111 protein-coding genes, 1 tRNA gene and 1 pseudogene (2 of these 113 running past the window's edge) are annotated in these 112,025 nt (G+C 67.7%); 71 read left to right on the top strand and 42 right to left on the bottom strand.

Going from position 1 to position 112,025, the window contains the following annotated elements:
- The 3 genes in view from ureG to OC550_RS11840 are tightly spaced (at most 55 nt apart) and all read left to right on the top strand, a layout consistent with a single transcriptional unit that may run on beyond the window.
- Window positions 1-594, top strand: the 3' portion of a protein-coding gene (gene ureG, locus OC550_RS11850; protein WP_262105969.1) for an urease accessory protein UreG. 21 nt of this gene lie to the left of the window's left edge; 594 of the gene's 615 nt are visible here — the last part of the coding sequence; its start codon lies off the left edge, out of view; the stop codon is at window positions 592-594.
- The gene (locus tag OC550_RS11845) at window positions 591-1,610 is read left to right on the top strand and encodes an urease accessory protein UreD (protein ID WP_262105968.1); all 1,020 of its coding nucleotides are present in this window, start codon (window positions 591-593) and stop codon (window positions 1,608-1,610) included. Before ureG ends, OC550_RS11845 begins: the two co-directional genes overlap by 4 nt.
- Window positions 1,611-1,665: 55 nt before the next feature.
- A complete protein-coding gene (locus OC550_RS11840) occupies window positions 1,666-2,712 on the top strand; it encodes a HoxN/HupN/NixA family nickel/cobalt transporter (RefSeq protein ID WP_262105967.1) in 1,047 nt (348 codons plus the stop codon).
- Between the two features lie 140 nt (window positions 2,713-2,852).
- On the opposite strand, the gene OC550_RS11835 is transcribed toward OC550_RS11840, so the two are convergent.
- Window positions 2,853-3,161, bottom strand: a complete 309-nt coding sequence (locus OC550_RS11835; RefSeq protein WP_262105966.1) for a cupin domain-containing protein — start codon at window positions 3,159-3,161, stop codon at window positions 2,853-2,855.
- Between the two features lie 58 nt (window positions 3,162-3,219).
- Window positions 3,220-4,788, bottom strand: a complete 1,569-nt coding sequence (locus OC550_RS11830) for an HNH endonuclease signature motif containing protein (RefSeq protein ID WP_262105965.1) — start codon at window positions 4,786-4,788, stop codon at window positions 3,220-3,222.
- A 661-nt stretch (window positions 4,789-5,449) separates the two neighbouring features.
- Here OC550_RS11830 and proC point away from each other — a divergent pair.
- Complete coding sequence (gene proC / locus OC550_RS11825) at window positions 5,450-6,307, top strand: pyrroline-5-carboxylate reductase (protein WP_262105964.1); 858 nt, start codon at window positions 5,450-5,452, stop codon at window positions 6,305-6,307.
- 8 nt (window positions 6,308-6,315) lie between these two features.
- Here proC and OC550_RS11820 read toward each other — a convergent pair whose 3' ends face one another.
- Complete coding sequence (locus tag OC550_RS11820; protein WP_262105963.1) at window positions 6,316-6,999, bottom strand: TrkA family potassium uptake protein; 684 nt, start codon at window positions 6,997-6,999, stop codon at window positions 6,316-6,318.
- Entirely contained in the window at window positions 6,992-8,401 is a 1,410-nt protein-coding gene (locus tag OC550_RS11815; RefSeq protein ID WP_262105962.1) for a TrkH family potassium uptake protein, read from the bottom strand. The genes OC550_RS11820 and OC550_RS11815 overlap by 8 nt, the downstream gene beginning before the upstream one ends.
- Before the next feature lie 133 nt (window positions 8,402-8,534).
- Between OC550_RS11815 and OC550_RS11810 the strand changes: the two genes are divergently transcribed.
- From OC550_RS11810 to OC550_RS11780, 7 genes are all read left to right on the top strand, one after another.
- Window positions 8,535-9,737, top strand: a complete 1,203-nt coding sequence (locus OC550_RS11810; protein ID WP_262106333.1) for an acetoin utilization protein AcuC — start codon at window positions 8,535-8,537, stop codon at window positions 9,735-9,737.
- Window positions 9,738-9,800: 63 nt separating this feature from the next.
- Window positions 9,801-10,271, top strand: coding sequence for a helix-turn-helix transcriptional regulator (locus OC550_RS11805; protein ID WP_262105961.1), 471 nt, complete (start codon window positions 9,801-9,803; stop codon window positions 10,269-10,271).
- 149 nt (window positions 10,272-10,420) lie between these two features.
- Entirely contained in the window at window positions 10,421-11,761 is a 1,341-nt protein-coding gene (gdhA, locus tag OC550_RS11800; protein ID WP_262105960.1) for an NADP-specific glutamate dehydrogenase, read from the top strand.
- 23 nt (window positions 11,762-11,784) lie between these two features.
- On the top strand, window positions 11,785-12,663 hold the full coding sequence (locus tag OC550_RS11795; protein ID WP_262105959.1) for an N-acetylglucosamine kinase: 879 nt from the start codon (window positions 11,785-11,787) through the stop codon (window positions 12,661-12,663).
- Between the two features lie 258 nt (window positions 12,664-12,921).
- Window positions 12,922-14,031, top strand: coding sequence for a 3-deoxy-7-phosphoheptulonate synthase (locus OC550_RS11790; protein WP_262105958.1), 1,110 nt, complete (start codon window positions 12,922-12,924; stop codon window positions 14,029-14,031).
- A gap of 181 nt (window positions 14,032-14,212) precedes the next feature.
- Window positions 14,213-14,425 carry a helix-turn-helix domain-containing protein gene (locus OC550_RS11785; RefSeq protein WP_262105957.1) on the top strand — a complete coding sequence of 71 codons (213 nt, stop codon included), beginning with the start codon at window positions 14,213-14,215 and terminating at the stop codon, window positions 14,423-14,425.
- A gap of 178 nt (window positions 14,426-14,603) precedes the next feature.
- A complete protein-coding gene (locus OC550_RS11780) occupies window positions 14,604-14,702 on the top strand; it encodes an AURKAIP1/COX24 domain-containing protein (RefSeq protein ID WP_003792170.1) in 99 nt (32 codons plus the stop codon).
- A 108-nt stretch (window positions 14,703-14,810) separates the two neighbouring features.
- On the opposite strand, the gene OC550_RS11775 is transcribed toward OC550_RS11780, so the two are convergent.
- Complete coding sequence (locus OC550_RS11775; protein ID WP_262105956.1) at window positions 14,811-15,629, bottom strand: HAD family phosphatase; 819 nt, start codon at window positions 15,627-15,629, stop codon at window positions 14,811-14,813.
- Between the two features lie 237 nt (window positions 15,630-15,866).
- Here OC550_RS11775 and OC550_RS11770 point away from each other — a divergent pair, with 237 nt between their 5' ends.
- A complete protein-coding gene (locus tag OC550_RS11770; RefSeq protein ID WP_262105955.1) occupies window positions 15,867-16,124 on the top strand; it encodes a glutaredoxin family protein in 258 nt (85 codons plus the stop codon).
- A gap of 76 nt (window positions 16,125-16,200) precedes the next feature.
- On the top strand, window positions 16,201-16,914 hold the full coding sequence (locus OC550_RS11765) for a redox-sensing transcriptional repressor Rex (protein WP_262105954.1): 714 nt from the start codon (window positions 16,201-16,203) through the stop codon (window positions 16,912-16,914).
- A 10-nt stretch (window positions 16,915-16,924) separates the two neighbouring features.
- On the opposite strand, the gene OC550_RS11760 is transcribed toward OC550_RS11765, so the two are convergent.
- Together OC550_RS11760 and OC550_RS11755 are read right to left on the bottom strand one after the other, a co-directional pair.
- Window positions 16,925-17,737: a hypothetical protein gene (locus OC550_RS11760; RefSeq protein WP_262105953.1), complete on the bottom strand. Its 813-nt coding sequence runs from the start codon at window positions 17,735-17,737 to the stop codon at window positions 16,925-16,927.
- A gap of 180 nt (window positions 17,738-17,917) precedes the next feature.
- Complete coding sequence (locus OC550_RS11755; RefSeq protein WP_262105952.1) at window positions 17,918-18,463, bottom strand: YceI family protein; 546 nt, start codon at window positions 18,461-18,463, stop codon at window positions 17,918-17,920.
- A 139-nt stretch (window positions 18,464-18,602) separates the two neighbouring features.
- On the opposite strand from OC550_RS11755, the gene OC550_RS11750 reads away from it, so the two are divergent.
- From OC550_RS11750 to ccsB, 5 genes are all read left to right on the top strand, one after another.
- Entirely contained in the window at window positions 18,603-19,265 is a 663-nt protein-coding gene (locus OC550_RS11750; RefSeq protein WP_262105951.1) for a histidine phosphatase family protein, read from the top strand.
- Window positions 19,266-19,372: 107 nt separating this feature from the next.
- Window positions 19,373-19,933: a TlpA disulfide reductase family protein gene (locus tag OC550_RS11745; RefSeq protein WP_262106332.1), complete on the top strand. Its 561-nt coding sequence runs from the start codon at window positions 19,373-19,375 to the stop codon at window positions 19,931-19,933.
- 2 nt (window positions 19,934-19,935) lie between these two features.
- Window positions 19,936-20,718 carry a cytochrome c biogenesis CcdA family protein gene (locus OC550_RS11740; RefSeq protein ID WP_262105950.1) on the top strand — a complete coding sequence of 261 codons (783 nt, stop codon included), beginning with the start codon at window positions 19,936-19,938 and terminating at the stop codon, window positions 20,716-20,718.
- Window positions 20,718-22,361: a cytochrome c biogenesis protein ResB gene (locus OC550_RS11735; RefSeq protein WP_262105949.1), complete on the top strand. Its 1,644-nt coding sequence runs from the start codon at window positions 20,718-20,720 to the stop codon at window positions 22,359-22,361. Before OC550_RS11740 ends, OC550_RS11735 begins: the two co-directional genes overlap by 1 nt.
- 14 nt (window positions 22,362-22,375) lie before the next feature.
- Window positions 22,376-23,398 carry a c-type cytochrome biogenesis protein CcsB gene (ccsB, locus tag OC550_RS11730; protein ID WP_262105948.1) on the top strand — a complete coding sequence of 341 codons (1,023 nt, stop codon included), beginning with the start codon at window positions 22,376-22,378 and terminating at the stop codon, window positions 23,396-23,398.
- A gap of 134 nt (window positions 23,399-23,532) precedes the next feature.
- On the opposite strand, the gene OC550_RS11725 is transcribed toward ccsB, so the two are convergent.
- The gene (locus OC550_RS11725) at window positions 23,533-23,922 is read right to left on the bottom strand and encodes a PLD nuclease N-terminal domain-containing protein (RefSeq protein ID WP_262105947.1); all 390 of its coding nucleotides are present in this window, start codon (window positions 23,920-23,922) and stop codon (window positions 23,533-23,535) included.
- 106 nt (window positions 23,923-24,028) lie between these two features.
- On the opposite strand from OC550_RS11725, the gene OC550_RS11720 reads away from it, so the two are divergent.
- Complete coding sequence (locus OC550_RS11720; RefSeq protein ID WP_262105946.1) at window positions 24,029-24,343, top strand: DUF4229 domain-containing protein; 315 nt, start codon at window positions 24,029-24,031, stop codon at window positions 24,341-24,343.
- A gap of 15 nt (window positions 24,344-24,358) precedes the next feature.
- On the opposite strand, the gene OC550_RS11715 is transcribed toward OC550_RS11720, so the two are convergent.
- The 4 genes from OC550_RS11715 to OC550_RS11700 are packed head-to-tail and all read right to left on the bottom strand — an operon-like array spanning window position 24,359 to window position 27,925.
- Entirely contained in the window at window positions 24,359-25,240 is an 882-nt protein-coding gene (locus OC550_RS11715; protein WP_262105945.1) for a 1,4-dihydroxy-2-naphthoate polyprenyltransferase, read from the bottom strand.
- A gap of 54 nt (window positions 25,241-25,294) precedes the next feature.
- A complete protein-coding gene (locus OC550_RS11710) occupies window positions 25,295-26,440 on the bottom strand; it encodes an AMP-binding protein (protein WP_262105944.1) in 1,146 nt (381 codons plus the stop codon).
- 9 nt (window positions 26,441-26,449) lie between these two features.
- On the bottom strand, window positions 26,450-27,439 hold the full coding sequence (locus tag OC550_RS11705) for a 1,4-dihydroxy-2-naphthoyl-CoA synthase (RefSeq protein WP_262105943.1): 990 nt from the start codon (window positions 27,437-27,439) through the stop codon (window positions 26,450-26,452).
- 48 nt (window positions 27,440-27,487) lie between these two features.
- Window positions 27,488-27,925, bottom strand: a complete 438-nt coding sequence (locus OC550_RS11700) for a VOC family protein (protein ID WP_262105942.1) — start codon at window positions 27,923-27,925, stop codon at window positions 27,488-27,490.
- 165 nt (window positions 27,926-28,090) lie between these two features.
- Between OC550_RS11700 and OC550_RS11695 the strand changes: the two genes are divergently transcribed.
- From OC550_RS11695 to OC550_RS11675, 5 genes are all read left to right on the top strand, one after another.
- Window positions 28,091-28,567, top strand: a complete 477-nt coding sequence (locus OC550_RS11695) for an SRPBCC family protein (protein ID WP_262105941.1) — start codon at window positions 28,091-28,093, stop codon at window positions 28,565-28,567.
- Complete coding sequence (locus OC550_RS11690; RefSeq protein ID WP_262105940.1) at window positions 28,560-29,048, top strand: SRPBCC family protein; 489 nt, start codon at window positions 28,560-28,562, stop codon at window positions 29,046-29,048. Before OC550_RS11695 ends, OC550_RS11690 begins: the two co-directional genes overlap by 8 nt.
- 184 nt (window positions 29,049-29,232) lie before the next feature.
- Window positions 29,233-30,447 carry an acetyl-CoA C-acyltransferase gene (locus tag OC550_RS11685; RefSeq protein WP_262105939.1) on the top strand — a complete coding sequence of 405 codons (1,215 nt, stop codon included), beginning with the start codon at window positions 29,233-29,235 and terminating at the stop codon, window positions 30,445-30,447.
- Window positions 30,447-31,223: an enoyl-CoA hydratase/isomerase family protein gene (locus OC550_RS11680; protein WP_262105938.1), complete on the top strand. Its 777-nt coding sequence runs from the start codon at window positions 30,447-30,449 to the stop codon at window positions 31,221-31,223. The genes OC550_RS11685 and OC550_RS11680 overlap by 1 nt, the downstream gene beginning before the upstream one ends.
- The gene (locus OC550_RS11675; protein ID WP_262105937.1) at window positions 31,220-32,083 is read left to right on the top strand and encodes a 3-hydroxyacyl-CoA dehydrogenase family protein; all 864 of its coding nucleotides are present in this window, start codon (window positions 31,220-31,222) and stop codon (window positions 32,081-32,083) included. Before OC550_RS11680 ends, OC550_RS11675 begins: the two co-directional genes overlap by 4 nt.
- Here OC550_RS11675 and OC550_RS11670 read toward each other — a convergent pair whose 3' ends face one another.
- Window positions 32,084-32,953, bottom strand: a complete 870-nt coding sequence (locus tag OC550_RS11670; protein ID WP_262105936.1) for an SGNH/GDSL hydrolase family protein — start codon at window positions 32,951-32,953, stop codon at window positions 32,084-32,086. It abuts the gene before it with no gap.
- A 55-nt stretch (window positions 32,954-33,008) separates the two neighbouring features.
- Here OC550_RS11670 and OC550_RS11665 point away from each other — a divergent pair, with 55 nt between their 5' ends.
- From OC550_RS11665 to paaZ, 3 genes are all read left to right on the top strand, one after another.
- Window positions 33,009-33,641, top strand: coding sequence for a GNAT family N-acetyltransferase (locus OC550_RS11665; RefSeq protein ID WP_262105935.1), 633 nt, complete (start codon window positions 33,009-33,011; stop codon window positions 33,639-33,641).
- Window positions 33,641-34,348, top strand: a complete 708-nt coding sequence (locus OC550_RS11660; protein WP_262105934.1) for a tyrosine-protein phosphatase — start codon at window positions 33,641-33,643, stop codon at window positions 34,346-34,348. The genes OC550_RS11665 and OC550_RS11660 overlap by 1 nt, the downstream gene beginning before the upstream one ends.
- 112 nt (window positions 34,349-34,460) lie before the next feature.
- Entirely contained in the window at window positions 34,461-36,533 is a 2,073-nt protein-coding gene (paaZ, locus tag OC550_RS11655) for a phenylacetic acid degradation bifunctional protein PaaZ (RefSeq protein WP_262105933.1), read from the top strand.
- Between the two features lie 6 nt (window positions 36,534-36,539).
- Here the strand turns inward: paaZ and OC550_RS11650 are convergent, their stop codons facing one another.
- From OC550_RS11650 to OC550_RS11620, 7 genes are all read right to left on the bottom strand, one after another.
- A complete protein-coding gene (locus OC550_RS11650) occupies window positions 36,540-37,187 on the bottom strand; it encodes a nicotinamide mononucleotide transporter (protein ID WP_262105932.1) in 648 nt (215 codons plus the stop codon).
- Between the two features lie 100 nt (window positions 37,188-37,287).
- Window positions 37,288-37,917 (bottom strand): TetR/AcrR family transcriptional regulator, encoded by a 630-nt coding sequence (locus OC550_RS11645; protein ID WP_262105931.1) that lies wholly within the window; start codon window positions 37,915-37,917, stop codon window positions 37,288-37,290.
- 41 nt (window positions 37,918-37,958) lie between these two features.
- Window positions 37,959-39,299: a phenylacetate--CoA ligase PaaK gene (gene paaK / locus OC550_RS11640; RefSeq protein WP_262105930.1), complete on the bottom strand. Its 1,341-nt coding sequence runs from the start codon at window positions 39,297-39,299 to the stop codon at window positions 37,959-37,961.
- 13 nt (window positions 39,300-39,312) lie between these two features.
- Window positions 39,313-39,720 (bottom strand): hotdog fold thioesterase, encoded by a 408-nt coding sequence (locus OC550_RS11635; protein WP_262105929.1) that lies wholly within the window; start codon window positions 39,718-39,720, stop codon window positions 39,313-39,315.
- Window positions 39,721-39,956: 236 nt separating this feature from the next.
- The gene (locus tag OC550_RS11630) at window positions 39,957-42,143 is read right to left on the bottom strand and encodes a S9 family peptidase (protein ID WP_262105928.1); all 2,187 of its coding nucleotides are present in this window, start codon (window positions 42,141-42,143) and stop codon (window positions 39,957-39,959) included.
- A 19-nt stretch (window positions 42,144-42,162) separates the two neighbouring features.
- Window positions 42,163-42,864 (bottom strand): hypothetical protein, encoded by a 702-nt coding sequence (locus tag OC550_RS11625; RefSeq protein WP_262105927.1) that lies wholly within the window; start codon window positions 42,862-42,864, stop codon window positions 42,163-42,165.
- The gene (locus OC550_RS11620) at window positions 42,861-43,217 is read right to left on the bottom strand and encodes a PadR family transcriptional regulator (protein WP_262105926.1); all 357 of its coding nucleotides are present in this window, start codon (window positions 43,215-43,217) and stop codon (window positions 42,861-42,863) included. The genes OC550_RS11625 and OC550_RS11620 overlap by 4 nt, the downstream gene beginning before the upstream one ends.
- Window positions 43,218-43,379: 162 nt before the next feature.
- On the opposite strand from OC550_RS11620, the gene paaA reads away from it, so the two are divergent.
- The 6 genes from paaA to OC550_RS11590 are packed head-to-tail and all read left to right on the top strand — an operon-like array spanning window position 43,380 to window position 48,103.
- Window positions 43,380-44,363, top strand: a complete 984-nt coding sequence (gene paaA / locus OC550_RS11615) for a 1,2-phenylacetyl-CoA epoxidase subunit PaaA (RefSeq protein WP_262105925.1) — start codon at window positions 43,380-43,382, stop codon at window positions 44,361-44,363.
- Between the two features lie 24 nt (window positions 44,364-44,387).
- Window positions 44,388-44,720, top strand: coding sequence for a 1,2-phenylacetyl-CoA epoxidase subunit PaaB (gene paaB, locus OC550_RS11610; protein WP_262106331.1), 333 nt, complete (start codon window positions 44,388-44,390; stop codon window positions 44,718-44,720).
- The gene (gene paaC / locus OC550_RS11605) at window positions 44,717-45,544 is read left to right on the top strand and encodes a 1,2-phenylacetyl-CoA epoxidase subunit PaaC (protein ID WP_262105924.1); all 828 of its coding nucleotides are present in this window, start codon (window positions 44,717-44,719) and stop codon (window positions 45,542-45,544) included. The genes paaB and paaC overlap by 4 nt, the downstream gene beginning before the upstream one ends.
- A gap of 5 nt (window positions 45,545-45,549) precedes the next feature.
- On the top strand, window positions 45,550-46,089 hold the full coding sequence (gene paaD, locus OC550_RS11600; protein WP_262105923.1) for a 1,2-phenylacetyl-CoA epoxidase subunit PaaD: 540 nt from the start codon (window positions 45,550-45,552) through the stop codon (window positions 46,087-46,089).
- The gene (paaE, locus tag OC550_RS11595) at window positions 46,090-47,274 is read left to right on the top strand and encodes a 1,2-phenylacetyl-CoA epoxidase subunit PaaE (RefSeq protein WP_262105922.1); all 1,185 of its coding nucleotides are present in this window, start codon (window positions 46,090-46,092) and stop codon (window positions 47,272-47,274) included.
- A gap of 31 nt (window positions 47,275-47,305) precedes the next feature.
- The gene (locus OC550_RS11590; protein ID WP_262106330.1) at window positions 47,306-48,103 is read left to right on the top strand and encodes an enoyl-CoA hydratase/isomerase family protein; all 798 of its coding nucleotides are present in this window, start codon (window positions 47,306-47,308) and stop codon (window positions 48,101-48,103) included.
- Between the two features lie 276 nt (window positions 48,104-48,379).
- Here OC550_RS11590 and OC550_RS11585 read toward each other — a convergent pair whose 3' ends face one another.
- Window positions 48,380-48,835 carry an Lrp/AsnC family transcriptional regulator gene (locus OC550_RS11585; RefSeq protein ID WP_262105921.1) on the bottom strand — a complete coding sequence of 152 codons (456 nt, stop codon included), beginning with the start codon at window positions 48,833-48,835 and terminating at the stop codon, window positions 48,380-48,382.
- A 208-nt stretch (window positions 48,836-49,043) separates the two neighbouring features.
- On the opposite strand from OC550_RS11585, the gene pdhA reads away from it, so the two are divergent.
- The 5 genes from pdhA (at window position 49,044) to OC550_RS11560 (ending at window position 53,974) form a co-directional block, all read left to right on the top strand.
- A complete protein-coding gene (pdhA, locus tag OC550_RS11580; RefSeq protein WP_262106329.1) occupies window positions 49,044-50,189 on the top strand; it encodes a pyruvate dehydrogenase (acetyl-transferring) E1 component subunit alpha in 1,146 nt (381 codons plus the stop codon).
- A gap of 4 nt (window positions 50,190-50,193) precedes the next feature.
- Window positions 50,194-51,186 (top strand): alpha-ketoacid dehydrogenase subunit beta, encoded by a 993-nt coding sequence (locus tag OC550_RS11575; RefSeq protein WP_262105920.1) that lies wholly within the window; start codon window positions 50,194-50,196, stop codon window positions 51,184-51,186.
- 2 nt (window positions 51,187-51,188) lie between these two features.
- Window positions 51,189-52,700 carry a dihydrolipoamide acetyltransferase family protein gene (locus OC550_RS11570; protein WP_262105919.1) on the top strand — a complete coding sequence of 504 codons (1,512 nt, stop codon included), beginning with the start codon at window positions 51,189-51,191 and terminating at the stop codon, window positions 52,698-52,700.
- Window positions 52,701-52,768: 68 nt separating this feature from the next.
- Window positions 52,769-52,975 carry a hypothetical protein gene (locus OC550_RS11565; RefSeq protein ID WP_262105918.1) on the top strand — a complete coding sequence of 69 codons (207 nt, stop codon included), beginning with the start codon at window positions 52,769-52,771 and terminating at the stop codon, window positions 52,973-52,975.
- 165 nt (window positions 52,976-53,140) lie between these two features.
- Complete coding sequence (locus OC550_RS11560) at window positions 53,141-53,974, top strand: MBL fold metallo-hydrolase (RefSeq protein WP_262105917.1); 834 nt, start codon at window positions 53,141-53,143, stop codon at window positions 53,972-53,974.
- A gap of 65 nt (window positions 53,975-54,039) precedes the next feature.
- Here the strand turns inward: OC550_RS11560 and OC550_RS11555 are convergent, their stop codons facing one another.
- Window positions 54,040-54,948 (bottom strand): phosphatase PAP2 family protein, encoded by a 909-nt coding sequence (locus OC550_RS11555; RefSeq protein WP_262105916.1) that lies wholly within the window; start codon window positions 54,946-54,948, stop codon window positions 54,040-54,042.
- Between the two features lie 106 nt (window positions 54,949-55,054).
- Here OC550_RS11555 and OC550_RS11550 point away from each other — a divergent pair, with 106 nt between their 5' ends.
- The 4 genes from OC550_RS11550 to OC550_RS11535 all read left to right on the top strand — a co-directional run bounded on the left by OC550_RS11550 (window position 55,055) and on the right by OC550_RS11535 (window position 61,198).
- On the top strand, window positions 55,055-56,071 hold the full coding sequence (locus tag OC550_RS11550) for an o-succinylbenzoate synthase (protein ID WP_262106328.1): 1,017 nt from the start codon (window positions 55,055-55,057) through the stop codon (window positions 56,069-56,071).
- A gap of 151 nt (window positions 56,072-56,222) precedes the next feature.
- Entirely contained in the window at window positions 56,223-58,250 is a 2,028-nt protein-coding gene (locus OC550_RS11545) for a PhoX family phosphatase (RefSeq protein ID WP_262106327.1), read from the top strand.
- A gap of 141 nt (window positions 58,251-58,391) precedes the next feature.
- Complete coding sequence (gene menD / locus OC550_RS11540) at window positions 58,392-60,221, top strand: 2-succinyl-5-enolpyruvyl-6-hydroxy-3-cyclohexene-1-carboxylate synthase (RefSeq protein WP_262105915.1); 1,830 nt, start codon at window positions 58,392-58,394, stop codon at window positions 60,219-60,221.
- Between the two features lie 92 nt (window positions 60,222-60,313).
- Window positions 60,314-61,198: an intradiol ring-cleavage dioxygenase gene (locus tag OC550_RS11535; protein ID WP_262105914.1), complete on the top strand. Its 885-nt coding sequence runs from the start codon at window positions 60,314-60,316 to the stop codon at window positions 61,196-61,198.
- A gap of 144 nt (window positions 61,199-61,342) precedes the next feature.
- Here OC550_RS11535 and OC550_RS11530 read toward each other — a convergent pair whose 3' ends face one another.
- From OC550_RS11530 to OC550_RS11515, 4 genes are all read right to left on the bottom strand, one after another.
- Complete coding sequence (locus OC550_RS11530; RefSeq protein WP_262105913.1) at window positions 61,343-62,101, bottom strand: amino acid ABC transporter ATP-binding protein; 759 nt, start codon at window positions 62,099-62,101, stop codon at window positions 61,343-61,345.
- A gap of 3 nt (window positions 62,102-62,104) precedes the next feature.
- Window positions 62,105-62,890: an amino acid ABC transporter permease gene (locus OC550_RS11525; protein ID WP_262105912.1), complete on the bottom strand. Its 786-nt coding sequence runs from the start codon at window positions 62,888-62,890 to the stop codon at window positions 62,105-62,107.
- 72 nt (window positions 62,891-62,962) lie between these two features.
- A complete protein-coding gene (locus tag OC550_RS11520) occupies window positions 62,963-63,769 on the bottom strand; it encodes a basic amino acid ABC transporter substrate-binding protein (RefSeq protein ID WP_262105911.1) in 807 nt (268 codons plus the stop codon).
- 139 nt (window positions 63,770-63,908) lie between these two features.
- Window positions 63,909-65,213, bottom strand: a complete 1,305-nt coding sequence (locus tag OC550_RS11515) for an isochorismate synthase MenF (RefSeq protein ID WP_262105910.1) — start codon at window positions 65,211-65,213, stop codon at window positions 63,909-63,911.
- 103 nt (window positions 65,214-65,316) lie between these two features.
- On the opposite strand from OC550_RS11515, the gene OC550_RS11510 reads away from it, so the two are divergent.
- From OC550_RS11510 to OC550_RS11495, 4 genes are all read left to right on the top strand, one after another.
- On the top strand, window positions 65,317-66,078 hold the full coding sequence (locus OC550_RS11510) for a demethylmenaquinone methyltransferase (RefSeq protein WP_262105909.1): 762 nt from the start codon (window positions 65,317-65,319) through the stop codon (window positions 66,076-66,078).
- 1 nt (window position 66,079) lies between these two features.
- The gene (locus OC550_RS11505) at window positions 66,080-67,393 is read left to right on the top strand and encodes a geranylgeranyl reductase family protein (RefSeq protein ID WP_262105908.1); all 1,314 of its coding nucleotides are present in this window, start codon (window positions 66,080-66,082) and stop codon (window positions 67,391-67,393) included.
- A 9-nt stretch (window positions 67,394-67,402) separates the two neighbouring features.
- A complete protein-coding gene (locus tag OC550_RS11500) occupies window positions 67,403-68,500 on the top strand; it encodes a polyprenyl synthetase family protein (protein WP_262105907.1) in 1,098 nt (365 codons plus the stop codon).
- Between the two features lie 372 nt (window positions 68,501-68,872).
- Window positions 68,873-69,763 (top strand): endonuclease domain-containing protein, encoded by an 891-nt coding sequence (locus OC550_RS11495; protein ID WP_262105906.1) that lies wholly within the window; start codon window positions 68,873-68,875, stop codon window positions 69,761-69,763.
- 7 nt (window positions 69,764-69,770) lie between these two features.
- Here OC550_RS11495 and OC550_RS11490 read toward each other — a convergent pair whose 3' ends face one another.
- The 3 genes from OC550_RS11490 to OC550_RS11480 form a co-directional block, all read right to left on the bottom strand.
- Window positions 69,771-70,202, bottom strand: a complete 432-nt coding sequence (locus OC550_RS11490) for a hypothetical protein (RefSeq protein ID WP_262105905.1) — start codon at window positions 70,200-70,202, stop codon at window positions 69,771-69,773.
- A gap of 242 nt (window positions 70,203-70,444) precedes the next feature.
- Entirely contained in the window at window positions 70,445-71,065 is a 621-nt protein-coding gene (locus OC550_RS11485; RefSeq protein ID WP_262105904.1) for a putative glycolipid-binding domain-containing protein, read from the bottom strand.
- Window positions 71,066-71,103: 38 nt separating this feature from the next.
- Window positions 71,104-72,531 carry a PucR family transcriptional regulator gene (locus OC550_RS11480; RefSeq protein WP_262105903.1) on the bottom strand — a complete coding sequence of 476 codons (1,428 nt, stop codon included), beginning with the start codon at window positions 72,529-72,531 and terminating at the stop codon, window positions 71,104-71,106.
- Between the two features lie 112 nt (window positions 72,532-72,643).
- On the opposite strand from OC550_RS11480, the gene OC550_RS11475 reads away from it, so the two are divergent.
- The 4 genes from OC550_RS11475 (at window position 72,644) to OC550_RS11460 (ending at window position 76,968) form a co-directional block, all read left to right on the top strand.
- The gene (locus OC550_RS11475; RefSeq protein ID WP_262105902.1) at window positions 72,644-74,221 is read left to right on the top strand and encodes a sodium-dependent transporter; all 1,578 of its coding nucleotides are present in this window, start codon (window positions 72,644-72,646) and stop codon (window positions 74,219-74,221) included.
- Window positions 74,218-74,355 (top strand): methionine/alanine import family NSS transporter small subunit, encoded by a 138-nt coding sequence (locus OC550_RS11470; RefSeq protein ID WP_262105901.1) that lies wholly within the window; start codon window positions 74,218-74,220, stop codon window positions 74,353-74,355. Before OC550_RS11475 ends, OC550_RS11470 begins: the two co-directional genes overlap by 4 nt.
- Before the next feature lie 173 nt (window positions 74,356-74,528).
- Window positions 74,529-75,914 (top strand): 4-aminobutyrate--2-oxoglutarate transaminase, encoded by a 1,386-nt coding sequence (gene gabT, locus OC550_RS11465; protein WP_262105900.1) that lies wholly within the window; start codon window positions 74,529-74,531, stop codon window positions 75,912-75,914.
- A 169-nt stretch (window positions 75,915-76,083) separates the two neighbouring features.
- Window positions 76,084-76,968, top strand: a complete 885-nt coding sequence (locus OC550_RS11460; RefSeq protein ID WP_262105899.1) for a universal stress protein — start codon at window positions 76,084-76,086, stop codon at window positions 76,966-76,968.
- Window positions 76,969-77,005: 37 nt separating this feature from the next.
- On the opposite strand, the gene rarD is transcribed toward OC550_RS11460, so the two are convergent.
- The 7 genes from rarD to OC550_RS11425 are packed head-to-tail and all read right to left on the bottom strand — an operon-like array spanning window position 77,006 to window position 86,221.
- The gene (gene rarD, locus OC550_RS11455; RefSeq protein WP_262105898.1) at window positions 77,006-78,097 is read right to left on the bottom strand and encodes an EamA family transporter RarD; all 1,092 of its coding nucleotides are present in this window, start codon (window positions 78,095-78,097) and stop codon (window positions 77,006-77,008) included.
- Window positions 78,098-78,116: 19 nt separating this feature from the next.
- Window positions 78,117-79,127: a DUF6177 family protein gene (locus OC550_RS11450; protein WP_262105897.1), complete on the bottom strand. Its 1,011-nt coding sequence runs from the start codon at window positions 79,125-79,127 to the stop codon at window positions 78,117-78,119.
- The gene (locus tag OC550_RS11445) at window positions 79,124-79,543 is read right to left on the bottom strand and encodes a hypothetical protein (protein WP_262105896.1); all 420 of its coding nucleotides are present in this window, start codon (window positions 79,541-79,543) and stop codon (window positions 79,124-79,126) included. Before OC550_RS11445 ends, OC550_RS11450 begins: the two co-directional genes overlap by 4 nt.
- Window positions 79,533-83,546 carry a type VII secretion protein EccCa gene (gene eccCa, locus OC550_RS11440; RefSeq protein ID WP_262105895.1) on the bottom strand — a complete coding sequence of 1,338 codons (4,014 nt, stop codon included), beginning with the start codon at window positions 83,544-83,546 and terminating at the stop codon, window positions 79,533-79,535. The genes OC550_RS11445 and eccCa overlap by 11 nt, the downstream gene beginning before the upstream one ends.
- A 2-nt stretch (window positions 83,547-83,548) precedes the next feature.
- Window positions 83,549-84,535 (bottom strand): MinD/ParA family protein, encoded by a 987-nt coding sequence (locus OC550_RS11435; RefSeq protein ID WP_262105894.1) that lies wholly within the window; start codon window positions 84,533-84,535, stop codon window positions 83,549-83,551.
- Window positions 84,536-84,587: 52 nt separating this feature from the next.
- Window positions 84,588-85,913 (bottom strand): type VII secretion integral membrane protein EccD, encoded by a 1,326-nt coding sequence (eccD, locus tag OC550_RS11430; protein WP_262105893.1) that lies wholly within the window; start codon window positions 85,911-85,913, stop codon window positions 84,588-84,590.
- Window positions 85,914-85,918: 5 nt separating this feature from the next.
- Complete coding sequence (locus OC550_RS11425; protein ID WP_262105892.1) at window positions 85,919-86,221, bottom strand: hypothetical protein; 303 nt, start codon at window positions 86,219-86,221, stop codon at window positions 85,919-85,921.
- A 294-nt stretch (window positions 86,222-86,515) separates the two neighbouring features.
- On the opposite strand from OC550_RS11425, the gene OC550_RS11420 reads away from it, so the two are divergent.
- The 8 genes from OC550_RS11420 to OC550_RS11385 all read left to right on the top strand — a co-directional run bounded on the left by OC550_RS11420 (window position 86,516) and on the right by OC550_RS11385 (window position 94,635).
- Window positions 86,516-86,851, top strand: a complete 336-nt coding sequence (locus OC550_RS11420; RefSeq protein WP_262105891.1) for a hypothetical protein — start codon at window positions 86,516-86,518, stop codon at window positions 86,849-86,851.
- 76 nt (window positions 86,852-86,927) lie between these two features.
- Window positions 86,928-87,233 carry a pore-forming ESAT-6 family protein gene (locus OC550_RS11415; RefSeq protein WP_262105890.1) on the top strand — a complete coding sequence of 102 codons (306 nt, stop codon included), beginning with the start codon at window positions 86,928-86,930 and terminating at the stop codon, window positions 87,231-87,233.
- 54 nt (window positions 87,234-87,287) lie between these two features.
- Window positions 87,288-87,671, top strand: a complete 384-nt coding sequence (locus tag OC550_RS11410; protein ID WP_262105889.1) for a DUF6507 family protein — start codon at window positions 87,288-87,290, stop codon at window positions 87,669-87,671.
- Window positions 87,672-87,725: 54 nt separating this feature from the next.
- The gene (locus OC550_RS11405) at window positions 87,726-90,872 is read left to right on the top strand and encodes a Tox-REase-5 domain-containing protein (protein WP_262105888.1); all 3,147 of its coding nucleotides are present in this window, start codon (window positions 87,726-87,728) and stop codon (window positions 90,870-90,872) included.
- Window positions 90,869-91,582: a hypothetical protein gene (locus tag OC550_RS11400; RefSeq protein ID WP_262105887.1), complete on the top strand. Its 714-nt coding sequence runs from the start codon at window positions 90,869-90,871 to the stop codon at window positions 91,580-91,582. The genes OC550_RS11405 and OC550_RS11400 overlap by 4 nt, the downstream gene beginning before the upstream one ends.
- A 26-nt stretch (window positions 91,583-91,608) precedes the next feature.
- Window positions 91,609-92,511 carry a hypothetical protein gene (locus OC550_RS11395; RefSeq protein WP_262105886.1) on the top strand — a complete coding sequence of 301 codons (903 nt, stop codon included), beginning with the start codon at window positions 91,609-91,611 and terminating at the stop codon, window positions 92,509-92,511.
- A gap of 24 nt (window positions 92,512-92,535) precedes the next feature.
- On the top strand, window positions 92,536-93,018 hold the full coding sequence (locus tag OC550_RS11390; RefSeq protein WP_262105885.1) for a hypothetical protein: 483 nt from the start codon (window positions 92,536-92,538) through the stop codon (window positions 93,016-93,018).
- Between the two features lie 198 nt (window positions 93,019-93,216).
- Window positions 93,217-94,635 (top strand): FAD-dependent oxidoreductase, encoded by a 1,419-nt coding sequence (locus OC550_RS11385; RefSeq protein WP_262105884.1) that lies wholly within the window; start codon window positions 93,217-93,219, stop codon window positions 94,633-94,635.
- A 35-nt stretch (window positions 94,636-94,670) separates the two neighbouring features.
- Here OC550_RS11385 and OC550_RS11380 read toward each other — a convergent pair whose 3' ends face one another.
- A complete protein-coding gene (locus OC550_RS11380; protein WP_262105883.1) occupies window positions 94,671-94,913 on the bottom strand; it encodes a hypothetical protein in 243 nt (80 codons plus the stop codon).
- Between the two features lie 209 nt (window positions 94,914-95,122).
- Between OC550_RS11380 and OC550_RS11375 the strand changes: the two genes are divergently transcribed.
- Window positions 95,123-96,709 (top strand): amino acid permease, encoded by a 1,587-nt coding sequence (locus OC550_RS11375; RefSeq protein WP_262105882.1) that lies wholly within the window; start codon window positions 95,123-95,125, stop codon window positions 96,707-96,709.
- 118 nt (window positions 96,710-96,827) lie between these two features.
- Window positions 96,828-97,160, top strand: a complete 333-nt coding sequence (locus tag OC550_RS11370; RefSeq protein WP_262106326.1) for an ankyrin repeat domain-containing protein — start codon at window positions 96,828-96,830, stop codon at window positions 97,158-97,160.
- Window positions 97,161-97,278: 118 nt separating this feature from the next.
- Here OC550_RS11370 and OC550_RS11365 read toward each other — a convergent pair whose 3' ends face one another.
- Window positions 97,279-98,778, bottom strand: coding sequence for a catalase (locus OC550_RS11365; RefSeq protein WP_262105881.1), 1,500 nt, complete (start codon window positions 98,776-98,778; stop codon window positions 97,279-97,281).
- A gap of 4 nt (window positions 98,779-98,782) precedes the next feature.
- Window positions 98,783-99,241, bottom strand: coding sequence for a Fur family transcriptional regulator (locus tag OC550_RS11360; RefSeq protein WP_262105880.1), 459 nt, complete (start codon window positions 99,239-99,241; stop codon window positions 98,783-98,785).
- 327 nt (window positions 99,242-99,568) lie between these two features.
- Here OC550_RS11360 and OC550_RS11355 point away from each other — a divergent pair, with 327 nt between their 5' ends.
- The 5 genes and pseudogenes from OC550_RS11355 to OC550_RS11335 form a co-directional block, all read left to right on the top strand.
- Complete coding sequence (locus OC550_RS11355; protein WP_262105879.1) at window positions 99,569-100,747, top strand: alpha/beta fold hydrolase; 1,179 nt, start codon at window positions 99,569-99,571, stop codon at window positions 100,745-100,747.
- 18 nt (window positions 100,748-100,765) lie between these two features.
- A complete protein-coding gene (locus OC550_RS11350) occupies window positions 100,766-102,046 on the top strand; it encodes an MFS transporter (RefSeq protein WP_262105878.1) in 1,281 nt (426 codons plus the stop codon).
- Window positions 102,047-102,154: 108 nt separating this feature from the next.
- Window positions 102,155-103,024: a zinc metalloprotease HtpX gene (htpX, locus tag OC550_RS11345; protein WP_262105877.1), complete on the top strand. Its 870-nt coding sequence runs from the start codon at window positions 102,155-102,157 to the stop codon at window positions 103,022-103,024.
- 13 nt (window positions 103,025-103,037) lie between these two features.
- Window positions 103,038-103,721, top strand: coding sequence for a histidine phosphatase family protein (locus OC550_RS11340; RefSeq protein ID WP_262105876.1), 684 nt, complete (start codon window positions 103,038-103,040; stop codon window positions 103,719-103,721).
- A gap of 35 nt (window positions 103,722-103,756) precedes the next feature.
- Window positions 103,757-103,942, top strand: a pseudogene (locus OC550_RS11335) (deferrochelatase/peroxidase EfeB); the annotation flags it as partial.
- 299 nt (window positions 103,943-104,241) lie between these two features.
- Here OC550_RS11335 and OC550_RS11330 read toward each other — a convergent pair.
- Window positions 104,242-104,733, bottom strand: coding sequence for a YajQ family cyclic di-GMP-binding protein (locus OC550_RS11330; protein ID WP_262105875.1), 492 nt, complete (start codon window positions 104,731-104,733; stop codon window positions 104,242-104,244).
- A 176-nt stretch (window positions 104,734-104,909) separates the two neighbouring features.
- Here OC550_RS11330 and OC550_RS11325 point away from each other — a divergent pair, with 176 nt between their 5' ends.
- From OC550_RS11325 to OC550_RS11310, 4 genes are all read left to right on the top strand, one after another.
- Window positions 104,910-105,284 (top strand): hypothetical protein, encoded by a 375-nt coding sequence (locus OC550_RS11325; protein WP_262105874.1) that lies wholly within the window; start codon window positions 104,910-104,912, stop codon window positions 105,282-105,284.
- Window positions 105,285-105,421: 137 nt separating this feature from the next.
- Window positions 105,422-105,503 (top strand) — tRNA-Tyr (locus tag OC550_RS11320).
- A gap of 241 nt (window positions 105,504-105,744) precedes the next feature.
- Window positions 105,745-108,063, top strand: coding sequence for a transglycosylase domain-containing protein (locus tag OC550_RS11315; protein WP_262105873.1), 2,319 nt, complete (start codon window positions 105,745-105,747; stop codon window positions 108,061-108,063).
- Window positions 108,064-108,076: 13 nt separating this feature from the next.
- Window positions 108,077-109,675 (top strand): hypothetical protein, encoded by a 1,599-nt coding sequence (locus OC550_RS11310; RefSeq protein ID WP_262105872.1) that lies wholly within the window; start codon window positions 108,077-108,079, stop codon window positions 109,673-109,675.
- Window positions 109,676-109,733: 58 nt separating this feature from the next.
- Here OC550_RS11310 and OC550_RS11305 read toward each other — a convergent pair whose 3' ends face one another.
- Complete coding sequence (locus OC550_RS11305) at window positions 109,734-110,141, bottom strand: hypothetical protein (RefSeq protein ID WP_262105871.1); 408 nt, start codon at window positions 110,139-110,141, stop codon at window positions 109,734-109,736.
- Window positions 110,142-110,300: 159 nt separating this feature from the next.
- Here OC550_RS11305 and trxA point away from each other — a divergent pair, with 159 nt between their 5' ends.
- Window positions 110,301-110,687 (top strand): thioredoxin, encoded by a 387-nt coding sequence (gene trxA, locus OC550_RS11300; RefSeq protein WP_262105870.1) that lies wholly within the window; start codon window positions 110,301-110,303, stop codon window positions 110,685-110,687.
- Between the two features lie 86 nt (window positions 110,688-110,773).
- Here trxA and OC550_RS11295 read toward each other — a convergent pair whose 3' ends face one another.
- Window positions 110,774-111,742 carry a DNA-3-methyladenine glycosylase gene (locus tag OC550_RS11295; RefSeq protein WP_262105869.1) on the bottom strand — a complete coding sequence of 323 codons (969 nt, stop codon included), beginning with the start codon at window positions 111,740-111,742 and terminating at the stop codon, window positions 110,774-110,776.
- Between the two features lie 105 nt (window positions 111,743-111,847).
- Between OC550_RS11295 and OC550_RS11290 the strand changes: the two genes are divergently transcribed.
- On the top strand, window positions 111,848-112,025 hold the start of the coding sequence (locus tag OC550_RS11290) for a cystathionine beta-synthase (protein WP_262105868.1). It continues 1,199 nt past the right edge of the window; only the first 178 of its 1,377 coding nucleotides appear in the window; its start codon is at window positions 111,848-111,850; the stop codon falls past the right edge of the window.

The following is a 112,025-nucleotide window of genomic DNA, read 5'->3' as shown; positions in this document are numbered from 1 at the left end:
GTCGGCGGCCCCGTCGGCGCCGGCAAGACCCAGCTGGTCGAACGCCTGACCCGGCACCTGTCAGGCGAGATCTCCATGGCCGCCATTACCAACGACATCTACACCATCGAGGACGCCAAGATCCTCGCTGCCAACGGCATCCTGCCGCTCGACCGGATCATCGGAATCGAGACCGGCGGCTGCCCGCACACCGCCATCCGCGAGGACACCTCGATGAACTCCGCCGCCGTTGAGGAGCTCAAGCAGCGCCATCCGGACCTGCAGGTCGTGTTCATCGAAAGCGGGGGAGACAATCTCTCGGCGACGTTCAGCCCCGAGCTCGTGGACTTCTCCATCTACATCATCGACGTGGCCCAGGGCGAGAAAATCCCGCGCAAGGCCGGCCAAGGCATGATCAAGAGCGACCTCTTCATCATCAACAAGACGGACTTGGCACCGTATGTCGGAGCGGACCTGTCCGTGATGGAGCGCGATTCGAAGGAGTTCCGCGGCGACAGGCCGTTCTGCTTCACCAACCTGAAGACGGACGAAGGCCTCGACAAGGTCATCGAGTGGCTCCGCCGCGACGTACTGATGCAGGACCTGGGGCAATGACGGCGGCGCGGCCGGCGGACCCGAAGCCTGCCACTGCCGAACCAGGCGCCGGCAAGGTGCCCGCCAGCCGGCCGTCTACCAGTGAGCTGCCGGCCGCCGAGCTGCCTACGGGCGAGCTGCCTTCGGGCGAGCTGCCTTCGGGCGAGCTGCCTACGGGCAAGCTGCCTTCGGGCGAGCTGCCTTCGGGCGAGCTGCCTACCGGCGAGCTGCGCCTCACGATCGGCCATCGAGGCGGCCGCGGCGTCGCCACCTCGCAGTACTACCAGGGCGCCCTCCGGGTGATCCGGCCGCACTATCTGGACTCGTCCGGGCAGGTGGCGTACACAATCGTCAATCCCGGCGGGGGCTACCTTGGAGGGGACGTTTACGACATCGACATCCAGGTGCAGGATCAGGCGCGGCTCCTGCTGACCACCCAGTCCGCAACGAAGATCTACCGGACCCCGGGCGACCCGGCAGTGCAGCACACTCGGATCCGGCTTGGCCCCGGTGCCAGCCTGGAGTACGTTCCGGACCAGCTCATCGCTTACCGGGAGGCCACCTACCGGCAGCAGACCGTCGTCGAACTCGCCGCGGATTCCTCCCTGGTGATGTGCGACGTCGTTACCCCCGGTTGGTCGCCGGACGGCGAACTCTTCCGCTACGAGGAGGTGCGCCTCCGCAACGAGATCCACCGGGACGGCCGCCTGCTCGCCTTGGACAACCTGCTGATCCGCCCGGGGGCCCCCGCCGCGCCGCTGTCCGGCATGCTCTTCCTGGAGGACTATTCGCACCTGGGGTCGATGCTCGTCGTCGACCCGCGGGTGGACGCCGAGCTGGTGCGGGAGCTGCAGGACCTGCTGGCCCCGCTGGATCCCGGCGGGCAGCTTGGCCTGTCGCTGCTCAATGGCCCCGGCTTCGCCTTGCGCGCCCTGTCCCGCTCCACCGGCTCGCTGAACAGAATCCTGTTTACCGCCATCGACGTCCTGCGACGCCGCTGGTACCGTCAGCAACCACTGAATCTTCGTAAGTACTGATCCGGTCCCGGCACCAGCCACCCTGGCCTTCCGGACCGGCCAAAGGAGACAAAGTATGAACGCCCTGCCGTTCTCCCCATCCCGCCTCAACTATCTCGAGCGGGAACAACTCCCGCAGTCCCGGCGTATCGCCGCCACCTTCGGCGCCGTCGGACTGCTCCACCTGCTCTGCCTCGGCCTGCTCGCCTATTCGTTCACGGCGGACACCAACCCCCTGGCCCTCGGAATGTTCTTCACCGCGTACCTGGCTGGCGTCAAGCACAGCTACGACTGGGACCACATCGCCGCCATCGACAACTCCAGCCGCAAATTCGCCGCCCAAGGCCGTTCGCCGGTCAGCGTCGGCTTCGCTTTCAGCCTCGGGCACAGCAGCATCGTCCTGATCGCGGGGATCCTCGTGGTTAGCGGCGCCGCCGTCATGGCCACCGCCCTGGACGACGGCTCGCCCGTCAACACAGCGCTCGGGCTGATCGGCGCCATCGTCTCCGCCACCTTCCTGCTGGCCATCGGCATTTTCAACGGCGCCGCCTTCCGCCGTGCCGCCAAGGTCTTCCAGCGTGTCCGCGCCGGCGAACGCGTCACCCCGGACGAACTCCGCCCGCAGGGACTCGTCGCCCGGCTGCTCGACAAGCCGCTGTCCCGCATCAACCGCCCGCGCGACATCTACTTCATCGGATTCCTCTTCGGGCTCGGCTTCGACACCGCCACCACGATCGCCTTCCTCCTCCTGACCGCCTCCGCCGCCCTCGCCGGCGTCTCACCCCTGGCCCTCATGGCCCTGCCCCTCGGCTTCACCGCCGCTATGACCCTCTGTGATACCGCCAATGGCCTCGCCATGATGAAGATGTACCGCACGGCGATCTCCGACCCCGAGAAGAAGATCGGCTTCAACATGGTTGTCACCGGCCTGTCCTCATTCTCAGCGCTGTTCATCGCCGCCATCACCATCGCCGGCCTGCTCCACAGCGCCGGGCTGACCGGCCCCATCACTACCTGGCTCGGCGAACTCGACCTAGGCCACGCGGGCCTTGTCCTCGTAGCCGTCTTCCTCACCGTCTGGGGCATCGCCCGCCTCACCTGGCGCCGCCCGGCACTAGGCTGAGGCGCTGCTGAGGTGCTGCGGCAGGGCGTCACCTGACTGTCGCAGGCATGTGCAGAAGGTGTACGCAGGAAGTTGTGCAGCCGCTACACGTGCCACTACTGATTTTCCTCCTACCCGGGCAAGTGGCATGGACTCAGATCCTAGTCTTGGGAGCGATTCTTGGCCTCGATTTCGACGAACACGAACTCCTCCGGGCCGGGGTTGATGACGTTGTGTTCGCTGCCGGCCGGCCGGGTGTAGGACTGGCCGGCTGTCAGTTCATTGATAAATTCGCCGTCAGCCAATTGCAGTTTCAGCGGACCCGTTGTTATAGGCACGACAACGTAGTCGAACTCGTGGCGGTGCCAGCCGGTCTCGGTACCGGCCTGGAACCGCCATTCGGTAACGCGGAAATGTTCGTTGTCTATCTGGACGGTTGCCCGTGCCTGTGCCTGTGCTTGGGTGGACATAATTGGTCACCAATTTCTCTCGTTGGAATCGAGCGAGCGTTGTGCTGCCACTACGTTTCTACCAAGGAGGCGTGTCCGGCTGCAGTGGCCCGTCGCCGAAGGGCCGGCTCCAGCCGTCCGTTGATTCGACCGACGCCAGCGCGCCCGGTGACAGTGCGGGAGAACCCGCGGCAGTGCGGGCCGGGGCCGACTCTGCGGAACTTGGGCTGCGGTCGTCGCTTCGTGACGGGGGTGGCGTCAATTGCTGTGCCCGTTTGAGGACAGGCGGGATTCGGTAGTGGTTGCGTCGTGGGACTTGGGAGGGGTCGATGTAGGCGGGCGGGATGAACCACGGTATCCCGTCTATCGATTCGATGATCCAGTCTCCGGCGTGGACCAGGTGGTGGTGGAAGGAGCACAGGAGCACGCCGTTGGCGACGGACGTCCTGCCTTTGTGCTTCTTCCAGTAGCGGATGTGGTGGGCTTCGGTCCAGTGGGCTGGCATGGTGCAGCCGGGGAAGGCGCAGCCCTTGTCGCGGGCCACGAGGGCCCGGCGCTGGGCCGGAGTGAAGAGGCGCTGTGCTCGTCCGATGTCGAGGACTTCGCCTTTGCCGCCGAACACGATGGGGATGAGGTCGGCGTCGCAGGCCATCTTGCGGACCGTGCGGGGTGTGATGAGTCCGGTGAAGACGGCCTGGCCCGAGGTGCCGGCTTCGGTTGCACTCATCAGGTCCTGGTAGTCGATGGTGACCATGACCTGCGGGCGGTGGCCTCCGCTGGCGGGAAGCTTATCCGTAGACAGCGCGATCTGGCAGGCCCCGACCAGACCCTGCAGCAGCAGCTGGGGTCGGGTGGGGTTTGGCCAGCCCGGAACCGGCCCCGCTTCCCCGGCGGCATTCGCGTCTTCGGAGGCGGGGGAGTCGCCTTCCGGCGCGAAGGTGGTTTGCAGGCGCGGGTTGGTTGCCGTGTTCATGGCGGTGATCAGGTGCTCGTACTGTTCATCCGTGGCACAGACTTCCAGCCGGTGCAGGCCCCAGCGCTTCCCTTTCACAAACACACCCTGCTGGGCGGTGAGCTGTTCCGTGCTGGGTTCGCGTCCGTCCGGGTCGATGGCGGCTTCCCAGCTACGCGCGATGATGCGCAGCGTGTCCAGGTCCGCCTCCGCCGCCTGGCGGGTCAGCTGTTCCTCCATGGCGGCCAGGTGGTCCGGGTCGGCTACCGGGCGGATGCGTTCGAGGGTGTCGTGGATGAGGGTGGCGGCCGTGCCGCCGATCTCCGATGCCGTCAGCCCGGCTGCGAGGTGTTCGTACTTCGGCGGGGCCTCGCCGCCGGAGATGAGGGTGTGCGGCATCGTGCCGGCACCGACGCGGATGCGGCGGCGGGCTTCGGTCCGGCTGATCCGCAGCCGGGCCCGGAGGTAGTCCGCGGTGTCCCGGAATTCGGTCTTCGACTTCGGGTTGGCCGGGTCCCGGCCCAGGGCGTTCGCTATGTCCTGCTGGTCGATGGCATGCGCGCCGGTGACCTGCAGTTGCTCGACGGTCCTGGAGAGGTCCTCGAACAGCCCTACGCATTCCGCCACTACCTGCGGGTCCTGGAGACCGGCATTCTGGCGGAAAATCGCGGCGAATTCCTGTAGCTCGTCGCGCATCGAAGCGACTCAGGAAGCCGGTGGCTTCCTGAGTCGCTTCGAGAGGTGCGATCGCCATGCTTAATTCTATCGAAAATGTGTTCTGATAGCACGATAAATCTGCGCTGTGTAGGACAGCTGAGGGGGCTGAAACGAGGTCCGAGGCATGGCCGCGAGGAGACCATCGATCCGGGATTCGGGCGCTTTCGGGCGTGGCAAATGCGCCGTCCCATAGCGGGCACGGCTAGTGCGATGAGGGCGCCCGTATTGCGTTCCTCGGCATACTCCGGTGGCAGGGGGATGCCCTCAGAACTTTGCGCCGCAGCTACTGCAGATGGAGTCCGGTAGGCCCGTTCTGGATGGGCAGGAAGACCGTGACATACCCGGGCCAGACACACATATTTGGCCTATAACCCCATTTTTGGGCCGGTCGGCCCGTGAGCCGGTTCAGGTTCTGATTAAAGAGAAGTACCGGCAGGTGCTGCGGACGGTTGGGGGAGACATCCGCTTGCCTGCCGGTACTTGGATCAGACCAGGAAGCCTAATCCGTAATCACTCGCACCTTTATGAGGTAGTTAAGACTGTAGGGACCGAATGTGGGACAAAACCCTTAAGAAGCTGGGAGAAGTCTGTGAATGCTTCTCCGCCGGAGCCGTCTGCCGCCCCGTGATTCAATGTCAGCATGACTGCACAGACTTCCACTTCTTCTTCCGGCCGCACCGTCTTCCTCGGCTGCGGATCAATGAACGAGGCCATTCTGGCGGGCCTGCTGTCCAGCGGGACCGATGCGCAATCAGTCACCGCTACCGTTCGCCGCACGGAGCGCGCCGAGGAGTTGCGCGACCGGTATCCGGGGCTGACGGTGCTGGCCGAGAACGAAGTTCCCGAGGCTAACAGCAAGGCCGTGCAGGGAGCCCGGCTTGTGGTGCTGGGCGTCAAGCCGGCCGGCATCGCCGACCTCTGCCGGCGGATTTCGGATGACCTGGCGCGGGAGACCGTCGTCGTTAGTGTTGCCGCAGCGGTCACTGTGGCGACCATGGAGGCAGCACTGCCCGAGGGACAGCCGCTGGTGCGCAGCATGCCGAACACCCCGCTGAAGGTGGGCCGCGGCGCCGTCGGAATCGCAGCCGGAACCCACGCCGGCCCGGAGCAGCTGAAGCTGGCTGAGGCGTTGTTCTCCGGGGCGGGGACCGTGGTGGTCGTGCCGGAGGACCAGCTGGACGCGGTGTCCGCGGTCAGCGGGTCCGGTCCGGCGTACGCGTTCTACCTGGCGGAAGCCATGGCCAAGGCCGGCGCGGAGCTTGGGTTGGGGGCCGAGCTAGCGTTGACCCTGGCTCGGGAAACCGTGGCCGGGGCGGGCGCCATGCTGGCCCAGGAAGGGGCGGACCCGGCGGCCCTGCGCAAGGCCGTGTCCAGCCCGAACGGCACGACGGAACGAGCGATCGCAGCCTTCGACGAGGCCGGGCTGCCGGCCGTCATTGCCGCCGGGATGCGCGCCGCGGCGGACCGCGCCGCGGAACTTTCCAAGGAGCTGGGCTGACCTGCCCGTTATGGGCGCGCTGCGAAGCGCTCGAGCAGGTCGACGTGGCCTGAAACGATGAGCATGTCCCGGCCGGAGACCTTGGTTTCCGGCCGGGCATAGGTAAAGTCCTCGCCCGGTGATTTCACGCCGACGACGGTCACTCCGTACTTGGACCGGACTGCGGATTCGCCGAGCGTGAAGCCCTGGGTTTCCTTGGGCGGATACATCTTGACGATCGCGAAACCGTCGTCGAACTCGATGAAGTCCAGCATCCGCCCGCCGACCAGGTGCGCGGCGCGGCGGCCGGCATCGGCTTCCGGGTAGATCACGTGGTTCGCGCCGATGCGGGTCAGGATCTTGCCGTGCGAGGCGGTGATGGCCTTGACCCATAGGTGTTCGATGCCCAGGTCCACGAGGTTCACGGTGATGAGCACCGAGGACTCGATCGAGGTGCCCACGCCGACGACGGCCGAGGTGAAGTCCTGCGCGCCGAGCTGCCGGAGGGCGTCGATGTTGGTCGCGTCCGCCTCGACGACGTGGGTCAGCTGGTCGGACCATTTCTGCACCAGCGTGGGGTCGCGTTCGATCGCCAGGACTTCGCGGCCCTGCTTGACCAGCTGCTCGGCCGTGGCCGCCCCGAAGCGGCCCAGTCCGATGACGAGGACCGGAGCGTTGTGCGAGGGGCGGTTGCCTGAGGATCTGTCAGCCAATGATCGGCCTTTCTTCCGGGAAGTGGTAGAGCTGGCGCCGCTCGCGCAGCGCAAGGGCGGAGGCGAGGGTTATCGTGCCCACACGTCCCGCGAACATCAGGATACAGAGCACGTACTTGCCCTCGGGCGGAAGTTCCGCGCTGAGGTTCGTACTCAGGCCGACGGTTGCGAAGGCCGAGATGACCTCGAAGAGGACCCGGTCGAGGGATTCTCCGGACAAGGCCAGCAGGGCGCCGGCGGCGAGGGCCACGAACGTCGCGCCCATCACGATCACGGAGATGGCCACGCGCATCGCGCCTTCGGGGACGGTCCGCCCGTGCACAGTCACGTCCCGGTTACCGCGCGCTTCGGCGGCGATCGCGAGGAAGACAATGGCGATGGTCGTGACCTTGATGCCGCCCGCGGTGGAGGCCGAGCCGCCACCGGCAAACATCAGCGCATCGGTCAGCAGCATGCTGGTTTGTTCCATGGCGTTCTGGTCCACCAGGTTGAATCCGCCCGAGCGCATCATCACTGAGGCGAACACCGCATGGATGAGCTTGTCACCGTCGGTGAGCCCGCCGATTGTGTCGGTGTTGGTCCATTCCAGGGCGCCCCAGCCGACAGTCCCTGCGACCAGGAGGATCAGGCTGACCTGGATGGTGAGCTTGGTATGGAGGTTCCATTTGCTGAAGCGCCAGCCGCGTTCGAGCAGGACCATGACCACCGGGAACCCGAGACTGCCGAGGAAAACGCCGAGCATCAGCGGAACCAGGATCCAGAGATCCTCTTCATAGGGCACCAGCCCGTCCGAGTGCGGCGTGAAGCCGGCGTTGTTGAAGGCGGAGATCGAGTAGAAGATTCCGTGCCACACGGCTTGGGCGAATGATTCGCCGAGGATGATGAATCGCGGGATGAGCATCAGCGCCAGCGCCACTTCGATCAGGACCGAGGTGGTGATGACGATCCGCAGCAGGGTGCCGACTTCGCCGAGCCGGCCCGCGTTGCTCATGGCCTGCTGGGCAATGAGCTTGCCGCGGACCCCGAGCCGCTTGCTCACCATGAGCGCCAGCATGGATGCCAGCGTCAGCGTGCCCAAACCGCCGATGAAGATACCGAGCAGGATGACGGCCTGGCCGAAGAGGGTCCAGTGCGCTGCGGTGGAAACGACGGTCAGCCCGGTGACGCAGACCGCCGAGACTGCAGTGAAGACGGCGTCGTGCAGCGGGGTGACCTGCCCGTCCGCAGCCGCCAGGGGGAGCGAGAGCAGGCCCGCGAAGACCAGGATGACGGCGGCATAGACGATCAAGGCCAGTCGCGCGGGGGAGCTGTTGGCAACCCGGTCGACGAAGTCGCGGATGTTGCCGAAGGCCGAGCGCAGTCCGTTGCTCTCCTGCAGCCTGGACGACTGTTTAACTGTCATGGGTACGCTTCTGACGGGTCGGGGATCGGTCGGGATGGTGGTCCATGCAGTAGTAAATCATCCTCCCTTTGTCACAGTGAGCAGAATCATGCGCTAGGGCTCCAATTCGCGTACCCTGACGGTGATGTCCGAGATGTCCGAGAACCCAGCAGCCGTCCTTCCCGCGGAAATCGTCTGGAACGAATCGATGCTGGCGTACAACTTCGGGCCGCAGCATCCGATGTCGCCGGTACGCCTGGAATTGACGGCCCGGCTGGCCGCTGAATTCGGCATCTTCGAGCGCGGCAACGTCACCGTGGTCCAGCCCGAGGTCGCGACGGACAACCAGTTGGAAACGGTCCACGAGCCCGACTACATCCGGGCCGTCCGCAAGGTCAGCGCCAATCCCGAGGAGCCGGATGAGGACCGCGGCCTTGGGACCGAGGACGATCCGGTGTTCGCCGGCATGCATGAAGCCAGCGCCAGGCTGGCCGGCGGAACCCTGCACCTCGCGGAGTCCCTACTGGACGGCCGCACCGTCCGAGGCGTGAATTTCGGCGGCGGCATGCATCACGCCGCGCGCAGCAAGGCCAGCGGCTTCTGCATCTATAACGACTGCGCGGTGGCCATCCAGCGGCTGCTCGACGGCGGTGTCCAGCGGGTGCTCTACGTGGACGTGGACGCGCACCACGGGGACGGCACGCAGAACATCTTCTGGAACGAACCGCGCGTGATGACCGTCTCGCTGCATGAAACCGGGCGGACCCTGTTCCCCGGCACCGGCTTCTCCAACGAGGCGGGCGGACCCGATGCGCTCGGCACTGCCGTCAACGTCGCGCTGCCGCCGCGGACGGACGACGCCGCCTGGATGCGAGCGTTCCACGCCGTCGTTCCTCAATTGGCCAGGGCGTTCCAGCCCGAAGTGATCGTCAGCCAGCACGGCTGCGACGGCCATGCGCAGGACCTGCTCAGCAGCCTGCGGCTCAGCGTCGATTCACAGAGGCAGATGATGCTGGACGTGGCGGAGCTCGCGGACCAGGTCTGCAGCGGCCGCTGGCTGGCCACGGGAGGTGGCGGGTACAACGTTTTCGACGTCGTTCCCCGCGCCTGGACGCATCTGCTGGCCATCGTCTCGGGCCAGCCGGTTCCCCTGCAGTCCGAGGTGCCCCGTCCGTGGCGCGCGTATGTCCAGGAACGCTACGGCCAGACGGCGCCGCTGGTGATGAACGACGATGCGCGTCTCTGGTGGCGTTCCTGGGAAGTCGGCTACGACCCCAACGATGCCGTGGACCGCACGGTCATGGCCACGCGCAAGGAAATCTTCCCGCTGCACGGCCTGGATCCCTGGTTCGATTGAACCCTCGGCGGCACGCCCGCCGAGGAGGATGCCAGAGAGCGTATATGCGGTTAGGGTAATGGAATGGTCATCGATGACGTCTTCGCCGTAATTGCGGAGACAACACGCCGGGAAATCCTGGCGGCGCTCCGAGACGGCGACAAGGCCGTGGGTGAACTCGTGGACGAACTCGAAGTCAGCCAGCCCACCGTCTCCAAGCACCTGAAGGTCCTGCGCGAAGCCGGCCTCGTCTCGATGCGGGCGCAGGGGCAGAAGCGCTACTACGGCCTGCAGCCAGGACCGCTGCAGGACGTGGCGGACTGGGTCGCATCGTTCGGGCTCGGGACGGCGCCTGCTCCCGCGGCCGAGCCGCTGCCGCCGGCCGTCGCGCTGGTCACGGAGCCGGCCGTGGCGATGGCGCCGGCCGCGGAGGGGGAAGCGGCAGGGACTGCGCCGCTGGGCCGGTCGTTCGGACAAGCCGCCAACCAGGCCGCGAAACAGGCCGCGGATTTACTGGCGCACCTGCCAAAATTGAGGCGCGGCCGGCGGACCTGAACCACGGGCTGCCGAGCGGCCTTCATTACATGTCGGACTTCCGACGTGTCGATTGTGTTTCGTTTTTCTCACAGGTCTGTGGTTCCATCGTTAGTCGGTCCATGCACGCCGGACGCGTGCGCCGAAAAATGCAACAGAAGGAGCAGGCCTTGGACGCCCAATTGCTCGAGATCCGCGACGAAGTTTTCCGCCGCAACCCGGGAGAGACCGAGTTCCACCAGGCCGTCAACGAGGTCTTCGAGTCTCTGGTACCGCTTTCGGCCCGGCACCCGGAATACGCCAACGCCGCCATCCTGCAGCGGATCTGCGAGCCGGAGCGGCAGATCATCTTCCGCGTTCCGTGGGTGGATGACGCCGGCAAGGTCCAGATCAACCGCGGCTTCCGCGTGGAGTTCAACTCCGCCCTCGGCCCGTACAAGGGCGGACTCCGGTTCCACCCCTCCGTCTATCTGGGCATCGTCAAGTTCCTCGGTTTCGAGCAGATCTTCAAGAACGCCCTGACCGGCATGCCGATCGGCGGCGGCAAGGGCGGCGCAGACTTCGACCCGCGCGGCCGGTCCGATGCCGAGGTCATGCGCTTCTGCCAGTCCTTCATGACCGAGCTCTACCGCCACATCGGCGAGTACACCGACGTCCCCGCCGGCGACATCGGCGTGGGCGGCCGCGAAATCGGCTACCTCTTCGGCCAGTACAAGCGCATCACCAACCGCTACGAATCCGGCGTGCTCACCGGCAAGGGCATCGGCTGGGGCGGTTCCCTGGTCCGCCCGGAGGCCACCGGCTACGGCGCCGTCCTGTTCGCCCAGGAGATGCTCAAGACCCGTGGCCAGACTTTCGATGGCCAGCGCGTCTCCGTCTCCGGCTCCGGCAACGTGGCGATCAACGCCATCGCCAAGGCCCAGTCCCTCGGCGCCAAGGTCGTCACAGCCTCCGACTCCGGCGGTTACGTCGTGGACGAGGCAGGCATCGACGTCGAGCTCCTCCGCCAGATCAAGGAAGTGGAGCGCGGCCGGATCTCCGACTACGCGGTGCGCCGCGGATCATCGGTGAGCTATGTTCCCGACGGATCCGTCTGGGACGTCGACGCCACCGTGGCCCTGCCGTGCGCCACCCAGAATGAACTCAACGACAAGCACGCCGCCCGCTTGCTGGACTCCGGCCTGATCGCCGTCGCCGAGGGCGCCAACATGCCGTGCACGGCTGAGGCGACCGCCCTGTTCCAGGAAGCAGGCACCCTCTTCGGTCCGGGCAAGGCTGCCAACGCCGGCGGCGTGGCCACCTCCGCCCTGGAAATGCAGCAGAACGCCAGCCGCGACGCGTGGACTTTCGAGCACACGGAGGAGCGGCTCACCGAGATCATGGTCAACATCCATGAGCGGTGCGCCGCAACAGCCGAGGAGTACGGCATGCCTGGCAATTACGTCGCCGGCGCCAACATCGACGGTTTCCGCCGCGTGGCCGACGCCATGCTGGCCCAGGGCCTGATCTAGCAGTTTCCCGGTAGGCTCTGCCCATGACGGACGTCCTGATTGGGCTGGACATCGGCGGCAGCAAGACGCATGCCGTCCGGTTCGAGGACGGTGTGCCCGCGGGCGAGGCCGTGGCCGGCAGCGCGAACGTGCAGAACGTCTCGCGCGCCGAGGCCGCGGAAGCTTTGGCCAAGGTGTTCGCCGCGGTAGGTGGGGGCGCGGGCCACGTCCTAGCCGGCGCCGGAGGCATTGATACCGCGGACGACGCCGGAGCCCTGGTATCGCTAATCGCTCCCCTTGCGCCGGGGGCCCGGATCGAGGTGGTCCACGACTCGCGGCTCATCCTGGCCGCGGGCTGCGCCAGCAGAGGCATCGCCGTCATCGTCGGCACGGGTTCCGCGGTCTGGGGGACCGACGGTGCCGGACGCGAGGCCCGGGCCGGCGGCTGGGGCTACCTGCTGGGCGACGAGGGCAGCGGCTACTGGCTGGCCCGCGAGGCCGTCCGTCACGCCCTTCGGCGCCGCGACCAAGGCCTGGAAGCGGACGAACTCACCCGGACGCTGCTGGCGGACTGCGGCCTGGCGGAGCCCGTGGACCTGATATCCGCCTTCCATGGCGGAGCGGGCCGGGCCTACTGGGCGCAGCGATCGCGCGTGGTGATCGACGCGGCCGGCCGGGATCCGGTGGCGGGAGCGTTGCTGGAGGCGGCCATCAGGGAGCTGGCAGAACTGATTGTCCTGGTCGCGCGCCGGATCGGCAGCAGCGGCCCTGTCATCCTCGGCGGAAGCATCGGGGCGCACGTTCCCCGGATGGCGCAGGGCATCGCGGCCGAGGTCGCCGCCCACGGGATCACCGGCGTGCGGCCCCTCGACCGGGCGCCGGTGCTGGGGGCCGCCTTCCTGGCCGGTTCGGATCCAGTTTGAGGGCGCCGCGTCATTTTCCGTTACAACGGGCGGACCGACTGGCGGCCGCGGTTGCGTCCGGCGTACCCTCGCTACATGACAACCCGTTGGTATGCGTATTTTCCGTTGGCTCTGGAGGGGCCTGACGTGACTGCCTAGCGGCATACGCACCCAACGAACCTCCAGAGCCAACAGGGCAGAGATCATTCTCTGCCCTTCGCCATTTCTACGGCGGGGTCTGGGCTACCGTTCCCGCCCTTAATCAGACGGGAACCTGCAATGCCGCCACTATCCAGCCTCACCGCCACGCACAGCCCTTCCTCCGGCGCCGCGACGTTCAGCGTGCTGCCCTCGCCGGGGGAACTGACGGCGGAACTGCCGGCGGCGCCCGGAGCGATCGCCGCCGTCGAACGTGGACGGACGGGGATCCGGGCCATTCTCAACGGACTCGATGACCGGCTGCTCGTGATCGCAGGACCCTGCTCGATCCATGATCCGGAGGCCGGGCTGGACTACGCTGCGCGGCTGGCGGAGGCGGCCCGCCGGCATAGCGCGGACCTGCTGGTGGTGATGCGCGCGTACTTCGAGAAGCCGCGCACCACGGTCGGCTGGAAGGGGCTGATCAACGACCCGCACCTGGACGGCTCCCACGATGTCGCGACCGGACTGCGCATGGCGCGCCGCTTCCTGCTGGATGTGACGGCACTGGGCCTGCCCGTCGCGACCGAGTTCCTCGAGCCGGTCAGCGCGCCCTACCTCGCCGACCTTGTCAGCTGGGGCGCCATCGGGGCCCGGACCACCGAGAGCCAGATCCACCGCCAGCTCGCGGCGGGCTTGCCGCTGCCTGTCGGCTTCAAGAACGGGACCGACGGCGGAATCCAGGTAGCGGTCGACGCATGCCTGGCGGCATCGGCGGAACAGGCCTACCTCGGCATGGGCGACGACGGACGCGCGGCCGTGGTGGCAGCGCCCGGCAATCCGGACACCCACCTCATCCTGCGCGGCGGCAGCGGCGGACCGAACTACTCGGCGGCCAGCGTGCTCGACGCCTCCCGCCAGCTGGCCGCGGCGGGAGTCAACCCGCGGGTCATTGTCGACGCAAGCCATGCCAACAGCGGGAAGAGCCACCACCGGCAGGCCGAAGTTGCGCTGGAACTGGCGGCCCAGCTCGAGGCCGCCGAGGCGGGGACCGGGACTTTGGCCGGCGTCATGCTCGAGAGCTTTCTGTCCGGCGGCGCCCAGAAGCTGGACGTGGCCGAGGTGGCCAACGGAGAGGCCGAGCTCGTCTACGGCCGCAGCGTGACGGATGCCTGCATGGGCTGGGAAACCACCGAACTGGTGCTTGAGCAATTGGCGGCCGCTGGCCGTTCCGCGGCCGGACGGCCGTAAGGGGACGGGCGATAAAAAAGCCCCTAGTCATCTAACGATTAAGCCACAAGGACAACTTTCACTTTGGCCACTCATGCATCTAGAGTATCGAGTGAGACGGTACTTACTCGCTTGGCAAGGCAGCACGCCGTTGGGCCTTCGCCCGGGGTCGGGTCTGCCTGGAGTTAAGGATTGATGTGCAATGGCTGAGGAGAAGAACTTCTCGAACGTCCGCTTCCTCACGGTCGCGGAGGTTGCCGAGGTCATGCGCGTCTCGAAGATGACCGTCTACCGCCTGGTCCACGCCGGCGATCTGCCTGCCGTCCGCTTCGGCCGCTCCTACCGCGTTCCGGAATCCGCAGTGGAGCAGTATGTGCAGGGAGCGGTAGTGGACGGCCAGAGCGGCACCGCCTGACCCGGTCGGACGGGGTGCGGCGCCGGTCGGGTTGCCGGGGCCGCGGTCAAAGCTGTTCCGAATTAGGCGGTACCCTGTTAAGGAACGTTTTACGTCGTCGTAAGATTTGCTGGCCTGCCCGGCCCTTTCGGGCAGTCGGGGCCGGCGGATGCCAACCGAAGTGATTTGTGAGGAACTCGTGGGTTCAGTTATCAAGAAGCGCCGCAAGCGTATGGCAAAGAAGAAGCACCGTAAGCTGCTTCGCAAGACCCGCCACCAGCGCCGCAACAAGAAGTAGCCGCACAGCCGGCAGCTCGCAGGTCCGCCCGGGAAACCGGCGGGCCTGCTGTCTTTAACCCCCGGCCTTCGATCCCGTCGCCGGCCCGCGGCGAGACAGCCGCAGGAATCAGGCGCGAGGACCCCGGACCTTGCTCAGGCCGCGCCAGAGTCCGTAGACGGCGCCCGCAAAGGTCGCGGCCTTCAGGCCCAGGGTCGCCGCCCGCCGTCCGCTGCGGAAGTCGTAGACCGGCCAGTTGTGCTCGCGCGCGTGCCGGCGCAGCCGGGCGTCCGGGTTGATGGCCACCGGATTGCCGACCAGCGACAGCAGCGGCACATCGTTGTAGGAGTCGCTGTAGGCCCAGCAGCCGTCCAGCCTGAGCCCCTCCAGCCGGGCCAGTTCCGCCACGGCGTCCGCCTTGGCCTGCCCGTGCAAGATCTCGCCGACAAGCTGTCCGGTGTAGGCGCCGTCGTCAATTTCCGCGACGGTCCCCAGGGCACCTGTCAGGCCCAGGCGGTCGGCAATGACCTCGGCGACCGCCAGGGGAGTGGCCGTGACCAGCCAGACCCGGCGACCCGCGCGGAGGTGCTGGTCCGCCAATGCGCGCGTGCCGGGCCAGATCCTCGAGGCAATGATCTCGTCGTAGACCTCCTCGCCGAGGGCCTTCACATCGCTCACCAGCAGGCCGGTGCCGATCGCCATGGCGGAATCCCGGACGGCGTGGATGTCCTTGAGGTTCTCACCCGTGAGCAGGAAGCGGCCCTGCTTGATGAAGAAACCGGCGGCATCGCGCAGCCTGAAGGAACCGCGCTGGTACATCTTCAGGCCGACATGGAAGAGACTGGCCCCGCGCATCAGGGTGTTGTCGACGTCGAAAAACGCGGCCGCCGCCAGACGGTCCGGCGGGCCAGAGGTGCGGGCGGCTGGATCCTGGTCGGCTGTCGGCATGTCTCGAGTCTAGCGACCGAGGTCCAAGGGTGCAGACCGCCGGGGAACCCCGACTCCGTCCCCGGCCGCCGGGTCCGGCATCGACGGCGCCGGGTCCGGCATCGACGGCGCCCCGGCCTAGTGTTGATATCCGCGGTGTCCGGCCGCCTGGCCCCGGTACCGGATCGTCCGACGGCCGTGTCCGGCTGGCTGGCGGCCGCGTGGCGCCCCGAGCACGGCTCGCGCTACCTTGGAGCCATGAGTGAATCACCCGCCCCTCCGCACGACCTGCTGCTGCTGACCAAGCCCGGCTGCCACCTGTGCGAGGCCGCGCGACGCACCGTGGCCGAGGTCGCCGAGGAACTTGGGGTGGAATGGCGGGAGCAGTCGATCCTGGACGACGCCGAGCTGGAGCGGCGCTTCGCGGAGGAAATTCCGGTCGTGATGATCGACGGCGTGCAGCGGGACTTCTGGCACATCGATCCGGACCGGCTGCGGTGCCTGCTCACCGCCTGACCGGGCCGCCGGATTGGTGGGCGCCGAACCGAGCCCCTAAAGTTGGGATACAGACCGATACCGTAAGGACCGAACCGTGACTACCCACGATCCTTCAGGTCCCGCTACGGGGCCGGAGACGCGCGGTCGACCCATTCCTCCCGCTTCGGTAGCCCGGCTGACTATTTACCTCAGGGCGCTTAACTCTTTGCTGGCCGAAGGCGTCGAGCGCGTTTCTTCGGAGGAGCTCGCCGAGGCCGCCGGCGTGAAGTCGGCCATGCTGCGCAAGGATCTGTCCTATTTGGGGTCCTACGGCACGCGCGGCGTCGGCTACGAGGTCCAGCTTCTCACCCGGACCATTGCCGCGCGCCTCGGCCTGACCCAGGAGTGGCGGGTCGCCATTGTCGGGGCCGGTAACCTTGGCCGGGCCCTGGCCGGCTATTCCGGCTTCACGACCAGAGGCTTCGAAGTGGCGGCCATCTTCGACGCCGACCCCGCCATTATCGGTTCCGAGGTCGGCGGGCTGAAGGTCAGCGCTGTCATGGACTTGGAGAGGGTCCTGGCGCGCACCGGAGTGAACATGGTGGTCCTGGCGGTTCCGGCCCGGTCCGCGCAGGAGCTCTGCGACGAGCTCGTGGCCGCTGGGGTGCGCAGTATCCTCAGCTTTGCTCCGGTCGTCCTGCAGGTGCCGCCGGGCGTCGAAGTGCGCAAGGTGGACATGGCCACCGAACTGCAGATTCTTGCCTACCACGCACAACGGGCGCAGGAATCGGAACCAGGTTCCGAATCCCGCGCCCGCAGCGCCCGCTAGAGCCAGTCGATCAGCGGCCGTAGATGCCGAACTTCCGGGCCGAGACGGCTTTGAAGTACTCGTTGGCCGGCCGCATGAACAGCAGCACGATCGCAGCGATGCCCAGCAGCGCCGTCAGCGTGTTAAGGCCGAACGGCACCAGGCCCACCAGGGACAGTGCCGCGAAAACGGTGCCGGTGATGCGGGCCCAGTTCTTGCCGGCCTTCACGCCGAAGGCCACCATCAGGTAGAGGCCGATGACGATCAGGCCTGAAATCACGAGGACGACGCCCGCCGTGCCGCTCATCATGTCCATGAACTGCTGTTCGCTGATCTCGCCGCCGGTCTGCGCCAAGGCATCGCGCACGGCAGGGTCATCCGCCATGCCGGCCAGCAGGGTGTCCATGGTGGCGAGGGAGATGATGACCTGGACGGCGGTCAGCACCGCCGCGGCGATGATCAGCCAGAAGGCGATGACGACTTCTTTGGGTCGGGTCGGCACGGCGCCCGGCTGCGGCTGGGAGGAGGGGTAGCTGTACTGGCCCGGCTGTGCGCTCTGGTAGCCGTAGGGGCCGGGCTGCTGGCCGTACTGGGGTGCGTTCTGGCCGTAGGGGCCGGGCTGCTGCCCGTACTGCGGGGCGTTCTGGCCGTACTGCGGCGGGTTCTGCCCGTACTGCGGGGCGTTCTGGCCGTACGGCGGCTGGTTCTGTCCGTACTGGGGCTGCCCGTACTGCGGGGCGTTCTGCCCGTACCGAGGCTGCTCCTGGCCAGAACCGTTGGCCGCTTGGCCGCGCTGCTGTTCCGGCTGGCCGGAGGGATCGGGCTGGTTTTCAGGAGTGGACATGGTCGGATCCTTTTCTTGGCTGCACAGGGAGCGGCGGAAGCATGCAGGCGCCTTCGCGGGGCCTGTTAAGCCAACATTACAGTGACGCCGAGTGCGCTGTGACTAGCCCGAAAGGATGATATTCGGTGCCCGCCGGCGGGCCGGGGCGGAAGCATAGGGCCCCGGCCCGCGGGCAACGGATCAGGACTGCTTGATGAGCGCTGCGTCCAGGTTGATCTTCACCTTGTCGCTGACCAGTACGCCGCCGGCTTCGAGCGCCGCGTTCCAGGTCAGGCCGAATTCCTTGCGGCTGATCTCGGCTTCGCCGGTGAAGCCGGCGCGGGTGGCGCCGAACGGATCGACGGCGACGCCCGTGAACTCCACCTCCACCTCGACCGGCTTGGTGACACCACGGATGGTGAGGTCGCCCGTGAGGGTGTATTCCTCGCCGTCGCCCTCAACCCCCCTCGCGACGAAGGTCATCTCCGGGAACTGTTCGACATCGAAAAAGTCCGTGCCCTTGACGTGGGCGTCGCGGTTGGCCTCGCCCGAGTTGAAGCTGGCGGTCTTGACGGTCGCGTGGAGGGTGGAGTCTGCCAGCGTCGATCCGACGCGCGCTTCGGCGTCTGCGTCCGTGAACCGTCCGCGGACCTTGCTGATGCCGGCGTGGCGGACCGTGAAGCCGATCTCGCTGTGGGCCTGGTCGAGTTTCCAAACGCCTTCTGTGAGGCCTTGGGGCAGTGTCATCTTCGACTCCTTGAACAGGGGTGATTGTCTGGACCAACGGTTCGTGCCTCGAGGGTCCGGCGCTGCGGTCCCTTCCCGGTCATTCTTGCGGCGGCCCGCGCTTTGGGCAATAGCGGCCTCCTTTGAGACACTTAAGACCATGCCGCCAACGACTGTTCACTTACTGCGCCACGGCGAAGTCCATAATCCGGGCCGTGTGCTCTATGGCAGGCTGCCCGAGTTCCATCTGTCGGAGCTGGGCCAGAAGATGGCGCAGCGTGCGGCGGACTATTTCGCGGACCGGGTCGCGAACGGCGCCAACATTTGCTATCTCGTCTCGTCGCCGCTGACCAGGGCACAGGAGACCGCCCAGCCGACGGCCGCGGCGCTGAACCTGGAGATTGTCACGGACGATCGGATCATCGAGGCCGAAAACCGCTTCGAAGGCCTGGCTGACATCAGGCGGCAGCTGCGCGATCCGCGGCACTGGGCCTCCCTGCGCAATCCGATGCGGCCCTCCTGGGGCGAGGCCTACACCGCCCAGGTCCTGCGGGTGATGGCGGCGGCGGAAGATGCGCGGAAGGCCGCCGAGGAAATCGGCGGGCCGGGGGCAGAGGCCGTCATGGTCAGCCACCAGCTGCCCATCTGGGTCACGCGACTGGCCGCGGAGCGCCGCCGGCTCTGGCACGACCCGCGACGGCGGCAGTGCACGCTGGCGTCCGTGACCAGCCTGATGTTCGACGGCGAGCACCTCGCCGGGGTGGACTATTGCGAGCCGAGCGCGGACCTGCTGCCCGGTGCGGCCAATATCCCTGGAGCGTAATAGAATTACTACGCGTTGTAGAAGTGGGAAGCCCCCAGCCCACGTAGAAAAGTGTGATTGTGACTGCGAATACCCCTGAGCCCTTGAACCGCCGGTCCCTGCTCAAGATGAGCGCCGCGCTGGTCTTCGCGCTGCCGCTGGCCGCCTGCACGGTGGAGGACTCGCTGGCCCAGCAGGCCAATGCCGGCGACAACAAGAACTATATCGCCGGCGACGGATCGGTCACCGAATATGACCCGGGCAGCCGCGGCGAGCCCGTCCAACTGACCGGAACGCTGTTCGACGGCAGCAAGGTCGACTCGTCCGGCTGGACGGGCAAGGTGACCGTGCTCAACTTCTGGTACGCGGCCTGCGCGCCGTGCCGCCTGGAGGCCAAGGACCTGCAGGCCCTGAGCCGGGAATTCAGCGAGGAAGCCCGGTTCTACGGCGTGAATGTGCGCGACGAAAAGGCGACGGCCGAGGCATTCGAGCGCAACTTCGGCGTGACGTACCCGAGCTTCAAAGACAAGGACGGCGGCATCCTGCTGTCGATGACCAGCTACGTCCCCCCGCAGGCCGTCCCCACCACGCTGGTGCTGGACAAGGAAGGCCGCGTTGCCGCCCGGATTCTTGGGGTGGCTGACAAGGGCACGCTGAAGACCCTGATCCGCGACACCGCGGCCGCCTGACCGTGGGAATCACCTACATCCCCGGCTCGGTCGGCAACCTCTTCGGCGAAACCGTGCTCAGCGGTTCGGTGCTGCTGGCCATTCCGGTGGCCATGCTGGCTGGACTCGTTTCATTCATGTCCCCGTGCGTGCTCCCGCTGGTGCCGGGGTACCTGGGCTACGTCACGGGCCTGACGGGCGTGGACCTGGACAGCCAGCGGCGCGGCCGGATGTTCGCCGGAATCGGCCTGTTCGTCCTTGGTTTCTCCGCCGTCTTCGTGGCGATCGGAGCGGTGTTCGGCCAGCTGGGCGCCTGGCTCAAGGGCACGGAAGCCGCGTGGGTAACGCAACTGCTCGGCGTCGTCGTTATTGTCATGGGCATCGTTTTTATGGGCGGACTCAGCTGGTTCCAGCGGGACCGGAAGATCCACTCCCGCCCGCCGGCCGGCCTTTGGGGCGCGCCGGTGCTGGGCATGACCTTCGGCCTGGGCTGGGCGCCGTGCATCGGGCCGACGTTCTCCGCCGTGCAGGCGCTGGCCTTCTCCGGCGGCGCCGACGCCGCGAAGGGTGCTTTCCTTGCCTTTGTCTACTGCCTTGGCCTCGGGGTCCCCTTCCTGCTGATTGCCCTCGGTGTGCGCCGCGGCATGGGGGCGATGGCCTTCTTCCGCCGCCACCGGTTGTTCCTCCAGCGGGCCGGCGGCGGCCTGCTGGTAGTTTTGGGCCTGCTGATGGCCAGCGGCCTGTGGGGGAGCTGGGTCACGCAACTGCAGGACTGGTTCGCCAACGAAGTGAGGCTCCCCATCTGATGAGCAAGACAACTGCCAAAAAGTACGACGTCGAGCTGCCCAAGTTGGGGTTCCTCGGCACCGTGCGCTTTATCTGGTCCCAGTTGACGAGCATGCGCACCGCGCTGTTCCTGCTGCTGCTGCTCGCGGTGGCCGCGGTGCCCGGCTCGCTGTTCCCGCAGCGCCCGGCCAACCCCGCCGTGGTGACGCAGTACATCGCCGATCATCCGCAGACCGGGCCGTGGCTGGACCGTTTCCAGCTGTTCGATGTGTACTCGTCCGTCTGGTTCTCCGCGATCTACCTGCTGCTGTTCGTCTCGCTGATCGGCTGCGTGATCCCGCGAGCCATCAAGCACTGGCAGGCCATGCGTGCGCAGCCGCCGCGGACGCCCCGAAGGCTCTCCCGACTGCCCCAATACGCGGCGATGGCGCTGCCGGCGGGCTCGTCGGTGACCCGGCAGTCCGCCGTCGAGGACGCCGCCCGGGTGCTGAAGCGCCGGGGCTACCGCGTCCACGTGCGCGACACCGATACGGACCGTCCCTCCGTCGGGGCGGAGCGCGGCCTCTTCAAAGAGGTCGGCAACCTGGTCTTCCACGTGTCCCTGATCGGGGTGCTGGTTTCCGTGGCGGTGGGCGGCCTGTACGGCTACCGCGGGCAGAAGATCATTGTGGAGGGCGAGTCCTTCGTCAACACGCTGGTCAGCTACGACAACTTCACGCCGGGCAGCAGCTTCCACGAGGACCGGCTGGCGCCGTATTTGCTGCAGCTGGACAAGTTCGAGGTGGAGTTCGACCGCGAGTCCAAGACCCACTACGGCCAGCCGCTGGACTTCGCCGCGACCATGACCACGCGCGACGCCCCGGGGGCCGAGGCGAAGGAGCAGGTCCTGAAGGTCAACGAGCCGCTGGCGATCGGCGGGACCAACGTTTACCTCGTCGGCAACGGCTACGCTCCCGTGGTGACGGTGCGCGACGGCAACGGCAACGTGGCGTACCAGGGCCCGGTCGTCGCGGTGCCGAACGACAGCGCCTACACGTCCACCATGGCGATCAAGGTGCCGGACGCCAAGCCGGAGCAGCTTGGGTTTGTCGGCTTCTTCCTGCCGACGGCCGTCGAGGGCGAAGACGGCGTGGCGGTGGGCAGCGATCCGGATCCGTTCAATCCGCGGCTGTACCTGAACTCGTACAAGGGCGACCTGGGCCTGGACAACGGCGATCCGAAGAACGTGTACGTGCTCGACACCAGTGGGCTGACGGTCCTCAACGACCGTAAGCAGGAAGCCGGCGGCATCGAACTGGGTGCCTATGAAAGCGCGGACCTGCCGGACGGCCTGGGCAGCATCACCTTTGACGGGCTCAAGCGGTACATCGCCCTGGACATCGACCACGATCCGGGCCAGGGCGGGGCACTGGTGTTCTCGACGCTGGCGCTCCTGGGGCTCGGCGCCTCGCTGTTCATCGGACGGCGCCGCGTCTGGGTCCGGACGGGAACCCACGAGGACGGCCGCACCATGGTCGAATGGGGTCTGCTGGCCCGCGGCGAGGATCCGCGGCTGGTCGCCGAATCGGCGGCGCTGCGCAAGCTTTTCGAGAAAGAGTGGCTGGCCACGGAGAACGGGCCCGCCGACAATGACCGTGACGCCGTCGGCGTCAACGAATCCTAAGGACGTGCCCGAGCATGCCAAGCATTGACGAAACCCTCGGCCAGTACAGCGAGCTGTTCATACTGCTGGCGGCCATGGCGTTCACCGTGGCCTTCATCGCCTTCTGCTGGGACCTGGCAACTTCCAGCAAGACCATCCGCGCGGTGGAGAACCGGCTCGCCGAACAGCGTGCCGAACAGAAGGTCCCGGCCACGGTTGGGGGCGGCGCAGGGCCGGCCGCCGGCGCCACGGCGGACATCGCCGTCGCGGACGAGTCCATGGACTACGCCGGTGAACGCCGCAACGCCGCCCGCATCGGCGTCGCCGTCAGCGTCCTCGGTGCCATCATCCTGGCCGCCGGGGTGATCAGCCGCGGCATCGCTGCGCACCGCGTGCCGTGGGGCAACATGTACGAATTCTGCACCACCGGCGCCCTCGTCGTGGCCGTGGTGTACCTGCTGACCCTGATCAAGAAGGACCTGCGGTTCCTCGGCTCCTTCGTGATCGGGCTCGTGGTCATCATGCTGTGCGCGGCCGCCATCGGGTTCCCGACGCCGGTCGCCCACCTCGTCCCGGCGCTGCAGAGCTACTGGCTGGTCATCCATGTGTCCGTCGCGGTGATCGCCTCCTCGCTGTTCACGCTGACGTTCGCGATGTCGGTGCTGCAGCTGCTGCAGGCGAACCGCGAGGCCCGCGCCCGCGCCGGACAGCCGGACCGGCTGGCGTTCATGCGCCTGGCCCCGTCCGCGCTGACCCTTGAGAACGTCGCCTACCGGATCAACGCCGTCGCCTTCGTCCTCTGGACCTTCACGCTCATGGCCGGCGCGATCTGGGCCGAGAAGGCCTGGGGCCGCTACTGGGGCTGGGACACCAAGGAAGTCTGGACCTTCGTGATCTGGGTTGTCTACGCCGGCTACCTGCACGCCCGCGCCACGCGCGGCTGGACCGGCACGCGCGCCGCCTGGCTGTCGATTGTCGGCTACCTGTGCGTGATCTTCAACTTCTCGATCGTCAACGTCTTCTTCTCCGGCCTGCACAGCTACTCCGGCCTCCAGTAGGCCGCACGGACTGGACTCAAGGAAGGACGCAGAGAGCCCCGCAGGATGATCCTGCGGGGCTCTCTGCTGGTGCAGGGGACTTTGTTGGTGCAGGGGACGCCCGGTGCGTTCCCTCATGCCTGCCGTAGGAGAGCTCAGCGCGGCCCGGGGTTCTCCGGATCCTGCTCGCCGAGCTTGTCCGCGGCTCCGCCCTGCTCCCTCTTTTTCGCCTCGCGTTCGCGCTTCTGCCGCTCCGCCTCCCGCTGCTGCTGGCGCCGCTGGTGCTCCAGTTTGCGCAGGAAGGCCACGTCGTCGTCGGGAGCCATCGGGCGGCGCTGCTGGACCTGGGGCTGCGGCGTGGAGCGCGGCCTGCCGAAGAGGAACCACAGCAGCGCGCCGATCAGCGGGACCAGCAGTATGGTCAGGATCCAGGCAGGCTTGGAGATGCTGCGCACTTCCTGCGGCCGTGAGCGGATGCACTCGATGAGCGCATAGACGATGACTGCGACAGCCACCACGACGAGCAGAATGTACACGCGAACCATGTCTAAATTGTAGTTGAGCGGCGGCTGGAGCCGGGCGGCGGAAGGGCGTATTCAGCTAAGGGCACGACGGCGGCCCCCTACGTCCGCGGCGGCGTAAACTTATGTGGTGGCTTTCTGGAAATTTACCGCACTCCGGCTCGGGATCGTCGTCCTGGTCTTCATCCTCGGACTCTTCCTGCAACTTGGCATCGTGTACTCAGCGATCGTTGCCGTCGTCATCGCCTGGTGCGTGACGTACCTGTTCTTCCGCAAGATGCGGGACGCGGCGTCGGCGAGCCTGCAATACCGCTTCTCCGGAAAGGCCGCGCCGCTTCGCACTTCGACGGAGATTTCGGACGCGATGGCCGAGGACGAAGCGGTCGACCGCCACGGCCAGCTGGGCGTGGACGCGGACCGCAAGCCGCGGCCGACGAAGGACTGACCTCCGTCCCGCCGGCTAGACCAGCCGGGTCAGCACCATCCCGAGGGTGAACGCGGCGGCGAAGCACAGGCTGATGACACCGGTCTGCTTCAGCACCGGAATCATGTCCTGGCGCCGATGGCTGCGCAGCATGACCCACGAGGGCGTGATGCACAGCGGCGACACCAGCAGCACCAGCAGGATCCACGGGTGGTCGTTGATCAACAGCAGCGGCAGCAGCAGGGCAAGCGCCAGCATCATGACGTAGCTGATCCGCGCCGCCTCGTCGCCGAGCCGCACGGCGAGGGTCATCTTGCCCGCCTCCCGGTCGGTGGGGATGTCCCGAACGTTGTTGGCCATCAGCAGGGCACTGGCCAGCAGCCCGATCGAGACGGCGCCGAGGAACGAGCTCCAGCTGACGGTGAGGGCCTGCGTGTAGGTCGTGCCCATGGTGGCGACGAGGCCGAAGAACAGGAAGACGAAGACCTCGCCGAGACCGATGTAGCCGTAAGGGTTCTTGCCGCCGGTATACGCCCAGGCAGCGATCACGCAGCCCACCCCGACGAGCAGCAGCGGCCAGGTGCCGGACAGCATGATCAGCAGCAGCCCGGCCAGCATGGCCGCGCCGAAGCAGCCGAAGGCGGCGTACTTGACCGACTTGGGCGAGGCCAGGCCGGAGGCGGTCAGCCGCAGCGGTCCCACCCGCACGTCGTCGGTCCCGCGGATGCCGTCCGAGTAGTCGTTGGAGTAGTTGACGCCGATCTGGAAGAGCAGCGCGGTGAGCAGGGCCAGCAGCGCCCGCAGGGGGTGGAACGCCTCGAGGTCGTAGGCCGCGGCACTGCCCACGATCACGGGAGCGATGCCCATCGGGAGGGTGCGGAGGCGGGCGCCTTCAATCCATTGGCCGGCTGTTGCCACGGTTAGGTCCTTCTTGGTCTCGAAGCTCAGGGGGCGGCACGCGGCCGCAACGTTCTATTCTCCCGCACGCGGCGGCGGGCGCCGTCCAGCGGGCGCCACATTGGCCGCGTCCCGCAGCAGCTCGGCCACGGCCAGCCGGTCCGGCTTGCCGTTCTCCAGCAGCGGCAGCGCCTCCAGCGACACAATGTGGCGCGGGGTGGCCGGTCCGCCGAGTTCGCTGCGCACGCGGGCCCGGATCTCTTCCTCGGTAGCGGTACCGACGACGGCGGCGCCCACCTGGGTGCCCCATTCCGGGTTGTCGATTCCGGCGACCAGGGCCGCCCGCACCCCCGGCACGGCCTCGATGGCGGCGGCGACCGCGGCGGCCGACACCTTGACGCCCCCGGTGATGAGGACATCGTCCGCGCGCCCGCTGACCGCGAGGACGCCGTCGTGCACCGCACCGAGGTCCGAGGTGCGGAACCAGCGCGTCCCCTCGGCGCGGTGGAAGTGGGCGGCCGTCAGCCCCGGGTCGTCCAGGTAGCCGGCGGCAACCACATCGCCGCCGATCAGGATCCGGCCCCGCTCGAAGCCCAGGCGCACTCCCTCCAGCGGTACGCCGTCGTAAACGCAGCCGCCGCAGGTTTCGCTCATGCCGTAGGTCCGCACAATCTTGAGGGAATGCCGGGCGGCCTCGGCGCTTAGGCTATCCGGTAGCCGCGCGCCGCCGAGGAGGATCGCGTCAAACCTGCGCAGCGCCTTGACCGCGCCCTCCGAGGGGGACTCGAGCAGCCGGTGCAGCTGGGTCGGCACCAAGGACGTGATGCGGAAGCGCCCGGTCAGCCCCTCGGCGGCTTCCGTGAAGGCCTGCGGGGTGAACCCGCCCGACAGGTCCATCACCTCGGGCCGGGTCCCGGCGTGGATCGAGCGCGCCAGCACCTGCAGGCCGGCCACGTAGTTCGCTCCAAGCGCGAGGAGCCACTGCCCCTCCCCGCCCAGCCGCAGCGCGGTGGCGCGGGCGGACGCGGCCAGCGCTTCGGCGCCGAGCATCGTGGCCTTGGGCGTGCCCGTCGACCCCGAGGTGCGCACCACCGCCGCGGTTCCCGGGGCCAAACCGCCGGACAATACCGGGTTCGGCGTGCCGTCGGCCGTCAGCTCGACGGCCGGGCCCTGCCCCGTCATCGCCGCGGACAGGGCCCCCAGTGCTGCTGCCAGTTCCATTGGCGGCGCCTAGAAGTAGTAGGGGAAGCGGGACCAGTCCGGATCGCGCTTCTGCAGGAAGGCGTCCTTGCCCTCGACGGCTTCGTCCGTCATGTAGGCCAGCCGGGTCGCTTCTCCGGCAAAGACCTGCTGGCCGGCCAGGCCATCGTCGGCCAGGTTGAAGGCGAACTTGAGCATGCGGATGGCCTGCGGGGACTGCCGCGCGATGTCCGCGGCGTATTCCAGGGCGACTTCCTCGAGCCGCTCGTGGTCCACGGCCTCGTTGACGGCGCCCATCCGGACCATGTCCTCGGCCGAGTACTCGCGGGCCAGGAAGAAGATCTCGCGCGCGGCCTTCTGCCCGATCTGGCGGGCGAGCAGCGCCGAGCCGTAGCCCGCGTCGAAGCTGCCGACCGTGGCGTCCGTCTGCTTGAATTTCCCGTGCTGGCGGGACGCAATGGTCAGGTCGGAGACCACGTGCAGGCTGTGCCCTCCGCCGGCGGCCCAGCCGTTGACGACGGCGATGACCACCTTGGGCATCGTGCGCATCAACCGCTGGACTTCTAGGATGTGGAGCCGGCCGGCGCGGGCGGGGTCGATGGTCTCCTGGGTTTCCCCGTCTGTTCCCTGTATTACATACCTGTAGCCGTCGCGCCCCCGGATGCGCTGGTCTCCGCCGGAGCAGAAGGAGTGGCCGCCGTCCTTGGGGGAGGGGCCGTTGCCGGTGAGCAGGACGGTGGCTACGTCAGGGGTCATCCGGGCGTGGTCCATGGCCCGGTAGAGTTCGTCCACCGTTCCCGGCCGGAAGGCGTTGCGCACCTCCGGACGGTTGAAGGCGATCCGCACCGTCGGCAGGTCGCGGAGGACCCGGCCATCGGCGTCGCGCTCCACCTGGCGGTGGTAGGTCAGGTCCTGGAAGTCGAAGCCGGAGACCTCCCGCCACCGGGTTGGGTCGAACACGTCCGAGACCTTCGCGGGCAGGACGTCGGCTGATGCTGGTGCGGCATGATCTGAACTCACGCCCTCGAGTCTATCGCCGCCGGCCGGACAGGCCCCGGTCCCGCCGGTTCAGGAGATGCAGAACTCGTTGCCCTCTGGATCGGCCATCGTGTACCAGATGTGCGGGCCCTCCCGTCCGTCATGCAGGAACGTCGCCCCCCGCGCTTCGAGCCTCGCCCTGGCCTCGTCCTTGTCTTCGCCAGCAAGGTCCACATCCCAGTGCACGCGGTTCTTGGTCGTTTTGGGCTCCGGCACGGTCTGGAAGAGGATTCGCCGACGGCCGCGCTCGCCGGACTCGCTGGCCGGACAGATCGCGGCCCCGGGTTTCCAGACCCGGACACCGTTGTGGATGATCGTGTCCTCGTCGCTGGCGTAGCCTTTGGCGATCATGTCCGAGACGAACTCCTGGTCTGTCGGTTCCACGATCCACCCCAAGGTTTCCGCCCACCAGTCGGCCTGCTTATGCGGATCGGCGCTGTCCACCGCTACCTGGATGTTGAAGGTCATGCACCGACTCTAGGGATCCGCGGGCACCGGCAACAGGGGATCGGCGGACAGCTTTTGTCCTGTTTGCCCCATCTACTTGCCCACCGCGCCGTGGCCTTGCCCGCCCCGCCGCGGGGCATCCGCTACTGTGAGGGCAAGCAACGCCGCGATGAGGGGAGGCCGCCGATGACCTATGGGCTGGAACTGGACCGCTATATTGACGCGCCCGCCGACGTCGTGTGGGACGTGCTCACCGACATCGGCCGGTCCCCGACGACCCTCTCGGGAGTGACCGGCGTCGAAATCCTGACGCCGGGCACCTACCGCGAGGGCTTCCGCTGGCGGGAGACGCGCAGGATGCTGGGCAAGGAAGCCACCGAGGAAATGTGGGTCGCGGCCGTGGATGCTCCGGGTTCGACGACGGTCAAGGCGGCGTCCGGCGGCACCGACTACACGACGAGGTTCACGCTCACACCGGCAGGGGAGGGCACCCAGCTGCGGCTGTCCTTCGGAGCCGAGGCGCAGAATCCCGGCTGGAAGCATCGGCTGGCGATGGCGCTGTTCGGCAAGCTGGGGATGCACGCCGCCCGGAAGGCCATCAACCAGGACCTGTATGACATCGCCGCCGCGGCGGAGGCCCGGCGGGAGGCTTCGCATGAATGATGCCTTCCGGATCCATGTGAGCCTCGACAGCACTATCGACGGCGGGTCCCTGCTGCGGTTCCGTTGCCGGTTCGGCCAGAGCCTCTCACGCGTATGGCAGGCCCTGACGGTGGACGAGCAGCTCTCCGCCTGGTTCCCCTGCCGCGTCAGGCTCGAGGAACGCGCCGGCGGCCGGATCGAATTCCTGTTTCCCGGCGAGGAACCTGTCCACGGCGAGGTGCTGGAGTTCGAGTCCGAGAACCGGCTGGCCTTCACCTGGGATGAGGAAGTCCTGCGCTGGCAGCTGCATCCCGACGCTGAGGGATGCCGGCTCATGATGACCAACACGCTCCAGGACCCGCAGACCCGGGCCAAGGTCGCCGCCGGCTGGCACAGCTGCTTCGAACAGCTGGCGGCCATCCTCGCCGGCGAGGACTCGGAGCCGGTCCCGCAGACTCCCGTGCCCGAACTGGTGGCACTCTACGAGCGGACGCTGGGCTAGCCAACGGTCCTGGCGCGGCGGGCGCCCCGGCGCGGAATTATTGCGCCTCATGGATCGGCGCAGTTGACCGCCGCAACCCTGCGTGGGATTCTTTATAGAACGGTCGGTCGGTAATTTCTGCCCGGGCTGCTCCCGCGCGAACCGGCTGACGGAACCCACAGAACACAGACTCGAGGGACTTTCAATGGCTGAAGCATTCCTGATTGGCGGGGCCCGGACCCCGGTGGGCCGCTACGGAGGCGCTTTGTCCTCGGTCCGGCCGGATGACCTGGCCGCGCTGGTGGTCAAGGAAGCCGTCCAGCGCGCGGGCATCGATCCGGACGCGGTGGACGAAGTCATCTTCGGCAATGCCAACGGCGCCGGCGAGGAGAACCGCAACGTCGCGCGGATGGCCTGGCTGCTCGCCGGCTACGCGGACCAGGTACCCGGGATCACCGTGAACCGCCTGTGCGCCTCCGGCCTCAGCGCCATTATCATGGCCTCCCACATGATCAAGGCCGGAGCGGCGGACATCGTTGTCGCCGGCGGCGTGGAATCCATGAGCCGGGCGCCCTGGGTGCAGGAGAAGCCTGCCAAGGCCTTCGCCAAGCCGGGCGAGCAGTTCGACACGTCGATCGGCTGGCGCTTCGTGAACCACCACTTCACCCACGGCGACCTGTCGCGCGGCGGCAAGATGACGTACTCCATGCCGGAAACGGCCGAGGAAGTCGCCGAGGTCTACAACATTTCCCGCGAGGACGCGGACGCCTTTGCCGTGCAGTCGCACGAGCGCGCCATCGCTGCGATCGAGGGCGGCCGCCTCAAGGACGAGATCGTCCCCGTCGCGGTCCACGGACGCAAGGGCGCCACCACCATGGTGGAGACGGACGAGGGCCCCCGCGCGGGCACCAGCATGGAGGTCCTCGCAGGCCTGAAATCCATCATCAAGCCCGGCGGCGTCGTGACCGCCGGCAACTCAAGCTCGCTGAACGACGGCGCCTCCGCCATCGTCGTCGCCTCCGAGGCCGCGGTGCAGAAGTTCGGCCTTACCCCGCGGGCACGGGTTGTCGACGGCGCATCCGCCGGCGTCGCCCCCGAGATCATGGGCGTCGGGCCCGTCCCGGCCACCCGGAAGGTGCTGGAGCGCGCCGGCTGGAGCATCGACGACCTCGGCGCCGTCGAGTTGAACGAGGCCTTCGCCACCCAGTCGCTGGCGGTGCTGCGCGAGCTGAAGCTGGACCAGGGAATCGTGAACAACGACGGCGGCGCGATCGCTTTGGGCCATCCGCTGGGTTCCAGCGGCTCGCGTCTGGTGGTCACCCTGCTGGGCCGCATGGAGCGTGAGGACGCCCGCCGCGGCCTCGCCACGATGTGCGTTGGCGTTGGCCAGGGCACCTCGATGATCGTTGAGCGGGTCTGATGCTCTTCGCCTCCCACGAATTCAAGACGCTGCTGGTCGATGAGCGCGACGACCGCGTCCACCTGAAGCTGAACCGGCCCGAGGTCCGCAACGCGATCGACCAGGCCATGGTCGACGAGCTGCACGCAGCCTGCTCGGTCCTCGAGCGCGAGCCGCGGATCCTGATCATGTCCGGCACCGAAGTCAACGGCAAGGGCATCTTCGCCTCCGGGGCTGACATCGGGCAGCTGCGGGAGCGGCGCCGCGAGGACGCGCTTGCGGGCATCAACTCCACGATCTTCAACCGGATCGCGCAACTGCCCATGCCGGTCATCGCCGCGCTGGACGGCTTCGCACTGGGCGGCGGGGCCGAACTGGCCTACGCGGCCGACTTCCGCATCGCGACGGACACCGTCAAGATCGGCCAGCCGGAGACCAACCTCGGCATCATGGCGGCCGCCGGGGCGACCTGGCGGCTGAAGGAACTCGTGGGGGAGCCGCTGGCCAAGGAGATCCTGCTCGCCGGCCGGATCCTCAATGCCGAGGAGGCCCTGGCCGCCCGGCTGGTTACGGAGATCCATCCGGCCGGGCAGCTCATCGGCGCGGCCCACGCGTTGGCGGACCGGATCGGGGCCCAGGACCCTCTGGCCGTGCGCATCACCAAGAGTGTTTTCCATACCCCGCGCGAGGTCCATCCGGTGATCGACACGATCGCCCAGGGGATTCTGTTCGAATCCGAGGCGAAGTTCGACCGCATGCAGGCCTTCCTGGACAAGAAGAAAGACAAGAAGAAATGAACGCAGTGCAATCAGTGCCGGAAAAAGTCGGCGTGCTGGGCGGCGGGCGGATGGGAGCCGGCATCGCGCATGCCTTCCTGACCGCCGGTGCCAGCGTCGTCGTCGTTGAACGCGACGAGGACGCGGCCGAAGGCGCCCGCCGCCGCGTGACCGATGCGCTGCTCAAGAGCGTGGAGCGCGGCACCACCACGGAAACCATCGAGGGACTGACGAAGCGGCTGGCCGTTTCCGTCGACTACGCCGCTTTCGGCCCGTGCGGCCTTGTTGTCGAAGCCGTGCCGGAGGACTTCGAGCTGAAGTCGACGGCCCTGAAGGCCGTCGAGGGGCAGCTGGCGCCGACGGCGTGGCTGGCCACCAATACCTCGTCGCTGTCCATCGGCAAGCTCGCCGAACAGCTCCAGCGTCCGGGCAGCTTCTGCGGCCTGCACTTCTTCAACCCGGTCCCGGCCTCGCAGCTGGTCGAGGTCGTCCTGGCGCCGCAGACCTCTACGGAACTGGCCGCCGCTTCCAAGGGGTGGGTCGAAGCCCTGGGGAAGACCGCGGTCGTTGTCCACGATGCCCCCGGTTTTGCCTCCTCCCGCCTCGGCGTGGCCATCGCCCTGGAAGCCATGCGGATGGTGGAGGAAGGCGTGGCCTCCGCCGAGGACATCGACGCCGCCATGGTCCTCGGGTACAAGCATCCCGTCGGCCCGCTCAAGACCACGGACATCGTGGGCCTGGACATCCGGCTGGGCATCGCGGAGTACCTGCACACCACGCTGGGCGACCGTTTCGCCCCGCCGCAGATCCTGCGGGACAAGGTGGCCAAGGGCGAGCTCGGCCGCAAGACCGGCAAGGGCTTCTTCAGCTGGGACAGCTGACTAGCGGCTGAGGGACTTCACCTCGGCGGCCACGGCGGCGGCGTAGCCCTGGGCATAACCTTCGGCCGTGGGGTGGAAGTCCGTGCCGTCGGCCGCCGGGTAGGAGTCCAGGTTGATCCAGGGGTCCGGCGAACCGATCTCGTGGCCCTCGAAGTCGTCCACTACATCCACGTAAAGCGTGCGCGGCGATGTCCGGGTGGCCTGTTCAATGATGCCGTTGAGTTCGTCAACTCCGTCATTGAACACGGCGGCTGCGTCCGCGCTCATCACCGGCCCGGCGCCGCCGTCGGCGAACAAGTGCGGATACCCGATCGCGGCGATATCGGCACGAGGGGCGGCCCGGTGGATCAGCCGGTAGTCGGCGGCAAGCCGGGGTGCCACCTTGATGCGTGCCGTCACCACCGCCGCATCGACGGCAGCCCGGCAGAAAGTAACGGTGCCCAGGGCACAGGCCGCGATGATGCCTTCGTAATGGATGTCGTTGGCGCCGGCGGTGACGGTGACGAGCTCGGTCTGCTTGCCGAGGACCCCCAGCTCCCGTGCGGCCGACACCTGGTGCGGAACCTGGTTGCTGGTCGCGCCGGAGCACGCCGCGGTGGCCGCCGTGCCCACCGCGGGCAGCCGGGCCAGCGCCTCCGCATAGCCCGGCGCGGCGACCAGGCATTCGGTGCCCGACCCAAGGGGGCTCTCCTGCAGCGGACCGGCACCCACCCCGGCGGAGTAGGAATCGCCCAGCGCCACGAGGTCCATGGTTTTGGGCCCGGCGGCTGCGGGCGACGCCGCGGCTCCGGCCAGCGCGGCCGCCGACAGGGCCGCCAGCATGGCGGTACGGAGGGACTTGCCGGCGCGGTAATCCACTTCAGGAACCATGGCTACACGCTAGACGATCCTCTCCCCGGGCGGAATGGTTGTCTACGATGAATCCATGCCCTTGTTTGAACCGCTGTCCCTGGTCGGCAAGTACGTCCGGCTGCAGCCGCTGCGGATGAGCCACATGCCGGAGCTGGAGGACGCCGTCCGCGACGGAGAGCTGTGGAATCTCTGGTACACGCGGGTGCCCTCCCCGGAAACCATGGAGCTGGAGATCCGGCAGCGCCTCGAGAAGCAGGAGGAGGGCTCCATGCTGCCGTTCACCGTACGGCGCCTGGCCGACGACGTCGTACTGGGCATGACGACCTTCTGCAACATCGACGCCGCGACACCGCGGGTAGAGATCGGCTACACCTGGAACCGGGCCAGCACCCAGGGCACCGGGACCAACCCGGACAGCAAGCTGCTCCTCATGACGCATGCGTTTGAAACGCTGGGCTGCCGCGCCGTGGAGTTCCGCACGCACTGGATGAACCACCAGTCCCGCGCAGCGATCGAACGCCTCGGCGCCAAGCAGGACGGCGTGCTGCGCAACCACACCAAAATGCCGGATGGCACCCTGCGGGACACCGTGGTCTACTCCGTGCTGGACAGTGAATGGCCGATAGTCCGGCGCGGGCTGCACGCGCGGCTGGAGAAGGTCGGTCCGTCCGGTACGCCGCGGGCCGGCGTCGGGAGCCGGGCCTGATGGGCGCCGGGCCGGACTCGATCAATCGGGTGCACTGGGAAGGGGCGGTCAACGCCCGCCGGATCGCCGGGGACATCTACGGCATGGGCCGCGCCGAATGGCTGACCGAGGCGGGCTGGCGGCAAATGTACGACGACGGCGTGCGCACCATCGTCGATCTGCGCAACGACGGCGAGCGGTCGCGCCGCGAGACGGATCCGGACGTGCCGCCGGAGGCCCGTTCGCTCTTCACGCTGCTGAACTGCCCCACGGAGGAGCCCGACCACGAGGAGTTCCGCCGGCTGGCCGCACCGTACATGTCGCATCCGCGGCAGTATCCGGACAACCTGCGCCTGTTCCCCGGCAATATCGTCGCCATTGCGCGGGTCCTGGCGGAGGCCGAGGGGGCCGTCGTCGTCCACTGCTCCGCCGGCCGGGACCGGACCGGGCTGGTCGCCACGCTGCTCCTGCAGCTGCGTGGAGAGTCCGCGGAAACGATCGCGGACCACTATGAGTTCGGCCTTCGCGGCATCAACGAATGGCACCGGATCAGCCCGTACCGCCACCCGGTGGAGCGCTACATCTCGGGCCCGGACCTGGCCGCCAAGGTGGAGGAGACCCGCGGCGCGCTGGTGGAGCTGGTCGCGGAGCTGGACGCCGAGCGCTACCTCACTGAGCACGGCCTGGGACAGGACGAGCTCGAGCGGCTCCGCCGCCGGCTGCAGTGACCTTCCCCCCTTTCTTCATGTAGGCTAGACACGTTACCGAACGACCGTTCAGTTTGTTTATGACTTCCGTCGGATGCCGGCCAGCTCCGCGGGAGGGGAAAGGCAGTCAACGATGACCTCAACCACTGTTGGCCTTGATTTCGTACCGAGTTTTGTCCAGGACGCCTGGTGGACGCCGGATAGCGCAGCAACCGGAGCCGAGGTCCGCGACGCCAGCACGGGCGAGGCCCTGGCCCAGGTAAGCACCGAAGGGCTGGACCTCGCCGCCGTCGTTAAACACGGCCGGACCGTGGGCCAGACCGAACTGGGGAAGCTCACCTTCCACCAGCGCGCCCTGAAGCTGAAGGAGCTCGCCCAGTTCCTCAACGGCCACCGCGAGGCGCTGTACGAGATCTCGCACCGCTCCGGCGCCACGAAGGTCGACAACATGATCGACGTCGACGGCGGCATCGGCGTGCTCTTCACCTTCGGCTCCAAGGGACGCCGCGAGCTGCCCAACTCCCAGGTCGTCATCGACGGGCCGGCCGAGGTGCTGTCCAAGGACGGCTCGTTCATCGGCGAACACATCTACACCCGCATCCCCGGCGTCGCGGTGCAGATCAACGCCTTCAACTTCCCGGTCTGGGGCATGCTGGAGAAGTTCGCCCCGGCCTTCATCGCCGGCGTTCCGACCATCGTCAAGCCGGCGACACCCACCGGCTATGTCACCGCCGCCGCGGTCAAGCTGATCATCGAATCGAACATCCTGCCGGCCGGTTCGCTGCAGCTGATCTCCGGGTCGGCCCGCGACCTGCTGGACCACCTCGACTACCGCGATGCTGTGGCCTTCACCGGCTCCGCCGCGACCGCCAACAAGCTCAAGTCGCACCCGAACGTGGCCCGGGGCGGCATCCGCTTCACCGCCGAGGCCGACTCGCTCAACGCCGCGATCCTCGGGCCGGACGCGGTCCCGGGAACGCCCGAGTTCGATGCCTTCATCAAGTCCCTGGTCACGGAGATGACCAACAAGGCCGGCCAGAAGTGCACCTCCATCCGCCGCACCATCGTGCCAAAGGACCGGGTCCAGGACGTGGTCGCCGCCGTCCAGGCGCGCATCGACGAACGCATTGTCGTCGGCGATCCGCGCGCCGAGGGCGTGACCATGGGTGCGCTCGCTTCACTGGAGCAGCTGGAGGATGTCCGCGCCGCGGTGCAGGACATGCTGGACGCGGGCGGCGAACTCGCTTACGGGTCGCTGGACGCGCCGAAGGTCACCCGCCAGGACGGCAGCGTGGGGGTGGCCGACGGCGGCGCGTTCATGTCCCCGGTCCTCCTCACCTGGGCGGACGCTGAGGCGGAGGCCGTGCACTCCCGCGAAGCCTTCGGCCCCGTTTCGTCCGTGATCGGCTACGAGGATATCGAGGACGCCATCCGGCTCGCGGCGATGGGCTCCGGCTCGCTGGTGGCCACTGTGGCGACCAATGATCCCGAAGCCGCCCGCCGGCTGGTGACCGGCATTGCCGCCCACCACGGCCGCGTGCTGGTCCTCAACCGCGAGGACGCCCGCACCTCGACCGGCCATGGTTCGCCCGTCCCGCACCTCGTTCACGGCGGCCCGGGCCGGGCCGGCGGCGGCGAGGAGCTCGGCGGCATCCGGTCCGTGCTGCACCACATGCAGCGCACGGCCATCCAGGGCTCGCCGAACATGCTGACCGCCATCACCGGCGTCTGGCACACCGGTGCGGACCGCAACTTCGGCGACGTGCATCCGTTCCGGAAGAGCCTGGCCGAACTGAAGATCGGCGACGCCATCCGCTCCGACCTGCGCCAGGTCACGCTGGAGGACATCACCGAGTTCGCCAACTCCACGGGGGACACCTTCTACGCGCACACCAACCAGGCCGCGGCGGAAGCCAATCCGTTCTTCCCGGGCATCGTGGCGCACGGCTACCTGCTGCTGGCCTGGGGTGCAGGCCTCTTCGTCGAGCCGGCCCCGGGGCCGGTGCTGGCCAACTACGGCCTCGACAACGGGCGCTTCGTGACCCCGGTGGCCGCGGGAGACTCCATCCGCGTCACACTGACCGCGAAGAAGATCACTCCGCGGGAGACCGACGAGTACGGCGAGGTGGCCTGGGACGCGGTGCTGACCAACCAGAACGACGAGATCGTGGCCACCTATGATGTGCTGACGCTGGTCGAGAAGTAGGCCGGTTTACCGGCTGGCCGCAGAGGCTAACTGGCGCGGACGGTCCTGGGCTTCCAGGGCCGTCCGCCATTTAACCAGTCCCAGTACGTACAGCCCGACCGCCGCGGCGGCATACACCACGGCGATGCGCGGCGTGCCCGCTGCGGTGGCATTTCCAAGGTTGAGCAGACCGAAGGCCACGCCCGCGGTCCAGGCATCCGCGATGCCGTGGGCCAGGCCAAGGTAGACCACCAGCGGCAGGGCCGACAGTACGGCGCTGAGGATAAGTTCGGGGCCGATGACGGCCAACAGCTCGAGCCCGGAGAACCCCTTGATCAGGGCGAAGAGGACGAGCAGTCCGGCGCCGATTCCCCATTCTTCCGGGGTGGCGCGCCGGAGCGGCAGGACGCCTTCGTTGCCGGCCCGGTCATGCTGCCAGCGCAGGAAACCGTAGACGCAGACCGCGGGCAGCAAGAGGTCGCCGAAGCCCAGCTGCACCGGCCCCGAGGCGAAGCTCAGGGCCAGGAAGAGCAGGAATCCGGCGGCCGGCGGCAGCCAGGCCCAGCGGTTCCGGAAAGCGAACAGCGCGAGGCCCGCGATGGTGAGCACTGAGACAACGACCGTCAGCCATAGCAGCGGATCGGTACCCCCGGAAAAGTCCCCAAACCATTCCATGACGTCCCCCTGACGTGAAGTGGTTGATGCAAGGCTAGCAGTCGGTCCGGCGCGGCGGACAGGGGGAGGGGAGGTAAGGGCTCTGCGAAGCGGGAAATACCTAGGCGATGATGCGGGCCGCCGCAGGCAGGTGCAGTCCGTCGAAAATCATCGAGATCAGGTCGTCAGCGAGCTTCTTGCCCGTGAGCTTGCCGCCCGGTTTGTACCATTCCACGATCGAGTTGATCGTGCCGAAGAGCAGCCGGGTGGTGGTGCGCGGGTCGATGTCGCCGCGCAGGCTGCCTTCTGCGCGCGCCGCGTCGACCAGGCCCGCGACCTTGTGGTCGAACTGCCGGCGGCGTTCAAGGGCGCTGCGCTCGATCTCCGTGTTGCCGCGCAGGCGCAGCAGCAGGGTGACGTACGGCAGCTTGCTGGTCAGGACCTCGACGGTCCGGCGGACCACGTACTCCAGCCGGTCGTCCGCCCGGCCGGAGGAGGCGCCGGGCTCGTCCAGAATCGCTTCCAGCGAGCCCAGCGCTTCCTCCAAGGCGAGCCTGAGGAGGTCGCCCTTGGACGGAACGTGGTGGTAGATAGCGCTCTTGGAAATGCCAAGGTTCTCCGCGAGGATGCCCATGGAGGTGGCCTCGTAGCCATGCTTGTTGAAGACTTCGACCGCAACATTGAGCACCGACTGCTGATCGTAGCCCGGTCGTCCCCGACGGGCCGGTTCCTGGCCGTTCATCTTCACCATGGTCTTAATCTTTCCAGAGCGTTCTTGCTTGGGCGGGCAAACTATCCGTTGAGGTTGCGCAAATCATAGATCCGGCGCAGCTTGCCGCTGGAACGGGCCAGGCTGCCCGGCTCGGCGATGTCGATCCGGCAGCTGGAGCCGACATGGATCTTGATCTGCTTCTGCAGGTCCTTCGCGGCGGCGGCGGCCGTTTCGGCGGAGCAGTCCTCCCGGCGTTCGATCTTCACCGTCAGCTCGTCCATCCGGTTGGGCCGGCTGATCTCCAGGATGAAGTGCGGACTCAGGCCGGGGATCCGCAGGGCGATTTCCTCGATCTGGGTGGGGAAGAGGTTCACGCCGCGCAGGATGATCATGTCGTCGCTGCGGCCGGTGATGCGCCCGATGCGGCGCATGTTCGGCCGGCCGGTGCCAGGCAGCAGGCGGGTCAGGTCATGGGTGCGGTACCGGATGACCGGCATGGCTTCCTTGGTCAGTGAGGTGAAGACCAGCTCGCCGTGTTCGCCGTCGCGCATGACCTCGTCGGTCAGCGGGTCGATGATCTCGGGGCGGAAGTGGTCCTCCCAGATCGTCGAGCCGTCCTTGTAGTCGATGCATTCGCCGGCGACGCCCGGGCCCATGACCTCGGACAGGCCATAGATATCGCAGGCGTCGATGTCCAGCTTGCTTTCGAGCTCGTGCCGCATCTCCTCGGTCCACGGCTCGGCGCCGAGGACGGCAACCTTCAGCGAGGTCTTGGCCGGATCGATTCCGGACTTTTCCATGGCGTCGACGATGGTCAGCAGGTACGTCGGCGTGCAGAGGATAGCGTCCGGCTCGAAGTCCTGGATGAGTTGGATCTGCTTCTCGGTCTGGCCGCCGGACATCGGAATCACGGTGCAGCCGAGCCGCTCCGCGCCGTAGTGGGCGCCGAGGCCGCCGGTGAACAGGCCGTAGCCGTAGGCGTTGTGGACTTTCCAGCCACGCTTGACGCCGGAGGCCTTCAGGGAGCGCGCGAAGAGGGTCTCCCAGCGCTCCAGATCGCCCTTGGTATAGCCGACGACGGTGGCCCGCCCGGTGGTGCCGGAGGACGCATGGATCCGCGCGACCTCGTTCTGCGGGACGGCGAACATGCCGAACGGGTAGGCCTGGCGCAGGTCTTCCTTGTCGGTGTACGGGAAGTTCTTGAGGTCGGCCAGCTCCTTCAGGTCCTCGGGCCGGATTCCGGCGTCGTCGAACTTCTTCCTGTACATCGGCACGCGCTCATACGCGTACGCCACGGTGTGCTTCAGTCGGCTGAGCTGCAGGGCCTCGATCTCGTCGCGGCTCATCAGCTCTTCGGGATCCAGGGTCTCGGGCTCGGCTGGAGTGGACTTGCGGGCTTTCGTTCCCGTGGTGATGGTCATTGAACGGTCCTTGCTAGTCATTGCGGGCAGCGGGATTGGGGATGGTGCGGGAGCGGCCGCGCAGTTCGGCGATGATCTCTTCGCCGCCGTCTGGCGTCTCCTGCGTGACTCGGATGTCGAAGAGGCCACTGCGGCCGGCCTGGCTGACCAGGGTGGCGCTGGCGGTGAGGTTCCGTCCGGCATGGCCGGGATTCATGAAGTTGACGTCGACGCCGGACGCTACCGTGACGGTGCTTCCGTCGCCGCGGGGGTCGTTGCAGGCGAGGGCGAAGGCCACGTCGGCGAAAGCGAACACCATGCCGCCCTGTGCAATGCCGAACCCGTTGAGCATCTCTTCGCGCACTTGCATACGGATCAGCACGTTGCCGAACTCCGCCTTGAGAACCTCCACGCCCAGCCACTCGGCGGCACGATCGTTCACGAAGGCAGGGTGGACCGGTGGATTCCCGGAGTCGGGGGACCCGGCAGGGGCGTGTCCGGTCACCGGACCGACCTCAATGTCCGTCATGTGAGCCCTCTCAGTGGTATTTACCGAATGTTCATTAGGTAATCCTGATTTGTGATTCAAGTCAAGTCCGGCTTGGCCGGCCGCGGAACGGACGACGGCGCCGCGCATTGCCGCGCGGCGCCGTCGTACGTCCCCTCCCCGGGCCGCGGCTACAGCAGTTCCCGGGCTCCCACTGCGTCGAGCACGAAAGCGTAGTCCCAGGCCCGGTCCTTCCAGCCCTCGTAGCGGCCGGAGGCCCCGCCGTGGCCGGCGGCCATCTCGATCTTGAGCACAATCGGCTCGGTCCCGGTGCTGGCATCGCGCAGCTTGGCGACCCACTTGGCCGGTTCCACGTACAGCACGCGCGTGTCGTTGAAGCTGGTCACGGCCGCGATGCGCGGGTAGTTGGCCGGCCGGACGTTTTCGTAGGGGGAGTAGGACTTCATGTAGGCGTAGACCTCCGCGTCCTTGATCGGGTTGCCCCACTCTTCCCATTCCAGCGCGGAGAGGGGCAGATCGGGATCGAGGATAGAGGTCAGTGCGTCGACGAACGGGACCTGCGCGAGGATGGCCGCGTATTTCTCCGGCGCCAGGTTGGCCACGGCCCCCATCAGCAGGCCGCCGGCCGAGCCGCCCATCGCGGCGATCCGTGCCGGGTCCGCCCAGCCCGAGGCGGCCAGCCAGTCGGTGGCAGCGACGAAGTCCGTGAAGGTGTTCTTCTTCTGCAGCTTCTTGCCGTCGTCGTACCACTTCCGGCCGACTTCGCCGCCGCCGCGCACGTGGGCCACGACGTACACCACGCCGCGGTCCAGCAGCGAGAGCCGGGCGGTGTTGAAGCCCGGATCCATGCTGACCTCGTAGCTGCCGTAGCCGTAGACGAGGCCCGGGTTCGTGCCGTCGCGCTCCACGCTGGCCTTGCGCAGGACGGAGAGCGGGATCCGGGCTCCGTCGCCGGCAGTGGCCCAGGCGCGTTCGGCGACGTAGTCAGAGGGGTCGTAGCCGCCCAGCACCGGTGTCTCCTTGCGCAGGAAGAGCCTGCCGGTGGCGAGCTCGTAGTCGTAGATCCGCGGCGGCGTGAAGTAGGAGGTGTAGGTCAGCCGGATGAGCGGCGCCTCGTAGTCCGAGCCTCCCATGCCGGCCGTGTAGAGCTCCTCATCGAAGTCCGGTTCCGCCGCCGGGGCCTGCGCGGGAGTGCCCAGCCCTTCCAGCGGAATGACCTGGACGCGCTCGATCGTGTCCTTGCGGACCGACAGCACGGCGTGCGAGGCCGTGACGCCGGCGCCGTTGACCCGGACGGCGTTGTCGTGCGGCAGCACGGTAGCCCAGCGCTGATCCGCCAGGGGCTTGCCGAATTCGGCGAGGTCCACCAGCGAGACCATCGAGTTGACCGCGTCCTTGTTGTGCGTGAGCAGCACCTTCTGCACCCCGTCCAGCACGAAGGGCTCGGCGTCGTAGAGCAGCCGCTCGCTGCGCGGGACCAGCACCTGCAGCCCCGCGTCCGGATGCTCGAAGTCCAGCAGTCGCGTTTCGCTGTACTCGGAGCAGCCGATACCCACCACCAGGTGCCGGCGATCGGCGGAGAGGTCGAATCCCGTCCACATGGCCGGATCGTCCTCCTGGTAAATAACGACGTCGTCAGTCACCTCGGTGCCGAGCGTGTGGGCCTTGATCTGGTACGGCCGCCAGGAGTCATCCACGACGGTGTAGAAGACCCGGCTCCCGTCGGGCGAGAAGGCCAGGGAATAGAAGACGTTTTCCACCACGTCCGGCAGGAGTTCGCCGGTCCGCAGGTCCTTGATCCGCAGGGTGAACCGCTCGTCGCCGGCGTTGTCCTCCGCGTAGGCGTAGAGGTGGCCGTCCTTGGTGACGGCTGCGCCGCCGAGGGAGAAGAAGGGCTTGCCCTCGGCCTCCGCATTGCCGTCCAGCAGGATCTGCTCGCCCGGCACCGGCGTCCCCGGCTCCACCGCGGGAGGCGTCCAGTCCGCGGCCGCGTCGCCGGTGTCCGACGCCTTGGTGCGGCACTGGATGCCGTACTGCTTGCCCTCCTCCATCCGGCCGTAGTACCACCAGCCGTCCTTGCGGACCGGCACGGAGAGATCCGTCTCCTGCGTGCGCTTCTTGATCTCGTTGAAGATCGCGTCGCGCAGCGGCTGCTGGCCTGCGGTTACGGCGTTGGTGTAGGTGTTCTCGGCTTCGAGGTGGGCCACTACCTCCGGGTTGTCCTTCTCGCGGAGCCACTCATAGTCGTCGACGAAGACGTCGCCGTGGTGCTGGCGCTGGACGGGAACCTTGCGGGCCTGCGGCGGCACGGTACCCGGGGCGGCGGGAGGGGCGGTTTCGGCGGGGATGTGCGTCATGGCACCAATATATAGACGCCTACCCGCCGGCCAGCACGGCGATCGCGACCAGCGGAACGGCGCCGACGACCATGATCCAGTTGCCCAGAGTGCCGAGAATGCCGGAGAGGCGCCCGCCGGCGGCTTTGCCGCTGACCGGATCGACGACCTCGTCGGGCCGGTTGCTGCTCTGCCATTGGCTCCAGCAGGCGGCACCGACCAGCAGTACGGTCCCGCTGATGGCCAGCGGCAGGGCCGGGAGCGAAACGACGGGGCGGTCCGGCAGGAGGAAGGCCAGCGCGGCCGTCCCGACGCTGATGCCGAGGCCAACGAGCATGCTGTGCAGGAGTTTGGCGCGGGCGATGACCGAAATACTGGCCGCCAGCACCCACGCTGCCGTCGCCGCGAATGCAGCGAGGAGGATGTCCGACGCCGTGAAGTCCACCGCCCTGCCGCCGGCGAGCGGACCCGCGGCGTCGACCAGGATCAGCAGGCCGAGGAGGCCCAGGAGGTTGACGGCGATGAGGACACCGAAGCCGGCCGGTGCGGCCTGGTCCAGGCCAAGGTCGCGGGCGTAGTCGGCGGGCTCGCCGAAGGCCTGGTGCGGGGTCTCGCCCGTGTCCGCCAGATGGCCCCTGACCGTCGCCACGGCATCGCCTATCGTGGCGCCGGGGACATTGCGCAGGCGCAACTCCAGTACCAGTTGGTCCAGCCATACCTGCCGGTCTTTGGTCTCGCTCATGGGGTCTCCTCGGGTGCCGCGCTGCTGTTGTCCAAGTGATCCGAAATGGTGCGGCTGAAGTGCCGCCAGCTCTGCTGCAGGCGGGCGAGTTCTTCCGTGCCCGCCGGGGTGATGCGGAAGTACTTGCGGCCCGGACCCCGTTCGCCGGCCTTCCATTCGGTGGTGACGAACCCGGCGGTCTCCAGCCGCGTCAGCAGCGGATACAGGGTGCCGCCCTTGACGGTGCCGAGCCCCGCCGCCTCGAGGGCGGAGGCGATTGCGTAGCCGTAGGTCGGCCCCGGTTCCAGCGACTTCAGGACGCACAAGCCCAGCACGCCCCGCATCCACTCGGCGGGCCATGCGTCGTTCAGCATGGCTATATCGTGGCACGAACTAGTAAGGCTGTCTATCTAGTCGGAGCAAGGAGTTCCCTGCCATCGCGCAAACGTCTTGACGGTGCGTGGGCGACGCTATATTCTGAACGAACGGTCGGTAAATATTTGCGCCCAGACTTTCCCCATAGTGAGGTGACACCAATGGCAGTGCAGACGCAAGCAACGCTGCAGGCTGTTCCGTCGGCAGAAGACGCAGCAGGGCAGGCCTACTTCGACAAGATCATCGCCGAGGACTCCCGGATCGAACCGGCGGACTGGATGCCGGAAAAGTACCGCAAGACGCTGGTCCGCCAGATGTCGCAGCATGCCCATTCGGAGATCATCGGCATGCAGCCGGAGGCGAACTGGATCACCCGTGCGCCCTCGCTGAAACGCAAGGCCATCCTGATGGCCAAGGTTCAGGACGAGGCCGGACACGGTCTCTACCTCTACTCGGCGACGGAAACGCTGGGCACTCCGCGCGATGTGCTCAACCAGCAGCTGCTGGACGGCAAGGCCAAGTACTCGTCGATCTTCAACTACCCGGCCAACAGCTGGGCGGACATGGGCGCCATCGGTTGGCTCGTGGACGGCGCGGCCATCGCCAACCAGGTGCCGCTCTGCCGCGCATCGTATGGTCCCTACGGCCGTGCCATGGTGCGCATCTGCAAGGAAGAGTCGTTCCACCAGCGGCAGGGCTTCGAGATTTTGCTGGAGCTGTCCAACGGCACCCCCGCCCAGAAGCAGATGGCCCAGGATGCGGTCAACCGCTTCTATGCGCCGGCGCTGATGATGTTCGGCCCGACGGATACCGACTCGCCCAACTCGCAGCAGTCCATGGCCTGGAACATCAAGCGCTTCTCCAACGACGAGCTGCGCTCGCGGTTCGTCGGCATGATCCAGGAGCAGGTCAAGGTCCTGGGCCTCACGCTGCCGGACGACAAGATCCGCTACAACGAAGAGACCGGCATGTGGGAGCACGGCGAGCTCAACTGGGACGAATTCCACGAAGTGCTCGCCGGCCGCGGCCCCTGCAACGCCCAGCGGATGGAACGCCGCCGCGAAGCACATGAGAACGGCGCGTGGGTGCGCGAAGCCGCCGCAGCCTACGCCGAGAAGAAGGCACAGAAAGCACAGGTGGCCTAGATGGCAACAGGAGACCAGACAGCAATGGCCAAGCCGGTCGAGACGGTGGAGACGCCCGCAGCGGAAGGCCACGGCAAGCAGACCTGGCCGCTGTGGGAAGTCTTTGTCCGCTCCTCCCGCGGGCTCTCCCACGTCCACGCAGGATCCCTGCACGCGCCCGACGCCGAGATGGCTGTGCGCAATGCCCGCGACCTGTACACCCGGCGGAACGAAGGCGTCTCGCTCTGGGTGGTCCCGGCGTCGGCCATTGTGGCCAGCGACCCGGACGCCAAGGACGAGTTCTTCGAGTCCCCCAAGGGCAAGGACTACCGGCACGCCACGTACTACACCAAGAGCGAAGGGGTGAAGCACCTGTGAGCGGAGAAAGCGCAACCCGGATCACCCCGGGCAACGCCTTCCGTCCCGAGGACGTCGCCGCGCAGGTGGCGCAGGGCCTGGAGGTCGGCGAGGATGTGGCCGAATACGCGCTGCGCCTCGGCGACGACGCCCTCATCCTCGCGCAGCGGCTCGGCTGGTGGATCTCGCGGGCCCCGGAGCTGGAAGAAGACATCGCGCTGGGCAACATCGCGCTGGACCAGATCGGCCATGCCCGGTCGTTCCTGACCTACGCCGGCGCGGCCTGGGGCAAGAGTGAAGACGACCTGGCCTACTTCCGCGGCGAGGACGGCTTCCGCTCCAGCTTCCTGGTCGAGCAGCCCAACGGCGACTTCGGCAAGACCATCGCCCGCCAGTTGGTCATCTCGGTGTACCAGCACGAGCTCTACTCGCGTCTGGTCGACTCCGCGGATGCCACGCTGGCAGCCATCGCGGCCAAGGCGCTGAAGGAGGTGGATTACCACCGCGACCACGCCAGGCAGTGGACCCTGCGGCTCGGTGACGGCACGGAGGAATCGAACCGCCGCCTCACGGCCGGCCTGGTTTCGGTCTGGCCGTACGTCGATCAGCTGTTCCAGGACGACGAGCTGATCGAACGGCTTGGCGGCGTTGCGGTCCGTCCCTCGGAACTGCGCGAACCCTTCGACGCCTACGTTGCCGGGGTGCTCGCCGAGGCCGGCCTTGAAGTGCCGCAGGTGCCCCACGCCATGACCGACAAGTCCCGGCGCCGGCACAGCGAACACCTCGGCTACCTGCTCGCCGAGATGCAGGTGCTGGCCCGCGAACATCCGGGCGCTACCTGGTAACCGCCATGCCCACGAACACTGCAGTGCGTCCGGCCGACGTCGAGGCGGCCAAGGCCTGGGACATCGCCGCCACCGTGTGCGACCCGGAGATCCCGGTCATCAACATAGCGGAACTCGGTATCCTCCGCAGCGTCCGCACCCTCGCGGGGGAGTACGACGGCGCCGGTAATCCGGCGGTCGAAGTCACCATCACGCCCACCTATTCAGGGTGCCCCGCGATGGATGCCATTCGGGACGACGTCGTGGCGGCCCTCAAGGCGAAGGGCTACGGCGATGTTCGGGTCAAGCTGGTGCTGGCACCGGCCTGGACCACGGACTGGATGACGCCCGAGGGCAAGGCCAAGCTCAACGAGTACGGCATCGCGCCGCCCACCGGCCTGGCCGGGGTGCGGAGCGGACCCGTGAGCCTGGGCCTGAGCGTGAAGTGCCCGCTCTGCAATTCGCTGAACACCCGAGAACTGACCCGCTTCGGGTCGACCTCCTGCAAGGCGCTCTATCAATGCAATGAGTGCAAGGAACCTTTCGATTACTTCAAGGTGCTCTAGATGACTACTTCCATTCCCGAGGCCGACGCGGCCCGGAACCAGGCCGACGGCGCCGACACCGGCAAGCGCCGCGGCACCTTCCACCCGCTGGCGGTCGCCGAGGTCCGCCACCTCACCGACGAGGCCATCGAGGTCACCTTCGCCGTTCCCGACGAGCTGCAGGGCCAGTACGACTACGTGCCGGGCCAGTACGTGGCGCTGCGGACGCAGATGGAGGGCCAGGAGGTCCGCCGCAGCTACTCGATCTGCGCCGAGCCGCAGCCGGGCGAGATCCGCGTGGCCATCAAGCGCGACGTCGGCGGCCTGTTCTCCAACTGGGCCAACGACCATCTGAAGGCCGGCGACGTCCTGGACGTCATGAGCCCCACGGGCGCGTTCATTTCCAAGCACAAGATGACGGAGATGAACCATCCGGAGGCCATCGATACCGCCTCGGAGAATGTCTTCGTTGCCTTCGCGGCCGGGTCGGGCATCACCCCGGTCATCTCCATCGCGCGGACCGTGCTGGCCGCCGATTCCTCGGTCCGGTTCGACCTGGTCTACGCCAATAAGGCCGCCATGGACGTGATGTTCGTCGAGGAGTTGGCGGACCTGAAGGACAAGTACCCGTCCCGCTTCGCCCTGCACCACGTCCTCTCCCGCGAGCAGCGCATCTCGCCGCTGCTGTCCGGACGCATCGACGCCGAGAAGCTCACCAGCCTCTTCGACAACGTGCTGCGCACCGACGATGTGGACGAATGGTTCCTCTGCGGACCCTTCGAACTGGTCCAGCTCTGCCGCGACACCCTCGCGGCCCGCGGCGTTCCCGCCGAGAAGATCCGCTACGAACTCTTCACCACAGGCGAGCCGACCAAGCCGCAGGGCAACATCGGCCGCCCGGTCGAGGTGGATCCGAACGCGGACAACTTCGAAATCAACTTCCGCCTGGACGGACTCTCCGGCAAGGTGGCCAGCCCCAAGCACGCCCGCGAGTCCGTGCTGAACGCGGCGCTCCGGGTCCGTCCCGACGTGCCCTTCGCCTGCGCCGGCGGCGTCTGCGGTACCTGCCGGGCCAAGGTGGTTTCCGGAACGTTCGAAATGGAAGAGAACTACGCGCTGGAGCCGGAAGAGATCGAGCGCGGCTACGTCCTGACCTGCCAGACCCGACCCACCAGCGACGAGCTGTCGGTCGACTACGACGCCTGACCGGCCGCCTGCAAAGGAGAACAGCATGGGCATGATCGAGCTGTCGATCGAGAACAACGTAGCCGAGGTGGTGCTCAACGCGCCGCAGAAGATGAACGCGCTCAACGAAGACGCCCTGGCCGAGCTGGGGCAGGCGTACGACGAGGCGGCTGCCGCCGCTGCGGAGGGCCGCGTCAGGGCGCTCCTGCTGCGCGGCGAAGGCCGCGGCTTCTGCGCCGGACGCGACATCTCCGCCGTCGTTCCTGAGACGGACGACGCCTACGGGTACCTCGGCGACCTCGTGACGCCACTGCTGAGGAAGATGTCCGCCTTCCCGGCACCGACCTTCGCCGCCGCGCAGGGGGCCTGCCTCGGCGTCGGACTGGGCCTGCTGATTGCCACGGACGTGGTCTACGTGGCGGACAACGCCAAGATCGGCTCGCCGTTCGCCAACCTGGGCGCCACCCTGGACTCGGGCGGCCACTGGCTCTTCACTGAGCGGCTGGGTGCGCACCGCACGCTCGACCTGATCTACACGGCCGAGCTGATGAGCGGTTCGGAAGCGGTGGCCTCGGGCCTGTTTAGCCGGGCCCTCCCGGCCGGAGAGCTGCTCGAGCGCACAAGGGCGACCGTGGTGAAGGTGGCCGAAGGCGCCACCGGCGCGTTCGCCGCCTCGAAGGAACTCGTCGCCGCGATCCGCGACCAGCGCCTGGGGCTGTGGGCTTCGGTGGAAGAGGAGAACGCCGCGCAGGGCCGGCTCTGCAAGAGCGAGGACTACTCCGAAGGGTTCAAGGCCTTCCAGGAGAAGCGCAAGCCGGTCTTCCGCGGGAATTCTGCCGCCTCGCATTGAACGGTTCACTCGGCTATTGACAGCCCGCAGGGTCCGGCGCAGAATCGATTCAACAAATTTGTCGATCCGGTGGACATTCCGGGTCGGGCCGGCCCGCCAATTGAATATCGGTAGTGCACGCAGTACCTGAGGCCTCATGGGGGAAGGCGGAAAGCGCCATGCCGTTCCGCCTCCAGTCAGTGCTGTCGTGGAGGAGCCGAAACTGAAACGCCGCCGGTCCACGCCCGGCGGCGTTTCAGTTTCCCGCCGGTGTCGGCTGCTGCGGTCAGCCTGCGCTCACCTGGTATCGAGGTCCTCGAACACGAGGAAGGTCTGGGTGTCCAGGATGCCGGGCATGGACTGGATCTGGTCGAAGATGACACGGCGAAGGTCGACGTTGTCCACGGCGCGCACCAGCAGGATGACGTCGAAGTTGCCGCCCACCAGGGCTATGTGGTGCACCTCGGGGATGGCCCGCAGTGCCTCCCTCAACTCCCGCCAGGAGTGCTGGCGCAGCTTCAGCGTTACGTAGGCCGACGCCTTCAGGCCGGCCTTGATCGGATCCACCAGTGCGGTGAACTTGGTCAGCACCCCCGCCTCGGTCAGCCGCGCGATACGCGAATAGGCGTGCGCCCGCGAGATATGGACGTTCTCCGCGACCGCCGTGACCGAGAGCCTGCCGTCCCTGGTCAGTTCGGCCAGGATCCGGCGGTCGATGTCATCCAGCTTGGCGCCGGGAGAGGGCTCGGGCATTCGTCTACACCTCGGTAAGTAATCCAGTTCACAATGGCAATCTGTCTTCCAGAGTACGTAGCTGGATCAGTTTCTTCCACTGTTTCCCGGCAAAGTGGATACGAAAAGTCACCGAATCGCATACTGAAGCCACACAGTTTCCACTCCGGAACAGCTCGCAGAGGAGAGGCCCATGACCATTTCAACGGGAAGCCCCTGGTACGGCTCCATGCAGGAACCCTCCGGCCGCACGGACCTCGATGCCCGGCACGCCGTGGAGTCCTACATGCTGCCCTCGGCCGAGCCGGTCCGGCTGGTGGATCCGGAGGGCCGCCACGTCCATAACGACACGTACCCGCTGCCCGACGGCGGCGCCCTCCTGGCGGCCTACCGCGAGCTGGTGATCGGCCGGCGCGTGAACGACCAGGCCAACGCCCTGGTCCGGCAGGGCCGCATGGCCGTGTACCCGTCCTCGCACGGGCAGGAGGCCTGCCAGGTCGCCGCCGCCCTATGCCTCGGGGCCGGCGACTGGCTGTTCCCGACCTACCGGGACACCGTGGCCGTGCTGGCCCGCGGCGTGGATCCGATCCAGGCCCTGACCCTCCTGCGCGGCGACTGGCACAGCGGCTACGACCCCTACGAGCACAACGTTTCCATCCAGGCCACTCCGCTGGCCACCCAGCTGCTGCACGCCGTCGGGGTCGCCCACGCGGCCAAGCTCAAGGGCGAGAACACCGTGGTCCTGGCCATGTGCGGCGACGGGGCCACCAGCGAGGGTGACTTCCACGAGGCGCTGAACTTCGCCGCCGTCTTCCACCTGCCCGTGGTGTTCTTCGTGCAGAACAACCAGTACGCCATCTCGGTGCCGCTGAGCCGGCAGAGCGTCGCGCCGTCGCTGGCCCACAAGGCGATCGGCTACGGGATGCCGGGGGAGCGCGTGGACGGCAACGACCTCGCCGCCCTGCTGGCCGTCCTCGGCAAGGCCGTGGACCGGGCGCGCGACGGCGGCGGCCCGGTCCTGGTGGAGGCCCACACCTACCGGATGCAGTCCCACACCAACGCGGACGATGCGACGCGCTACCGCACCGAAGACGAGGTTGCGCAGTGGGTGCCCAAGGACCCGCTCCCGCGCATGCGGACCTACCTCGCCGAGCTGAACCTGCTGGACGAAACGGCCGAGGAGGACATCGCCGGCGAAGCCGAGCGCGTGGCTGCTGTGCTGCGCGACGGACTGAACGCCGAAACCCAGGTGGACCCCGAGGACCTGTTCCGCCACGTGTTCAGCCAACAGACCAGCCAGCTGCGCGAGCAGGCGGCCAAGCTGCGCGAGGAGCTCTCCCGCGACGAGCCCGCGGCGCCCGGAAGCGGGGCGTAGCCGGATGGGCACGACACTGACGTTTGCCAAGGCGCTGAACACCGCGCTGGCCGACGAAATGGAAGCCGACCCGACCGTCGTCGTCTTCGGCGAAGACGTGGGCGCGCTGGGCGGAGTCTTCCGCATCACCGACGGCCTGACGGCGCGCTTCGGCGAGGAACGCTGTTTCGACACCCCGCTGGCGGAATCCGGCATCATGGGAATGGCCGTCGGTATGGCGATGAACGGACTGCGGCCGGTGGTGGAGATGCAGTTCGACGCGTTCGCCTACCCGGCATTCGAGCAGGTGGTCTCGCACGTGGCCAAGATGCCCAACCGGACCCGCGGCAAGGTCAAGCTGCCCCTCGTCATCCGGATTCCCTATGCCGGCGGGATCGGCGGCGTGGAGCACCACTGCGACTCGTCGGAGTCCTACTACGCCCACACCCCGGGCCTGACTGTGGTGTCGCCGGCGACGGTGCCGGACGCCTACACGATGCTGCGCGAGGCGATCCGCCATCCGGACCCGGTGGTGTTCCTGGAGCCGAAGAAGCTGTACTGGTCCAAGGAGGACCTGGAGCTGGAGGCGCTGCGGGCCTCGGCCGGCTCCTTCGGGCGGGCCGTGGTGGCCCGCGAGGGGACGGACGCAACGCTGATTACCTACGGGCCGTCCGTCTCCACCGCGCTCAACGCGGCGGCAGCCGCGGCCGAGGAGGGCCGCTCGCTCGAGGTGATCGACATACGCTCCATCGTGCCGTTCGACGACGAGACGGTATCCGCCTCCGTGCGGAAGACCGGCCGCGCCGTCGTGATCGCCGAAGCCCCCGGGTTCGCCTCGGTGGCCTCGGAAATCGTCGCGCGCGTGCAGGAACGCTGCTTCCACTCCCTCGCCGCGCCCGTCCTGCGGGTCACCGGCTTCGACATCCCGTACCCGGCGCCGAAGCTGGAGCATTTCTACCTTCCCAGCGTCGATCGCATTCTCGACGCCGTCGATGAGCTCCAGTGGGAGGACGCGTGACCATGGCCCGACAGACATTCATGCTGCCGGATCTCGGCGAGGGCCTGACCGAGGCCGAACTGGTTAACTGGCTGGTCGGCGTCGGCGACGAGATCAGGGTGGACCAGCCGATCGCGGAGGTGGAAACCGCCAAGTCCATGGTGGAGGTGCCGAGCCCGTTCGCCGGGACCGTCGCCGAACTGCACGGGAAGGCCGGGGACACTATCGACGTCGGCAAGCCGCTGATCTCCGTCGAGGCCGGCGAGCGTAGCGCCGCCGGTGAGCACCCCGCGGCCGCGGCGTACCGGCAGGAAGAGCGCGCCGGAGCGGAGCCGGCGGCCGCAGCCGAGCCCGCCCCCGAGGTGGCCGCCGAGAGCGGCTCCGGAAACGTGCTGATCGGCTACGGGACCCGCGGCGGGCACGGCACGGCGAAGCGGACCCGGCGGCCGCGCGCGAGGGCGGCCGGCGCCGCCCGCCGGGAGGCTGCGGGCATGGCGGACGCCGAGCACGGCCGGGCAACCAACGCCGGCGCCGGTGCCCCCGATCCCGGTGCGCGGGCCGAGGTTCCGGCGCCGTTAGGGTTGGCGGAACGGCCGGCGGCCCCGGGGCAGGCCCCGCTGGTGATCTCGCCGCTGGTCCGCAAGCTGGCGCGGGACGCGGGGCTCCGACTGGCCGACATCGACGGTTCCGGGGCGGGCGGGCTGGTGCTGCGCAGGGACGTCGAGGCCGCGCTGGCCGGCGGACTTTCGCGGCCCGGCGCCCGAGCAGCGCCGGAATTCCCTGCGGCCGCGCAGGTCCCCGAGACTGCCGCCGGAGCGCCGGAGCTGGACCCCCGGAGCGGGCTGGCCATCGCCGAGCGCACCCCGATGCGCGGCGTGCGCAAGACCGTAGCGGCGGCCATGGCGCGCAGCCGGCGGGAGATTCCCGAGGCCACCGTGTGGGTGGACGTGGACGCCACCGCGCTGCTCGAGCTGCGCGCGGCTCTGAAGCGGAAGGATCCGGACGGCGCCCCGGGCCTGCTCGCCTTCATCGGCCGCTTCGTCACGGCCGGGCTGCGCAAGTACCCCGAGCTGAATTCACGCGTCGAGGGCGAGGACATCGTGCGGTTCGACGGCGTCAACCTCGGCTTCGCGGCCCAGACCGACCGCGGCCTGATGGTGCCGAGCGTCCGCGACGCCGGAAAGCTCAGCGCCCGCTCACTGGACGCGGAGATCCGCCGGCTGACCGCCGTCGCACGTTCCGGAAAGGCGACGCCGGAGGAGTTGACGCGCGGAACCTTCACGCTGAACAACTACGGCGTGTTCGGGGTGGACGGCAGCGCCGCCATCATCAACTACCCGGAGGTGGCCATCCTGGGCGTGGGCCGGATCATCGAGCGGCCGTGGGTGGTGGATGGCGTCCTCGCCGTCCGCAGCGTCACCGAGCTGACGCTGTCCTTCGACCACCGGGTCTGCGACGGTGCCACCGCCGGCGGCTTCCTGCGGTTCGTGGCGGACGCGATCGAGAACCCCGCGGGCATCCTCGCCGAGCTGTAGGGGGACCTGCGGCTGCGTGCGGCCCATCGGCCCTGTACCGCCCGCAGCCGCAGGTCTACCCTTGTGCCATGAAAGCTCTTCCAGAGGCCTACCAGAGCTACCTGGCCAATTTGAGCCCGGCCGAAGCGGAGGCGCTGCGTCCCGTGTTCATGGAGTCCGCGGCCGAGGGCGACCACGGCGTCCTGATCCGCGGAGCGGGATCGCAGCACGTCCAGGCCGTGGTGGACGAACGCGTACCGTTCGGGCAGATCCACGAAGGCTACATCTGGGACTGATGCGCGGGACGAATGCGCGGCTGGATGACGACTGACTGAGACCGTGACGCTGCCAGCCGCAGCGCAGGGCGGAGCGGTGGCTGCCGCCGTGGCCGGGGTACGGTAAAGGGGGAAGGCCGCGCCGAGGCGGCCTTAGGAATGGCGCCAACGGAGGTACCGCGAAGCATGAGCGAAACCGTGCAGACCAAGGACATGGCAGAGTACGTCCAGGTCGCACCCGGGAACTATGTCATCCGCACCGGGAACTACTCGCTGAACTCAGGCCTGGTGGTGGGTCGGACCAAGGCTATGGTGATTGATACCGGCGCCGGTCCGCGCCAGGCCAGCCTCATCTACCGGACCGTCCGCTCGCTGACCAAGCTGCCGCTGGTCGTGGTCAACACGCACTCGCACTTCGACCACATTTTCGGCAATGCCTACTTTGCGGACAACGGAGTCCACGAGTTCTACGCGCAGCGCAACTGCGCCCACGACATGGCCGAGACGGCGAAGCTACAGCGCGAGCTGGTGGCGGAAACAGAGCCCGAGATGGCGGCCGAGAACGGCCCGCACACCGGGATCAGGGTCCCCACCAAGCCGGTCGACCGGGAACTGATGGTCAACTTGGGGGACATGCCGGTCAAGCTGTTCTACCTGGGCCGCGGCCATACCGACGGCGACCTGCTGGTGGGCACGCCGTCCACCCTGTTCGCGGGCGACCTGGTGGAACAGGGCGCGCCGCCCGCCTTCGAGGATTCCTACCCGCGCGACTGGGTGGAAACCCTGCGGCGGGTGTCCAGCCTGCGCCACGAGTACGACGTGCTGGTGCCGGGGCACGGCCAGACCGTGTCCGACGCCTTCGTGCGCAGCATGTGGGAGACGATGAACCTGGCAGTGCGCCAGGCGGAACAGGCCAGCCGCGAAATGCCGGGGGATTCGACCAAGGCGATCCCGATCCTGCCGTACGGGCCCGTGCAGTCGCGGGCACTGCTGAAGCGGCTGCAGACGCCGCCGCGCTAGGGGCGGGTATCGGCCCCGCCGGGCCCAGGTGCGGGTGTCAGCGCCGCCGGGCCCAGGTGCGGGTGTCAGCGCCGCCGGGTCTGCGAGCTGAACAGCCACGTCAGCAGCGCGCTGAGCAGCATGCCGCAGCCGAGGATCAGCGCCATGCCGGCCCAGAAGAACAACGGCAGCCGGCCCGAACCCGGGACCGGGGCGGCACCCACCTGCAGGACGACCCAGTACAGGCCGGCGGCCAGGACCAGGCCCTGCAGTGCGAGCAGCCAGCATAGCCGCGGCCAGATCGGTGACGAGGACCAATGGCTGCCGTAGCCCCGGAACTCGTTCCATCCATCGCCGGAGCGCAGCACTGCGGGCCCGGCCAGCAGCGTCCAGAATCCGGCGACCAGGAAAGCGGCCACCACATCTGACGGCCGGTGCCAGCCGTTGATCAACGTGGCCGCTCCGGCGAGCACCGCGTACGCGCCGCCGGCGGCCGCCGCGAACGGCCGCCAGCGGGGCGAGACCACGAGGAAGACCGCCAGGGCCGCGGCGGCGGCGATGGTGGTGTGGCCCGACGGCAGCGAGTTGTGCTCCAGCGTGGGCACGCCGCGGTCGGGACGGTCGAGGATGAGGTTCTTGAGGATCCACGTCGTCGCCGCCGATGCGAGCACCACGCCGACCGCGATCCCTGCGGCCCTCCACCGGCGCCTGGCCAACGCGACGACGACCAGCACCACGGCGGCGACGACCGCCGACACATCCGGCAGCAGGTCCAGGAAGTCGAGGAAGACGCCGCGGCCGAAGCTCCAGCCGGCTTCCGCCTCCGCCCAGGCGGACTCGTCCGCGAACTGCCCGGTGGTGGTCCGGACCAGGGCGTAGTAGTTGAAGGCGAAGGCGGCCGCGCAGAGCACCGCGCCGAGCCAGAACAGGTACGGACTGTGCCCCGGACGGCGGCGTGTAGCGGGCCGGGTCTGCTGCTTCTGCCGATTGTTCATCGACTCAAGGTTGCCATACCAAGCTGGGCGGAGGCCGACACCCCCGCAGGGAGCCCGCGGCTGTGCCAGGCACAGAGGGCGTGCGGCGTACAGTGGAGCCGTGACGATGCCCCAGCCCGAGACCGCTTTGCCACTGCCTCCACTCGAGGAGCTCCGGGCGGTGGCGCACGTGGTGTCGCTGCCCATGCGGGTGAAGTTCCGCGGGGTGCTGCACCGCGAACTGATGCTCTTCGAGGGGCCCGCCGGGTGGGCTGAATTCTCGCCGTTCCTGGAGTACGACGACGCCGAATCGGCTTCCTGGCTCCGCGCGGCCATCGAGGCGGGATGGCAGGGGTTCCCCGAGCCGCTGCGCACGACCGTGCCGGTCAATGCCACTGTCCCGGCGGTGGCTCCTGAGGACGTACCGGCGGTGCTGGCCCGCTACGACGGCCCGCGAACCGTCAAGGTCAAGGTCGCGGAGGCCGGCCAGGGCCCGGCGGATGACGTGGCACGGGTGGCGGCCGTCCGCGAGGTACTGCCGGACGCGGCGCTGCGGGTCGATGCCAACGGCGGCTGGGACCCGGACACGGCCGTGGACGTCCTGACCCGGCTGGCGCCGTTCGGGCTGCAGTATGCGGAGCAGCCCGCTCCGGACATCGCCGGACTGCGCCGGGTACGGCAGGAACTGAGGCGCCGCGGGATAGCGGTCCCGGTGGCGGCCGACGAGAGCGTGCGGAAGGAATCCGACCCGCTGCTGGTGGCCCGCGAGGACGCGGCGGACCTCATCGTCGTCAAGGTGCAGCCGCTGGGCGGGGTCCGGAGGGCGCTGAAGATCGTGGCTGACGCCGGCCTGCCCGCGGTTGTGAGCTCCGCGCTGGATTCGTCGGTCGGCATCAGCGCCGGAGTGGCGCTCGCCGCCGCCCTGCCGGACCTGCCCTACGCGTGCGGCCTGGGCACCGTGGCCCTGATGGACGCCGACGTGGTCCGGGACCGGCTGGTGACGGTGGACGGGGCATTGCCTGTACGCGCGGCGGCCGCAGACCAGGAGCTGCTCGGGCGGTACCGGGCGGCGCCGGACCGGGTGGAGTGGTGGACCGACAGGCTTTCGCGTACGTACCGGTGTTTGGCAACCCTGCAGCGATAAGGTTCGCTCCGCCGTCGTTATTTGTTTACGAGGTGTTCACGAGGACTCGGCTTCACGGTCGGATTCGGCTGAAAACTTGGGAGGCGTTGCTTAACCGTTCAAAATTGGAAGGCCTCCTCAAGTGTCTGATCTTAAGAACCGCCTGCTGCCCATGCTGGGGCATGTCTCGGGCAAGCGCAGCGCCGTAACGTGCGCGCTCAAGTGCGGCAATGCCTGTGCGCAGGGTGTCTGCAACACCTCCTCCAACAACTACTTCCGCGACGTCGTGTCCGCCGAGTTCTCGCGCCGCAACATGCTCGGCGTCAGCGGAGCGGGCGTGCTCGCCCTGGTCTTCGGCGGCGGCGCCGCGGCCAACGCAACCTCCGCGACCGGTCTGTCTCCGGCCGCCAAGATGGCCGCCGGCAACGGCAGCAAGCTGAAGTTCACCGGCATCGACGGTGTCGCGAACACCGTTGACAAGGTGACGGTGCCCAAGGGCTACAACTGGAAGCCCGTGATCCGCTGGGGCGACCCGCTGTTCGCCGATTCCGCGGAGTTCGATCCGGAGAACCAGACCCCCGAATCGCAGGCGGGGCAGTTCGGCTACAACAACGATTACCTGGACATCATCGAGGTCCCGGGCAGCAACGGCAAGCGCGCGGTGCTCTTCTCGAACCACGAGTACACCAACGAATCGATCATGTTCCCGCCGACCATGTCGGCCTCCGACGTGCGCCGCACCGCCATGGCCGCCCATGGCCTGAGCGTCGTGGAGCTGCGCCGCAACGGCAAGGGCCAGCCGTGGGAGTACGTCCGCGGGGCCAAGCTGAACCGCCGCTTCCTGATGGACACTGAGTACGAACTGACCGGCCCCGCAGCCGGCTCCAAGCTGCTGCAGACCAAGGCTGATCCAACGGGCCGCAAGGTGCTCGGCACCCAGAACAACTGCGCCGGCGGCACCACCCCGTGGGGCACTATCCTCTCCGGCGAAGAGAACTTTAACCAGTACTTCAAGGTCTCCAACCCGACCGCGGAGCAGAAGCGCTACGGCCTGACCGATCCGAACCCGAGCCGCGGCTGGCACGTGGAGGAGTACCGCCTCGACACGGACCGGGCGGAAGGCAAGAACGAGGACAACCGCTTCGGCTGGATCGTCGAGGTCGATCCTTTCGACCCGACCTCCACGCCGCGCAAGCACACGGCACTCGGCCGCTTCAAGCACGAGGGCGCCAACGTTACCATTGCCAAGTCCGGGCACGTGGTGTCCTACTCCGGCGACGACGAGCGCTTCGACTACCTGTACAAGTTCGTCTCCAAGGGCAAGTACGTCGAGGGCGACAAGAAGCACAACATGACCCTGCTGACCGAGGGCGACCTGTTCGTGGCCAGCTTCACCGGCAGCTCCCCGGCCAACCAGATCGACGGCTCCGGAGTGCTGCCCTCGGACGGCGCCTTCGACGGCGTCGGTCACTGGATCCAGCTGACCAAGGACGGAAAGTCCGTGGTTCCGGGCATGGAGATCGACGAGGTCCTCGTCTACACCCGCCTCGCAGCGGACAAGATGGGCGCCACCAAGATGGACCGACCGGAGGACGTCGAGGTCAACCCGGTGTCGGGCAAGGTCTACGTTGCCTGCACCAACAACACCAAGCGGACCGCCGCCCAGGCCGAGGAGGCCAACCCGCGCGCCAACAACAAGCACGGCCACATCGTCGAGCTGGCAGAAAAGGGCGACCAGGCCTCCACCGAGTTCACCTGGAACCTCCTCCTGGTCGCCGGCGATCCCGCCGTTGACGAGAGCGTCTACTTCGGCGGCTACCCGGCGGACAAGGTGCAGCCGATCTCCTGCCCCGACAACGTCGCGTTCGACTCCGTCGGCAATCTCTGGATTTCCACCGACGGCCAGCCGGGCACCATCCAGCGCAACGACGCCCTGTACCGCGTCACGCTGGAAGGTCCGGAACGCGGCAAAGTCGAGCAGTTCATGGCCGTGCCGATCGACGCCGAAACCTGTGGCCCGGTCATCGACGACCAGGACGGCATGGTCTACGTGGCCGTCCAGCATCCGGGCGAGGACGGCTCCTGGGAGAAGCAGAACTCGCTGTTCCCGGACTACCTGCCGGCCGGCACGCCGTCGGGCAAGGGCGGCCTGCCCCGCCCGTCCGTGATCCAGATGTACAAGGGCAAGACCGGCTTCTAGCCCGTGCCGGCGGCCGGCCCTGTCAGGGGGCTCCGCCCGCCGCCACGTTCCGCCGCGAAGGCCGCGTCCACCGATGGGAGGGCGCGGCCTTCGTGCTTGGTCTTGGGCGGGCCGGTCGGGGCGTCTGCCTAGGATGGAACCGTGACTGCCGCACTCAACGCCATCGATGCCGCCCGTTCCGCCGTCCGCGCCCTGCTCGAGGGCGGGGTGCGGGACGTCGTCGTCGCCCCCGGATCGCGCAGCGCCCCGCTGGCCTACGCACTGGCAGAGGCGGAGGCCCGCGGCGAACTGCGGCTGCACGTGCGCATCGACGAGCGTGCGGCGGGGTTCACCGCGCTGGGGCTCTCGCTCGGCTCGCTGCATCCGGTCCCGGTGGTGACGACGTCGGGCACTGCCGTGGGCGAACTGCTGCCGGCGGTGATGGAGGCCAACCACGCCGGCGTCGAACTCGTGGTGCTCAGCGCGGACCGTCCCGAGGAACTGCGCGGAACCGGCGCAAACCAGACGACCGTGCAGCCCGGGATCTTCGGCGGGCACGTCCGCTACGCCGTCGACGTCCCCGCGGGGGCGGATCCGGCCGAACCGGTGGCCACGGGGCTGCTGGCGGCCAAGGGCATCCCGCTGCCCGCCCCCGGGCGCGGCAACGGCACCTTGGGCCTGGCGGCGACACCCTCCCCGGACGCCGGACAGGCCGCCGGACCGGACCATCACCAGGGAGCGGTGGGGCCGGTGCACATCAACCTGGCCCTGCGGGATCCGCTGGTGCCCTTAATTGACGACGGCGGTGGCCCCGCTGCGGAGCTCGGGGAACCTGTCGCCGTGGGCGGCGGCGGTGTTCCCGTCCATGAGGACTCGGCGGCGCCCGAACCGTTGCCGGAGCCGAAGCGGGCGCCTTTGCCCACGGTGGAAACCGCCGAGGAGCGGCGCACCGTCGTCGTCGCGGGCCACGGGGCCGGCGCCTACGCGGAAGCCTTTGCCCGGGCGCACCGGCTGCCGCTGCTCGCCGAGCCGTCGTCCAACGCCCGCTTCGGGCCCAACGCCGTGGGTGTCTACCGGATGCTGCTGGCCCAGTTGGGTGCCGCGGTGGAGCGCGTGGTGGTCTTCGGGCGGCCGACGCTGTCTCGGCCGGTGGCCGCCCTGCTGGCCCGCGAGGACGTCCAGACCGCGCTCTTTATGCCCGAGCCCGTGGCATGGTTCGACGCGGGGCGCCGGCGGGAGCGGCTCATCGACGAACCCTCCGACCTTTCCCTCTTCTCCGGCCTCGGGCCGGACGGCTGGCTGGAGCGCTGGCAGCAGGCGGGCGACGCGGGAGCCGCGGCCGCGGCCGAGGTGCTGGCCGCCGAGTCCGGGCTGACCGGACTAGGGGTCGGCGCGGCGGTCTGGCGCCACACCGCCGGCAGACTGGTGCTCGGCTCTTCCAATCCCATCCGCGACGTGGATCTTCTCGGTCCGGCCGCCGCGGAACCGGCCGCCTTTGTGCACGCCAACCGCGGGCTCGCCGGGATCGATGGCACGGTCTCCACCGCAGCGGGGGTCGCGCTGGCGGCGCATGAACCCACCCGGGTGCTGCTGGGCGACCTGACCTTCCTGCACGATGTGGGCGGCCTCTTCCTTGGCGCGGGGGAAGCGGAGCCGACCCTGCAGATCGTGGTCCTCAACGATGGCGGGGGCGGGATCTTTACCCTGCTGGAACACGGGAAGGTGGGGCTGGAAGCCAACTACACCGCCGCCGTCGAACGCCTCTTCGGGACGCCGCACCGGGTGGATCCGGCGGCCCTGGCAGCCGCGTACGGCGTGCGGTACCGCCTGGTCGAGGATGAGAGCGGGCTGGATACCGCCCTGCGGGAGCCGATTATCGGGCGCAGCCTGCTGGAAATCCGGACGGACCGCTCCCGGCTCCGGGGCCTGCACGCCCGGATCGCCGCCGCGGTCGAAGAGGCCGTCGCCCCGTTGGCGGCGCAGCAGGCCTGACCGTCCCGGCGGCGGCAACCCGAGGGCGTGGCATCAGGCATGATTCAGGGAAATCCCGGATATTTCCGGGGATGAAGGATAAACCTTTCCTTATGACAAACAGCCAGCCCCATCCCGACCACGACCGCGGCCTCGAATTCGATCTGCTGACACTGGTGAGCCGGCGCCGGACCCTTCAGTTGGTTCTGGGCGTCGGAGCCACCGCAGCCCTAGCCGCCTGCTCGCCCGCCCCTGCGCCGTCCGGCTCTACCGCCTCGGCCACCTCGGCTCCGCCGGCCCCAAACACGGCCGCTGCCTCCGCCCCGGCTGCCACCCCGAGCTCAACGCTGACCAGCGCGCTGGCCGATTGCGGAGTGGAGATGCCGGACGAGACCGCCGGCCCCTACCCGGGCGACGGCAGCAACGGCCCCAATGTCCTCGAATCCTCCGGCGTCGTCCGCAAGGACATCACCGGCAGCTTCGGGACCTCGGACACGGTGGCGGACGGAGTGCCCCTCACGTTCACACTGAACCTGCTGGACAATGCCAACGGTTGCCGGCCTCTCGCCGGCGCCGCCGTTTACGCCTGGCACTGCGACCGCGACGGCCGCTACTCGCTCTACGACTCGGGGCTCGAGAACGAAAACTTCCTGCGCGGTGTCCAGGAGGCCGACGAGAACGGGCAGGTCACCTTCACCTCGATCTTCCCAGGCGCCTACAACGGGCGCTGGCCGCATATCCACTTCGAGATATTCGAATCGCTCTCCAGCACGACGAGTGCCGGACAGGTCCTGAAGGTCTCCCAGGTTGCCATGACGGAGGCCGTCTGCAAGACGGTGTACTCGTCGGCCGGCTACGAAACGAGCCGGCGGAACTTCCCCAACACGACGCTGGCCAGCGACAACGTTTTCGGGGACGACGGCGGCAACTACCAGTTGGCGACGATGTCGGGTTCCGTTGGAAAGGGGTATGCGGCCTCCCTCAACGTGACCATCTGACCAGCCGAGTCGCTGGGACGGTAAGCGCCGAGGCCGCCCTCAAGATGGCCGGCCTCCGCCCCGCCCTCGAGACGGCCGGCCTCGGGCCCGAGGGGGAGCCGGCGGTCCGGAGGGGAGCCGCGGCCTCGGGGGAGGACCCGGGACCTAGAGGACCTTGGAGAGGAAGGCCTGGGTCCGGGCGTGCTGCGGGTTGCCGAGCACGTCCTTGGGGTCGCCCTGTTCCACGACGACGCCGCCGTCCATGAAGACCACGCGGTCGCCGACCTCGCGGGCGAAGCCCATCTCATGGGTGACCACCATCATGGTCATGCCCTCGTCCGCGAGCTGGCGCATCACGCCGAGTACGTCGCCGACCAGCTCGGGGTCCAGGGCGCTGGTCGGCTCGTCGAAGAGCATCATGTCCGGGTTCATGGACAGGGCGCGGGCGATGGCCACCCGCTGCTGCTGGCCGCCGGAGAGCTGGGACGGGTAGGCATCCTCCCGGTTGGCCAGCCCGACCTTCGCCAGGTTCTTCCGTGCGATCTCGACGGCCTCGGCCTTCGGGCGCCGCTTGGCGCGCTGCTGGGCGAGGGTCAGGTTCCGCAGCACGCTCAGGTGCGGGAAGAGGTTGAACTGCTGGAACACCATACCGATCCGGGTACGGATCTTGTCCAGGTCCGTCTCCTGGTCGGTGATGTCGACGCCCTCGACCAGCACGGTGCCGCTGGTGGGCTCCTCCAGCCGGTTGACGCAGCGGAGCAAGGTGGACTTGCCGGAGCCGGAGGGGCCGATCACGCAGACCACCTCGCCCTGGTCGACGTGGAAATCGATGCCCTTGAGCACCTCGTTGTCACCGAAGTTCTTGCAGAGATTCCGGACCTCGATCGCCGGATGGTCCTTCCGCAGCGGACTATTGGTGGCCATCGCTTACCGGCCTCTCTTGTTGTGTCGTTCGAGCTTGGCGACAAGCTGGGTCAGCGGCAGGGTGATGATCAGGTACATCAGCGCCGCGATCACCAGCGGCGTGGCGTTGGCCGACTGGGAGACCGAGTCGCGGGCGAACGTGGTCAACTCCCGCTCGTTCAGTGCCATGCCGGCGATGAACAGCAGCGAAGTGTCCTTGATCAGGATGACCAGTTCGTTGGTCAGCGGCGGGGTCACGATGCGGAAGGCCTGCGGCAGCACAATGGAAACCATGGTCCAGGACGGATTCATGCCCAGCGACCGGGCGGCCTCGCGCTGCCCTGAGGGAACTGCCTCGATGCCGGCACGCAGGGTCTCAGCGATGTACGCGCCGGAAACGATGATCAGGGCGATCAGCCCCGCGCCGGCGCTGCCGCCCGGCGGCCGCCAATCGAAGGCGATCGGCACGGCGAAGGCGAACCCGAAGATGACCAGCAGCGCGGGCAGGCCGCGGAAGATTTCCACGTAGGCCGTGGCTACCCAGCGGTACGGGGCGACCGGGGAGAGTTTCATCAGAGCCAGGATGAGGCCCAGGATCAGGCCGCCGACGAAGGCGATGGCCGTGTAGATGATCGTGTTCTTCGCCGCGATGACGATTACATCGGGGAAGGCTGCGGCCGCGACTTCCGGGTTGAAGAAGTTGGTCTGGATCGCCTCCCAGTCCGCGGCGAAGAGCACGGCGGCGAGGACGATGACGAAGAGGGCGTACAGCACGCCGCGGAAGAGGCGCCGGCGGGCAGATGGTTTCACAAGGTGGCCTTCCGAAGGTCAGGGAACGGGCTCCGCCCCGGACGCGGGAGGTCCGGGGCGGAGCCGAGGCTGCTACTGCTTGAAGTACTTGTCGTAGATTTCCTGGTACTTGCCGCTGTCGCGCAGATCCTTCAGCTGGCCATCGACGGCCTCGAGCAGGGCTTCGGTGCCTTCCTTCTTCATGGCGAAGCCGTACTGTTCGTCGGTCTTGAACTCCTGCACCACTTCGTACTTGCCGTTCTCCAGGTGGCCAAGGTTGACCGGGAGGTCCTGCAGCACGGCGTCGACGCCGCCGGACTGCAGCGCCGGGAAGAGTTCGCCGTCGGACGGGTAGGCGCGGATCTCGGCGTCGGACGGTGCGTTCTCGCGGGTGTACTTCTCGCCGGTGGTGCCCTGCTGGACGCCCACGGACTTGCCTGCGAGGTCCTCGATTTTCTTGATGTCGGATCCTGCCGGCACGAGCAGCGACTGCAGCGAGTCGTAGTAGGGCTCGGTGAAGGCCAGGTTCTGCTTGCGCTCTTCGGTGATCGTGATGGCGCTGGCACCCATGTCGCACTGTCCGGCGTTCAGCACCACGCCGCTCTGGAGGCCGTCGAAGCCGACGTCCTGGACCTTCAGCTCCAGGTCGAGGCCGTTGGCGATTTCACCCACGATGTCCATGTCGAAGCCGGTGTACTTGCCGTCCTCCTCGAATTCGAACGGCGGGTAGGGAATGTCGGAGCAGACCGTCAGGGTTCCGGGAGTCACGAGCCCGAGCTCGTTGTCCGCGGCCGGGCTGCCGCCGTCGGAGGACGAGCCGCTGCCGCAGGCTGTCAGGGCCAGGGCGGAGGCTGCCAACAGGACAGCAACCCGCGATGACTTGGAGATGGTGAGCCGCATGGTGGGCAATCCTTTACTTGAAGCGATCTAGCAGAGCTGGCAAAACAAACGTAATTCTAGCGTCACATTATGACTTGCCCCACAGGCTACAGGTTTTGCCTATGAGTAACCAGCGGTAGGGGCGGGAGGCGGGAGCGGCTCAGCGGCGGAGGCCGAGCGATTCGATCATCGGGCGGAACTTTGCCCACGTCTCGGCCAGCTCCGCCTCGGGTGTCGAGGCTTCCACGATTCCGCAGCCGGCGTAGAGCCGCACGCGCGTCGGCGTCTCGACGACGGCCCCGCGCAGGGCGATGCCCCATTCGCCGTTGCCGGCGCCGTCCGTCCAGCCGACCGGGCCGGCGTAGGGTCCGCGGTCCATCTGTTCGAGTTCACGGATGAGGTCGCCGGCGGCTTCCGTGGGGCTGCCGCATACGGCGGCGGTGGGATGCACGGCCTCGGCCAGTTTCAGGGACGACGGCGTCCTTCCGCCGTCGAGCGCGAGATCGGCCGAGACGTCGGAGGCCAGGTGCCAGACGTTGGGCAGTTCCAGCACGAACGGCTCGCTGTGCGACGTCATCGCGGAGGTATAGGGCTGGAGCTTGCGCGTGAGCGAGTCGATCGCGATCTCGTGTTCGTGCTGCTGCTTCTCCGAGCCGGCCAGCACCCGCTCGGCGTAGGCCGCGTCCGACTCGCCTTCGATCTTGTGCGTGTTGGCCCGGTCCAGCGTCCCCGCCAGCACCCGTGCCCGCGCCACGTTGTCCTCGACCTTGATCAGCATCTCGGGCGTGGAACCGATCATCCCGTCCACGCTGTAGGTCCAGCAGTCGTGGTAGCGTGCGGCCAGCTCGCGGAGCACCTGGGCGGTGGCGATGGGGGAGGACAGGTCGGCCACCAGATCGCGGGCAAGCACCAGTTTGGTCAGGCCGCCGCCGGCAATGCGCTCGACGCCGGCCCTGACCGCAGCCTTGTAGGCATCCTCGGATACCTGGCCGGGATGCAGGGCGTCGGCGCCGTCCGGGCCGTGTTCCGGCGAGACATCCTCCAGCCAGCCGGCCAGCTCCGCCCGGGCGGCGTCGGCCGTCGGCTCGGCCTCGTCGTCGTTAGTAATAAGGGTCAGCCACGAGCCGGACTCATCGGCTCCCACCACGATGCGCGGAACGATCAGGCGGGATGCGTAGGCCGACGTCTTGGAGAAGGCGAACGAGCCGAAGGCCACCAGGCCCGTGCCCGGAGCGCTGAGCGGGTTTTCCACCTCGGCCGCCTGGGCGGTTTCCTGCCACCATTCGGCGGCAGCGCTGAACCGGTCCGGGCCGGAGGACGTGAACCTGGCCGCCTCGCCGAAGGCCACCAGCCCTGCCCCGTGGCGGATCCAGCAGTGCGCGTCATCACGCACCAGGTAATCCAGAATGCCGGTCGAAGAGGAGAGCCCGCCGAGGTCGACGGTGACGGAGCGCAGGGAGGTCATGATGGATCAAGGGTACCCTTCGGCGGAACCCGCAGCGCCACCGGCCTCCCGGCGCCAGGACCACGGGTTCGGCCGCCGGGGCAAACTTTGAGAGAATGGAGCCGTGAACCGAGCATCCCTGGAGAAGCGCCCCGACGAAGTCGCCGCCATGTTCGACGACGTCGCCCCCAAATACGACCTGGTCAACGATGTCCTTTCCATGGGGCAGACCCGCCGCTGGCGCCGCGTGGTGGTCGAGGCCGTGGGTGCCAAGCCGGGCCAGCGGGTCCTGGACCTGGCCGCCGGGACCGGTACCTCCAGCGAGCCGTACGCAGACGCGGGGATTGAGGTCGTCGCCTGCGACTTCTCCCTGGGCATGCTCGAGGTGGGCAAGCGCCGCCGGCCGGACATCGACTTCGTCGCCGGTGATGCCACCAACCTGCCCTTCGCGGACAACTCCTTCGACGCCGTGACGATCTCCTTCGGCCTGCGCAACGTGAATGAGCCGCGCGTGGCCCTGCGGGAGATGCTGCGGGTGGCCAAGCCCGGCGCGCGGCTGGTGATCGCCGAGTTCTCCTCGCCGGCCCTGCCGGTCTGGCGGACCGTGTACACCGAGTACCTGATGCGGGCGCTGCCGGCGATTGCCAGCAAGATTTCCTCCAACCCGGCCTCCTATGTCTATCTGGCCGAATCCATCCGCGCCTGGCCGGACCAGAACGGCCTCGCCGCCTGGATCCGGGATGAGGGCTGGCAGAACGTCGCCTACCGCAATCTCAGCGGCGGTATCGTGGCCGTCCATCGTGCGGAAAAGCCGGGCCGCGCCGACGCGTCCAACGCGGGTTCCCAAACCGCGCTGCGCCGCCGGAGCTCCAGGACCGCCGGCTGACGTGTCCGTACTGATTGTCGGGGCAGGACCTGCCGGCTCGACCGCTGCCTACTATCTGGCCAAGGCCGGCATCGAAGTGACGGTGCTGGAGAAGACGTCCTTCCCGCGCGAGAAGGTCTGCGGCGATGGGCTGACGCCGCGCGCCGTCCGCGAGATCCAGCTGCTGGGCCTGCCGCATGAGGAAACCGCCGGCTGGCGCCGCAACCGCGGGCTGCGCCTGATCGCCGGCGGCCGCCGCCTGGAGTTGCCCTGGCCCGAGCTGTCCGACTTCCCGGACTACGGACTGATCCGCACCCGGCTGGGCTTCGACGAGGAACTGGCCCGGCACGCCGAGGCAGCCGGGGCTCGGGTGCTGGAACGGCACTCCGTGTCCGAGGCGCTCCGTGACGACGCCGGACGCGTCACCGGAGTGCGTGCCAGCGTCCTGGACGATCGCGGCCGGAAGACGGGCGAGACGCGCGACTTTAGCGCCGACGTCGTACTTGCCGCTGACGGCAATTCCGCCCGGACCGCGCTGAGCCTCGGCATCGAAAAGCGGGACGACCGGCCGCTGGGCGTGGCCGTGCGGACGTACTTCACCAGCCAGCGGCACGAGGACGACTGGATGGAGGGCTGGCTGGAGCTGCCCGACGCCCAGGGCAACCCGCTGCCCGGCTACGGCTGGGTCTTCGGCGTCGGTGACGGCACGTCCAACGTGGGCCTCGGCATCCTGAACTCGTCGAAGTCCTTCGGCAAGCTGGACTACCGGCAGGTGCTGCGGGACTGGACCGCTGGGATGCCCGCGGAGTGGGGCTTCACCGAGGAAAACCAGGTAGGGCAGATACGGGGCGCAGCCCTGCCGATGGGCTTCAACCGCACGCCGCACTACTCGCCGGGGCTGCTGCTGCTGGGCGACGCCGGCGGCATGGTCAGCCCGTTTAACGGCGAGGGCATCTCCTACGCGATGGAATCGGCCCGGTACGCGGCGGAGCTCATCATCGATGCACAGTCCGGGGCCGGGACGCTGGACGAGCGGGTCCTAGCCCGCTACCCGGACATCATCCGCGGCCAGTGGGGCAGCCACTTTACGCTCGGGCGGGTCTTTGCCGGCCTGATCGGCCAGCCGGCGATCATGAAGCTGGCGCTGCGCACCGGCATGCCCGTCCCGCCGCTGATGCGCTTCGTGGTGCGCATGCTGGCCAACCTGACGGACGCGAACGGCGCAGGCTTTGAGGATAGAGTTATTCATTTGCTGGAGAAAATTACGCCGCAGGCTTCCAACCAGACCGGCGGCGTAACCGTTGACCGCAGACCAACCGTCCCGACGATTAGTTAGTGTTGAACCGTGACTGACGCAAACCCGAGCTGGACTCCTGCCGGCCACGTTCCGGATTCCCTGGAGCTGGACACGGCTACTGCCGCCATCGCCTCAAGCCTGAACCTCCCGGCCGGCTTCGGCCTGGTGGCCCAGGATCCTGACCTCGGACCGGCCGTTTCCACCGCCCTGGCGCGCGTGGAGAAGCAGCTGCGGGTGGCCATAGCGCATTCGGACCCGCTCGCCGACGCGACCAGCCGGCACCTGGTGGAGGCCGGCGGCAAGCGCGTTCGGCCGTTGCTGACCATTCTGGCGTCCCAGCTGGGCAAGGGGCCGGTGGCCGAAGTGCTGCAGGCCGCGGTGGTCGTCGAGCTGACGCATCTGGCCACGCTCTACCACGACGATGTGATGGACTCGGCGCCTTACCGCCGCGGCGCTCCCACGGCCCACGAGGTCTGGGGCAACCAGGTGGCCATCCTCGCCGGCGACCTGATCTTCGCCCGGGCATCCATCCTGGTGTCGGAACTGGGGCCGGAAGCCGTGCTGATCCAGGCCCGCACCTTTGAACGCCTGGTGCTGGGGCAGCTGCAGGAGACCGTGGGCCCGCGCGATGGCGAGGACCCGGTGGAGCACTACCTGTCCGTCATCGGGGGGAAGACCGGTTCCCTGATCGCCACCGCCGGCCAGCTCGGGGCCATGTTCGCCGGTGCCGGCCAGGACGTGGTCGATGTGATGGTCGAGTACGGGGAACGCGTTGGGGTGGCCTTCCAATTAGCCGACGACGTCATCGACGTGACCGGCCTCAAGGCCAAGTCCGGCAAGGCCCCGGGCACCGACCTGCGCGAGGGCGTACCCACCCTGCCTGTGCTGCTGCTCCGCAAAGCCGCAGCCGCCGGCGATGCTTCCGCCGCAGCCGTCCTGGAACTGGTGGACGCCGACCTAACCTCGGACGAGGCCCTGGCCAAGGCCGTCGAGGCCCTGCGCGAGCACCCCGTCACCCAGCAGTCCTGGAACACGGCCCGCGAATGGGCCGACGCCGCCAAGGCCGCCCTGGACCCGCTGCCGGAGAGCACCATCAAGTTCGCGCTGGCCGCATTTGCCGAAGCCGTCGTCGACCGCGACGTCTAGCCGCCCAGGCATCCCGCCGGCCCAGGCAGCGGCGCGGCCCTAGCCTCGGTATGCCCGCCTGCGCTCCGTTCCGGCCTGCGCTCCGTTCCCGCCTGAACCCGCGTAGGAGATCGTGCAGTTATGGCGGGAACGGTGCAGTTATTGAGCGTCTGCAAAGCCCTGACCTGCGGTTATGCCCGAGCCTCCGCCAAGAGGTGCACCGTTTCCGACACGACCGGGACTGAAGCGGCCGGCGGGGCTTGGGGTGGAGAGTCCCGCGGGCGGTGTTGTCCACCGGCCGGCGGCGCCTAGGGCGGAGAGCTGCGGGCGGTGTTATCCACAAACCGGCAATGCCGGCCGTCCGCCAGGCCGAATTCAGTACAGAGTTGTTCCATGGACCTGGCTCCGCTGCTCCGCGCCTACGGTGATTCTGCAAGGGTGGGGGATCTGCTCGCGGCGGGTGTGACCGAGCGGCAACTGCGGACCGCTGTTGAGGAGCGCGTCCTGCTGCGCCCGCGCGGAGGAATTGTCGCGCTGCCCGATGCCCGGGAGGACGTGCTGGCGGCCCGGATCGCGGGAGGACGGCTCACCTGCGTCTCCGCCGCGGTCCACCACGGCCTGTGGCTGCTGCGCCCGGAACCTCGGCTGCACCTGGCGTCGGCCAAGGGCATCGGCGGAGCGGTTGTGGATCACCGGCTCCTGACGGTCCCGCCGCTCCGGCGGCTTCCCGTGGCTGGCTTGGCCGATGTCGTGCTGCACGCGCTGCGCTGCCTCCCGGAGGATGACGCGCTGGTTATCACCGAGGCGGCATTGAAATCCGGTCGGGTGGAGAAGGAGTTCCTGGCGCTGCACCTCGAAGGACGGCGGAACGGTAACGCTCGCCGCAGGCTTGAGCGAACAGACGGGAGGCCGGACTCGGCTCAGGAAGTTGTTGTCCGAGAGATGCTCCCGCACGCGGGGCTGGACTTCGCCCACAGGGTGCGGATAGCAGGGATCGGAGAAGTCGATTTCCTCATTGACGCCTGGCTGATCCTGGAGTTCGACGGCGCGGCCTTCCATATGGACCGCAAATCGTTCCGCCGGGACCTGCGCCGCAACAACGCCGGCGTCGTGCGTAGTTACGCGACGCTGCGCTTCACCTATGAGGACGTCTTTGGCAATCCGACCGGGATGATGCGGGACATTCGCGAGGCCTTGCACCGTCGGCCGAGGGGGATACCTGGCACCGCTGCCGGGACGGGCCACCAGCCGCGCAGCCCATTCCAGCCGCGCTGCCTATCCTAGGACTCTGCTAGTCGTCGTCTTCTTCGTCGCTGAAGACCCAGTCGAACATGTCGAAGACGAACTCGCTGAAGGTGGCGTCTTCGCTCTGCCAGCCCTGATTGCCAGTGTTGGTCCGGATCCAGACGATGGGGTCCGGCACCGCCAGGTGCTCCTCGCGGAAGCCCCAGTTGGCTTCTTCGTCCATCTCGTCGAGGAATAACAGGTAGCCGTCCTCGATTTCCAGCTCGTCCGGGTCCCAGAAGAAGTCGTGGGCTTCCATGAGGTCCTCGCAGCCGCCGAGTGCGTGGTAGAACTCGACCAGGGCCTGCGGGACCTGGAACTTGTGCTCGCCGAGCAGCCCCTCGAGGTCGTCGTAGGAGATGCCGTCCTCTTCGGACCATTTCCGGCCGAGGTACTTCGGCACGAGGGAACGGAACTTGTCAACGAACATTTCAGGCATGCTGCTGCTTCCTTGGCTGGCGGGTGAAGGGGCGGGTCAAAGGCGCGGGCTGGAGGTCCGAGACCATCCTACGCGGCGGCGCGCACGTGGCCCGCCGCGGACGGGATGCGCCCGCGGCGTCTTGCTTTCCTAGCGCCCGAACGCGGCTCCCTGTGCACGCACAGTCCGGCGAGGGGCGGGAGATGCCAGCCCCGGGCCGCCGCACCCCGTCCAGCACCGGCGCCGAGGCGGACCGTGAAGGCTCAGCTGCGGCGGCGTTTCGCCAGGCCGGGGTAGTCGATCACGATGCCATCGGCGTCCACCACCAGGTCCGCGCTGAACCCGTTGGAGGAATAGTTGACGACGGCGGTGCGGGAGTCGTCGTCGTACGTGCGGACGCTGCTGTAGTTCTGTTCCGAGGCGGTCACCTGCAGGCTGGGCAGGTGGACCATGGCCATGGTGAACGTGCGCTGGGCGTCCGGGGTGTGCACGGCGCCCAGCCGCAGGATCGGCATGGTGTTGGTCGCGGGGCAGGCCTCAAGGTCGCAGTCGAGGGCGAGGTCGAGGACGTGCGGGTCCGCCAGGCCGGGCTCGGGCAGGTCGGCGGTGCCGGATTGCCGTGCCTGCACGTTCCAGGTTCCGTTGGGGGCGCGGTCCAGCCACAGGTGCCGGCTGAAGCCTTGGCCGTGGACGGAAATCTCGAAATGCTCGGTGATCCAGTTCTCGCCGCAGCGCAGGGCCCAGCTGGCGGCGTAGCCGGCCGTGCGGGTTGCGCCGTGCGCGGTGAGGCGCTCGGGTTCGAGGTTGATGGTGGCGGTGTCGGCCCGCTTCGGGTCGTCCTCGCCGAGCCAGGCGTGCGTCCGGGATTCGTGGGTTTCGTGCATGGTCACAGCCTTGTGCCTCGGCGCCCGCATGGCAAGGGTCAGCCGGCCTCGGACTCCAGCCGCCGCACGGTCAGCGCAAGCCAGAGGTGCACGCGGTCCGCGGTGATGGCGGGGTCGTAGCCGGTCAGGTCGACGATCTGGCCCAGCCGGTAGCGTACGGAGTTGCGGTGCAGCCCGAGGGAATCGGCGACGGCGGCGACGGAGCCGTTGAGGTCGAGGTAGGTCTCCAGCGTGGACATCAGCTGGCCGGCGTGCGCGGCGTCGAAGGCGACCAAGGGGTCCAGGGCCTCGGAGGCCAGGTCGGCCAGCGGGACGTCCTCGGAGGCCAGCAGCAGCGAGGTCAGCGAGAGCCTCTGCGGCACGTTGAGCGGCCGACCGTGGCTGAGCGCTTCCTTGGCCTCGAAGTAGCTCCAGCGCAGGCCGTTCGCCTGGGCGTAGCCGCCGCCGACGCCCACGGTAGCGGTCAGGCCTGCCTCGCGGAAGTAGTCGCTGAGCCGGCGGCCGGGTTCCTCGGCGGACTCGGCGTCCTGCAGGATGAGGACCAGCCGGTCGTCGAGCAGTCCGGTGATCGTGCCCTCCATGCCGGCCGGAAGCGGCAGCGTACGCAGCGCGCGCCGGTGGGTCGCGGAGGCCTGCACCACGATGAGCTGCTGGCGCAGCGAGGTGTCGACGCCGATGTTGTCCAACCGCACCGCGGCGTCCTGGCCCTGCAGGGTTCCGCGCACCACGTCCTGCAGGATCTGTCCGGTGGCCCGGCGTTCGCGTTCGCGGTGCTTGGCCTGGTTGTTCAGTTCCAGGCTGATCAGGCTCTGCGCGTAGTCCACGATCGCGTTGCGCTCGAACGGCTCGGCGAGGGCCATCGTGCAGCGGTCCTTCATCCCCGTGGAGATGGGCACCGTGTGCCAGCTTGCGTGCTGCTTGTTGGAGGAGGCAAAGACCCGGGTGCCGTATTGGGAAAGCACGACGTCGGTGCGCAGCGTCGTCGCGAGCGTGCGCAGCAGGGCGGGAAGTCCGCCGCCCCCGAGCAGCGCGGAGGCCAAGGCTTGGTGGTCCTTCAGCAGTTGCTCGAGCTTGCCGTAGTGGTCCGCCGAAATCGCGTCCGCCACCATCCGGCTGATCGCGACGAAGGGTGTCTCGTAGGGGACCTCGAAGACGGGCAGGTCGAGCCGGTCGGCTTCGGCGAGCACCGCCGGCGGGATCTTGCTGTGGCTCAGGCCAAGGGCGAAGCCGACGGCTACCACACCGGCCTCGTGCACACGTGTGATGAAGCGGCGCTGCGCCGCGGCGGATTTCTGCCGCAGGCCGGTGGTCAGGACGACTTCGCCCCCGCTGAGGAACGGCAGCGGGTCCTCGAGTTCCGTGGTGGCCACCCAGGTCACGACGGCGTCCGGGTTGCCGGAGGCGTGGCCGGCCACCCGGAGGTGGAGCGACCTGCTGGCCAGGAGATTGGCGAGAGTGACAGCCATGAGGCCACTATACGGGCAGGCTTTGTGCATCCGCACCATGCGTCCGCCACGCGGGTGGCGTGGCTGACTAGGATGGGGCGAGATCACCTGCGAACAAGAATTATGAGGTTCCATGAGCAGTAGTGCGTACCCTGGCGGCACGCCCCAGACGACCCAGAACCGGGAAACCTGGTCCACCCGAAAAGTCTTCATCCTGGCGGCGATTGGTTCCGCCGTCGGACTGGGCAATATTTGGCGCTTTCCGTACGTCGCCTACGAAAACGGCGGCGGCGCCTTCATCATCCCCTATCTGGTCGCTCTGCTCTTCGCAGGCATTCCGCTGCTCTTCCTGGACTACGCGGTCGGGCACAAGTTCCGCGGCTCGGCGCCGCTGGCCTATCGGCGGCTGCACCCGCGGGCGGAGGGGCTGGGCTGGTGGCAGGTCGCCATCTGCTTCGTCATCGCCGTCTATTACGCGGTCATCATCGCTTGGGCGGCCATGTACATGATCTTCTCCGTGACCGAGGCCTGGGGCGATGACCCCGCAGGCTTCTTCCTGGGCGAGTTCCTGCAGGTCAGCGAGAACGTGAACATCGGCTTCGATTTCGTGCCGGGCGTCCTGATTCCGCTTGTCCTCGTCTGGGCCATGGTCCTGCTGGTACTCGCCGCCGGAGTCCAGAAGGGGATCGGCCGGGCCAACGTCATTTTCCTACCGCTGCTGCTGGTGATGTTCCTGCTGCTGGTGGTGCAGGCGCTGTTCCTGCCGGGCGCGGGTGAGGGGCTGGACGCTTTGTTCCGGCCGGACTGGGCCGCGCTGGCCGACACCGGAGTCTGGGCTGCGGCGTTTGGCCAGATCTTCTTCTCGCTCTCGGTGGCCTTCGGCATTATGGTCACCTACGCCTCCTACCTGAAGCGCAAAACCGACCTGACCGGGTCGGGCTATGTCGTCGCGTTCTCCAACTCCGGGTTCGAGATCCTGGCCGGCATCGGCGTTTTCGCGGCCGTGGGCTTCATGGCGCACTCCGCGGGCGCGCCGGTCGGCGAGGTCGCCGGCTCCGGCGGCATCGGGCTGGCCTTCATCGCCTTCCCGACGATCATTTCCGAGGCCCCGCTGGGGACCCTGCTGGGCGTGCTGTTCTTCGGCTCGCTCGTGTTCGCCGGACTGACCTCGCTGATCAGCATCGTCGAGGTCATCATCGCGGCCGTCCAGGACAAGCTCGGCCTGCGTCGCCTGACCGCCACGCTGGCCGTCGGCCTGCCGCTGGCCGCGCTTTCCATCCTGCTCTTCCCGACGACGACCGGCCTGAACCTGCTTGACGTTACGGACGCCTTCGTCAACAACTTCGGCATCATGGCGGTCGCCCTCGTCACCGTGGTCCTGCTGACCTACGGCCTCCGTTCCCTGCCGCTGCTGGGCAGCCACGTGAACGAAACGTCCTCGATCAAGCTGGCCCGCGGCTGGCGGATCATGGTCGGCGTGGTCGCTCCCGTGGTTCTGGGCTACATCCTGGTGAACGAGCTGATCGCCAGGATCCAGGAAGGCTACAACGACATGCCGGCGTGGTTCGTCGGAGTCTTCGGCTGGGGCATGGCCGGAGCGCTCGTCGTGGTGGCGTTCATCCTGTCGCTGATTCCTTGGAGCAGCCGTTCCGCAGCCAACCATCCCGTCCTGGACGCGGAAGCCAACGCCGGGAAGGAGGCCGCCCGATGAGCACCGCCTCGATCATTATGCTGATTGTCGCCATCCTGACCGTCTGGGGCGGGCTGGCGCTCGCACTGCTGAACCTGCAGCGCCACCCCGAAGACGACACGATGATGCCGGAAGACCACGCACCCGAACTCTAGCCGCGGTGTCAGCGCACGGCCCGCTGGCCAAATGCACCAAGGACCGCGGGAGCCTGTGTGCAAGAGGCCATGGCCCGGCGCCCGAACCTGGACATAAGGTCGGCAGTATCTCCGCACTGCCAGCCGCCTGCTGTGCGCCGATAAACCTCGAACATTGCATGAAAGGCACTCTGATGACGACGCAGACAACCCAGCGGACCTACCGGCTGGAACAGAAGCGCAGGATCACCGGCGAGTTCCCGGGCCCGAAGTCCGCGGAACTTGCGGCCCGCCGGGCGAAGGTTGTCGCCGGCGGCGTGGCGTCCAGTGTTCCGGTCTATGTGGCGGACGCCGACGGCGGCATCATCGTGGACGTCGACGGCAACTCCTTCATCGACCTGGGTTCCGGCATCGCCGTGACCAGCGTCGGCGCCTCCGACCCGGCCGTGGCGGACGCCGTCAAGGAGCAGGTCGGGCACTTTACGCACACCTGCTTCATGGTCAGCCCCTATGAAGGCTACATCGCCGTGGCCGAGAAGCTTGCCCAGCTGACGCCGGGCGACCACGAGAAGCGTTCGGTGCTGTTCAACTCGGGCGCCGAAGCGGTGGAGAACGCGGTAAAGGTGGCGCGCGTGGCCACGGGCCGCACCGCCGTCGTTGCTTTTGACCACGCCTACCACGGCCGGACCAACCTGACCATGGGGCTGACCGCCAAGGCCAACCCCTACAAGTCCAGCCCGGCCGGCAGCTTCGGCCCCTTCGCCCCGGAGATCTACCGGGTGCCGATGAGCTACCCGTTCCGGGAGGAAACGGAGCTGAAGGGTGAGGACGCCGCCCGCCGCGCCATCACCATGATCGAGAAGCAGATCGGCGCCGAGAACGTCGCCGCCATCCTGATCGAGCCGATCCAGGGCGAGGGCGGCTTCATCGTCCCGGCCGAAGGCTTCCTGCCGGCGCTGGCGGCCTGGGCCAAGGAGAAGGGCGTCGTCTTCATCGCCGACGAGGTCCAGGCGGGCTTCTGCCGCACCGGTGCCTGGTTCGCCTCCGACCACGAGGGCATCGTCCCGGACATCATCACCATGGCGAAGGGCATCGCCGGCGGCATGCCGCTGTCCGCGATCACCGGCCGCGCCGACCTGCTCGACGCAGTGCACCCGGGCGGCCTGGGTGGCACCTACGGCGGCAACCCGGTGGCCTGTGCAGCCGCACTGGCCGCGATCGAGACCATGGAGCAGCAGGACCTGAACGCCCGCGCCCGGGCCATCGAGGAGCAGGTCATGGGCCGGCTGCGCAGGCTCACCGCGGAGCTGGGGGAGAACAGCATCATCGGCGAGGTGCGCGGCCGCGGCGCCATGCTGGCACTGGAGTTCGTCCAGGCCGGCACCGCCGCCACCACCAAGGAGCCTAACGCCGCCGCGACCAAGGCGATCGCCGACGCGTGCCTGAAGGCCGGCGTCGTGATCCTGACCTGCGGCACCTATGGCAACGTGGTCCGGCTGCTCCCGCCGCTGGTGATCAGCGACGAGCTCCTGGCCGACGCGCTGGACGTGCTGGAAGCGGCCATCCGCGAAGCGGCCTAACGGGCCGTTCCGAACGCGGCCGACCGGGCCGTTCGGCGGAACGATCGCGAGGGGCAGGAGCACCGGTTATAGGTGCTCCTGCCCCTTTCTGCTGCCCGCTGACCTGATGCTTTGTCGGCAGCCTGACGGTAGAGTCTGTTCCACCAGATGCCGCGAGGGGGAATGACTCATGCGTTATGTCGTCGGATACCAGCCGGATGAGCGCGGGGCTGATGCAGTCGCGCTGGGCGTCGCAATCGCCCGCGCCCAGGGGGTGGGGCTGGACATCGTCTTCGTGGTTCCGGAGAACGCGCCCTTCGTGTCGGTCCAGCCGCGCGGCCGCCGAATCAGGGCCGGCGAACAGGAGATAACGGACGCCCGGCGGAAAGCGTTGAAGCTCGTGCCGTCGGATGTCGACGCGGATTTCCGCGTGGTGGACGCCGACTCCTTCTCCGAGGGCCTGATCAAGACCGCGCAGGAGGACGAGGCCGCGCTGATCGTCATCGGCGCCGCCTCGTCCGGCGTCTTCAAGCGCTTCACGATCGGCAGCGTCGCCAACGCCCTGCTGCACGCCTCGCCCGTGCCGGTGGCACTTGCCCCGCGCGGCTACCAGAACCAGGGACCGCTGACGCGGCTCACGGCCTTCATTGGTGACCGGCCCGGCGCACAGGCGGCGCGGGACGTCGCCGTGGCCGCCGCTTCCCGCCGCGGGCTGCCGCTGCGCCTGGTCTCCCTGGTCGCGCTCGACACCCATGAGCATTCCGACTCCGGCGAGGCCATCCACCAGGCGCACGTGCACGCCAACTCCGTGCTGGCCGAGGCGGCCTCGAAGCTGCTGGAAGGGACGGCGACGGTGACCGTGGCGCACGGGCGGAGCATCGAGCAGGCCATCGATTCGCTGGACTGGGAGGACGGGGAACTGGTCATCATCGGCTCCGGCCGGCTCGCCCAGCACAACCGCTTGTTCCTGGGCAGCACGGCCCTGAAGGTGCTGCGGGCGCTGCCGGTGCCGATGGTCGTTGTGCCGCGTCCCCACGATCACGGGGCGGGGGAGCGGCGGGTGCCGCACGTCTGATTGGCGTCCTCGCCGTCCGGTCACGGGACGACGGCGGTCACGCGGCGGCGGGGCGGGGTGCCTTGCGGTAGGCCACCACCATGTCCGCCGTCAGGATGACCAGCGAGAGCCAGACGAGGGCGAAGCCGGCCCAGCGCTCCGGGGGCATTGGTTCGTGGAAGACCAACAGTGCGGTGATGAACTGCAGCAGGGGCGCCAGGTATTGCAGCAGGCCCACGGTGCTCAGCGGCAGCCGCCGGGCGGCCGCCCCGAAGAACAGCAGCGGCAGGGCGGTGATCAGGCCGCCGGCAGCCATCAGCCAGAAGTGCGCCGGACCGTTGTCCGTCAGCGTTGCCTGCCCCTGGACCATCAGCACGCCCATGATTGCGATGGAGACCGGTGTCAGGACCAGCGTCTCGACGCTCAGGCTGGAGACCGCATCCACCTTGGCGCCCACGTTTTTCTTCACCAGCCCGTAGAAACCGAAACTCAGCGCCAGCACCAGCGACAGCCAGGGGACGTTGCCGTAGCCGAAGGCCAGCACCAGGACGGCGATGAAGGCGACGATGAGCGCGGCCCACTGCGCCCGGCGCAGCTTCTCCTTCAACAACAGGACGCCCAGCAGCACGGACACCAGCGGGTTGATGAAGTACCCCAGCGAGGCTTCCACGGTGCGCTCGCTCAGCACGGCCACCGTGTAGGTGAACCAGTTGATGGCGATGAGCAGTGCCGCGAGCGACAGAATCCCCAGGATGCGGCCGTTGCGCATGGCCGCAAGGAAGGGGCGCCAGCTACGCATCGCCGTCATCAGCAGCACGCAGAAGAGCAGGGACCAGACGATCCGGTTGGCCACGATCTCCAGCGGCCCGGCGGGATCCAACGTGGCGAAGTACAGCGGCAGGATGCCCCAGATGCCGTAGGCGGCGAGTCCGAAGGCCAGGCCCACGCTGTCTTCGCTGCGCGGGCGGCGGCCCTTTCTGCGGCTGGCGGCGACGGGTTGCGATGCCGAGGGTCGCTCCGTGGCCGGACCTGTATCGGCGGCCGGCCCCGCCTCCGCACCTACGTTTGCAGCAGGCGCAGCCGCCGCAGCGGTCACGGAGGGATCTGGCAGGGAGGCGCTGACGCCGTCGTTATGGGGCACAAGGCTCATAACATCACCTCCCGCGGAGCTATTCCAGTTCGTCCGCCAGTCCCGGTTCTCCGGCCAGCCGCGCGCATAGCGCAGCCCATTCCTCCAATGGGTGGCGGCCCCCGTCCGGCTCCTGCTGGTACTGCACCGCCAGCGACTGGGCCGGTGCCACGCCGATCAGCCTGGCGCGCGGTCCGGCCGCGGCCAGTGCGGCATTGGCACCATAGTCGCGCAGGGACTCCGGGCCGAAGACCGCACACGCGGGCACGGATACTCCCGTGAAACGGGCGGGCCGGGCAAGGCTGCTGAAGGCGATGGCGTGCCCCAGTACGGCGGTGCGGGCATGGATCCGGTGCATGCGCGCGCTGAAGGAATCCAGCGCCGCGGCGTCGAGTGGCTCCGGGCTCTCCACCAGCAGTTCGACGCTTTCGTGGACGCCGACCGCGGAGCGTTCCACAGTGACGACGGCGATTGCCGGCGCCGCGGTGCCGACCCGGGCGTGCCCCACCACCACCAGGAAGGCCGTCTCCGGGGCGAGATCGAAGCAGTGGGCGGTGACTGCAGTTTCGTCCCATGGCTCGCTGACGGGTTCGGCCACACCCCATCCGGTGGGCGGGGCACCGGTGAGTTCGATGAACAGCTGCTCGGTAAAGCCGCCGATCCGGGTGGAATGGCTGGCCGGATGCACGGTTTCCGCCCGCACGTGGAGCAGGCCGCCGGGCAGCGCCGGAGTGAGCAGGAAGTCCTCCCCGATTTCATCCAGCGGCTGGAAGGCGGTGCCGTCCCAGTGGTGCACACGGCCGGTGAACCCGTCGAAGAAGGTGCCGTCCGCAGTGGTCGCCAGCCACTGGCAGCCGGGTTCGGAAAGCATGAAGCCCAGCGGCAGGCTGACCGCGGTGGAGCTCGGCGTGACCAGGACGAACTGCATGGCGTCCGCGGCCGCGGCGGCGCGCGATTTGGCCAACCAGGGGGAGAGGGTGGCCAGCGGCTTGTCCTGGAACACCACGCCGGTGCCGGCGCTGCGGAAATCGAAGGCGGATTCGTGGCTCATGCGCCGCCACCCTGCGGCAGGGCCACGACGCCGTCGCAACGGCGGGCGATTTCGTGGGAGAGGGATTCCGCCCGGACGGATGCCTGCGGGGCGCCGTCGCGGACATGGATCTCCTGCCACCAGAGCGGCTGGTCCGCCGGGTTCCCGCTGCCGGGGGCGAAGACGGCCGGAACGGCGGTGCCCGGCACGGCCGAGATTTCTGCCCCGGCGAGCAGCCGCGTCACTTCCTGCGGCACCCGGATGAGCCGCGGCAGCTCGATGGCCAGCTGAAGCTCGTCCGCGTCATCGAGCAGCTCCAGCAGGGAATCGTCCGCGGCCTGGCGGACGTTCAGGTCCGGCACGGCCGCCACCATGGCCTCGATCATGGTCAGCTGGTCCGGTTCGCGGAGGCTGACCACGGTCCAATCAGAGCTCATCGGCTTCCTCTCCCGTGCTGTGGTAATAGAGCTGTACCGTGTTTACGGGCTTGCCCGCCTGCACCAGCTGGGCCCGGCCCGGCGGCAGCGCACGCGCGCGGATCCCGTTGAGCAGCGCACCCTCGCCCCGGTCGCCGGACATCAGGATTCCGGTGCTGCCAGAGTCCCGCAATGACATGAAGAAGGCCTCGTACATGCCTCGGCTTGCCCCGCGCACGCGGCGCGTGAGAACGGCGTGCAGGCCGATCTCGGGTCCCAGCGGCAGGTACGGCACCAGGCGGCTCAGCGGCGAGGAGCCACCGGCGGTGAGCACGTCATAGTCGTCGATGAGGAGGACCACCCGCGGCGGCTTCGCGCCGGCATCGGTGTTGCCGTTGACCCGCTTGTCCAGTTCGGTGGCGACGGCGCCAGCCAGCTGCTCCGCCAGCGCCGGGCTCGTGGCGTAGCCGCCCAGGTATGCCTCCGGCACCTCGTCCGCCAGCCCCCGGCGCGGGTCGAACACCGCGAAGACCAGGTCCTCGGGTCCGTGCTGGGCGGAGAGGGACCGGATGACCGAGCGCATCAGGTTGGACTTTCCGGCGCCCTCGTCGCCGAGGACCACCAGGTGCCGGTCCTTCGAATGCATGTCCAGGTACTCGGCGCCCAGATCCGTCTCGCGCAGGCCCAGCGGAATCCTGCCCTGCCGCGCGGGAATCCGGGCCGTCGCGGCGTCCACCAGCGGGGGGAGCACCCGGACCTGCATCGCGCGGCCGTCCGTGGATGCGGCCACCGCGGCCACCAGGTCCCGCATGCCCTGGACGGCGGTATCCGGATCCGGGTTCCCGTCGATTCGCGGCAGCGCGATGTGCCCGATCAGCTTCTGGTCCATCAGGCCGCGCCCGGGCCGGTCCGCGCTGATGCCTTCTGCCAGTTTCCGCCCGAACGCCGATTCGGCCGGATCTCCCAGCCGCAGTTCGATCCGGTTGCCGAAGAAGCTCTGCTGCGCAATGCGCACTTCGTTGGTGCGGACCGAGGTCGCGATGACGTGGATGCCGTAGCCGCCGCCGCGCGAGATGATCGAATGCACCTGCTTCTCGATGTCGTCGAACTCGTCGCTGAGCTGGCCGTATCCGTCCAGCACCAGCACAATGTCCGCGCTGGCCAGCTCGGGGATCATGCCCTTGGCGCACATCCGCCGCAGCGTCTGCAGCGAGTCGATCTGGTACCGCTCGAAGACCTGCTCGCGCAGCGTCAGCATCGCCGCGATCTCCTCGATCGTCCGGCGGACCACCTCACGGTTGGTGCGGACGGCCACGCCGCCCACGTGCGGCAGGCCCTCGAGCGGCAGCAGAGAACTGCCCAGCAGGTCGACGGCGTAGATGCCGACCTCGGCGGGGCCGTGCGTCAGCGCCAGGCTGGCCACGATGGTGCGCAGCGCCGTGCTCTTGCCCGACTGCGGCCCGCCAACGATGATGACGTTGCCGCCGGCGTTGTTCAGGTCCAGCTCCCACAGGCCCTGCCACTGCTTTGCCGGATCATCCAGCAGTCCGATCGGCACGCGCAGGTTGCCGCCCTTGGCCAGCCGGATGCCTTGGCTGGTCACCGCGGCCGAACCGGCGGCCTTGTCCAGCGCGATGCCCTGCGGCAGCGGCGGCAGCCAGATCGGCTGCACCGAGCGCGGGAAGGTGCGCAACGTGTCCATCAGCGTGGACATGACCGTCGGGCCGGTGGTGCGCTGGGAGGCCTTGGTCTTCAAACCAGCCTTTTTCCCGGCGGCGGACGACGGCGGCGCTTCCAGCACTGCGGCGTAGCGCGGGGCGGGGATGACCAAAGGCTCGGCGGCCTGCGGCTCGTCGTCGTCCTCTTCCACATCCACCGGACCGGAGACGTAGCCGGACTTGAAGCGGGTGTAGGTGGTGGTGTCCACCTTGAGGTAGCCGAACCCCGGCGCCGGCGGCAGGTGGAAGGCGTCCGGGGTGTCCAGGACGGTGCGGCTCTCGGCCTCGGAGAGCGTGCGCAGCCCGATCCGGTAGGACAGGTAGGTGTCCAGCCCGCGCAGCTTGCCGCCCTCGATCCGCTGGCTGCTGAGCAGCAGGTGCACGCCGATGGATCGGCCGATGCGGCCGATGGACAGGAACAGCTCGATGAAGTCAGGCCGGGCGGTGAGCAGTTCGCCGAACTCGTCGATGATGACCACCAAGTGGGGCAACGGCTCCATCTGCTCCCCGCGGGCCAGCCGCTCCTGGCGGTGCAGCTGGTAGTCGGTGATGTTGGCGATGTTGCCGGCGGCTTTCAGCAGTTCCTGGCGGCGCAGGATCTCGCCGTTCAGGCTGGCGTAGACGCGCTCAATCAGCGACAGGTCGTCGGAGAGGTTCGTGATGATGCCGGTGACCTGCGGGGCGCCCTCGAACGGGGCGAACGTCGCGCCGCCCTTGAAGTCCACCAGCACCATCGCCAGCACCTCGGGCGAGTGCGTGGCGAGCAGGCCGAGCACCAGGCTGCGCAGCATCTCGGACTTGCCGGAGCCCGTGGCGCCGACGCAGAGCCCGTGCGGGCCCATGCCGAACTGGGCCGCTTCCTTCAGGTCAAGCATCGCGGGCTTGCCGCGGTCGTCCGGGCCAAGCGGCACCCGCAGGAAATCGATCTCGCCGCGCGGCTGCCACAGCCGGCGGATGTCCTCGGCGTCCAGCCGCTTCGACAGCCCGAGCATCTCCAGATAGTCCGTCGAGCTCTCGGAGCTGTCGTGCTCCAGCGAGTCGGGGGAAAGCCGCAGCGGGGCCAGCTCGCGGGCCAGGGCCTCCGCCGTGGACACGGGCAGCTCGTCCAAAGTGCCCTCTTCGGTCAGCGGCTCGACCGGATCCTCGCGGTAGTTCTGGCTCGCGAAAGCGCCCGGGCCGGTGCCGGTCTCGCTGATCCGGATGCTGACCTCGCCCGGCTCGGATCCGCGGTTCTCCGCCAGGTAGATGACGGTGATGCCCAGCTGGCCCGGGGCCGAGTGCTTCTCCGGCAGGGCCAGCTCCTGCGGTTCCGCGCCGTAGGTGTCCGCGATGACCAGCAGCCGCGGCATGCCGCTGCCGACGCCGCCTCCGCTTCGGCTGAGGTGGTTCTGCCGTGCCTCCGCGGCCTTGGTAGAGCGGCCCTGCAAATCGTCCTTCAGCACATCGGCCAGCGCATCCAGCGACGGCGCGAGACGCCGCACCGGACCGGTGGCATGGGTCTTGGACTGGTCGGCCAGGTGCGGCAGCCATGTCGCCCAGGCCCAGTCGCCGTAACGGTCCTCGGGGACGGAGAGCGCGATGTGCAGGTCCTCGGGCGAATGGAAGGCGGCCGCTTCCACCAGCAGGTTCCGGCACACGTCCAGCGCGAACTCCCGGGAGCCGACCACGCTGACGTTGCCGGCCGAATCCAGCGGGACCGTCAGCGGCAGCTCGGGGGAGGACTCGAACCGCTGCCGGAGGATCTCCAGCTCCGTGGTCATGAACGTGTCGCTCTGCTGCAGGCTGGAGGAGGAATCGTTGACCCGGATGTCGCGGTTGCGCCGTTCCCCGCTGCCCAGCCGGACATGCAGGAAATCCTCGTTGCGCCGGCGCCGCTCCCACAGGCGCTTCGGGTTGCGGATGATGTCGAACAAGGCCGACGGCGGCGGGCTGGCGATGCGCGCGACCCTGATCGCCCGCTGTTCGTCGTTGCGCAGCTCGGTCCGCGCCCGCTCCAGGTACTCCAGGTAGCGCTCGCGCTGCTCACGGCCCTGCCGGGCCTGTTTGCCCTTTTGGCTGATCATCAGCGCGATGGACGCGAGGATGGTCACGATCATCATCAGCGCGCCCACGGCCGCCAGCGAGGAACCGCGGAAGAGCATCATCACGGTCATCGATGCGCCGGCGCCGAGCAGCGGAACCAGCGACATCATGTTCATGCCGCCCGGCCGGTCGGTCACGGGCGGCGGCGCGTCCAAGGCATACGGTTCGGCGCTGCGGGCCGGCGCGGTGGTCCGGGCGGGTCGGTGGATCAGTGTCACGCCCATGGTCAGCGGTTCCCGTTGGCTGCCCGCAGCACGCGCGAGGCCAGCGCCGTCGCGTCCAGCCGGGTCTGCGGCGCGAGCAGGGCCAGGTCGATCTCCACGCCGGCGGCCAGGTGCCGGTCATAGGGCAGGGTCATGGCGTCCAGCCCGTCGCGGCCGAGCCGGACGGCCTCGCGCACCGGGTCCAGCGGGGCATCGGAATCCGTGCCGGTCACCACGGCCAGCAGCGGGACCTCGCGGGTCGCCGGGTCCTGCTGCCAGGCCTGGTGGTAAACGAGCGCGTCCTGGGTCCCGGCCACGGTCGCCGGAACCACCAGCAGTACCGAGTGCGCTGCCTTAACGGCCCAGACGGCGTCCGGATGGCTGATCCCCGTCGGGCAATCCAGCAGCGTGATGGGGAAGAAGCGGCTGATGCTGGTCAGCGCCCGGTCCAGCGCCACCGAATCCGCCCGGGGATGCCACAGCCGGGAGCCGGTCGCGAAGAGGTTCCCGCCCGCGGACGCCATCTGGGCGGCGAGCTCGTCACGCGTCTCCGGCGCCTTGTTAACGACGGCGGAAGCCAGCACATCGAGGGACGGCGCAGAATCGAGGCCCAGCCGCAGGGGTAGCGAGCCCAGGCCCGGGTCGATGTCGACGGCCGCCACGGCGTCCTGCCGCATGGACGCGAAGACCGAGGCGAGGACCGCCGTCGTCGTGGTCTTGCCCGACCCGCCGCGCGAACTGATGACGGCGATCCTGCGCCCGGTGGAGACCGGGTCCTGCGCTCCGGCGGCCGCCGCGATCAGCCGCTGCGAATAATCGTCGGAACGGAAGAGGCCCGTGAGCTGGCGCAGGAACCGCCGGCCGGCCGGCATGCCGGGGCGGGTGCGAAGCCGGCGGCGGGATGCCTCCGCGGCGGATTCGAAACCGCCGCCGCGCTCCGCTGCGGCGAGGGCCTGGGCCTGGCGCCGGGTCTGCGGGCCGGGCTGCGGGCTCCACGGATCGTAGGTCACTGGGGGCATCCTTCCGGACGGAATGGGGCGGGACAGACGGACCGCACCGCGGTCACGAGAAGCTGGTGAGCAGCTGGGCGAAGAGGCCGAAGAGCCCCAGCACCAGCGGCACGGTGGCCAGGATGGCGATGGTTTCCAAACGGTTGCCTGCGAGCCGCAGCCGCGCAGCCGAATGCTCCGGCAGCCGCAGCGTGAGGGCTGTGCCGATGACCAGGGCGGCCACCAGCAGCAGCAGGCCCACCAGCCATTCGGATCCGGCCATGAGCCGGGCCGCGGACAGCGCTAGGGCGGCCACGCCCAGCGAAGCGGCCGCGTAGAGCGCAAGCCGCTCGACGGCCAAGGGGAAGGACCGGGCGCGCAGCGCGGTGGCCAGGACCAGCGCCGCCAGCAGCGGCAGGGTCCAGGCCTGATCAGCGGTATCCGAGCCCAGCAGCCACATCGCCGCGGCGAGCGAGACCGCCACCAGGACGGTTCCGACGGCGAGGGTGCGGTGGGCGTCGTGGATGGCTGCCAGCGCATCGGTCCGGCGGATGGACCGGCCCTGGGAACGCTGGTCATCCAAGGTCGCCAGGCCGGAGAGGGAGAGGGCCGTTTTCGGTAGCAGGCCCAGCCCGACGATGCTGAGGATTCCGGCTACCGCAGCCGTCCGTACGGGAGTGCCGCTAACATACCCGCTGGCCGTCCAGGCGGCGGACAGCGCTATCAGGGTGCCGGCCGCGCCGAACATGGCCCGGGAGCGGCCCAGCACCATTCCGACGGCGGCGAACGCGGCGGGGGACAGTCCTGCGAGGACCAGTACTTGGATCTCAGCGGTGGCGGGAAGATGCAGCACGCCGCCAAGCCCGAACAGCCAGCCGGTCCCGGCCACGGTCAGCCCGACACTGCGCCGGGACCGGGCACCGAAGCCCGTGGCCGACCCCAGCAGCACGACGGCGAAGGCCAGCAGGATCCACCACGATTGCGCTGCCGCGAAGGAGGCCAGAATAATTTCCAGGGCCGCCCAGCTGCCTGCCGCGGCGAACACACCGGCGGCCGCATGGCGGCAGCGCTCGTCCCAGCGGCCGGTCACGGCCTCGGTCTGCTCCACGACGGTGTCGGTGACGTCGTAGACCACGGCCGGCGGAGGGGCGTCCGATGCGCTGAAGAGCGTGAGCTTGCTGCCGTCGGTGACTCCGTGGTCCGCCAGGCTCTGCTGTTCCGCCAGCGGCTCGCCGGACGCCTGGACCAGGAGCTTGGCGGCAACATTGTCCCGCGGAGAGTCTGCCATCAGGTCCAGGATCTGCGGCATGAGCGTGCCGACGGGTTCTTCGGAGGGGAGCAGCAGGTCCAGATGCCGGCTGTCGCCGATCAGCGTGACGCGGGTGAGGGCGAGGGGCATTGCGGTCAGGCTCCCGGAAAGAACTCAAGGGGCTCGGCCCCGGATCCAATAGATTGCTGCAGCTCGATGGCGGCGGACTGGCGCTGCTGCTGTTCCGCGCGCTGCTGTGCCAGCAGGTTGCTGATGAAGGAGTAGCCGACACAGATGGCCGCGATCAGCGCGGCCAACGCGATGCTGAACAGGAACAGCCTGACGCTGTCCATCCAGCGCCGCTGATGCGGGTTTTCCCCGTACAGCAGGGCGGAGGTGATGCGGTTGCGCCGGACGACGACGGACTCGATGAGCTGGTTGTCGTAATCGTTGGCCACCCAGGACTCCTCGTTGGTCGCTGACTCAGCATGTGGAAAGGTTTCGCCAGCGGCAAGGAGGGCCGGCGCTTTCCATCATGTCACCTCCGGCCGACAGTATTGTGCCGAGGGGGCTCGGGTGGGTAGTTCTCCCCATCGCCGGTCCTTGCAGACATTTGGCCGGTTGCGCTTTGATTGAAGAGGCCGACAGCCCCAGACCCTCCGCATGATTGGAAGGGCCAACTGCGGGCAACTTCTGGAAACGATAAACCAGACCGAAACTAGAGCGCCAGTGCGCCCGCAAAGGTGGTAACAATGAAATTCGATATGGGATCACAGACCCTGTCGCAGCTGACTTCGCAGACCGGCGGTTCCAACGAGGACCTGGGCCAGCTGGTCCGCAACCTTGTGGACGCCGTCGCACCCCTGGAAGGCAAGTTCAACGGCCAGGCCCGGGTGAAGTTCGACGAGTTCAAGTCGCGCGCGGACGAAATCGCCAACAACCTCAACGGCGCGCTCGCCGCGATCCTGACCGGCCAGAGCGAGATGGACACCGCCTTCCACACCGGCGACCAGGAGTCAGCCGACAACGCCGCGCAGGCCCAGGGATCCGCCAACTTCGACGCGGCCAACTTCGGCTCCTCGCGCTGACCCTGCTGTCCGCACCTCTTCCATCCATGCTTTGCAGGCGGGCCCAGCGCACCGCCGCCCTCTGAAAGGAACAGCAATGTCCCAGGATCGCCTCACGTACGACACCAACGTCTCCGCCCAGGTCCAGGGCGAGATCCAGTCCATCGTCGGGCGTCTCGAGAGCCTGATCGCCGACCGTGAGAAGGCCGTTGCGGCCGCCATGTCCGACTACCAGGCCGACGGCGTCTCCGAGGAGTACCAGCACGTGGAAAACCGCTGGAAGAACGCCGCCGGCGAGGTCAAGGAGATCATCCGCCTGGTCCGCAGCACCATGGAGCAGAACGACCAGACCGCTGCCAACACCGGCGCCCGTGCCCGGGCCGCCGTCCAGAACATCGGCTAGCAAGCAGCCCCGGGGGCGGCCAAGGAGCCGCCCCCGCCATGACCGGAGGTATAGATGGCAGCGGATTGGGATCTCGACACTGGCTCCCTGAACAGCATCCTGACCCGGGTGCAGACGCAGGTGGAGAAGTACACGCAGCTGTTCGAGGACTACGGAGCGGAGGTCTCCTCGCTGATCCAGGCGTCGAAGTCGCAGATCGTCGGGGAGGCCCTCGTCAGCCTCTCCGAGGAGAAGCTGCAGGCCGCTATGACGCAGGTGCAGGGCCGGAGCGCCCAGGCCCTGAATTCGACGACCGAGGCCGTGAACGCCATCGTCGCCGGGGATTCCACCATGGCACAGTCGGTCCGTGCCGCCCAGGACAGGGCCAATGACGAATACGTCCCGGAGCCCGCGCCGCCCCGCGCCACGCTGCGCGGCCCCCAGCCGCAAATGCAGTAGGCCACGCACCGTCCCGACCCCCTGAGCTTGAGACCAAGAAGAAGGTAAAGACCCATGGGCTGGAACCCGTCTGAGTTTCCTCCGCTGCCCGACGCCGAGGTGCTCGAACAGCACGCCGGCAAGCTCCGGACCAAGGCTGAAGGCATCCAGTCCGCGGCTTCGGAATCCCACAGCATCTGGCAGGGCGCAGCCACGGCCTACAAGGGGCCGGGGGACTGGCAGGTCCATTCGGCGTTCAACCGGGTCCTCACCGAGGCGGACACGGTGCTCGAGGACTCGAACTCGGTCGCGGACGCCATCGATACCTATGCCGAGTGGGCGCGCGAGGCCAAACAGCGCTACAACGCCCTGTACAGTGACTGGCTGTCCGTCCGGGCGCGCATCGCCGACGAGGGCGATGACTGGCGCAAGGACGAGGACCTGGTCAATGACGACAACCAGATCCTGAAGGACGCCAACGCGCTGGTCGAGGACCACATGGCGGCCGAACGCGCCTGCGCCAGCGCCATCTCAGGCCTCTTCGGCGGTCCTTCCTACGTGCTGACCACAGAGGACGGGCCCGGCGCCAACCAGGTCGCCTACGGCTACACCTCCGAGCAGCTCGACGCAGCCACCGGTGAGGGCCACATCCCCTGGGGAGAGCCCACGGAATGGGACAAGCCCTGGTACCGGGACGCCTGGGACGGTGTTGTCTCGTTCGGCAAGGGAGTCTGGAGCGGCATCACCGGCACCGTGACCGGCCTGTGGAACATGGTCAACTTCACGGACATGGACACGTTCTCAGCAACGTGGAAGGGGATCGGCCAGCTCGCCCTGGACGTCGCCATCGTAACCTCCCCGGTCGCCCAGGTCGCCCTGCGCGCTACGGGGAATGGCCGCATCGCGGACCAGGCGGGGGAACGGTTGGTTGCCGTCGGCAAGGCAGCCATCCACTGGGACGACTGGCAGCGCGATCCGGCCTACGCCGCGGGCGCCACGACCTTCGACCTGGCCTCGATCCTGCTCACCGCCGGCGGCGGCGCCGTGGCGAAGACCGGCTCGGTCGCCTCCGCCGTCACGCGCATCGGCCAGACGGGCAGCAAGATCGGCTCCGTGGTCAACGTGACCGGACTGTCCCGCACGGCAGGCCTGACCACGAAGGTCCTCGACCTTGGGTCCGCGCTCAAGGTCAACACCATCAACTTCGCGACCGACAGTGCCCGCGTCACCCTCGGCCGGATGGCACCTGCCGCAGTCCGCGTGGACAACTTCATTAACGACGTCGGCAACACCCTTTCCGGTCCCCGTCCCGCGTACGCCGGGGTCACCACCGGTCACGGCCCGGGTCCGGTCAGCACCCGGATCGACAACCTCATCAACCGCTTCGACGCGGAAGGTCCCTCCCGGCCCAACAGCGGCCTGGCCCCGGACACCACGCCGGTCCGCACCACAGGCACTTCGGGAACCGATACCCATCCCCTGCGTGGAAGCGGCACCACTGCTACGCCGGACACGAACCCCGCTCCGGCGCGCGGGACCACAGCCATCACGGACACAGACTCCGCGGCTTCGCGCAGCGCGGGATCGGCCGGCCATGCCGATTCGGACGGGGCCGCACGGAAGCCCAACAGCCCCGCCACGGATACGGACAGCGCTGCCTCGAACGTCCCGGAATCGGGGGACAATCCCACTTCGACCGGCAGTACTCCGGAAGCGGGGGCTTCGGGAGACCGCAATGCCCCGGCGGGCGGCACGGCTAACCCTGTTCCCGGAACGGATTCCTCGGGAACACGGAGTGCCGGCGAACTGATCCGCGACGCCGAAGGCAACCCGAGTGTCGTCCGGTTCCCGGACGGCACCGAGCATAAGGTGACCACGAACCTGTCCAACCTGCGCCAGGCGGACGCCTGGGACGATGTGCGGGGGGCACTCGATCAGCAGGGCAAGGACAAAGCCTGGCTGGATCGGGTGGTCAAGACCGAGGTCCAGGATCTTTCCACTGACGACTTGCTGGCCTTGCGGGAGGTGCGCCGGTCCATCCCAGCGGGAACCACGGAGACGCTCTACCAGAAGGTCATGACGCACGATCACGCCTTGCAGATGTTCGATCCGGCCTACCGGTTCCGGGACGGTACCGCCGGATACATCTCGCGGGCTGAACATACCGCGAGCCTGAACACGCCCGCGCATGTGCATGATGGTCTGAGGCTGGACTATGACGCTCACAAACCCAGGGAAGAGAGGGCCTACCTTCCCGACGACTCCAGGCCTGTCTATGCTGTGCGCTTTAGCACCGACGAATCGGGGCTGGACAACATCCGGGTTCCGGACGGCCGGTTGGCAGACGAACTCGCCCAGCGAGGTGCTGATCCTCATTACGGTAATGGCGGCGGCTATGACGAACCCGCCCCCAACCGGGATCCGAATCCCAATATGGGCCACGGATTCACCGGCAGCACGTCCGACCGGGGCACCCTGATTCCGGAGGAAGTTGCGATCGGCTCCCAAGGCGGAGCGAAATTCAACGACGGCGCCGAAATGTGGGAGATCAACGCCGCCGGTCAGGAAGTCCTGGTAGGTGTTTTCGACTACGACCAGGGTGTGTGGCGCAGTGTGAGCAGCATGGACACCGGGAACGTTCCCTCCCGTCCAATCGGCCCCGGTGCCGATTCCGCAGGGCCCCTCGCTCATGCGTCAGCTGACTTGCCTGGCCCCGGCCGGCCTCTCGATGACCAACCCATGCCGGGTGACCGCGACAACGGGCCTGGGCAGTGGCAGGAGATCTCCCGGGCAGTACGCGGTCGTGATGACCAGGTCTTCGGGTCCGGTGTGCAACCGCTGTCAAACGGCCATTTGCTGGAATACGTCGTCGAGCATCCGGACATGAAGCGCCCTGTCGATTTCGACGGCCACTTGTTCCGCGGTGATCCGCCCGTCGAGGTGTTCCAGGAGATCAAGGGCGACTACAGCTTCTTTGTCGAGAAACTGAAGAAACCTGAGCTCCTGCTGAGCCAGATCCAGAAGTGGGTGGAGAACCAGGCAGCCCGCCAGCTCAATGCGCTGGCGGATCTGGCGCCGGATGCAAAGCTCGAGTGGGTATTCACACGTAATGAAGATATTGCAGAACTCTTCCGCGACGCGGTGGAAGACCAGGGCCTGCCCATTGACGTCCGTTTCGTGCCGATCAACGGGCACAGGGAATCAGTAAGGTGGGAAACATGACGCAGATTTCGGCGATACAGAAGCAGAGCCACGTTTTCGTGCGGTTGCGGTGGGGGGCACGTCATGAATCCGCTGCCACTATCGCCACGCGCATGGCATCAACGGTCGCTCTGTTCTCCAAGCTCCACGGCGTCCTTGCAGGCACTTGGCTCAGAATGCATGAGCAGACTCCGGCTCCTGCCACGCCTGGCGAGTGGGAGGAGTACGTTATTAAGTCCGTCACTCGTGCGGACGACGGAACGCCTGAAGAGCGGTTAGGCTACCACCCTTCGTTGGCGACGTCCCGGCCCTACGAACAGGACGACGAACCCTACGCCATCTTCAAAGTGACAGCGGGCAGCCAAGGTGCAATAGGAAACAATTGTGTCCTGAATTTTGGCGTTGGCACCGACATTGAGTCGGACGTCTTCGCGCAGGCCGACGCTATCGTCACTGGCCTCGCACAGATCTGGGAACCGGATTATGCGGCGTTGCTGACACGCCCGCTCAACCGTGCGCAGGGGCCGGCCTCGGCCCTTCCTGCCGTGGGTCTGACTACCTGGGTTGCCCAGTCCCGGATGGCTCCGACTGCAACGCCGGACAACGCAGTGATCGAACCCTGGGGTGAAGGATTCCTGATACGCAGCGTGCCGCACGACGAGTCGACGGCACTGTCCGTATGGGAACAGCTCAAGAACAGTGGCTCGCTGCTTGAAGCCCCGGCGCGTTAGTGGCTGACCAGTTGCCCGGGGAAGCAATGACAATTTTCCAGAAGGCCCTTTTCGGCGGCCAGGTTGCTGAATACTTGGACCACGGTCATGACCGCGTCTCCGGGTATGTCCTCAAAGCCGCCGATGCTGCTGCTCTGGCAACACCCGAAGGTCTGTACGATGCGCACGGCCTTGGCTTTGAAGGGTCGCCTTGGAAGCGGGACGCACAACATCTCGATGTGATCCGCTTCGGAGGTGTTCCCGCCGACTATGTCCACGATGCGGTCGCACCCGAATTCGAAGACCATGCGCCGTTCAACGGAAGCGGTTTTGCACACAGCGGCGATACCGTGCTTCCTCTGTATTTTCTGGACGAGGTGCGATTGCCTCCTGGTACGGAGATGTGGCGCGTAGCTTCAGGGCGGCCGGAACGGCTGCTGGCCGTCTATGTAGATGTTGCCACGGGGTGGCTGGCCGTCGAAGGTGATGTTCCGGCTCAGCGGCCGCAACGTGTCCCGTCGATGTTCAATGGATGGAATGCGGTTTGGGAGGGCCTCCGGTTCGTAGTGGATCGGAAGCCTGGCCAAGACGAGGTCATCTTGGCATCGGCGATCCAGCCGGAGGGGATCCCGGGATTCGGCGCCACGCCGCGGGGGTTGTGGTCACGGATCGTTCAGGCTGAAAGCGTCTCGGACATTTACCACTTGACCGGCACCTGCATGTGGAGGGGCCAGCCCTTCCACGTGGCCGATGCGTCCACGGATGACCACGGGGTTGTGCTCCGGCTCTTCTATACCGGGCACAAGGCGGCGGACGCCGAGCGCCTTGGACTCAACAAGTCCGACGCCGGCGTGTACTGGGCTGTTGTCAATCAGCAAGACGTGGAGGACCTGCGGTTCCTCCAGGCTCGGGTCCCTGGGTTTCCCGATGGCAGCGGTCCGGAACGCTGAACGCGTTCAAACGTAGGAGGTCCAATGGACATATCTGAAGGCGTCCGGAGCACCGGAGAATATGCGGTGTGGAACGGCAAAGAATATGAAGTCGGCAAGGCCAGCGGTGAGGCGGTGACACTGCAGGTCTTCGCCCAGGAGCCGCCCGCCGGTGACTGGCGGGAGATGCCGCGGGATGTTGACCGCGGACGGCGATTCCTCCTCGATGTACCGGTCGCTGAGCTGGAGTCGTGGGTCGCTGTCACTGCGACGGCCCGCTGGCAGGACCTGCAGTTGGGGATCAAGGGAGTCGATCGGGACGGCAACGCTTATGGCTATCTCGACATCAGTGAGGTCCAACCGTACGAGCAGATGGCGCGTGCCCAGGGCGTACGTCTAACGGTGCAAGGCCCCTCCTGGACGGAAGCCGAAATTCCTCTGAGCGCCCTCAAAGACGTCAAAGAGTCGAAGGTTATCGACCTCCTGGATAGACGCAGGAAGAAGAGCTCGGGCGAAGCAGGACGCTAGGAGCTCAAGGAGGCAATGTATCGGCCGGATACCGGTACGTGTTCTGAGCGTGAGGATTTCCATTAGGGCGGACGCCGAAGGCTCGGACCAGCGGCTGTGAGGCGTCGGCCACTGCTTTAGGACGCAGGCGGCGCGGGCATTTAGAATAGGAAACTGTGCTCTATTGAGCAGCAGGATTCCCCGAGAGAAGGACGATCAGTGTCTAATCCAGCCGCAGACCGCCAGCGCCCCCTGCGGGTGGCCATCATCGGAGCCGGCCCTGCAGGCGTCTATGCTGCCGACATCCTGACCAAGGCCGAGCGCGACTTCGAGGTCAGCATCGACCTGTTCGACCAGTACCCGGCGCCCTACGGCCTGATCCGTTACGGCGTCGCCCCGGACCACCCCCGGATCAAGGGCATCGTCACCGCTCTGCACAAGGTGCTGGACCGCGGCGACATCCGCTTCCTCGGCAACGTCAACTACGGCCGGGACCTGACGCTGAAGGACTTCCGGGACTTCTACGACGCGATCATCTTCGCGACCGGCGCCATCAAGGACGCCGCGCTGGACATCCCGGGCATCGACCTCGAGGGCTCCTTCGGAGCCGCGGATTTCGTGTCCTGGTACGACGGACACCCCGACGTCTCCCGCGAGTGGCCGCTCGAGGCGAAGGAAATCGCGGTGATCGGAAACGGGAACGTTGCCCTCGACGTCGCACGCGTCCTCTCGAAGCACGCAGATGACCTGCTGACCACCGAGATTCCCGAAAACGTCTACCGCGGACTGAAGAATTCCCCGGTCACGGACGTGCACGTGTTCGGCCGCCGCGGCCCTGCGCAGGTCAAGTTCACGCCGCTGGAGCTGCGCGAACTGTCCCACTCGCGCGACGTGGACATCGTGCTCTACCCGGAGGACTTCGACTTCGACGAGGGTTCGGACGAGCAGATCCGTTCCAACAACCAGACCAAGACCATGGTCAACACGCTGACGAACTGGTTGGTCGAGGAGCAGGACACCGGAGCGTCGCGCCGGCTGCACCTGCACTTCCTGCACACCCCGGTGGAGATCCTCGAGGGCAGCGGCGACGGTGCCGGCAGGGTCGCAGCAATCAAGTTCGAGCGCAACGAGCTGGACGGCACCGGCAACGTGCGCGGCACCGGCGAGTTCGTCGAGTACCCGGTCCAGGCCGTCTACCGGGCCATCGGCTACTTCGGCTCGGAGCTGCCGGAGGTGGGCTTCGACGAGCGCCGCGGCGTGATCCCGAACGAGGGCGGCCGGGTCATCGACACCGAGGGCAACCCGGTCCCCGGAATCTACGCCACCGGCTGGATCAAGCGCGGTCCGGTCGGCCTGATCGGCCACACCAAGGGCGATGCCCTGGAGACCATCGGATTCCTGCTCGAGGACCGGCTGGACCTGCCTGCGGCCAAGAACCCCGGCGAGGATGCCATTATCACGCTGCTCGAGGAGCGCGGGGTCGAGTACACCACCTGGGAAGGCTGGCTCAAGCTGGATGAGCATGAGCGCCAGCTGGGCGCCACGTATGTTGCAACGGACGACGGCGAGCCGGAAGTTAAGCGCGAGCGGGTCAAGGTTGTGCCGCGAGAGGACATGGTCAGGATTTCCCGCCCCTGAACGCGATCCCGGCCCGGTTGTCCGGCCGGGCCGGGTTACGCGTTGACGTAGAAGCGCAGCACGTCCCCGCTGGGGAGCTCGAGGCGCACCTTGTACCCGTCAACGCTGCTGATCCGGGCGCCCGGGTAGGCCGAGCGCAGGCTGCTGATCAGCTGGTCCGACTCATCCTCGCCAAGGACATTCCGGCGCGCCGGAACGTCCCGTGCGGCCGGCACGATGTCCGGTCTTCCCCATAATTTCGCGCTGCACCATTGCAGCAGCGACCGCTTGGTATCCACTGTGCCCGCCCTCGTTGAACGTGGAACCGTTTCCGGCTTGGACCGGCCCGAAGCTCCGGTCCTGATTTCCAGTATGGGGGCCGGAACTTGGAGTTTTCGTGACAATACGCAGGACACGCCGGTGGGCTTTCGAGGGACTGTCGCAGACCTCGGCGGAATAGTCCTAACTGAGGGTACCCAGTGCGGGGCAACGCGAGAATACTTGTGCTATGAGCCTCTTCCGGATCAAATCGATTGAGCAGTCCATGGCGGATGCGGATGAGCCGGGGCATCAGCTCAAACGCACGCTGAGCACCTTCGATCTGATGATCCTGGGCGTCGCGGTTGCCGTGGGTGCCGGTATCTTCTCCGTCGGGGCGAAAGCTGCGGGCAGTTATGCCGGGCCGGCCGTGACCCTGTCCTTCGTGCTGGCCGCGATCACCTGCGCCCTGGCGATCATGTGCTATGCCGAATTTGCCTCGACCATCCCGGTGGCCGGCAGCGCGTACACGTATACGTATGCGACCTTGGGCGAGCTGTTGGCTTGGATCATCGGCTGGGACCTGATCTTGGAGCTGTTTACGGCGGGCGCGGTCATTGCCAAGTACTGGGGGATCTACCTCAGCAATGTGTTCATGCTCTTCGACATCAATATCCCGACCACCGTCAGCGTGTTCGGCCTGGAACTGACGTGGGGCCCGCTGCTGATCGTGGCCATCTTCACCACGCTGCTGGTGCTGGGCACCGAGCTGTCGGCCCGGGTGAACAACGTCTTCACGCTGATCAAAATCGCTATCGTCCTGTTTGTCATCGTTGTCGGCTTCCTATACGTGCGGACGGAAAACTACACGCCGTTCGTGCCGGAACCGGTCCCGACCTCGGGCACCGGGGGCGACGTGTGGAGCCAGTCCCTGTTTTCTTTCCTCAGCGGGGCTGAACCGCAGCAGTACGGGGTCCTGGGCATCCTGGCGGGCGCGGCGTTGGTGTTCTTCGCCTTTATCGGGTTCGACGTCGTTGCCACCAGCGCAGAAGAGGTGCGGAACCCGCAGAAGACCCTGCCGCGGGGCATCTTCGGCGGCCTGGCGATCGTGACCGTGCTGTACATCCTGGTCACCCTGGCGCTTACCGGCATGGTTTCCTACCAGGAGCTGGCGGAAGCGGACGAGGCGTCCCTGGCTACTGCTTTCATCAATGTCGGGGCGGACTGGGCCGCGCAGGTGATCTCGATCGGCATCCTGATCGGCCTCACCACCGTCATCATGGTGCTGTTGCTGGGGCTGGCCCGGGTCGTATTCGCCATGAGCCGGGACGGCCTGCTGCCACGCTGGCTGAGCCATACCACTGAGCACCAGAAAACCCCTGCCAGGGTGCAGGTCATCGCCGGTGCTGCGGTGGCCCTCGTGGCCGGTTTCACCAATGTGGACGTCCTCGAAGAGATGATCAACATCGGCACGCTGTCGGCCTTTGTGCTCGTGAGTATCGGCATCGTCGTCCTGCGGAAGAGGCGCCCGGACCTGCCGCGCGCCTTTCGGGTTCCGCTGTCGCCAGTCGTCCCCATCCTGTCGGCGGTACTGTGCTTCTGGCTGATGCTCAACCTGACGACGCTCACGTGGGTGCGATTCGCCATCTGGCTGGCGATCGGGCTGGCGGTCTACTTCCTGTACGGCCGGTCGCATTCGCGCCTGAACCATCCGGAGCTCATCCCGCTCGAACACGAGCGGGAGGAGCACCACCGGGTGGAACACGAACAGCACCGCCGGGAACACGAGGAGCGGGTGCGGCTGCGGAAGGAACACGGGGACCACCCGGAGCCGTAGTGCCTTCGGCCCGACCGGCAGCATGACGCCGGCGCCGAGGGGCTTCGCCTACGCTGGACCTGTGACCAACAATGAGCCGTTGAACGATGAACAGACCAAGAGGATTATCGAACTCGCCATGGACCTGGCCAGGGAAGGGAAGAGTGCCGAGCTGGCCGAGTTCCTCGACCACGGCCTCCCCATCGACGTGGCCGACGCGAGCCGCAACACGCTGCTGATGCTGGCCGCCTACCACGGACATGAAGAGGCCGTTGCGATGCTGCTGGAGCGCGGGGCCGACCCCGACATCCGCAATGCCCGCGACCAGTCGCCGATCGCCGGGGCGCTTTTCAAGGGCGAGGATGCTGTGGTGGCCAGGCTGCTCGCAGCCGGGGCGGATGTGGACGCGGGCACTCCGAGCGCGCGCGACGCGGCCAGGATGTTCGGCCGGGAGCACCTGCTCGGCCAGTAATGAACCGATCGGTGCCGGTGCAAACCGCCCGGGTCGATAGAGAGGCGGCCAGGAAGCAAATAAAAAACTGCCCGGAACCGGCCGTGATGGCCGGTCCCGGGCAGTCGTGGCTCCGGGGTTAGGCGGAGTCGGTGTTTACATCAACCGGGGAGATCTTGCCGGCCTGGAGGGCCTCGATCGCCTTGCGCACGCCTTCGCCGTAGGCCGGGTCGGCCTTCGTGCAGTTGGCGATGTGGCGCTCGATGGTGGCCTGCGAGGCCCCGTCGATGGCGCGGGCGGTGTTCTCGAACAGCACCTGGCGCTGCTCCTCGGTCATCTTCTCGCGGAAGAGGATGCCGGGCTGCTCGAAGTAGTTGTCGTCGTCCTCGCGGTAGTTGAACCGGTCGGCCACGGCCCCCACTGCCTGGGCCGGGTCGCGGTAAGCCGGCTGTTCCTGCCAGCGGCCATAGGAGTTCGGGTTGATGCCCGGAGTCGCGCCCTGGTTGCCGTCGACGCGCATGGCACCGTCGCGGTGGAAGGAGTTGACGAGCTGGGCGCCGCGCGGGTAGTTCACCGGGATCTGGTGGTGGTTGACGCCCAGGCGGTAGCGGGCGGCGTCGCCATAGGAGAACAGGCGGCCCTGCAGCATGCGGTCGGGCGAGAAGCTGATGCCCGGAACCACGTTCGCCGGGGTGAAGGCAGCCTGCTCGACATCGGCGAAGTAGTTCTCCGGATTGCGGTTGAGCTCGAACTCGCCGACCTCGATCAGCGGGTAGTCCTTCTTCGACCAGACCTTCGTGAGGTCGAACGGGTGGTACTTGTAGGTCTCGGCCTCGGCCTCGGGCATGATCTGCACGAACAGAGTCCACTTGGGGAAGTCGCCGTTTTCGATCGAATCGAAGAGATCGCGCTGGTGCGACTCGCGGTCCTCGCCGACCAGCTTGGCCGCCTCGGCATCGTCCAGGTTCTTGATGCCCTGCTGGGTGCGGAAGTGGAACTTCACCCAGTAGCGCTCACCGGCGTCGTTGATGAAGCTGTAGGTGTGCGAACCGAAGCCGTGCATGTGGCGGTACGAGGCCGGGATGCCGCGGTCCGACATGACGATGGTGACCTGGTGCAGGGCCTCGGGCAGGTTGGTCCAGAAGTCCCAGTTGTTCTCGGCGCTGCGCAGGTTGGTGCGCGGGTCGCGCTTGACCGCGTGGTTGAGGTCGGGGAACTTCAGCGGATCGCGGAAGAAGAAGACCGGCGTGTTGTTGCCGACAACGTCCCAGTTGCCCTCTTCGGTGTAGAACCTCAGGGCGAAACCGCGGATGTCGCGCTCGGCGTCGGCCGCTCCGCGCTCGCCGGCAACGGTGGAGAAACGGGCGAACATCTCGGTCTTCTTGCCGACCTCGGAGAAGATCTTCGCGGAGCTGTACTTCGTGATGTCGTGGGTCACCGTAAAGGTACCGAAGGCACCCGAACCCTTGGCGTGCATGCGGCGCTCGGGGATGACCTCGCGGTCGAAGTGCGCCATCTTCTCCAGGAACCAGACGTCCTGGAGCAGCATGGGGCCGCGCGGCCCGGCGGTCAGGCTGTCCTGGTTGTCCGCTACGGGTGCGCCCGCAACGGTTGTCAGCGGCTTGGTGTTATCAGCCATCTAGTTATTCGCTCCTTGTCGGATCTTCCATATGACGGTCCTGCTTGGCGGCGCAGGCCGGGCATGTGCCCCAGTAAGTGACCTCGGCCTCGTCAATCTCGAAACCGTGGTCATCGGCCGCCGTAAGGCACGGCGCTGCGCCCACGGCGCAATCGACATCTTCGATTGCGCCGCAAATCCGGCACACCACGTGGTGGTGGTTGTCGCCGACCCTGGCCTCATAGCGGGCCGGCGAACCCGAGGGTTCGATCCGGCGCACCAGCCTGGCGTCGGTCAGTGCGGCGAGCACGTCGTACACGGCCTGCTTGGACACCGTGCCGAGTTCGTCCCGCACCACCCCGGTGATGGTGTCGGCATCGGCATGAGGGTGCGCGCGGACTGCCTCCAGCACTGCAGTACGCGGACGGGTCACGCGCAGCATCGCTGAGCGCAGCAAGTCCTCCGGCTTCCTCATGTCGACCATGAAACGATCATGTCAGTTTTTTTGGACTGAGTCCAGAAAAGATTTTTGACCCCCGTCACGAATCGGCCGGGGGAGCGGTGGTGCGCCGCACCCTCCCGGGCTTGGCCGACCGATGACGCTTTGGTCTACCATTTCCTTCACGAAGAGCGGAGCCGACGAGATGGACAACATCCGGCAATTAAGCATCGATATCTGCGGCTGCGAGTTGAGGATCATGACCCGGGGGAAGGGTGCCCAGTCCTATGTGCTGGTGCCCGGCATAGGCGTTTCCCCACGCTACTTTGGGCCCCTGGCCGAAGCACTTGCTAAAGTGGGAACTGTACATACGTGGAATTGCCTGGTTTCGGAGAGGCGCGGTCTCCGCAGGAACAGGTAGCCATTGCGCAGTTTGCAGCATTGGTCCGCGAAGCCCTATCCCGGATCGGCGTGGAATCAGCGGTGCTGATCGGGCACTCCATGGGTGCGCAGATCGTTGCGGAAATTGCGGCGCGCGAGCCTCCGCACCTGGTTTGGATCGTCCTGAGCGACTACTTTCGGTCCGGCCCGCGCTGGCACTTCCGAACCCTGCAGGAACTGCTGCGGCACCATCTTGAGGACGTAATGCCCGTGATCCAAGTCCCCACACTGATTCTCCGAGGAGGACGCGATTCCATCGTGCCGCGCGATTGGGCGGCAGAACTGGCTGCTGCTGCACCGAGGGGTCTTTCTGTCGAGATTGAGGGCGAGCCACGCACGAATGTTCCGCCGTCCGGAAACGGTCGCAGCTTACTGCCACGAGGTCGCGGAGCGGGCATGTTGAGCACATCGGGGACAGCGCTTCGGGCAATCGCCGGCCGGGCATGGGGCTGGGTGCTGGACTACGCTTATGTGGCCTACTGGCAGACCCATGGCTTCCTGTTCCGGCATGATCCTCGGCCCTACCTGGAGGCCGGAGAGCGTGTCGATGCTCCCGTACTGCTGCTCCCGGGAGTATACGAAAACTGGCAGTTCCTCAAGCCGATCGCTGACGCTTTGCATGCAGACGGCCACCCGGTCCACGTTGTGCGGACTCTTGGATACAACCGGGGAACGGTGGCCAAAATGGCCGCGCTGGTAACTGCCTACCTGGAGGCGGCCGAGATCTCGAACGTGACCATTGTGGCGCACAGCAAGGGCGGATTGATCGGCAAGCACCTGATGACGCTGCCCGCATCGGCGGCCAGGATCCGGCATATGGTTGCTGTCAATACGCCCTTCTCCGGGTCGCACTACGCCCGGTTTTTCCTGGCCCCAAGCATCCGGGCCTTCGCCCCTCGGAATCCTGCGCTGCTTGCGCTGGCCAGGAAGCGGGCGGCCCACCCCCGCATCACCTCGGTATTCAGTAAGTTCGATCCCCATATCCCGGGCGGGAGCCATCTGGCCGATGCCGAGAACATCGTGCTCGAGAACTACGGGCATTTCCGTGTCATCGCCGATCCTCACCCGCTGCAGATCATTAGGGACCGGCTGCCAAGGAAAGGTGCCTAAGCGAACTAGACTCTGCTCATGCCGAGACTCCTCGCCGACACCACGCCGCTGAAGGTGAGCCCGGATTTCCGGCGGTTATGGACCGGCACGTCGCTGTCCTCGGTCGGCGCCCAGCTGACTTTGGTCGCCGTTAGCCTGGAAGTCTACGACCTCACCCGATCCACCCTGGCGGTCGGCGCGATCGGCGTCGTCGGGCTGGTCCCGCTGGTGCTCGCCGGGCTCTATGGCGGAGCCATCGTGGACGCCCACGACCGCCGCAAGGTGGCACTGTATTCGGGGCTGGTGCTCTGGGCCTGCGCCGGCCTCTTCGCCTTCCATGCGTGGTCCGGGCTGGGGCAGGTCTGGTTGCTGTATGTGCTCATCGCCATCCACTCCGCCGCCGCCGGCGTCAACCAGCCGGCCCGCAACGCGATCATCCCCCGGTTGGTCAAGCGGCAGATGCTGCCGGCGGCCAACGCCTTGAACATGATGACCTTCGGCCTGGGCATGACGCTGGGCCCGCTCCTGGCCGGCGTCCTCGTGGCGAACGTGGGCTTCGGCTGGACTTACACCATCGACGTCTTGACGTTCACGGCGGCGATGTGGGCGCTGTTCCGCCTGCCGCCGCTGCCTCCCGAGGGGGACGTACACAGGGCCGGCCTCCGGTCGGTCCTGGAAGGCCTGCAGTTCCTGCGCACCAGGCCGAATATCCGGATGACGTTCCTGGTGGACCTGGCCGCGATGGTGCTGGCCCAGCCACGCGCGCTGATGCCGGCCGTTGGGGCCGTCGTGCTCGGGGGAGGGGAGGCGACGGCGGGCATCCTGCTCGCCGCGGTTGCCGCCGGTGCCTTCCTGGCAGCGCTGTTTTCCGGCCCTTTAGGCCACGTGCGCCGGCAGGGACTGGCCGTGCTGTGGTGCGTGGCACTGTGGGGAACCGCCGTCGCGGTCTTTGGCGCTGTCGTCGTACTGGCCGGGAACGACGGTCCGCCGCCGGGCGGAACGGTAAGCCCCTGGCTGCTGCCTGCGGCGGCCGCCCTAATGGCCGCCGGCGCGGCGGACACGGTCAGCGGAGTCTTCCGCAACACCATTCTGCAATCCGCGACGCCGGACGCCATGCGCGGGCGGCTCCAGGGGATCTTCATCGTGGTGGTCGCGGGTGGTCCGCGGCTGGGCGACGCCGTGGCCGGCGGCAACGGCCAGTGGCTCGGCGAGGGGATGGCAGCGCTCGCGGGCGGCCTGGCCTGCGTGCTGGCGGTCTGGCTGCTGCACCGCTGGCAGCCGCGTTTTGCCGGCTACGATGACCGCCATCCGGAACCGTGATGGAACAGTAGGCCAAGTCAGCGCGTTATAGGAAGTGTCCGGTCCCATCGCGGGAGCGGAAAGCACGACGGCGGCCGGCCGGTCGTTCGCAGAAGGAGACTTGCAGCGGTGCATCATCATTTCAACGGTTTGAAGACCGCCGTCCTGTTCGGCGTGCTGTTCGCCATCCTGCTCGGGATCGGGGGCCTGCTGGCCAGCGGCACGGGCAGCAGCAGCTGGATCTGGATCATGGCGCTGATCGGTCTGGGGACGACGGCCTACAGCTACTGGAACAGCGACAAGCTGGCGATCCGGGCGATGCATGCCTACCCGGTGACGGAGCAGCAGGCGCCCGAAATGTACCGGATCGTCCGCGAGCTCTCCACGCGTGCCAATCAGCCGATGCCGCGGCTCTATGTCTCGCCGACGCAGGCTCCCAACGCGTTTGCCACCGGGCGGAACCCGCAGAACGCTGCGGTCTGCTGCACCGAGGGAATCCTGCGGCTGCTCACCGAACGCGAGCTGCGCGGCGTCCTCGGCCACGAACTGATGCACGTCTACAACCGCGACATCCTGACCTCCTCCGTTGCCGCCGCCGTCGCCGGTGTGATCACCTCGGTCGCTCAATTCATGTTGTTCTTCGGCGGCCGGGACCGCAATGCGAACCCGATCGCGCTGCTGGCGATGTCGCTGCTCGCCCCGATCGCCGCCGCGCTGATCCAGATGTCGATCAGCCGGACGCGGGAGTACGACGCGGACGAGGACGGCGCCCAGCTCACGGAGGATCCGCTGGCCTTGGCCTCGGCGCTGCGCAAGCTGCAGGTGGGCACCCAGGCGGCTCCGCTGCCGCAGGACCAGAAGCTGGTCAATACCAGCCACCTGATGATCGCCAACCCGTTCAAGGGCGGCGGAATCGGCAAGCTGTTCAGCACGCACCCGCCGATGGACGACCGGGTGGCTCGGCTGGAGCGGATGGCCGGCCGTCCGCTCGGCTCCTGACGGGGCAGGGCGTATGAGGCTGCTGTTGATCCGCCACGGCCAGACGCCGTCCAACATCAAGGGCCTGCTGGACACCGCCGTTCCCGGGCCGGAGCTGACCCGACTGGGCCATGAGCAGGCCCGCGCGCTGCCGGTGGCCCTCGCGGAGGAACCGATCGAGGCGCTGTATGCCTCGACGGCGATCAGGACGCAGCTGACTGCTTCGCCGCTGGCTGGGTCCATGCGCCTGGATGTTGGAATCCGGGACGGGCTGCGGGAGATCTCCGCCGGGGAGTACGAAATGCTTGGCGATGGCGAATCGATCGCCGTCTATCTGCGCACTGTTTTCGCCTGGACGGCCGGGGAGCTGGACCGGAGAATGCCCGGCGGACCGGACGGCTTTGAAACGTTCGGCCGGTTCGACGACGTAGTCGCCGAGGCGGAAGCCGAGGGACTGGGAACGGTGGCCCTCTTCAGCCACGGGGCGATGATCCGCAGCTGGGCAGGCGCCCGCGCGAAGAACCTCGATGCGGAGTTTGCCGCCCGCAACATCCTCAGCAACACCGGCGTCGTTGTGCTAGAAGGATCGGGCAGCGAGTGGGAAGCCGTGACCTGGATGGGTGAGGCCGTGGGCGGTCCGGCTGTCGAGGACTTCCAGGCCGATGGGCCCGCCGGTGATTCCGCAGCCGCGGTCATGGAACCGGACGGCGGCCGCTAGATCCACGCTACGTAGCCCGCTTGGGCGTATGGCGCGCCGGGCTGTTCTTCATCGCCTTCGTGACGGATCCGCGGACACATTTCGTGCCCATGCAGGCGGCGATGGCCAAGAACGATGCACTGGCCGAGTACCTCAGGCATACCGGGGCGGGTTTGTTCGCCATCCCGCCCGGGATTGAGCCGGGCGGCTGGCTGGGGCAGGGGCTCTTCGCCGCTGCCTGAGCCGGAACAACGCTATGCCTCGAGAAGGTGGCGATCGTCCTGGATACTGATGACGTAGGCGAACAGTGCTTGTTCATGCTCGCGGTAGTGATGCGCACACCATGACAGCAAGCCGCCCGTGTCGAGAATGACATTGACGTAGGCGGAGGATCCGCACCGGTCACACAACATGTCGCGCTCCTAAAGGTGATGGCGTTGACCTTGTCCGCCCAGTGTGACCTTCAATGCTTGGGCTTGCCTTGGAACTACATGGGCCGCAGCCTTGGGCTCCGGCTGCGGCCCCTGTGATTCGTTCGCGGCTAGCGGTAGTTGATGAACTGGAGGTCGACGTCCAGGTCGGAGGACTTCAGCAGATTGATGACTTCCTGGAGATCGTCCCGGGACTTTGAGCTGACCCGCAGCTCGTCACCCTGGATCTGCGACTTTACGCCCTTGGGGCCCTCGTCGCGGATGATCTTGTTGATTTTCTTGGCCTGGTCCTGTGCGATGCCTTCCTTGATGCCCGCTTCGATCCGGTATTCCTTGCCGGAAGCGAAGGGCTCGCCCGCATCGAGGGATTTCAGCGAGATGCCGCGCTTGACGAGCTTGGACTGCAGGACGTCAAGGACAGCCTTCACGCGTTCCTCGGAGTTGGCCTTCATCAGGATCTTCTCGCCGCTGAAATCGACTTCGGCGCCGACTCCCTTGAAATCGTAGCGCTGTGCCAATTCCTTCTGCGCCTGGTTCAGGGCGTTGGCGACTTCCTGCTTGTCGACCTTGTTGACGACGTCGAACGATGATTCGCTGGCCATGGTGCCTCCTCTTGGTCAGGGTGGTGTGCTCTGCGCCTAGCCTACTTCGTCCCGTCCCCGGGCAGGCGGTTCGGCATTCCCAGCTTGCCCTCAGGAAGCGGCCAGATTTTCTCCAAACTTTCCGGAAAGACTGGGGACGTTGTTTGAACGACCAAACTATTGAAGGAGCACGTTGCATGGGGAGCCGCCGTCGGTACCTAGTCCGATCGATGCGAGCAGCGGCGGGATCGTTCCTGGCCGCGGCGGCGGTGGCCGCGTTCGGTGTGTTGGGGGCGTCTCCGGCCACGGCGGCCGTTCCGGCATTCGAGGCCATGCATTCCGAGGTCTCGGCGGCGGGTGCTGCCACTTACGTCCGCCGGGAATCGGACCTGCTGGAGCGGCAAAAGTTCGAGGCAAAGTTTGGCGAGGAGCCGGCTCAGCCGAGCCGGAGCGAACGGCTTGACGGAGTCCGTGCCGAGATGGACCAGGCAGTTGCCTGGGGTATGGTCACTTCGGCCCAGGCGGAGCACTTCGTCGCCCAGCTCGAATCGCGGATCAGAGCCGGACTCTAGGTGCCGGCCCGCTGCCCGGAAACGCGGCGCCGTCGCCCGGAATAGGGGGCCGTCCCGCCCCGATTTCGTTCTTCGGCGGATCTTCTGTAAAGTTGTCTTGCTTCCACTTACGGAAGCGGTCTTCGTTGAAGACGCCCGGCAGATTACCCGAGCGGCCAAAGGGGGCTGACTGTAAATCAGCTGGCACTGCCTACGGGGGTTCGAATCCCTCATCTGCCACGGGTCTGAAGATCCCCGGATACTGCATTTAGGCGCAGGATCCGGGGATCTTTTGTTTGTCCGGCGTGTTCCGGGTTTTCCCCAAGGCGCTCTTCCAAGACTTCTTTTAGTCATGTGACCGCAACACTCCACTGGTTTCCTTGAGGTCCGCGGGTCTGCACGTACGCTGTACATACCGAGAGCCAATGACACAGTGGAGTGGCTGGTACCAAGGGGCGTTCTGAGTTGTCAGGAGAACCGAATGGGGCGAAAGAACACGGCTTCGACGAGCCTGGGTGAACTCATGGAGTCGGCCCCGGTTGGCTACGCGGAGCCGGACCGGACGTGGCGGCGCCGTGTGGCCGTGTGGGCCGGCGCCGTGGCGGTGGTGGCCCTGAGCGTAGGGACGCTTGTGGCTCCGGGAGCCGTAGCCGTCGCCGCCGGGGCGAACTCGCTGGTGAACTTATGGGAAGAACTGCCCTCCGACGTCCCGCTGGAGCGGTCCCTGCCGCAGCACACGGTGCTGCTCGACAATAAGGGCAAGGAGTTCGCCCGCTTCTACAGCGAGAACCGCATCGACGTCGAACTGAAAAACGTTTCCCAGACGTTCCGCGACACTCTCATCGGCACCGAAGACGTGCGCTTCTACGAGCACTATGGTGTCGACCCCTACGGAGTGACCCGGGCCCTGGTCAACAACGCGGTCTCCAGCAACACGCAGGGCGCGTCGACCCTGACCCAGCAGTTGGTCCAGAACATCATGGTCAACAACGCCCGGGATGAGGCCGAGCAGTCGGTTGCCACGGGCGATACCTACAACGCCAAAATCCGCGAGTCCAAGTACGCCGTGCATCTTGAGCAGACGCTCACCAAGGACGAGATCCTCAAGATGTATGTCAACGCCGTCTACTTCGGAAACCGCGCCTACGGCATCGAAGCCGCAGCCCGCATCTACTTCAACACCACCGCCGCGAAGCTGAACCTCCAGCAGTCCGCGCTGCTCGTGGGACTCCTCAAAGGGCCGGGCGTCTATGACCCGTTCCTGCATCCCGAAGCAGCCACGTCGCGCCGCAACACGGTGCTGGGTGTGCTGGAGAACAACGGCACGGTCACGGCCGCCGAGGCGGATGCCGCGCGGAAGGCTCCGCTGGAACTTGAGCGGGGTACGGTGCCTTCGAGCTGCGGTGATTCGGAGTACCCGTTCTACTGCGAACTGGTGCGCGAAGAGATCCTCGAGAACCGGGCATTCGGTGCCACCCCCGAGGAGCGGGCGGACCGCCTCTCCCGCGGCGGCATGATCCTGACCACCGGGCTGGACCGCCAGGCGATGGACGCCGGGCGCAAAGCGGTCACCAAGGCACTTGGGGACAAGAACCGTGCCGCGCTGGGGGTGGCCGTCGTCGAACCCGGAACCGGACACATCGCCGCCGTGACGCAGAACCGCGGCTGGGGCCAGGGCAAAGGCAAGACGCAGGTTGTCTTCGCCAAGAGCGAGTTCCAGGTGGGGTCCTCGATGAAGCCGATCGTGCTCGGCGCCGCACTGAGCGAGGGCGTCCCGGCGTCGCAGCGCTACAACTCCAGCGGCCCGTACTATTCCCCGACCCTGGACGACCCCGCGGAGGGATTCCACAACTACGGCTTCACGAATTACGGCAATATCGACGCCTACGAGGCCATCCGGAAATCGGTGAATGTCTACTTCGTCAAGCTGATCGAGAGGACCGGGGTGATCGACGTGGCCAAGTTCGCCGAGACCCTCGGCATCACCTCGATTCCCACGGACAGCCTGAGCGGCCACGAGGCCTCGCTGGCGCTGGGCGCCTATGAAGTGTCGCCGCTGGAAATGGCCAACGCCTACGCCTCCTTCGTCAGCGGCGGTGTGGTCTGCAACCCCGTGACCATCACAGGTGCAGTCCGCAGCGACAACGGCGAGGAACTCCCGGTGCCGGACACCGACTGCCACCAGGGGATTGATCCCGGCGTGGCCGACACGGTGGCCGATGCGCTCAAGGAGCCGTTCAAGTCCGGCGGCACCCTCAGCGGGCTCGGCAAGCCAAAGGGCCGCGAGGCGGGCGCCAAGACGGGCACGACCAACGATTTCTCGGCCAACTGGATCGTGGGCCTTACGCCGCAGTTCTCCACCGCGGTCTGGCTTGGAGACCCGCGCGGCGGCGGGCAGTACCCGCTGGACGAGGTGGATGCCTATGGCACGACGTATTACGACCTGACGGGCGCCGAGGTGGCCGGCCCCGTCTGGAAGGCGACCATGGAGGGGGCGCTGAAGGGGAAGTCGGCGGAGCCGCTTCCGGACGCGGCGTCGGTGGGCCTCGGGATGCAGACCGACAAGTCCATTCCCGACGTCCGGGGCATGAAGGTGGACGAGGCCATCACCGTACTGCTGCGGAACAACCTGACTCCCGTGGTGAACGAGGAAACGGCCAAAGCCAATCCGCTCCAGCCGCCGGGTGTGGTTGTGGCGCAGACTCCGCGTGCCGGAGGATCACTGCGGTACCGTCAGGAAGTGTCGATCACGCTGAGCGACGGCAGCGATACCGCGATCAGCGTCCCGGACAACGGCTAGGGGGAGGCCCGCTATGTCTGTTTTTGAAAAGCGGCCCGGCATGGCGCTCGCGGCCGGTGCACTGAGCCTTTCGCTGGTGGCCGGTACCGGTCTGTTTGCCCTGCACCTGGCCGGCGCGCCCCTGGTCGGAACCGAACCGGAACCGGCCGAGCAGGCGACGGCTGTGGAGAAGACACCGGAACCGGTGGCTGCGAAGATCCGCGATGTGCCGGCCGAGGAGTCTCTGGCCGGAGCGCTGGAGAAGGCGCCCAAGGGCTGGAAGACCGGCGGCAGCATCCAGCGTTCGGCGACGCAGCCCCTGCCGTTCTCCTGCCCGGCCAACGGGACTGCCCCGGCCGTGGCGCTGTCCCGGCTGTTCAGCGTGGACCGTCAGCGGATACAGGTGGTGACCACGGCCTACTCCGCCGGTCTGGGTGCCGAGGTGATGGATGCCTTGATCGATGACGCGGACTCATGCGCCGGGGGAAGCGTCGCTGTCCGGTCCAGGGCCTTTGACGGCAAGAAACCCGGGGCGGAGGCGCACCGGGTCCTGACCTACGAAGGATTCAACTCCGCTCAGGTGGTGGCGTTCCGCCGCGGCGACGTGCTGGTGTTCATTTCCGGCGCGGAAGACGCACCGCTGTCCGAGATGGCGCGGGAATTCGACCGGCACCTGGCGGACCGGCTGGAAGGCGTGTGTGCCGACCAGAAGTCCACGGCACGGGCGGCCCAGCGTTCGCCGTGGTCGGCGGAGGGGTACAAGCCGTACACGGTCGAGCAGAAGGTCTCGGTGCGGGACCTTCCGCTTCCCCGGCTGCCGGAGGACGCGGAGGCGGAAGCCGTCGGCCTGCCTGGTCCGAAGATCAAGATCCAGCGCGCCCGCCCGGCCGCGGAACCGGTCTACCCGGTCTGGCCGCCCATGCCGGATCGGACGGAGGTGCCCAAGGCGCCCGCCAGCCCGGACGAGGCTCCCGTGACGCAGGCCAACGTCGCAGTGCTCGCAGAGGACAAGACCGGGCCGGGCTGCGGCTGGGCCTTCACCGGGATGAGTCCGGTGGTTTTCGATGCGCAGGCGGCGGAGCAGACCAACGCCAAACGCCGCCAGACGGCTAAGGACAAGCTGGCAGACGGAACCGTCCGGTGGCAGCAGGACGTGCTCGACTATTGGGAAGCCTACGACCGCTACGTGGATGAGGCGGCGGAGTACAAGGACTACGCGGCGGACGTGGCCAGGGTCAATAAGGCGTGGGACGCGATCGGCGAGGACTGGGCGGACTTCTGGGTGGCCTACGATGCCTACGAGGCTAAGTTGGCGGAGCGCTCGCAGTTCTTCGTGAACCAGGACAATGCCCGCATCCGTTACGAGAACGCCTTGGACCAGTGCGCGGCCGACAACCGCGAGGCCGCGGCAGACGCCCGCGAGCAGGCCGAAGACCGCAAGAAAAAGGCCGACGAGGACGAGAAGGACAAGGACAAAGAGGACAGCAAGCAGGAGGAGACCGAAGAGCCCGCCCCCGAACAGGTCGACTGCGACTCGGCGGTCGCGGAACCGGCAATCCTGTCCCAGGCCCCGCCGCCGGAGCCTTCCGAACCCGCGCAGCCCGAGGACCCGCGGCCGGCGGACCGCCGCTGAGCATCCTGCCCATCCCGGAGTCCTGGTGTGCGGAATCCGTAAAACCCGGGCCGGGGTGCTACGCGGCGTCGGCGGCGTGGAGCGGATAGATGTCCCAGAGGAAGCAGGCCGAGTCCGGCGGGACCCGGTGCAGTGCGTTGAAGTGCAACCACTGCCAGGCCGTCGCCCCGTTGTCGTCGCAGGGCGAGGGCGGGCAGCTACCCGGGGTAAACCATGTCCCGCCGGACCAGATGAAGCGCAGCGGTCCTGACGAGGTTTCGAACGGATCGGCTCCGGGCAGCCTCCGGGGCAGAGCCAGCTTGGCCCGCAGCGTCCCCGCCATTCCGGCGGCGTAGAGCTCGGTCCTGGAGGGGTCGTGGGCGTACGGGAGACCCTCCAGGAGGCCGTCAATCAGCCGCATGCTGTGGCGGATGGCGGCTTTGAGGGGGAGCCCAGCGGTAATGACCAGTGCCGTTTGGCGTTCCAAGGGTGCCTCCTTAGCGCGGCATTGTCGCGGCATTGCTGGTTTAGACACTAGGGGCGGCAGCGTCGCCGCCGGAAGGCATCATGTCGTGCCTGTGGATAGCGCTCATGCGGTGAGCGAACAGGGGCGACACACCTGCCACGCACCGATAACGTGGGAGACATGGCAACGATCAATATCACCGAGGCCCAGTTCCCGCAGACTATCGAAGAGAACGACATCGTCTTTGTCGATTTCTGGGCCGACTGGTGCGGCCCCTGCAAGCAGTTCGCCCCCGTCTACGATTCCGTCTCGCAGCAGCACGAGGACGTCGTCTTCGCCAAGGTTGACACCGAAGCCGAGCAGAGCCTGGCCGCGGCGGCCGGCATCACCTCCATTCCCACGCTGATGGCCTTTCGCGAGAAGGTGCTGGTCTTTTCCCAGCCCGGCGCACTGAACTCCACGCAGTTCGGCGAACTCGTCGACGCCGTGAAGGGACTGGACATGAAGGAAGTCCACGCCCAGATCGCCGTGCAGCAGTCCGAGGCAGCCCAGGGCAAGGCAGAATAGCGGGAGCAATAGCCCCTCAGCCCAATGTTCTGCCGGGGCCGGCGGGAGGCCGCCGCAGAGCGGCTGCACGCCGGTCCCCGCGGGAACTAATGGAAGCGGTGGTCCTGCGGGGCCAACCGCGGTCCGAAGGCAGGCTTGCGGAAGCCGCTGAGCACAAGCATCCGCACCACGCGCTGGCGGTGGCCGCGCCACGGTTCCAGCAGTTCCAGCATGCCGGCGTCGTCCGTCTTGCGCCCGGTCAGGGCGTAGCCGACGAAGGAGGCGAGGTGGAAGTCGCCGACCGAGACCGAGTCCGGATCCCCGTGGGTTCGCTGGGTGGTCTCGGCCGCGGTCCAGGGGCCGATTCCGGGAATCGAGCACAGCTTGGCGGCCAGTTCATCGCCGGGCTCTGAGGCGGCGAGCCGTTCCAGCCCGGACGCCGCGCCGCACAGGCGCAGGATGGTGCCCGAACGCTTTGAATCCACGCCCGCACGGTGCCATTCCCACGAGGGGATCCTGCGCCACTGCGCGGCGGAAGGAGCCGCCTTCAGGCCGGCGGGAGCGGGACCGGGCGCGGGCGTGCCGTGCCGGCTGACCAGGTAGCGCCACGAGTAGCGGGCCTCGATCGTGGTGATCTTCTGCTCCAGCACCGCCGGCACCAGCGCGTCGACCATCCGGCCGGTGGCGGGCAGCCGGAGTCCGGAATGCAGCCGCCTCGGGCGGGACACAAGCAGCGGGAGCGTGGCCTGGAAGCCGGGGTCGTCGAAGGCGCTCCAGTCGTCCTCGGCGCCGAGCAGCCGGGGGAGTCCGGCCAGCGCGGAGTCCGCCCCGGGGCCCCAGAGCCTGGCCTCGACGGCGGTGCCCTGCGCGCCGCGCCGGGCCGCCAACCGCAGCGACACCAGACCCTCCGCCGCCGCGTATGCCAGCCACACGCCGTCGTGCGTAAACCGGATGGTGGGGTCCTGCTTGCCGCGGGCCAGGACGCCCAGGGTGCCCGCCAGGTCATAGCCGGCCGGCAGCATCAGCTCGGCGACCGCATCGGCGCGCGGGGCGGCGGAAGCGGTCAACGGGGGCATGGCTCAATCGTCGCACGATCCGACGGCCGCGGCTGCGGCGCCGGATGTGAAGCTTTCTTAGCGCCGGCTATGAGCGCCGTTGCCGGGAACGGTAGATTTGGGCGCATGAAGTATGCCAATTCTGTCCTGGACCTGATCGGAAACACCCCGCTGGTCAAACTCAACAAAGTGACCGAGGGGATCGCCGCCACCGTCCTGGCGAAGGTTGAATACTTCAACCCCGGCGGCTCCATCAAGGACCGGATCGCGGTCAAGATGCTGGAAGCGGCCGAGCAGGACGGCC

The organism is Arthrobacter sp. Marseille-P9274, assembly GCF_946892675.1.
Lineage (GTDB): Bacteria > Actinomycetota > Actinomycetes > Actinomycetales > Micrococcaceae > Crystallibacter.
This window is presented reverse-complemented; position numbering and strand designations above follow the sequence as displayed.

Bases quoted from the DNA above. Each gene is read 5' to 3' on its own strand.
- paaA (WP_262105925.1), top strand. From the start codon at position 43,380: ATGGCAGTGCAGACGCAAGCAACGCTGCAGGCTGTTCCGTCGGCAGAA.
- OC550_RS11470 (WP_262105901.1), top strand. From the start codon at position 74,218: ATGAGCACCGCCTCGATCATTATGCTGATTGTCGCCATCCTGACCGTC.
- OC550_RS11770 (WP_262105955.1), top strand. From the start codon at position 15,867: ATGAGTGAATCACCCGCCCCTCCGCACGACCTGCTGCTGCTGACCAAG.
- OC550_RS11375 (WP_262105882.1), top strand. From the start codon at position 95,123: ATGAGCCTCTTCCGGATCAAATCGATTGAGCAGTCCATGGCGGATGCG.
- OC550_RS11725 (WP_262105947.1), bottom strand. From the start codon at position 23,922: ATGGTTCGCGTGTACATTCTGCTCGTCGTGGTGGCTGTCGCAGTCATC.
- OC550_RS11295 (WP_262105869.1), bottom strand. From the start codon at position 111,742: ATGCCCCCGTTGACCGCTTCCGCCGCCCCGCGCGCCGATGCGGTCGCC.
- OC550_RS11570 (WP_262105919.1), top strand. From the start codon at position 51,189: ATGGCCCGACAGACATTCATGCTGCCGGATCTCGGCGAGGGCCTGACC.
- OC550_RS11775 (WP_262105956.1), bottom strand. From the start codon at position 15,629: ATGCCGACAGCCGACCAGGATCCAGCCGCCCGCACCTCTGGCCCGCCG.
- OC550_RS11395 (WP_262105886.1), top strand. From the start codon at position 91,609: ATGACAATTTTCCAGAAGGCCCTTTTCGGCGGCCAGGTTGCTGAATAC.
- OC550_RS11475 (WP_262105902.1), top strand. From the start codon at position 72,644: ATGAGCAGTAGTGCGTACCCTGGCGGCACGCCCCAGACGACCCAGAAC.
- OC550_RS11340 (WP_262105876.1), top strand. From the start codon at position 103,038: ATGAGGCTGCTGTTGATCCGCCACGGCCAGACGCCGTCCAACATCAAG.
- OC550_RS11560 (WP_262105917.1), top strand. From the start codon at position 53,141: ATGAGCGAAACCGTGCAGACCAAGGACATGGCAGAGTACGTCCAGGTC.
- OC550_RS11480 (WP_262105903.1), bottom strand. From the start codon at position 72,531: ATGGCTGTCACTCTCGCCAATCTCCTGGCCAGCAGGTCGCTCCACCTC.
- OC550_RS11445 (WP_262105896.1), bottom strand. From the start codon at position 79,543: ATGAGCTCTGATTGGACCGTGGTCAGCCTCCGCGAACCGGACCAGCTG.
- OC550_RS11805 (WP_262105961.1), top strand. From the start codon at position 9,801: ATGGTCATCGATGACGTCTTCGCCGTAATTGCGGAGACAACACGCCGG.
- gabT (WP_262105900.1), top strand. From the start codon at position 74,529: ATGACGACGCAGACAACCCAGCGGACCTACCGGCTGGAACAGAAGCGC.
- OC550_RS11680 (WP_262105938.1), top strand. From the start codon at position 30,447: ATGCTCTTCGCCTCCCACGAATTCAAGACGCTGCTGGTCGATGAGCGC.
- proC (WP_262105964.1), top strand. From the start codon at position 5,450: ATGACTGCACAGACTTCCACTTCTTCTTCCGGCCGCACCGTCTTCCTC.
- OC550_RS11710 (WP_262105944.1), bottom strand. From the start codon at position 26,440: ATGGAACTGGCAGCAGCACTGGGGGCCCTGTCCGCGGCGATGACGGGG.
- OC550_RS11370 (WP_262106326.1), top strand. From the start codon at position 96,828: ATGGACCTGGCCAGGGAAGGGAAGAGTGCCGAGCTGGCCGAGTTCCTC.
- OC550_RS11735 (WP_262105949.1), top strand. From the start codon at position 20,718: ATGAGCAAGACAACTGCCAAAAAGTACGACGTCGAGCTGCCCAAGTTG.
- OC550_RS11685 (WP_262105939.1), top strand. From the start codon at position 29,233: ATGGCTGAAGCATTCCTGATTGGCGGGGCCCGGACCCCGGTGGGCCGC.
- OC550_RS11325 (WP_262105874.1), top strand. From the start codon at position 104,910: ATGGGGAGCCGCCGTCGGTACCTAGTCCGATCGATGCGAGCAGCGGCG.
- OC550_RS11550 (WP_262106328.1), top strand. From the start codon at position 55,055: ATGCCCCAGCCCGAGACCGCTTTGCCACTGCCTCCACTCGAGGAGCTC.
- OC550_RS11315 (WP_262105873.1), top strand. From the start codon at position 105,745: ATGGGGCGAAAGAACACGGCTTCGACGAGCCTGGGTGAACTCATGGAG.
- OC550_RS11645 (WP_262105931.1), bottom strand. From the start codon at position 37,917: ATGGTGAAGATGAACGGCCAGGAACCGGCCCGTCGGGGACGACCGGGC.
- ccsB (WP_262105948.1), top strand. From the start codon at position 22,376: ATGCCAAGCATTGACGAAACCCTCGGCCAGTACAGCGAGCTGTTCATA.
- paaE (WP_262105922.1), top strand. From the start codon at position 46,090: ATGACTACTTCCATTCCCGAGGCCGACGCGGCCCGGAACCAGGCCGAC.
- OC550_RS11830 (WP_262105965.1), bottom strand. From the start codon at position 4,788: ATGCGCGACGAGCTACAGGAATTCGCCGCGATTTTCCGCCAGAATGCC.
- OC550_RS11405 (WP_262105888.1), top strand. From the start codon at position 87,726: ATGGGCTGGAACCCGTCTGAGTTTCCTCCGCTGCCCGACGCCGAGGTG.
- OC550_RS11690 (WP_262105940.1), top strand. From the start codon at position 28,560: ATGAATGATGCCTTCCGGATCCATGTGAGCCTCGACAGCACTATCGAC.
- OC550_RS11350 (WP_262105878.1), top strand. From the start codon at position 100,766: ATGCCGAGACTCCTCGCCGACACCACGCCGCTGAAGGTGAGCCCGGAT.
- OC550_RS11410 (WP_262105889.1), top strand. From the start codon at position 87,288: ATGGCAGCGGATTGGGATCTCGACACTGGCTCCCTGAACAGCATCCTG.
- OC550_RS11495 (WP_262105906.1), top strand. From the start codon at position 68,873: ATGGACCTGGCTCCGCTGCTCCGCGCCTACGGTGATTCTGCAAGGGTG.
- OC550_RS11515 (WP_262105910.1), bottom strand. From the start codon at position 65,213: ATGACCTCCCTGCGCTCCGTCACCGTCGACCTCGGCGGGCTCTCCTCT.
- rarD (WP_262105898.1), bottom strand. From the start codon at position 78,097: ATGAGCCTTGTGCCCCATAACGACGGCGTCAGCGCCTCCCTGCCAGAT.
- OC550_RS11815 (WP_262105962.1), bottom strand. From the start codon at position 8,401: ATGACAGTTAAACAGTCGTCCAGGCTGCAGGAGAGCAACGGACTGCGC.
- OC550_RS11590 (WP_262106330.1), top strand. From the start codon at position 47,306: ATGATCGAGCTGTCGATCGAGAACAACGTAGCCGAGGTGGTGCTCAAC.
- eccCa (WP_262105895.1), bottom strand. From the start codon at position 83,546: ATGGGCGTGACACTGATCCACCGACCCGCCCGGACCACCGCGCCGGCC.
- OC550_RS11390 (WP_262105885.1), top strand. From the start codon at position 92,536: ATGGACATATCTGAAGGCGTCCGGAGCACCGGAGAATATGCGGTGTGG.
- OC550_RS11760 (WP_262105953.1), bottom strand. From the start codon at position 17,737: ATGTCCACTCCTGAAAACCAGCCCGATCCCTCCGGCCAGCCGGAACAG.
- OC550_RS11310 (WP_262105872.1), top strand. From the start codon at position 108,077: ATGTCTGTTTTTGAAAAGCGGCCCGGCATGGCGCTCGCGGCCGGTGCA.
- OC550_RS11840 (WP_262105967.1), top strand. From the start codon at position 1,666: ATGAACGCCCTGCCGTTCTCCCCATCCCGCCTCAACTATCTCGAGCGG.
- OC550_RS11665 (WP_262105935.1), top strand. From the start codon at position 33,009: ATGCCCTTGTTTGAACCGCTGTCCCTGGTCGGCAAGTACGTCCGGCTG.
- eccD (WP_262105893.1), bottom strand. From the start codon at position 85,913: ATGCCCCTCGCCCTCACCCGCGTCACGCTGATCGGCGACAGCCGGCAT.
- OC550_RS11360 (WP_262105880.1), bottom strand. From the start codon at position 99,241: ATGGTCGACATGAGGAAGCCGGAGGACTTGCTGCGCTCAGCGATGCTG.
- OC550_RS11795 (WP_262105959.1), top strand. From the start codon at position 11,785: ATGACGGACGTCCTGATTGGGCTGGACATCGGCGGCAGCAAGACGCAT.
- OC550_RS11565 (WP_262105918.1), top strand. From the start codon at position 52,769: ATGAAAGCTCTTCCAGAGGCCTACCAGAGCTACCTGGCCAATTTGAGC.
- OC550_RS11785 (WP_262105957.1), top strand. From the start codon at position 14,213: ATGGCTGAGGAGAAGAACTTCTCGAACGTCCGCTTCCTCACGGTCGCG.
- OC550_RS11415 (WP_262105890.1), top strand. From the start codon at position 86,928: ATGTCCCAGGATCGCCTCACGTACGACACCAACGTCTCCGCCCAGGTC.
- OC550_RS11695 (WP_262105941.1), top strand. From the start codon at position 28,091: ATGACCTATGGGCTGGAACTGGACCGCTATATTGACGCGCCCGCCGAC.
- OC550_RS11420 (WP_262105891.1), top strand. From the start codon at position 86,516: ATGAAATTCGATATGGGATCACAGACCCTGTCGCAGCTGACTTCGCAG.
- OC550_RS11700 (WP_262105942.1), bottom strand. From the start codon at position 27,925: ATGACCTTCAACATCCAGGTAGCGGTGGACAGCGCCGATCCGCATAAG.
- OC550_RS11530 (WP_262105913.1), bottom strand. From the start codon at position 62,101: ATGGCCACCAATAGTCCGCTGCGGAAGGACCATCCGGCGATCGAGGTC.
- OC550_RS11660 (WP_262105934.1), top strand. From the start codon at position 33,641: ATGGGCGCCGGGCCGGACTCGATCAATCGGGTGCACTGGGAAGGGGCG.
- OC550_RS11790 (WP_262105958.1), top strand. From the start codon at position 12,922: ATGCCGCCACTATCCAGCCTCACCGCCACGCACAGCCCTTCCTCCGGC.
- OC550_RS11460 (WP_262105899.1), top strand. From the start codon at position 76,084: ATGCGTTATGTCGTCGGATACCAGCCGGATGAGCGCGGGGCTGATGCA.
- paaD (WP_262105923.1), top strand. From the start codon at position 45,550: ATGCCCACGAACACTGCAGTGCGTCCGGCCGACGTCGAGGCGGCCAAG.
- OC550_RS11745 (WP_262106332.1), top strand. From the start codon at position 19,373: ATGAGCGCCGCGCTGGTCTTCGCGCTGCCGCTGGCCGCCTGCACGGTG.
- OC550_RS11585 (WP_262105921.1), bottom strand. From the start codon at position 48,835: ATGCCCGAGCCCTCTCCCGGCGCCAAGCTGGATGACATCGACCGCCGG.
- OC550_RS11535 (WP_262105914.1), top strand. From the start codon at position 60,314: ATGACAAACAGCCAGCCCCATCCCGACCACGACCGCGGCCTCGAATTC.
- OC550_RS11835 (WP_262105966.1), bottom strand. From the start codon at position 3,161: ATGTCCACCCAAGCACAGGCACAGGCACGGGCAACCGTCCAGATAGAC.
- OC550_RS11555 (WP_262105916.1), bottom strand. From the start codon at position 54,948: ATGAACAATCGGCAGAAGCAGCAGACCCGGCCCGCTACACGCCGCCGT.
- OC550_RS11750 (WP_262105951.1), top strand. From the start codon at position 18,603: ATGCCGCCAACGACTGTTCACTTACTGCGCCACGGCGAAGTCCATAAT.
- OC550_RS11330 (WP_262105875.1), bottom strand. From the start codon at position 104,733: ATGGCCAGCGAATCATCGTTCGACGTCGTCAACAAGGTCGACAAGCAG.
- OC550_RS11625 (WP_262105927.1), bottom strand. From the start codon at position 42,864: ATGAGCGAGACCAAAGACCGGCAGGTATGGCTGGACCAACTGGTACTG.
- OC550_RS11575 (WP_262105920.1), top strand. From the start codon at position 50,194: ATGGGCACGACACTGACGTTTGCCAAGGCGCTGAACACCGCGCTGGCC.
- OC550_RS11670 (WP_262105936.1), bottom strand. From the start codon at position 32,953: ATGGTTCCTGAAGTGGATTACCGCGCCGGCAAGTCCCTCCGTACCGCC.
- paaZ (WP_262105933.1), top strand. From the start codon at position 34,461: ATGACCTCAACCACTGTTGGCCTTGATTTCGTACCGAGTTTTGTCCAG.
- OC550_RS11400 (WP_262105887.1), top strand. From the start codon at position 90,869: ATGACGCAGATTTCGGCGATACAGAAGCAGAGCCACGTTTTCGTGCGG.
- paaK (WP_262105930.1), bottom strand. From the start codon at position 39,299: ATGACCATCACCACGGGAACGAAAGCCCGCAAGTCCACTCCAGCCGAG.
- OC550_RS11365 (WP_262105881.1), bottom strand. From the start codon at position 98,778: ATGGCTGATAACACCAAGCCGCTGACAACCGTTGCGGGCGCACCCGTA.
- paaB (WP_262106331.1), top strand. From the start codon at position 44,388: ATGGCCAAGCCGGTCGAGACGGTGGAGACGCCCGCAGCGGAAGGCCAC.
- OC550_RS11630 (WP_262105928.1), bottom strand. From the start codon at position 42,143: ATGACGCACATCCCCGCCGAAACCGCCCCTCCCGCCGCCCCGGGTACC.
- OC550_RS11450 (WP_262105897.1), bottom strand. From the start codon at position 79,127: ATGAGCCACGAATCCGCCTTCGATTTCCGCAGCGCCGGCACCGGCGTG.
- OC550_RS11485 (WP_262105904.1), bottom strand. From the start codon at position 71,065: ATGCACGAAACCCACGAATCCCGGACGCACGCCTGGCTCGGCGAGGAC.
- OC550_RS11545 (WP_262106327.1), top strand. From the start codon at position 56,223: ATGCTGGGGCATGTCTCGGGCAAGCGCAGCGCCGTAACGTGCGCGCTC.
- OC550_RS11490 (WP_262105905.1), bottom strand. From the start codon at position 70,202: ATGCCTGAAATGTTCGTTGACAAGTTCCGTTCCCTCGTGCCGAAGTAC.
- OC550_RS11755 (WP_262105952.1), bottom strand. From the start codon at position 18,463: ATGACACTGCCCCAAGGCCTCACAGAAGGCGTTTGGAAACTCGACCAG.
- OC550_RS11675 (WP_262105937.1), top strand. From the start codon at position 31,220: ATGAACGCAGTGCAATCAGTGCCGGAAAAAGTCGGCGTGCTGGGCGGC.
- OC550_RS11520 (WP_262105911.1), bottom strand. From the start codon at position 63,769: ATGCGGCTCACCATCTCCAAGTCATCGCGGGTTGCTGTCCTGTTGGCA.
- pdhA (WP_262106329.1), top strand. From the start codon at position 49,044: ATGCAGGAACCCTCCGGCCGCACGGACCTCGATGCCCGGCACGCCGTG.
- OC550_RS11845 (WP_262105968.1), top strand. From the start codon at position 591: ATGACGGCGGCGCGGCCGGCGGACCCGAAGCCTGCCACTGCCGAACCA.
- OC550_RS11620 (WP_262105926.1), bottom strand. From the start codon at position 43,217: ATGCTGAACGACGCATGGCCCGCCGAGTGGATGCGGGGCGTGCTGGGC.
- OC550_RS11810 (WP_262106333.1), top strand. From the start codon at position 8,535: ATGTCCGAGAACCCAGCAGCCGTCCTTCCCGCGGAAATCGTCTGGAAC.
- trxA (WP_262105870.1), top strand. From the start codon at position 110,301: ATGGCAACGATCAATATCACCGAGGCCCAGTTCCCGCAGACTATCGAA.
- OC550_RS11650 (WP_262105932.1), bottom strand. From the start codon at position 37,187: ATGGAATGGTTTGGGGACTTTTCCGGGGGTACCGATCCGCTGCTATGG.